Raw genomic sequence first — 113,287 nt, 5'->3', positions numbered from 1 at the left:
GTACTGGCCGGCACGCCGGTGACCCTGCATGTGACGGAAGGCGCGACGGGCGGGCCGTTCACGGCAGTGGCCATCACCACGGCGCCTGCCAGCGGCACGGCGGTCGTCAATGGCATGGACATCGTCTACACGCCGGGCATCAATACCAGCGGCGACGTCAGCATCGGCTACACCTTGTCGAACGTGTTCGGCACCTCGGCGCCGGTGAAATCGACGATCACCGTCAATCCGATGCCGCAAGTGGTCAGCCAGAGCGTCACGGTGGTGGCCGGCCTGACGGTGACGGTCGACCTGACGGCGGGCGCCACGGGCGGCCCGTTCACGGCGGCGAATGTACTGAGCGTGGCGCCGGCGGAGGCGGGCAAGGTGGTGGTGCGCGACGCGGGCACGGCCGGCAAGCCGTCGTACCAGCTGAGCTTTGCGGCGTCGGGCAAGTTCTCCGGTGCGGCCGTCGTCAGCTACACCCTGAGCAATGCCTTTGCCACTTCGAAACCGGGCGTGGTCAACGTCACCGTGACGGCGCGCCGCGACCCGTCGGTCGATCCGGAAGTGATCGGCCTGCAGGCGGCGCAAGCCGATGCGGCGCGGCGCTTTGCCAGCGCGCAGCTGTCGAACTTCACGCAGCGCCTGGAAAGTCTGCATGGCGATGGCTGGGGACGCTCGAACTTTGGCCTGAGCCTGACGCCGCCGAACGACAGCGGCAATCCGACGGCGGCGCTGGCGCGCTGGCAGGAGCAGGAAGCGGACCGCGTGTTCGGCACGGCGGTGAAACCGTTCATGCGCAAGGCGGCCTTGCGCCAGCCTGACGCCGGTTTCAGCAGCGAGCGGCAGCCTGTGGATGTGAGCCAGGCCACCAGCGGCTTGCCGGACATGCCGCAGAAGCCGGACACGCAGAAGCAGGCGCTGGCGCTGTGGCTCGGCGGCGCGGTCGACTTCGGCCAGCACTATGTGAATGGCCGCGACACGGGCTTCCGCTTCCGCACCAATGGCGTCAGCGTGGGGGGCGATTACCGCCTCAGCGACCTGGCGACCCTGGGCGTGGGCGCCGGTTTCAGCCATGACCGCAGCGACGTGGGCCAGAACGGCAGCCGCAGCACGGCCGACAGCGCCGTGGCCGCCGTGTATGGCAGCTTGCGTCCGAGCAAGGGCGTCTTCCTCGACGGCGTGCTCGGCTACGGCACCTTGCAGTACGACGCTTCGCGCTACCTGTCCGATGGCAGCGGTTTCGCCACGGGCGAACGCGACGGCAAACAGGTGTTCGGCGCGCTGGTGGGCGGTATCGAGATGCGCCATGACACCTGGATGTGGTCGCCATATGGCCGCGTGGAACTGATGGCGGCCAAGCTCGACCCGTACACGGAGAAGGCGGCGGGCATCAATGCCTTGAGCTACTTCAAGCAGACCGTGCGTTCGCGCATCGGCGCGCTGGGCGTGCGGGCCGAGGGCATCTATGTCGGCGGCCTGGGCACGTGGTTCCCGCGTGCGCGGCTCGAGTACCGCCACCAGTTCCAGGGCGCCGATGATGCGCGCCTGGCATATGCCGATCTGGTGGCCGACGGCCCCGTGTACGTGATCCGCACCGTGCCGCAGCAGACGGGCAACTGGGCGGCGGGGCTGGGCGTCAAATTGCTGCTGTCGAACGGCATGACCATCACCCTGGACTACAACAGCAATCTGAATATCGATAGCGGTCGTACCCAGTCGGTGATATTCGGGATCGCCATGCCGCTCAAGTAATCAGTCACGCAGTCAGGCTAACCCTGATCGCCGGCCCGGGAGACACTTCCGGTCCGGCGATTTTTTTTGCCCGTGCGCCGTCACAGCGCCCACGGATGTTCTTCCGCGCCGGCGACGATGCCGCCCAGCACGGCCTGGTCGCGTTCGGCATGGCTCTGGCGCAGGAACACGGGCAGGTCGGCCGCCAGGCGCGCGAAGTGGGCGTCGCGGCACAGGGGGCCGGCCCCCAGCGCGCGCGTGGCCAGGTGCAGCACCAGCGTGGCCGCGTCTTCCGTTGCCAGGCGCAGGCGCAGCGCCAGGGCCATCGCATCGCTATGCGGGCACCGGTCGATCTCGGCGGCACCTTCGCGCAGCAGGGCGGCCACGGCGCGCAGCGCGCAGTCGATCTGCCCCAGTTGCGCCAGGCGGACTGCATCGGGGGCGGCGTGCTGCGCGCGCGCATGCAGGTGGCCGGCGATGGCGCAGGCGGCGCCATACCAGGCGGCCGCGATCCCGGCGGCGCCATGCCAGAAGCCGGGGCGGGCCGGATAGGCACCCGGCGCGCCCACGGGAAAGGCGCGCGCGGCGGAAAAGGTCACGTCGACGCTGGCGCAGGCGGCCATGCCGACGGCTCGCCAGCCTTCGTCCGTGACGTGTACGCCCGGCTGCGACAGGGCGACGGAGGCGAGGCAGGCTTGGCGATCGTCGTTCCAGCAGCTGATCAAGGCATGGCTGAGTCCCTTCGCCCCGGAACACCAGGCCTTGCGCCCGTCGAGCACATGGCGGCCATCGGCCATCTGCCGCAACCGCACGCGCGCCCCCGGCAGGTCCGCGCTCCAGACGCCCCACAGGCTGCCGGCCGGCACGCCGGGAGCGCCGATTTCCGCCAGGATGGCGAGCGCGTCCGTATGGCCTTCATATAGCTTGAGCAGGGACAGGTCGATGGCGGCGACGGCGGCCAGCATTTGCCAGCGCAACAGGGTGGCGCCGTGGCCGGGCGGGGGCAACTGGTCCAGCCCCGCGTCGCGCAGGCGCCGCAAGCCTTCGATGGGGAGAAAAGCGCTGTCCTGCGGCTGCAGCAGGGTGGCCAGCGCAGCGCTGGACGGCAGGGAGAAAGCGTCGATCGACATGGCAAGCTCCTTTTTCAGCAGGATAGCTTTTTGCTTTTGCAATGTCTGTCCGATTCTACACCTCCCCCGCCGACGGACCCGGGGCCATGAAGCCGCAGGGCCATGGGTCCCGCGGCAAGTCGCGCGCTTACTTTTTTACATACAGCATGTCGGGCACATAGCTGGTGCCGTTATGCGAGAAGGTGTAGAGGTTGTTGTCGCGCAAGAAGATGCCGCCCTTGATGGTTTGCGCCGGGCGCATGCCTTCATCGAGCAGGCAGGTGGAGCCGCCTTCATAATCGATGCACCATTGCTGCTTGCCATCTTTTTTCACGTATTGCACGCCAGGTCCCGCGACGCTGAAGCTATAGGCGGGGATGAACAGGTTCAGCTTGTCGATGCGCACGTTGCTCGCGGTACCGTTTTCCGTCAGCTTGGTGAGAACGTCAGCCACGCCATCGGGTGTCGCCGTGATTTTCGCGCTCATGGTTTCCGTGCCCAGCAAGGTGCCGCTGCAGCCCGTCTTGAGATAGGTTTCGGTGGTGGAGGTCAGTTCCATCGCGCCGCTGCCATCGGCCTTGGCCGCGATGACCACGGTCTCGCGTTCATGCTCGTCGCATGGCGCTTGCCAGGTGCCGACGTAGGAGGCCAGTGTCGAGCCGGCATTGATATTGCCTGCATCACTGCTGCCGCCGCCACCGCCGCAGCCAGCCAGCAGTGCGGTGCTTGATGTCAAGAAGACTGCCACGATTTTTTTCATGCCCCATCCTTTTATTTCGGCAAGCATGCGTGCCGTAGGCGCGGCAACAGTATAAAAGGATGGATAAGGGGCAATTCTCACCGAATGTATTGGCGACTTGATTTGGATCAACATCAGCGCGCAGGCCGGCGCCACGCTCCGGCACCGGCTATCGCCCGGGATGGCAGGCTTAAAACTCTTCCCAGTCGTCCCCGGCTGGCGCCTTGGCCTGCGTTCTTTCTGCTGGCGCCGGTTTGGCCGCAGCGAGGCGCTTGCCTGGCGCCGGCGCCTTGACGACGGGTGGCGTGCGCGGCGCGACTGCCGCCACTGGCGCCGCTGTCACTTGTTGCTGCGTTTGCGCGCCCAGCTTAAACACGCTGACCACCTCGGCCAGGTGGCTGGCCTGGTCTTGCAGGCTTTCGGCGGCGGCAGCCGCTTCCTCGACGAGGGCCGCGTTCTGCTGCGTCACGCCGTCCATCTGCGCCAGCGCCTGGTTGACCTGGGCGATGCCGTCGCTTTGCTCGCTGGTGGCGACGCTGATGTCGGCCATGATGGCGGTCACCTTGCGCACGCTGTCGACCACCTGTTCCATGGTGGAACCCGCTTCATCGACGAGCTTGCTGCCAGCCGCCACCTTGCCCACGGAATCGTCGATCAGCAGCTTGATTTCCTTGGCCGCCGCCGCCGAGCGCTGCGCCAGGTTGCGCACTTCCGTCGCCACCACGGCGAAGCCGCGGCCCTGTTCGCCCGCGCGCGCCGCTTCCACGGCCGCATTCAGGGCCAGGATATTCGTCTGGAAGGCGATGCCGTCGATCACGCTGATGATGTCGACGATCTTGTTCGACGAGTCGTTGATCGACGTCATCGTTTCGATGACCTTGCCGACCACTTCGCCGCTCTTTTGCGCCACGCTCGATGCGGAAGCGGCCAGCTGATTCGCCTGGCGCGCATGGTCGGCGTTTTCCTTGACGGTGCCCGTCAATTCTTCCACCGAAGCGGCCGTTTCTTCCAGCGAACTGGCTTGCTGCTCCGTGCGGGCCGACAGGTCGTTATTGCCTTGCGCAATTTCCGCGCTGGCACGGGCCACGTTGTCGGCGCTGGCCTGCACTTGCAGCAGCACGGCGTGGATCTTTTCCACGAAAGCGTTGAAGCCCTTGCCGATCACGGCCAGCTCGTCGGTGCCCTTGACTTCGAGCTTGACGCGCAGGTCGGCGTCGCCGCTGGACAGGTCCGTCATGGTGCGGCCCAGGGTGCGCAGGGGGCGCGTCAGCTGGTTGACGACGAGGATCAGGATGCCGGCCGTGGCCGCCGCGCACAGCAGGGCGACGATCAGCGTGTAGATCATCAGGTCGCGCGCCGAGGCGATGGCGACGCTTTTCGGGAAGTTCAGTTCCACGCTCCACGGTGCGATATCGGGGTGGATCTGCAGCGGCTGCAGCAAATGGATGTAGCCCTGGCCGTCTTCATATTCGTACGGCTGGCCCTGGCGCACCTTTTCCAGGCCGGCGGCCGGCACGTCGTCGGCCTTCTTGCCCAGCCGCTCAGGCACGGGATGGCTGGCGTACAGGCCGCCGTTCGAGATCAGGGCCAGCTTGCCGCCCTCGATCACCTTCAGGCCGGCCAGGATTGTCGCCAGGCGCGTGAGCATGAAGTCGGCGCTGGCCGTGCCCTTGAAGCCGCCGTCGATCATGATGGGCGCCACCAGCGAGGCCATCAGCACATTCTTGCCGTCGACGGGGTAGATGTACGGTTCCGTAAAGTAGGTCTTGCCCGTGCGCTTGGGCACGTCATACCAGTCGTTGGCGCCCGGTTTCGGGTCGAAGACGATGGGTTCCACTTGCAGCTTGCCGCCGGCGCCCCGCGTCCAGTAGGGCATGAAGCGGCCGCTGGCGTCGTAATTCGGCTTCTGGTTGGCGAAATCCGCATCCTTGCCGTCGAGCGCGTTCGGCTCCCAGGTCACGGCCGCGCCCAGCAAGTCTTCCGAGCTGGTCAGGGTGGCTTTGGTCAGTTCGTTGATCTGCTCGCGCTGCAGGGGCAGGCTGGCGCTCCTGGTGCCGCGCATGGCGCCGGCCAGGCTGGAAACGCTGGACAGGTTGCTGGCGATGCGCGCCTGCAGCGCGCCGGCCACTTCGCGCGCCGACGTGCGCGCCAGGTCCAGCGCGGCCGCCTCGGCGCTGGCGCTGCTCTTGTAGCCGATCACGGCCGCCGTGACGCCCAGGCTGAGGACGGCGAGCGCGGTGGCGGCGACGCAGATTTTACTGTTCAGTGAGAGTTGCATGATGCTGTTCCTTGATGGGGAGGGGTATCGGTGTCGTGGGCGTCGCGGGTGGCGCGCCTAGAACGTCTTGCTGATGGCCACGACCAGCGTGGCCGCGGCGGGATTCGAGGTGTCGAACTGGCCGGCCGCATTCGGAACGCCCAAGGTGTAATGGTCGTAGGCATCGGTGGCGCCCCAGGCGCGCGTCACGGCGCCGCTCAGGCTCCAGCCGCCGTCGAAGGCGCGGGTGACACCGACCTTGGCGTCACGCCAGTTCCAGATGGCATTGCCCGTGCCCGCCACGCGGCCATTGCCGGCGTGCAGGTTCAAGGTCCAGGCATTGCCCAGGTCGACATTCGCGCCCACGTCCAGGTAGCCCGTGCCGCGCGCATGCGTGATGCCGAAGAAGTCGCGCGTGACGGTATGGTTGTACTTGGCGTACAGCATCTTGTAGCTGAGGCCCAGCGACAGTTCGCCATAGTCGTACTTGACGCCTGTGGCGCGGTAGACGGCGCCCGGATACTTGTAGTAATACGCGAGCACGCTGTAGCCCAACTCGCCCACCGTGCCGCCGTAGCCGCCGTACAGGTCCCATTCGATGCTCGCATCCTGGATATAGCGGTCGCTGACGGTGGAAGCCCAGGTGCCGAGCGACCAGCCGCTCGGGTGCGCGTAGTCGGCCCCCGCCTGCAGCGCGGGCTTGCCCCAGGTCTGGCGAAAGCCGCGCGAAATGTATTGCGAGGCGAGGCTGGCATTGGCGGTGAGGCTGGCGGCAGGGCTGTCCGCAGTCTGCGCCTGCACGGGCAGGGCGGCCAGCAGGAAGAGGCAGCCCAGCAAGGATATTCCAGGAAAATGGTGGTGCGATGGCATGGCAGTCAGCTCCGTATTTGCTGGCAGCGGCCGTCCAGGCGCGTTGCCCTGATGGTTGCAATAAAAATGCGGAATGGACTTTTGCAGAGGCGAGGCGGCCTGTCCGCATGCTCGCAGGAGCAGTCAGACATTCTCACCAAACGTAACTGAAAGGATAGGGGCTGGGACTAGTGGAAGTCAATAAAGTTGCGCTGCGGAAAGCGTAAGTTGTTGTTTCCTGGCACTTTTTCATGCGCCTGTCACATGCGCTTGTTACATTCCCGGTCCGCCACGGCTGGCTGCCTCTTGCAGGCTGGCCAGCAAGCCGGGCAGGGCCGCATGCAAGGCCGGCAGGTCGCTCGCCGCCAGTTCGGCCTGCGTTTCCACCCGGCCCGATGGCTGGCCCCAGACGACCTGTGCGCTGAGCCTGGCGATGGCGTCGAGTCCCGTGACGCTGACCAGCAGGGCGACTTCTTCCGGGGCATCGTCTGGCACGTCTTCGAGCAGGCAGGAAATGCCGAAATGATAATCGTGGAAGGCGCTGGCCGTGCCGTTGGAAAAGGCGAACACGGAGGCGAGCGCCCGTGGCGCGGCGGCCGCGAGTGCGGGCAGGGCGGCGCGGAACAGGGGCAGCAAGTCGTTTTCCAGCTGGAGCACCAGCGGATGGGTGTGGGCGAGGACGGTCATGGCAGGACGGATCAGTTGGCGGCGCGCGATGTTAGCAGCTTTCGCCGCCGCTGTGCGCATGCACTGGTCCTACCAGTGGCCTCAATCGTCATCGCCGGTGACGCGCGTGCGCACGAAATCGATGTGGCTTTGCATGGCCGTGCGCGCTTCCTCGGGCTGGCTGGCGCAGATGGCGACGCACAGGGTGCGGTGCTGCGACAGCAGCTGCAGCGAGGTGGCGTCGTCCTGCTGGCGCAAGCCCGTGCCGTTGATGGTGATGTGTTCGCGCAGCATGCCGATGATGCTGGTGTGCAAGTGCAGAAACATGGTGTTGTGCGAGGCCTGCGCGATGACTTCATGCAGCCGCGCGTCGGCCTGCGCCTCGCCGTGCTTGTCGTCGCTGGCGCGCGCCTGTTCCAGTTCGGCCAGCAGCGCCATGATCTGTGCGCGCTCGTCGCCGCTGGCCCGCTGCGCCGCAAAGTAGGCCGTCGCCCCTTCCAGTACGCGGCGAAATTCCAGGATGTCGTCGCGCAGGGCGGGGTGGTCGGCCACCAGCTGGCTCCACGGCGACGCCATGCCGGTGCGCAATTGATCCGTCACGAACACGCCGGCGCCGCGCCGGCTGCGCACCAGGCCGCGCGCCGCCAGCCGCTGCACCGCTTCGCGCACGGTGTTGCGCGAGACCCCATATTGCTGCGCCAGCAGGCGCTCGGCCGGCAATTGCGCGCCCGCCGGCAAGCTGCCGTCCAGCAGGGCCGTCTCCAGCCTGCGCATCGTCATCTCGACCCTGCCCCGCGTCTGCATGCCTGTCGCCATCACTGTCTTCCGGTGTTGTTTTAAAGTGGTCCGAGCAATTTGAAGTGGCTTGCGGAAGCTGGAATTATGCGTGAACCGGTCATTCTTAACAACACACAGCGGCGCCGCAGCAACACACAGAGCGCCGGGGGAGGCACACTCATGCAGCCAGACCCGCGCCAGCCGCGTCACTATCCGCCATCACCACACGAGGTGTACCTGTTCGCCACCTGCCTGGTCGACCTGTTCGTGCCGCAGGCGGGGCTCGACGCGGTGCGCCTGCTGGAGCGGGAAGGCTTGCTGGTGCATTACCCGCGCGGCCAGAGCTGCTGCGGCCAGCCCGCCTACAGCAGCGGCAACCCGGAACAGGCGCGCGCCGTGGCCCGCGCCCAGCTGGACCTGTTTGCGCAGCCCTGGCCCGTGATCGTGCCGTCCGGCTCCTGCGCCGGCATGATGCGCCACCACTGGCCGCAGCTGTTCCACGACGATCCCGTGGCCGGCCCCAAGGCGGTCGAACTGGCCGGACGCGTGTATGAACTGAGCGAATTTCTCGTCTGCGTGCTGCAGCTCGACCTGGCCGGCCTGGCTGCGGTCGGGCAGGCCGATGAAAACGTGGTGCTGCACACCTCGTGCGGGGCGCGCCGCGAAATGGGCACGCGCACCCACGGCGTGGCGCTGCTCGACGCCTTGCCCGGCGTGACGCGTATCGAACACCAGCGCGAATCGGAATGCTGCGGCTTCGGCGGCACGTTTTCACTAAAACATCCGGACATTTCCGGCGCCATGGTCAGCGACAAGATCGCCTCGGCCTGCGCCACGGGCTGCGACCGGCTCGTTTCGGCCGATTGCGGCTGCCTGCTCAATATCGGCCACGCCGCCCAGCACCAGGGCGCGCCGCTGCCCGTCGAGCACTTGGCCAGCTTTCTGTGGCGCCGCACGGGAGGCGCGCCATGAGTACGGCATTGACCGCCCGCGAACGCATGCTGGGACGCCTGCGCGCCGCCGCGCCCTCGGCGCCCGAAGTGGTGGGTGCCATCGATACGGCCATCGACAATCACTACCAGGCGCGCCGCGCCGCAGCGCCCTTGTCGCCGCGTCACAGGATAGCCGCCATGCAGGCAGCCTTGCGCGCCGCGCATGCGCAGGTCGACTGCGTGCGTGGCGATGCCTGGCCGGCCCTGCTGGCGCAGCGCCTCGGTGAACACGGCGTGCGCCGTTTGCTGTTCGATACCGGCAGCGCCGAAGGGCGGGCCTTGCGCGCCGCCTTGCCGCAGGGCGTGGAAGCGCTGTCCTTTGACCGTCCGCTGGCGCAGTGGAAGCGCGAACTGTTCGACACCGTCGATGCTGGGTTGACCGTCGCCCGTTCCGGCATCGCCGCCACCGGTACCCTGGTCATCGCGCCCGACGCGGCGACGCCGCGCACGGTGTCCTTGGCGCCTCCGCTGCACGTCTGCCTCGTGTATGCGAGCAGCCTGCACGTGGACTTGCACGCGGCGGCGCGCGCCGAGCGCTGGATGGACGGCATGCCGTCGAACCTGGTGCTGGTGTCGGGCCCCTCGAAAACGTCGGATATCCAGCAAACCCTCGCGTATGGCGCGCACGGCCCGCGCTGGCTGTGGGTGCTGATCGTCGATGACTTGCCAGCCCATGAAGGAGGCCAGCCATGAACGCCAAGCCCTTGCAATTCGTCAAACCGGCCGATTTCCATGCGCGCGCCCGCGCCGCGCTGGACGACCCGAAACTGCGCCAGAGCTTTCGCGGCGCCATGGATTTTTTACAGGACAAGCGCACGGCGCAATTCCCCGATGGCGACGAGCTGGAACGCCTGCGCGACATCGGCGAGGCCGTGCGCCGGCACGCGCTGGCGCGCCTGCCCGATTTGCTGGTGCAGCTGGAAGACAGACTGACGGCGGCCGGGGTGCAGGTGCACTGGGCCGAGGACGGCGAACAGGCCAACGCCATCATCCACGCCATCGCGCAAAAGGCCCGGGCGACGCGCTTCATCAAGGGCAAGTCGATGGCCAGCGAGGAAATCGAGCTCAATCACTACCTGGAAGCGCGCGGCATGCGCTGCCTGGAATCGGACATGGGCGAATACATCGTCCAACTGGCAGGCGAAAAGCCGTCGCACATCGTCATGCCGGCCATCCACAAGACCAAGGCGGACATCGCCGGCCTGTTCTCCGAGCACATTCCCGACGCGCCCTACACGGAAGACGTCGACAGCCTGATCCAGACGGGGCGGCGCGCCCTGCGCCAGGCCTTCGTCGAGGCCGACATCGGCCTGTCGGGCGTGAACTTCGCGGCGGCTGACACGGGCACCCTGTGGCTGGTGGAAAACGAGGGCAATGGCCGGCTGACGACGTCCGTGCCGGAGGTGCACATCGCCATCATGGGCATGGAAAAAGTGGTCGCCAAGCTCGAACATATCGTGCCATTGGCCAGTCTCCTGACGCGTTCGGCGACGGGGCAGGCCATCACCACGTATTTCAACCTGATTTCCGGCCCGCGCCGCGCCGGCGAACAGGATGGGCCGCGCGAAGTGCACCTGGTCTTGCTCGATAACGGCCGCAGCCAGGCTTACGCCGACGAGCAGCTGCGCGCCACCCTGCAATGCATCCGCTGCGGCGCCTGCATGAACCACTGCCCCGTCTACACGCGCATCGGCGGCCACGCGTACGGCACCACGTATCCGGGGCCGATCGGCAAGATCATTTCGCCCCACTTGCTGGGGCTGGACGCGACGGCGGACCTGGCCACCGCGTCGAGCCTGTGCGGTGCCTGCGGCGAGGTGTGCCCCGTGCGCATCCCGATTCCGCAGCTGCTGGTGCGCCTGCGCACGGAGGCCAACCGCAATCCGCATGAGGCGGTGGCGCATCCGCTGCGCGGGCAGGGGGCCAAGTTCAGCCGCGGCGAAAGCCTGATCTGGCGCTTCTGGAGCGGCGCCTTCGCGCGCCCCGCCAGCTACCGTTTGTTCCGCTGGGCCGCCACGCGCTTGCGGATGCTGACGCCGCGCGCGCAACTGGGCTGGACCCAGCACCGCAAGCCTTTAAAACCGGCGCCGCGCAGCCTGGCCGACCTGCTCAATGCACGGGGGCAGGAAGAATAGCGACGCCCCGCCACACCGCGAAAAACACGCTGCACACAATTACATCAAAAGCCGTTTTTTCATTCAACCCGCATCCACCGGAGGAGACCCGACATGCAAACCTGGACCCAACTTTATACACCGCTCGGCAGCCTGTGGCTGTCGTCGCTGGCGGCAGCCGTGCCCATCATTTTCTTCTTCATCGCCCTGGCGGCGCTGCGCATCAAGGGCCACGTGGCGGCCGCCGTCACCCTGGCGCTGGCGCTGGCCGTGGCGATTTTCGCCTACGGCATGCCCGTGCCGCAGGCGCTCGCGGCGGCCGGTTACGGCTTCGCGTATGGCCTGTGGCCCATCGCCTGGATCATCGTCACGGCCGTCTTCCTGTATAAAATCGTCGTGAAAACGGAGCAGATCGAGATCATCCGCGCCTCCGTGCTGTCGGTGACGGACGACCAGCGCCTGCAGGTGCTGCTGATCGGCTTTGCCTTCGGCGCCTTCCTGGAAGGGGCCGCCGGTTTCGGCGCGCCCGTGGCCATCACGTCGGCGCTGCTGGTGGGCCTGGGCTTCAACCCGCTGTATGCGGCGGGCCTGTGCCTGATCGCCAATACGGCGCCCGTGGCCTTCGGCACCATGGGCATTCCCATCATCGTGGCGGGCCAGGTGACGGGCATCGACCCATTCCTGATCGGCGCCATGGCGGGCCGCCAGCTGCCGCTGCTGTCGCTGCTGGTGCCGTTCTGGCTGGTGTTCATGATGGATGGCTTGCGCGGCGTGCGCGAAGTGTGGCCGGCCGCCCTGGTGACGGGTTTCAGTTTTGCCGTGACCCAGTACTTCACGTCGAACCATATCGGCCCTGAACTGCCGGACATCACCTCGGCCCTCGTCAGCCTGGTGTCGCTGACCCTGTTCCTGAAAGTGTGGCAGCCGAAGAATGCAAAAGTGGCGCATGCCGTCGGCGGCGGTACGGCCGCGCTGTCCGGTTTTGGCGGGGCGGGCGGTGCCTCGGACCTGCGCGGCGGCGGCAACCGCGCCGCTTCGCCCTACACGACGGCGCAGACCATGCGTGCCTGGGCACCGTTCGGCCTGTTGACGGCCATCGTCACCGTGTGGAGCCTGCCCGGCTTCAAGGCCCTGTTTGCCGCCGGCGGCGCGCTGTCTGGCCTGGTCGTCAAGATCCATGTGCCCTACCTCGATAAACTGGTGATGAAGACGATGCCCATCGTGGCGGAGCCGAAGGCGTATGACGCCGTGTTCAAGCTCGATCTGCTGTCGGCCGTGGGTACGGCGATTTTACTGACGGCCGTATTGTCGATGTTGATGCTGCGCATGAAGCCGCGCAATGGCTGGAAGGCGTTCGTGGAAACCGTGGTGGAATTGCGCCGTCCCGTGCTGTCGATCGGCCTGGTGCTGGCGTTTGCCTTCGTTGCCAATTACTCGGGCATGTCATCCACGCTGGCCCTGCTGCTGGCCGGCAGCGGCGCCGCCTTCCCGTTCTTTTCGCCCTTCCTGGGCTGGCTGGGGGTCTTCCTGACGGGGTCCGACACGTCGTCGAACGCCCTGTTCTGCTCCCTGCAAAACACCACGGCGCACCAGATCGGCGTGTCCGACACCTTGCTGGTGGCGGCCAATACGACGGGCGGCGTGACGGCGAAGATGATCTCGCCCCAGTCGATCGCCGTCGCCTGCGCGGCAACGGGCCTGGTGGGCAAGGAATCGGACCTGTTCCGCTTCACCTTGAAGCACAGCCTGTTGTTTGCCGTGATCATCGGCATCATCACCATGCTGCAAGCCTACGTGTTCACCGGCATGATCCCGCATTGAGCGATCCGTAGAAGTACGTAGTAAAACTAGATGAATTGATAGTAAAACGTGCAGACGGTCATGAAAATGACCTGATGCACTGCAGCATATCGAGCAGGGCCCGGCGCAATGCCGGGTCCGCGGCGATGCCGTCCGCATCGAGTCCCGACCCCAGCAGGGGCAGGCTGATGCAGGCCTCCTCGATCAGGCGCGCCGACATGGTGCGCACTGTTTCGCGCAGGGCCGCCTGCGCGTGCGTGGCGCGCGGCGAGGCGTTCAGCAGCACCAGCGGCTTGTCGATGAACGATTCATTTCCCACCATCCAGTCCAGCGCATTTTTCATCGGGCCGCTTACGCCGTGCGCGTACTCGGGGCTGGCCAGCAGCAGCACGTCGGCCGCCAGGATGGCGTCGCGCAGGTCCGTCACGGGCGGCAGGCTGTCGGCGTCGAGGTCGGGATTGAACAGGGGCAGTTCACCGAGTCCCGGATAGATGCGGATGTCGAATGACGGCGGGGCAAGCCGGGCGATGGCGCGCAGCAGGGCGGTGTTCAGCGAGGCGGCGCGCAGGCTGCCGGCGATGGCGAGGATGGTAATGGGCGTTTGCATCCCGCCTGTATAGCCCATCCTGTGCTCAAGCGCAAGGCGAGCAGGATGGCGCTATCGATGTTGCAACAGCCAATAATGGGCTGCGATGAGTGGCCGGGTATGGCGGCACTCTTAACGGCTCAGACCGCTCATCCAGCTTGGCTGCGGGTTGGCACGGGCCAGTTCGCGCATGCGGTATTCCAGATCGTAACGGTCGGTCGATTCGGCCAGATAGGCTTCTTCGTAAGCGCGCTCGCGGCGGTCGCTGCTTTGGTTCAGCCAGGCGCCAACGCGTTTTGCGGCGTGAACCAGGGTGGCGACGATATTGCTGTTTTGCGTGGTGTGGTAGGTAAATGCGGTAGACATGGCAGACTCCTTATGTGGCGTGCCGCGTTGTGCTGCACTGCAATATAAGTATAGCGATTCCAAGTTATAAGGCTACTTTTGATTTCAAATGTCAGCTATTCAATTTTGAAATAACAGGCGGGAAAGCTGCGCAATACGGGGCTTTAAGGCATAATGCGGGTGCTGTATCGTAGTTTTACTACAAGACTGTTTTGCCCCGAATGTTGTTTTCAGACGCAGCCCGCAGGCGTGCCGCGCCCACAAGACATCATTCTGACGAGAAACGGTCGGCCGTGCGCCTGCCGCGTGCAAGAGTCGCCATGCCTGCCCCATTTCGTTGATGGCAGTCATGGCCCACGCTGATATCTGCGTGGCGCTTGCGCGTCCTGGTGCTGCCCGGGTGGAAACGCTTCCATGCCTGGCAAGATCAACTTGGAATTGAAAAATGGAGAAGGTATGGAATACGTAAAGCAAGGCCAGGGCATCCAGTCCGCACAGGCTGGCACGCAAAACAATACAGGCGCCCTGATCATTGTCACGGTACTGTTTTTCATGTGGGGACTGCTGACCTCGCTCAATGATGTGCTGATTCCCCATCTGCGCTCGATCTACACCTTGACCTATGTCCAGGCGATGCTGGTGCAGTTCTGCTTCTTCGGCGCCTACGCCATCGTCTCGCTGCCCGCCGGCATGCTGATCAAGAAAATCGGCTACCAGCGCGGCGTCGTCGCCGGCCTGCTGATCGCCGCCGCCGGCTGCGCCATGTTCTACCCGGCGTCCACCGGCAGCTATGCGCTGTTCCTGCTGTCCTTCTTCATCCTGGCGGCCGGCATCACCGTGCTGCAGGTGGCGGCCAACCCGTACGTGACGGAACTGGGCGACCCGCAGACGGCGTCGAGCCGTTTGACCCTGACGCAGGCGTTCAATGCGCTGGGCACCACCGTGGCGCCGGCACTGGGCGGCATGCTGATTTTGTCGGGCACCGTGCTGACGGTGCAGCAGTTCGACCTGCTACCGGCGGCCGAGCAACTGGCCTACCGCGCCAAGGAAGCCGCTTCCGTGCAAGGCCCGTACCTGGTGCTGGCCGCCACCCTGGTGATCCTGGCCGTGCTGTTTGCGCTGGCCAAACTGCCGAAGATTTCGCATGCGGACGATGCGGCTGCCCTGGTGCAGGACGGCCACAAGGTCTCGATCTGGTCGCACCGCCACCTGGTGCTGGGCGCGCTGGCCATCTTCCTGTACGTGGGCGGTGAAGTGAGCATCGGCAGCTTCCTGATCAACTTCCTGGGCGAAAGCCATATCGCGGGCCTCAGCCACGCCGACGCCGCCTATTTCGTCAGCTATTACTGGGGTGGCGCCATGCTGGGCCGCTTCGTCGGCTTTGCCGTGATGCGCTATGTCAGCCCGGGCAAGACCCTGGCCTTCAACGCCGCCGTCGTCATCGCGCTGATCCTTGTCGCCGTCTTTTCCAGCGGTCACACGGCCATGTGGGCATTGATCGCCGTCGGCCTGTTCAATTCCATCATGTTCCCGACCATCTTCAGTATGGCCCTGAACAAGCTGGGTGCGCAAACGGGGCAAGGTTCGGGCATCCTGTGCATGGCCATCGTCGGCGGCGCCATCGTGCCGTTCATCCAGGGCTTCCTGGCCGACCACATCAACTTGCAGCTGTCCTTCCTCGTGCCGGCCCTGTGCTACACCTTCATTCTGTACTTCGGCTGGAAATACGCCAGCATGTACAACGACGACGCCGCCAAATAAGCCGCGCTGTCGCGAGCAAGCAAAAGGGTGGCCTCGGCCACCCTTTTTTTTGTGTCAGTGCGTGCGTCAGTGCGCGAATTGCGTGCCCAGCACGTCCTGGCACACCTCGAGCCAGGCGCGCGCCGCGTGCGACAGATAGCGCCCGCTCCAGACGTGCGCCACCTGCCACGCCACCTCCGGCTCGACGATGCGCACCGCCTCCAGCGGTTCGCCGGCCAGGCGGTGGATGAACGGCTCGGGCAGCAGGGCCACGCCCAGGCCGGCCGACGCCATCGCCACCAGCCAGTCCCACTGGCCGCTCTGCGCCGCGATCGTCGGCGTGAAGCCCGCTTGCGCGAAATGCTGGCGCAGGCTGCGCGTCAGGGCGAAATCATCTTTCAATAACACCAGCGGCAAGTCTGCCAGCGCCCTGAAGGGCAGCGTCGTGCGGTTTTTCTGGAACGTGCCCGGTTCGGCCAGGGCCCAGATCGGGTAGCTGGCCACTTCCACGGCCACGAGATCGAGCTCCGGGTCGGCCGGCAGCACCGTCATGCCGATTTCCAGCTCGCCGGCCGCCACCTTGCGCTCGATCTGCTGGCCCGTGTCTTCTTGCAGGGTCAGGCTGATGTTGGGATGGCGCGCGCGGAAGGCTTTCAAGACTGGCGTAAACAGCACATTGATCATGGGCGGGATGCCCACCGTCAGGCTGCCGCGCTGCAAGGCCTGGGTATCGCGCACTTCCAGGGTCAGCTGGCGCATGTTCGCCAGCATTTCCTGGCCGTGCTGGTAGACGATGCGGCCAGTGTCCGTCAGGGTCAGCTTGCGTCCGTCGCGCACCAGCAGCTGCGCGCCCACCTCGTCTTCCAGCTGGCGCACCATCTTGCTGATGGTCGACTGGGTCAGGTGCAGCGATTCGGCCGCCTGCGTAAAGCTCGACAGGCGCACGGTTTCCACGAAATAGCGCAGGGAACGGATATCCAAGAGGGTGCTCGGCAGTGGTAAGACATGAAAATATCGACTGGATGTGGCGAAATTAATTCATGCCATGCATGTAAGCGGGATTTTATACTGAAACCACTTATGGGGCTGGTGTATGACAGCCATCCAGTTTGAGAATATTAAGAATATCAGGAGCATCACGATGTACGAGGACCGTATCCGCCACCCAGGCTTGCTCAGCAAAATCATGAGCGCCGATGAGGCAGCCAAATTGTTCCACAGCGGCATGCGTGTCGGCATGAGCGGCTTTACCCGTGCCGGCGACGCCAAGGCCCTGCCGCGCGCACTGGCCGAGCGCGCCCTGCAAGATCCATTGAGCCTGACCTTGATCACGGGCGCTTCGCTGGGCAATGGCAGCGACGGCCTGATGGCCGAGGCGGGCGTGCTGGCGCGCCGCATGCCGTTCCAAGTCGACCCTGTGCTGCGCGGCAAGATCAACAAGGGCGAAGTCATGTTCATCGACCAGCATCTGTCGGAAACGGCCGAGCAGCTGCGCTCGGGCAACCTGGCCGCCGTCGATATCGCCGTCATCGAAGCGACGGCCATCACGGCGGCCGGCGCCATCATCCCGACCATGTCGGTCGGCAACTCCGCCGCCTTCGCCCAGCAGGCAACGCAGGTGATCATCGAAATCAACCTGTCCACGCCGCTGGCGCTGGAAGGCTTGCACGACATTTATATTCCGCACACCTTGCCGGGCCGCGATCCGATTCCCCTCACGCGCGTGGACCAGCGCCTGGGCAGCACGGCCATCGCCATCGACCCGGCCCGCATCGCCGCCATCGTCATCACGGACAGCCCCGACAGCCCGTCGAACGCCTTGCCGCCCGACGCGGAAACGCAGGCGATCGCCGGCCATGTGATCGCCTTCCTCGAAGGCGAAGTGGCGGCCGGACGCATGGGGCCGGAATTGCTGCCCCTGCAGGCGGGCATCGGCACCATCGCCAACGCCGTGCTGCACGGCCTGATCGGTTCGCCCTTCCAGAACATGACGATGTATTCGGAAGTGCTGCAGGACAGCGCCATTGAACTGCTCGATTCGGGCCAGCTGGCGTTCGCCTCGGCTTCGTCGATCACCCTGTCGGCCGCCGTGCACCAGAAGCTGATGGACAATATCGACCATTACCGCTCGAAAATCGTGCTGCGCCCGCAAGAGATCAGCAACCATCCGGAAATCGTGCGCCGCCTGGGCATCATCGCCCTGAATACGGCGCTCGAGTTCGATATCTATGGCAACGTCAATTCCACGCACGTGTGCGGCACGCACATGATGAACGGCATCGGCGGCTCGGGCGACTTCGCACGCAACGGGCAAGTGTCGATGTTCGTGTCGAAATCGGCGGCCAAGGGCGGGCGCATTTCCAGCGTCGTGCCGATGGTCTCGCATGTGGACCATACGGAACACGACGTCGACGTGCTGGTGACGGAGTGGGGCTATGCGGACTTGCGCGGCCTGGCGCCGCGCGAACGGGCGCCGCTGATCATCGAGCGCTGCACCCATCCCGCTTACCGGGACCAATTGCGCGCGTATTACGACGCGGCATGCCAGCGCGGCGGCCACACGCCGCACATCCTGGAACAGGCGCTGTCGTGGCATACGCGCTACCAGGAAACGCAGAGCATGCTGGCAGCGCAGTAAGTTTGCGTCAGCGCAAACACAGGGCAGGGCGGTACGGCACCGCGCCTGCCTTTTTCACTATTCAATACATATGCAGCGCCTTGGCGCCCAGGCCCAGCAGGGCAAACGTGGTGGTGGCCTGGATGCCCATGAACCACAGGAAGTGGGTATGCATGTGCTTGCGGATGTCGCCCAGTTCCGTGCGCAAGGCATGGCAGTCGCCGCGCAGGTCGCCGCGAAATTGCGTCAGGTCGGCGCGCAGCAACTGCGACTCGTCGCGCAACTCCGTGCGCACCTTGTCGAGGCCCTCGCCAAGACGCTGTTCCAGGGTCTTGAACCATTGCCGGTCATGTTCCCGGTCCGTTTCCAGTTTTGTCAGGCGCGCTTCCATGCGTACAGCATTGTTCGCGCTTTGCTGTTTGTCAAGCCGGTCCGTGGCATAGGCATCGTTCATCTCGCACCCCTTCGCGCGGGCCGCGCTGCACCAGCGCAGGCGGCGTCACCCCACTGTCCGCCTTTTTGAGCGGCCCGGTTTGCGCTGGATCAAACGTCAGGAAGCTGGTGCGAAGCGCAGGCGGATGCCTGCCGTGACGACGGCCAGCAAGTCGTCGATATGTGCGTTCATTTCCGGGTGCGGCGTCCATGGGTCGCCCGCATCCATGACGATGCGCAGCGACACGAGGCCATGCAGCGATTGCCAGAAGATTTGCGTCATCGTGTGCAGCGCCGGCTCGTCCTGGCGTACCTGGCCCGCCTGCGCCAGTTCGCCGAACAGGTGCAGCGCGTAGGCATACGGGTCTTGCTCGATATTGCCGTGTTCCACTTCGACGGCGTCGACTTCCGCGTGCGGACGCAGCTCCATGAAGATCAGCGAATACTCGTCGGGATGCTGGAAGCCGTACTCGATGTAGGCGCGGCCGACCAGGCTGATGCGTTCCCATGGGTCCATGCTGGTGTCGCAGGCGGTACGCATGGCGCGCACCAGTTCCAGCAAGTCCTTGTCCATGGCCTGGGCGATCAGGGTGGCCTTGTCGCGGAACAGGGCGTACACGACGGTGGTGGAAAAGCCGGCCGCCTCGGCCACCTTGCGGATGGAGACGGCGCGCGCGCCGCCCTTCTTGATGAGGTCTTTGACGACGTCGATGATGTGCTCGCGCCGCGCCTGCGCTTCGCGTAACTTTCTTTCCTGAATATTGGTCAGCTTCTTGTCCACGACTCTTTCCTGGCGACTCTATGAAAGCTGGAATTATAGGGGGGCGATGGGCTGCCAATGTGTCTGGCATTGTTACAATTCAGTTTTTTGTCCGGCGGATGCGACAGTGGACCGATTTTTCGCGCTTTTGCCCGGCACTTTTCCATCGATGCCCCGGATTGGTGCATAAATCGCCGGGGCAGGCTTTGCGAATGGGGCCAAAGGGCGGAAAATAGCGGGATAGCTTACACTGCGTTTTTTAGCGCGACGGCGGTGGCCCACGAGGCAGCGCCGGAACACTTACATTTGGACGGGATCATTGATGACCATTAAAATCAGCCAGAACTTCGACTCGGGCGCCATCGACGTGGTGAGTGCCACCAGCGCCAGCGCCATCGACCTGAACTTGCGCAAGGATAGCCACGCCGACATCCACCAGTGGTTCCACTTCCGCCTGCAGGGCGCGCGCGGCCAGGCATGCACGATGCGTTTCCTGAACGCGGGCCAGGCCACGTATCCGGCCGGCTATGAAGACTACCAGGCCGTGGCCAGCTACGACAGCGAAAACTGGTTCCGCGTGCCGACGGCGTTCGACGGCCAGGTCATGACGATCTCGCACACGCCGGAACTCGACAGCGTGTACTACGCCTATTTCGAGCCGTACTCGTGGGAACGCCATCTGCGTCTGCTGGGCGAAGTGGCCGAGCATCCGCTGGCGCGCGTCTCCGACCTGGGCAGCACGGTCGACGGCCGCGACATGAACATGGTCACCATTGGCAATCCGCAGGCGGAAAAGAAAATCTGGGTCATCGCGCGCCAGCATCCGGGCGAATCGATGGCCGAATGGTTCGTCGAAGGCTTGATCGACTCGCTGCTGGACGATGCCAACCCGATCGCGCGCAAGCTCTTGCAGCGCGCCGTGTTCCACATCGTGCCGAACATGAACCCGGACGGCTCCATCCGCGGCAACCTGCGCACGAATGCGGCCGGCGCCAACCTGAACCGTGAATGGATGACGCCATCGCTGGCGTCCAGCCCGGAAGTGCTGTGCGTGAAAAACAAGATCCACGAAACGGGCGTCGATATGTTCTTCGATATCCACGGTGATGAAGCGCTGCCGTACAACTTTGTGGCCGGCAACGAAATGCTGGAAAACTTCACGCCGGCGCAAGCGGCGCACCAGAAAGCCTTCATCGAGCGCTACAAGCAGGCCAGCCCCGACTTCCAGGACAAGTTCGGCTATGCGGCCAGCAAGTACAAGTCGGACATGCTGACCCTGGCGTCGAAATACATCGGCCACCACTTCGGCTGCCTGGCCTTGACGCTGGAAATGCCGTTCAAGGAAAACGCCGACTTGCCCGATCCGGCCGTGGGCTGGAATGGCGCGCGCAGCGCGGCCCTGGGCGCGGCCATGCTGCAGCCTATCCTGCTGTCGCTGGATTGAACGGCGTTGATCATGGGCGTCGAGATCGAGCGTAAATTCCTGCTGCAAGGCGATGCCTGGCGCGGCCTGGGCCAGGCGGTGCTGCTGCGCCAGGGCTATTTGTCGTCCGCGCGCGAGCGCGTGGTGCGCGTGCGCATCGAAGGCGAGCAGGCGATGCTGACCATCAAGGGGGCCAACGTGGGCGCGACGCGCGGCGAGTGGGAGTATCCGATTCCGCTGGCCGACGCCGTCGAGCTGCTCGACGGCCTGTGCGAACAGCCGCTGATCGAAAAATACCGCCACCGCATCGAGCACGCGGGCATGGTGTGGGAAGTCGACGAATTTCTCGGCGCCAATGCGGGCTTGCTCGTGGCCGAGATCGAGCTGGCGTCGGAAGACCAGCCCTTCGAGAAGCCGGAATGGATAGGCGCGGAAGTGTCGGGCGATGCGCGTTATTACAACGCGAATCTGATCCGCCACCCGTTCTCGCAGTGGTGATAGTGTTTTAAATGACGTTGAAATGAAAAAGGCGGAACCGAAGTTCCGCCTTTTTTATGCGCCAACGCTGTTGTCGGATTACGCCGTTCCGGCTAATCCGACCTACGGCCTGCCTTTCAACCATTGCATCGACACCTATTGCATCGACACCTCTTCAAACCGTAGCGAGCAAGCCCGATATCGGGTTGAGTAACGCAGCTGTACTAAAGGTACAGCGAGTAACGCCGACCCGAGAGCGGGCTGCGCAGTAGGTTTGAAGAGTGTGTCATCAGATCAATGGAAATGCTCGGTACCCTGCGGCGTATCTTCCGGCATTTCCGCATGCGCCAGTTCGCCGACCGGGTCGGCAAACAGGGGCGCGCCGCAGTCGTCGCAGTACTCTCCGACGAAGCGTTCCGCGTGGCGCTTGATCTGCGTCACGCCGGCGGCGTTCAGGTGCTCGATAATTTCATCGACGGGCGTCTTTTGCTTGTCCAGCGCGGCGATGCCCACCTGGATCAGGCCTTCGATCGGCGTGCCATCCTCGTCTTCCTGGCCGTACAGGGGCCAGACGATGCCGTAGATGACGTCCGGCGCCTGGCGCAGGGTGAAGGCGATGCGGTACTCGTCCACCTGGCCGTCGGCCGCTTCCTCGCCGAAGCCGGCGATGACGGCGCGCAGTTCCGACGGCTCGATGGCCAGCGTATGCGTCAGGTAGTGCACGGCCGCGCGCACGGAGACGGGGCGTATCAGCTTGTCCGCTTCGCGGCACGCCACATAATATGCTTCCGGCAGCAGCAGTTCCAGGCCGCAGCCGGGCAGCAGGCGGGCGATGGTCGGCGTCGCCTGCGTGCGCCATTGTTCCAGGGCGGCGCTGCGCTCGGCGATGAAGTCGAGCTGGCTCGAAGGCGTCTGCCAGCGGAACAGCGGCGCGCCGGCAGGCGCCACCACGGCCACCAGCAGGTAGCGCGTGTCGGCCAGGAAAGGCGCCGTTTCCGCCTCTTTGCTGGACGGCTTGACGGCCGTGCCCTTCAGGGCGGCCAGGGCCAGCTTCTGCGTCTTGGCATAGGTTTCGACGTGGCTGCGCGGCAACTGGTCGATCGAGTACAGGGTGGGCGCCATGGCCATCTTCGTGCCGTCGGCCAGCAGGTGGGCGGCGAAATGCGCCGACAGCACGCCGTGCGCATCGCCGGCCATGGGGCCGGAGGCGATGGAAAAGCGCGTCCACGCGAGGATGGGCACGGCCACCAGCAGGGCGTCGTAGCGCACGTCTTCATGCGTGACGACGGTCGATTCGCTGACGGCTTCAACGCAGTCCATCAGCACGTCGTAGGCGTTCAAGTCTTCCTTGAACAGGCTGCCCAGGGTGTTGTCGATGGTGTCCTGGTGGCCGGTTTTGAGTAATTTCTGGAGCTGCGTATCCAGGCTGTGTTCCCAGGACCGCTCTTCGAGACGGCTGGCTGCCTGTACGATCGCCTGGGCAAAGGTGACCAGGCGCTGGCTGTCGGCAGTCAGTTTATGGGATGAATCTTTGGAAGGACGACGCATAGCGGGATAAGAGTCTCGGAAAGTGAAAAAAATGGATCAGTCAAACAATGATAAACCCTTATAACCGTATTGTAGAGGATTCAGCCGCACGCAATACGTAAGCTGTCCTCAGATCATGCCAATAGTCGAAATTTCAAGGAAAAACGGGCGCTGCGGACGAAAAAAAAGCGCCGGTCGGAACCGGCGCTTTTATCTTACCTCACGGCTGGGCTGATTACTCGGCCAGCAGTTGACGCAGCACGAATGGCAGGATACCGCCGTGCTTGTAGTAATCGACTTCGATCGGCGTATCGATGCGCAGCAGGACCTTGACTTCCTGGCTGCTGCCGTCGGCGCGGTGGATCACCAGGGTGGCCAGTTGTTGTGGCTTGATTTCGCCTTCGAGGCCTTTCAGGTCGAAGGTTTCATTGCCGGTGATGCCCAGCGTCTGCACGCTGTCGTCGCCGATGAATTGCAGCGGCAGCACGCCCATGCCCACCAGGTTCGAACGGTGGATGCGCTCGAACGAACGGGTGATCACGGCTTTCACGCCCAGCAGTTGGGTGCCCTTGGCTGCCCAGTCGCGCGACGAGCCCGTGCCGTACTCTTCGCCGCCGAAGACCATGGTTGGCGTGCCTTCAGCAACATATTTCATCGCTGCGTCGTAGATCGACATCTGTTCGCCGGAAGGCTGGTGGATCGTGATGCCGCCTTCGACCGCCGAACCGTCTGCCTTGGCAGGGATCATGCGGTTCTTGATGCGCACGTTGGCGAACGTGCCGCGCATCATGATTTCATGGTTGCCGCGGCGCGAGCCGTAGGAGTTGAAGTCCGCTTTCAGGACGCCGTTTTCCTTCAGCCACTTGCCTGCAGGACCGTTTTCCTGGATCGAGCCGGCTGGCGAGATGTGGTCGGTGGTGATGGAATCGCCGAACACGCCCAGTGCGCGCGCGCCTTCGATGCCGGTGGCCACTGCCGCTGGCGTCATCGAGAAGTTGTCGAAGAACGGTGGTTCCGCGATGTAGGTCGATTTCGGCCAGTTGTAGACTTGACCGGACACGGTGGTGACTTTTTCCCACAGCTTGCCTGGCGCGCCCTTGACGTCCGCGTAGTTGTCCTTGAACACCTTGGCGTTCATGGCGAACTTCATCATGGCCGAGACTTCAGCCGAGGTCGGCCAGATGTCGCCCAGGTAGACGTCCTTGCCGCCCTTGCCCTTGCCGACAGGTTCCGTCATCAGGTCGCGCGTCATGTTGCCGGCGATGGCGTAGGCGACGACCAGCGGTGGCGAAGCGAGGAAGTTCGAGCGGATGTTCGGGTGAATGCGCGCTTCGAAGTTGCGGTTGCCCGACAGCACGGCCGACGCGACGATGTCGTGCGTGGCAATCGCTGCGTTCAGCTCGGGCGTCAGGTCGCCCGCATTGCCGATACAGGTGGTGCAGCCGTAGGCGGTCACGCCGAAGCCCAGTTTTTCCAGGTATGGCAGCAGGCCGGCGGCAGTCAGGTATTCGGTGACGACGCGCGAGCCGGGAGCCAGCGAGGTCTTGATGTGCGGCGCGACCTTCAGGCCCGCTTCCACGGCTTTCTTGGCCAGCAGGCCGGCAGCCAGCATCACGCTCGGGTTCGAGGTGTTGGTGCACGAGGTGATCGCGGCGATCAGCACGTCGCCGTTCGACACTTTCACGCCGTTCGTCGTTTCGTACACGGCAGCCAGGTCGGCCGGGTTTTTGTTGAAGCCGTTTTCGGTCGTTGGCTTGGCGAACAGCTCGGCGAAGTTGGCCTTGACGTTGCCGATTTCGATACGGTCTTGCGGGCGTTTCGGGCCGGCCAGCGATGGCGCAACCGATGCCAGGTCCAGTTCCACCACGCGGGTGTAGTCGATGTCGCCGGCTTTCGGCACGCCGAACAGGTTCTGCGCCTTGAAGTAGCCTTCGAACGCGGCGATTTCAGCCTTGCTGCGGCCGGTGCCCTTGAAGTAGTCGATGGTCGCTTCGTCGACCGGGAAGAAGCCCATGGTCGCGCCGTATTCCGGTGCCATGTTGGCGATCGTCGCGCGGTCCGTCAGGGTCAGCGATTCGGTGCCTTCGCCGAAGAATTCGACGAACTTGCCGACGACTTTTTCTTTGCGCAGCAATTCGGTGATGGTCAGGACGAGGTCGGTGGCGGTGCAGCCTTCGCGCAGCGCGCCGGACAGGTTCACGCCGATGACGTCCGGCGTCAGGAAGTAGACCGGCTGGCCCAGCATGCCGGCTTCCGCCTCGATGCCGCCCACGCCCCAGCCGACCACGCCGATGCCGTTGATCATGGTGGTGTGCGAGTCGGTGCCGACCAGGGTGTCAGGGTAGTACACGTCGCCGGCTTTCTTGCCTGCGTGGTGCACGCCGCGTGCCAGGTATTCCAGGTTGACCTGGTGGACGATGCCGAAGCCTGGCGGCACGACGCCGAAGGTGTCGAATGCCTGCATGCCCCATTTCATGAACTGGTAACGCTCGTTGTTGCGCGAGAATTCCAGTTTCATGTTCAGGTCCAGCGCCTTCTTTTCGCGGTAGTGGTCGATGGTGACCGAGTGGTCGACCACCAGGTCGACCGGCACCAGCGGTTCGATCTTCTTGGCGTTGATGCCCATCTTGGCGGCCACGTTGCGCATGGCGGCCAGGTCGGCCAGCAATGGTACGCCGGTGAAGTCTTGCAGCACGACGCGCGCCACTACGAACGGGATCTCGTCGGTGCGCTCGGCGGTCGGGCCCCAGCTCGCCAATTGCTTGACGTGTTCTTCGGTGACTTTTTTGCCGTCGCAGTTGCGCAGTACCGATTCGAGCACGATACGAATCGACACCGGCAGGCGGGAGACATTGATGCCCAGGCTTTTTTCCAGCGCAGGCAGGGAGTACAGCTTGCCCTTCTTGCTATCCGAAATATTAAAGTCCTTGAGCGTGTTCAGAGTGTTGCGGGACATGACCTCTCCTTGTTGGGTATCGTCTTATTGATTATTCAAATTACAAAACATGACTGAGCCCCCGAAGAGGCCCTTGCTACGCACATCAGCCGCCGGTCGCCGGCAGCACGCCCAGCGATGGCGCGGCTTCCACCACGGCCGCCGGCTTGGCTTGCTCCGCATCCTTGCATTCATTGGCCAGCTGGCGGCCCTGCTTGGAATCGAGCAGCATGCCCTTGGCCGGGATGCCGATCCAGACGAGACCATACAAGCGGTTCTCGAAGCGGTTGGCGCCGGTGGTGGTGCCAACGCGGCTCAGGCGGTGCAGGCGCTTCTTCCAGCGCAGGGCGATGTGTTTGTCGTCAGTAGCATTGGTGTAGATGGTAATTTTATTACCAAGTTCACAATTGAAATCGGTGGAGGCCGAGCCGGCGGTGTCCGGCTCATCGGACTCTTCCTTGTCGGCGACCGACATGGCCAGTGGATGTGCTTCCTTGGCGGCGGGTTTGGCCTTGCTGGTCTTGGCCTTGGCCTTTGGCTTGGCCTTGACTGCCTTGGGATTTGCCTCTGCCGTGGCAGCGAAGCTGGCTGGCGCCAGCGTGAGGGTCATGGCGCCCAGCGCGACGCTGCAGGCAATGGCTAATTTGGAGAGGGACATCGTGTAATTCCTGTCAGTTTTCAGTGGTGCTGGAAGAGGGGGCGTTAAGCAATGCAGCGGCAGCCTCGGGCAGGCCGAGGCCTGCCAGTTTGGCGCGTTGCAAAACGGTCCAATAATATCGGTAGCTGGCGCGGTCGTGCAAGCGGCCATTTTGCGCAATCGGTCCCCAGTTGGCGCGCAGCGCTTCATTCAGGATGTTGCTGGCCTCGTTGACTTCGGACAGGCGCGGCGTGAAGGCCTTGATGATGGGCTTGATCTGGTCCGGGTGGATGCTCCACATGCGCGTGTAGCCGAACTCGGCCGTAGCGCGCTGGGCGTCGTTCGCCACCACGGCTGAATCGCGCACATCGGTCGTCACGTTATGCGACGGCACCTTGCCGTGCGCATGGCAGGCGGCCGCCACTTCGAGCTTGGCGCGCACCACCAGCGGGTGCGTGAACTGGCCCGGCGTGCGCATGGCGGCGGCGGGAATGGCGCCGTAGTGGGCCGAGACGAAATCCATGATGCCGAAGGACAGGCATTCGACCTGGGGCAGGGCGGCGATCGCATAGGCGTCGCGCAGCGCGCCGTGCGTCTCGATCAGGATGTGCACGGGCAGGTTGTCGCGGCCGGCGCGGCGCGCGTGCAGGTTGATCAGGTCGATCGCCAGCATGGCATCCTGCACGCCGGCCACCTTGGGCACGGCGATGTAGGCCAGGCGCGATGCGGCCGTGCAGATGATTTCCACGTCGCGCGCGAAAAACGGGCTGTCGACGTCGTGCACGCGCACGCCGATGCGGTTGAACTGGTTCTCGTCGCTGGCCAGCAGGCCGGCGATCATCAGGGCGTGGGATTCTTCATTGCCGGCGCTGGCGCCGTCTTCGCAGTCGAACGTGATGTCGAACAGGGGGCCAAGCTCTTGTTGCAAAGCAATCGATTTACGCATCAGCTTTTCGGAGCCGGCGTAGTGGTCGCAAGCGGCGAGCAACAGCGGCTGGCGTTTGCCTTGGAATAAAACCTCGGAAGGGTGCATGCTTAAGGCATTTCTGCAGGTAAAAACTACTTGAGAAAACAGCCGCGCCGCGAATCTCGCGGAGCGGCCTTCTTTGGCGGGCGGCGCATTGCCGCGCCGCCAAAACTGGACTTAGGCCAGCAGGTGTTTCACGCCTTCGCGCTCTTCGGTCAGTTCCTTCAGGGTCAGGTTGATGCGCTCTTGCGAGAATGCATCGATTTCCAGACCTTGAACGATGGTGTACTCGCCGTTGTCGGTGGTGACCGGGAAGCCGAACACGGTGCCTTCAGGAATGCCGTACGAACCATCGGAAGGCACGCCCATGGTGGTCCACTTGCCGTTCGTGCCCAGCATCCAGTCATGGATGTGGTCGATGGCGGCGTTCGCTGCCGACGCTGCCGACGACAGGCCGCGCGCTTCGATGATGGCCGCGCCGCGCTTGCCGACGGTCGGCAGGAACACGTTGGCGTTCCATTCCTGGTCGTTGATCAGGTCTTTCACAGCCTTGCCGTTCACGGTGGCGAAGCGGTAGTCGGCGTACATGGTTGGCGAGTGGTTGCCCCAGACGGTCAGCTTCTCGATATCCTTGACGGCGGTGCCGGTCTTGGCAGCGACTTGCGACAGCGCGCGGTTGTGGTCCAGGCGCAGCATGGCGGTGAAGTTTTTCGCCGGCAGCGATGGCGCCGATTTCATGGCGATGTAGGCGTTGGTGTTGGCAGGGTTGCCGACCACCAGCACTTTGACGTTGCGCGAAGCGACGGCGTCGAGCGCCTTGCCTTGCACCGTGAAGATCTGGGCGTTCGCTTCCAGCAGGTCCTTGCGTTCCATGCCTGGGCCGCGTGGACGCGCGCCAACCAGGACGGCCACGTCGACATCCTTGAATGCGGTCAGCGGGTCGGAGTGGGCGGTCATTTCCGTCAGCAGCGGGAAGGCGCAGTCGTCGATTTCCATCATCACGCCCTTGAGCGCCTTCTGGGCTTTTTCGTCCGGGATTTCAAGCAGTTGCAAGATGACAGGCTGGTCTTTGCCGAGCATGTCGCCATTGGCGATGCGGAACAACAGGGCGTAGCCGATCTGGCCGGCGGCGCCGGTCACTGCAACACGCATTGGGGTTTTAGCCATGATGAATCTCCAAAAATGGGAAAGAAAACGGGCTTGAAGCTGGGCTTACGCTTATCCGGAAAAACTATAATGATACCAAAACCGGCCCGCGCCACCGAATTGCTGGTGTACGCCGCCGTCACGCTTGTGTTGCACGAGGCCAGAGTGGCTGGCCGACAACATAAAACGCTGGCTCACAAGTTTTATCGAAGGCAGTGTAGGCCTCCGATCCCTATCTGTCAATCATATCTTATGTCTTATATAAGACAGATAACTGCGTGTGTTTTACTGGACGCGGGCGGTGATTTGTGTTGAAATGTCGGACTATGAATTCCGCCTCGTCCAATCTGACCAACAATGCCACTGCTGCAAGCGGGGCGGTCAGTCCGACCGCGGGCACCCCGGCCACGCCCGTTGCCGCCGCGGTCAGCACCGCCGCCCCCGTCGCCAGCGTGAATACCACTGCCGCGCCTGCCGCGAATGCTTCGCCCACCTTCAGTCCCCTGTATCAGCAGATCAAGGCGCTCATCACGCAAAGCCTGCAATCGGGCGAATGGAAGCCGGGCGAGCTGATTCCCAGCGAAGTCGAGCTGGCGGGGCGCTTCAAGGTCAGCCAGGGCACGGTGCGCAAGGCCATCGATGAGCTGGCTGCCGAGAACCTCGTCATGCGCCGCCAGGGCAAGGGCACCTTCGTGTCCACCCATCATGAGGCGCGCGCGCATTTCCGCTTCCTGCGCCTGGTGCCGGACGAAGGCGTGCCGCATTACCCCGAAAGCAAATTCATCGAAGTCAAGCGCGTGCGCGCGCCGGCCGACGTGGCGCGCCTGATGGATCTGAAGTCCGGCGACGCCGTCATCTTCATCAAGCGCGTGCAGTATTTCGACGGCGTGCCGACCATCGTCGAGGAGCTGTGGCTGCCCGGCCTGATCTTCAAGGGCCTGACGGCCGAGCGCCTGGTGGAATACAAGGGCCCCATGTACGGCCTGTTCGAGACGGAGTTCGGCACGCGCATGATACGCGCGTCCGAGCAGATCCGCGCCGTGTGCGCCGACGCGGGCGCCGCGCAACTGTTGAATATCGACCTCGGCACGCCCTTGCTCAGTTCCGAGCGCGTGTCGTTTACCTACGGCGACAAGCCCGTCGAACTGCGCCGGGGCTTATACCTGACCAGTCGCCATCATTATCAGAATGAACTCAGCTGAAGCGGCGGGGTGCCCGTGGGTGCCCGGACAAGCGGCAAGGCTGAAGTGCATCGCTTGCAAGATGCCTGCCGCAAGGCGGGCAACGGAGACAACGGAAAGCGCAGCGACAGCATGGCCCGCCCCGGCGGGCCGTGTTTTGCCGGCGATTCTGTAATTAAATTACGTGAACTACGGAAAGTAGCGCGGTATTTTGTAGTAAAAAACCATTTTGGTTATATGTGACAATAGATATTGGTATGGGTTGCGAAAATCGGCGAAAATCGCGGCTTCAATATTTAGTTGAAATTCAAAGGGGAGGTTTTTGTTATGTCTGAAGCCGTAAGAGAAGTACCAAAAAAAGAACGGCCGCAATTCCGTAACATTCATGTTACCGAGTTGTCGAACTACCGCATGGCTGTCGGCGCCATCGTCTCGATCCTGCATCGTATCAGCGGTTTCATCATTTTCGCCTTGCTGCCATGCATCTTGTACATGCTGGAACTGAGCCTGCGTTCCGAAATGTCCTACGCCTACTTCCAGGGCATCGCCTCGCACTGGTTCGTCAAGCTGATCACCCTGGGTCTGGTCTGGGCCTTCCTGCACCACTTCTGCGCCGGTATCCGCCACCTGTTCATGGATGTGCACGTTGCCATCGAAAAAGATTCGGCACGCAAGACCGCGTCGTCCGTGCTGGTCGTGAGCCTGGTGTTGACGGCCTTGGTCGCTTTGAAACTGTTTGGAGTATTTTAAACATGGCAGACAATAATATCGGACCGAAACGCCTCGTCGTCGGTGCCCATTACGGCTTGCGCGACTGGCTGGCGCAACGCGTCACCGCCATCGTCATGGTGGCTTATGTGGCCATCCTGCTTATTTCTTTCCTGACCGGCAGCAACTTCAGCTATGAAGGCTGGGCCGGTCTGTTCGCACAGCAGTGGTTTAAATTGTTCAGCCTGGTGACCTTCGTCGCCCTGTTCTACCACGCATGGGTCGGCGTACGCGACATCTGGATGGACTACGTGAAAAGCGCTGGCCTCCGTCTGACCCTGCAAATTGCCACCATGCTGTGGTTGATCGCTTGTGCCGGCTGGACGGTACAGATACTCTGGAGTGTGTAATCGTGGCAGCATATAAATCTGCAATCCCTACCCGCCGCTTTGACGCGGTCATCGTTGGCGCCGGCGGTTCCGGCATGCGCGCGTCGTTGCAGCTGGCTGAAGCCGGCCTGAACGTCGCAGTTCTGTCGAAAGTCTTCCCGACCCGCTCGCACACCGTGGCAGCGCAGGGCGGTATCGGCGCGTCGCTCGGCAACATGGCCGAAGACAACTGGTTCTGGCACATGTTCGACACCGTCAAGGGCGGCGACTATCTGGGCGACCAGGATGCCATCGAATTCATGTGCCGCGAAGCACCGAAAGTCGTGTACGAGCTGGAACACTTCGGCATGCCGTTCGACCGCAACCCTGACGGCACCATCTATCAGCGTCCGTTCGGCGGCCACACGGCCCACTTCGGCGAAAAGCCGGTGCAGCGCGCCTGCGCGGCAGCCGACCGTACCGGTCACGCCCTGTTGCACACCCTGTACCAGCGCAACGTGCGTGCGCGTACGCACTTCTTCGTCGAATGGATGGCACTCGACCTGATCCGTGACGCCGAAGGCGACGTGATCGGTGTCGTTGCGCTGGAAATGGAAACCGGCGAATGCATGATCCTGGAAGCAAAGACGACGGTCATGGCAACGGGCGGCGCAGGCCGCATCTTCGCCGCGTCGACCAACGCCTTCATCAACACGGGCGACGGCATGGGCATGGCGGCACGCGCCGGCCTGCCGCTGCAGGACATGGAATTCTGGCAGTTCCACCCGACCGGCGTGGCCGGCGCGGGCGTATTGATCACCGAAGGCGTGCGCGGCGAAGGCGGCATCCTGATCAATAGCGAAGGCGAACGCTTCATGGAGCGCTATGCGCCGACCCTGAAGGATCTGGCGCCGCGCGACTTCGTCTCGCGTTCGATGGACCAGGAAATCAAGGAAGGCCGCGGCTGCGGTCCGAACAAGGACCACGTGATGCTGGACCTGCGCCATATCGGCGCCGACACCATCGCCAAGCGCCTGCCGTCGATCCTGGAAATCGGCCACAAGTTCGCCAACGTCGACGCCACCAAGGAGCCGATTCCTGTCGTGCCGACGATTCACTACCAGATGGGCGGCATCCCGACGAACATCCACGGCCAGGTCGTCACCCCGACCGGTCCGGACAATTCGGCCAAGGTCGTCAACGGCCTGTACGCGATCGGCGAATGCGCCTGCGTTTCCGTGCACGGCGCCAACCGCCTGGGCACGAACTCGCTGCTCGACCTGGTGGTCTTCGGCCGCGCGGCCGGCAACCACATCGTCAACAGCGGCCTGAAAGCCAAGGAAAACAAGCCTTTGCCAGCCGATGCTGCCGATTTCGCCATGGGCCGTCTGCAGCGCCTGGAAAACTCGACCGGCACGGAAACCGTGCAGGGCGTGGCGAACGACATCCGCGCAACGATGCAGAAGTACTGCGGCGTGTTCCGTACCGACGAGATGCTGAGCAAGGGCGTCGAAGAAATCATGAAGCTCGACGAGCGCCGCAAGCACGTCTCCTTCAAGGATAAATCGATGGTCTTCAACACGGCCCGCGTGGAAGCGCTGGAGCTGGACAACCTGATCGAGACGGCGAAAGCGACCATCGTTTCGGCAGCGGCCCGCAAGGAATCGCGCGGCGCGCACGCCCAGGACGACCACCCGCAACGCGACGACGAGAACTGGATGAAGCACACTCTGTGGTATTCGGAAGGCAACCGACTGGAATACAAGCCGGTCGTGACCAAGCCGCTGACGGTTGATACCTTCAAACCGAAACCACGTACTTTCTAAGGCTATACCATGGCACGCACTCTCAAATTCAAAATCTACCGCTACGATCCTGACCAGGATGCCAAGCCGTACATGCAAGACCTGACGGTCGAACTGAAAGACACCGACAAGATGCTGCTCGACGCACTGCAGCGCATCAAGGCGGACGTCGATGATTCGCTGGCCCTGCGCCGCTCGTGCCGCGAAGGCGTGTGCGGTTCGGACGCGATGAACATCAACGGCAAGAACGGCCTGGCATGCACCACCAACCTGAACGAACTGTCGGAGCCTATCGTGCTGCGTCCGTTGCCAGGCTTGCCGGTGATCCGCGACCTGATCGTCGACATGACGCAATTCTTCAAGCAATACGATTCGATCAAGCCGTTCCTGATCAACGATTCGATCCCGCCTGAAAAAGAGCGCCTGCAGTCGCCGGAACAGCGCGAAGAACTCGATGGCCTGTACGAGTGCATCCTGTGTGCATGCTGCTCCACGTCGTGCCCGTCGTTCTGGTGGAATCCGGACAAGTTCGTCGGCCCGGCCGGCCTGCTGCAAGCCTACCGCTTCATCGCCGATTCGCGCGACGAAGCCACCGGTGCGCGTCTGGACAACCTGGAAGACCCGTACCGCCTGTTCCGCTGCCATTCGATCATGAACTGCGTCGACGTCTGCCCGAAAGGCTTGAACCCGAACAAGGCGATCGGCAAGATCAAGGAATTGATGGTCCGCCGCGCGATCTGATCCTCCTGATCGCGTCCGCCGGGCGCCGTTTGCCGGAAGAGGGTATCCTCTCTTGCCTGCAGGCGGCGCCTGCAAAGCAGCACCGTGCCGCAAGGCACACGTAAAGTGGTAAACCAAATGACAGAATCAATTTTGTCCTCGCATCAGGCCGACCCGGCCAACCGCGCCCGCCTGCGCTGGCGTTCACGCCGTGGCCTGCTGGAAAACGACATTATCCTGACCCGTTTTCTCGATGCGTATGAAACCGAATTGACCGATGAAGAAGTTGACGCGCTGACGCGTTTGCTGGATTTGTCGGACAATGCGTTAATGGATCTGGTACTGGCCCGTAAAGAGCCGGAAGGCGAAGTCGATCTGCCGCACGTGCGCGCACTGCTGCAACGACTGCGCATTGCCTAGACGCCTGGGCGATATATTGCAAACGGTGCGAGTGGCGCGCTGTAGCACTGCCGAATGCGGTGCGAATTGCAGCCAGAATTTTTGATTTTAATTTCGACTCACTCCCGAGAAGGAAGAGCCCATGAATATCTCTGACACAAAAGCTACCCTGTCGTTCTCCGATGGCAGCCCATCGCTTGAATTTCCAATCTACAAAGGCACGGTTGGCCCGGACGTCATCGACATCCGCAAACTGTACGCTGGTAGCGGCAAGTTCACCTACGACCCAGGCTTTATGTCGACGGCCGCCTGCAACTCGTCGATCACCTACATCGACGGCGACAAGGGCGAACTGCTGTACCGTGGTTACCCGATCGAACAGTTGGCCGTCAACGCCGACTTCATGGAATCGTGCTACCTGCTGCTGAACGGCGAATTGCCGAACGCGGCGCAGAAAGCCAAGTTCGTCGACACCGTCACCAAGCACACGATGGTGCACGAACAGATGCAATTCTTCTTCCGTGGCTTCCGCCGCGACGCGCATCCGATGTCGGTCCTGGTGGGCACCGTCGGCGCGCTGGCATCGTTCTACCATGACTCGCTGGACATCAACGACCCGCGTCACCGCGAAGTGTCGGCCATCCGCCTGATCGCCAAGATGCCGACCCTGGTCGCCATGACCTACAAGTACTCGGTCGGCCAACCGTTCGTGTACCCACGCAACGACCTGTCGTACAGCGCCAACTTCATGCACATGATGTTCGCCAACCCGTGCGAAGAGTACAAGGTCAACGACGTGCTGGTGCGCGCCCTGGACCGCATCCTGATCCTGCACGCGGACCACGAGCAAAACGCATCGACGTCGACCGTCCGTCTGGCCGGTTCGTCGGGCGCCAACCCGTTCGCCTGTATCGCTGCCGGTATCGCCTGCCTGTGGGGCCCTGCCCACGGCGGCGCCAACGAAGCGGCACTGAACATGCTGAAAGAAATCGGCACCGTCGAGAACATCCCTGCCTTCATCGCGCAAGTCAAGGACAAGAACTCGGGCGTCAAGCTGATGGGCTTTGGCCACCGCGTGTACAAGAACTTCGATCCACGCGCCAAGCTGATGCGTGAAACCTGCTACGAAGTGCTGCAAGAACTGGGTCTGCAAGACGATCCGCTGTTCAAGCTGGCGATGGAGCTGGAAAAGATTGCACTGAACGACGAATACTTCGTGTCGCGCAAACTGTACCCGAACGTCGACTTCTACTCGGGCATCGTGCAATCGGCGCTGGGCATTCCTGTGTCGCTGTTCACCGGTATCTTCGCTATGGCCCGTACGATCGGCTGGATCGCCCAGTGGAACGAAATGATCGCCGACCCAGAGCAAAAGATCGGCCGTCCGCGCCAGCTGTTCGTCGGTTCGACCACGCGTGAAGTGCTGCCACTGGACAAGCGTTAATCCAGAGCGGTATCGAGCAAACAAAAAAACGGGCTTCGGCCCGTTTTTTTATGCGCGCGGAAGAGGCATGACTCAGTCGAGCGCCGCCAGCAGCGACCGAAGGCAAACGCTGCCGCCTTCGAGTTGCAGGCTGGCGCCTTCGTGAATGTGCGGCATGACGATGCAGCGCGGCGCATTGTGCTTGAGGATGCCGCCCCAGTGGGCGACCCTGGCGCCGGCCTGGCGGCGGATCGCCTCGACCGTCGCGCCGCTGGCCAGGATGAGGGCCTGCGGAAAGGCTTGCCGCAGCACGCCCAGGCCGAAGTACGCTTGCGGTTCGGCCGCGCTGACATAGATGGTGGTCAGGCGCTTGCCGCTGGCGGCGATGGTGTGCGCTAACTGCGCCGCATCGTCGCGCAGGAACTGGGCATTGACGAGGATGGCGTCGGCCACGCCGCTCAGCAGCAGCGAAGTGGACGGCGCGCGGCCCAGCACATCCAGCTGGAAGGTTTCCAGCGTGCGTGCGGGGCGGGCGGCGCGTGCAAACATATTATTCTTTCTGCATTAGATGCTCATGTCGCATATTATCCTTTCGACCAGGCGCGACAAATAGGGTAGATTGCAATACTTAGTTGCATGGATCGGATGAATCAAGGGAGTACGCATGGACCGCATCACCGCCGCACAAGTATTCGTCGCCATCGCCGAGCGTGGCAGCATGGTGGCCGCCAGCGAGGCGCTCGACATGTCGCGCGCCATGGTGACGCGCTACCTGGCCGAAATGGAGCAGTGGGCGGGGGCGCGCCTGCTGCATCGCACCACGCGCCGCCTGAGCCTGACGGATGCGGGCGAGGCCACCCTGGCGCGCTGCCGGCAGATGCTGGACGTGGCCGGCGCCATGGCCGTCGCTTCGCCCGAGGGCATCGACACGCCGCATGGCTTGCTGCGCATCACCTGTTCGCAATCCTTGGCGCAGACGGCGCTCGCTGGCGCAGTGACCGCTTACCTGCGGCGCTACCCGCGCGCCGCCGTCGACCTGCAGATGGAGAACCGCGCCGTCAACCTGGTGGAGCAGCGCATCGACCTGGCGATCCGCATCACGAACGCGCTCGAACCGAACCTGATCGCGCGCCAGCTGGCCAGCTGCGCCTCGGTGGTGTGCGCCGCACCATCGTACCTGGCGGCGCACGGCACGCCGCGCCGGGCGCAAGACCTGGCCCTGCACAACTGCCTGACCTATACGTATTTCGGCAAGAGCCTGTGGCAGTTTACGCACGACGGGGAAGCGCTCACTGTCCCCGTCAGCGGCCGCCTGTCGGCGAATGAGTCGCTGGTCCTGCTGGTGGCCACGGTGGCGGGGGCGGGCATCGCCATGCAGCCGCGCTATTCGGCCGCGCCGCTGATCGCCAGCGGGCAACTGGTGGAGCTGCTGCCCGCCTACCAGCCGCAGGACATGGGCATCTACGGCGTGTATACCTCGCGCCAGCACATGTCGCCCCTGCTGCGCACCATGCTCGACTTCCTGGTGGAGTGGTTTGCCGGCGATGCCGATTGGCTGGCCGCCATCGCGGCAGCGCCGGTGCCGGGCAGACCAGTCGGGCGCAGGCGGCACGCCGGCCGGGACAGGGAAGTACCGTAAGCGCAACAGTAAAAGGCCGGCAAGCCCGGGAAAACCAACAACACAGCTTACATTTGCTTGCCAAATAAAATCAACATGCAGTTGTTGCGTTACAATACCGCGTGCTATTCTAAATGACGGTATGCAGAATGCTGGTGCAATGAAAAAGCCCTTCCCCACAACTTGATGTGCAATCCGCTAACCGGTCAGGCCGTGTCGCGGAAGGTTAGATTAACCCGCTAATTCCTCGCGAAGCGCGAAGAAAGGTGAGCAATATATGCAGCAATTAACGACCAACTCCTACCTGTTCGGTGGGAATGCTCCGTACGTGGAAGACCTGTACGAGGCGTATCTGAACAATCCAGGCTCGGTCCCCGATAACTGGCGTTCCTACTTCGACGCCATGCAGCACGTGCCTGCCGTCGACGGCACCAACAAGCCTGACGTGGCGCATGCCTCCGTCGTCGCCTCGTTCGCCGAGCGCGCAAAAGCAGGTCCGATCCGCACGGTGACTGCTTCCTTCGATGCTGAAATGGGCCGCAAGCGCGTCGCCGCCACGCAGCTGATCGCCGCTTACCGCTACCTCGGTTCGCACTGGGCCAACCTGGATCCGCTGCAACGCCAGGAACGTCCGATGATCCCGGAACTGGAGCCGAGCTTCTACGGTTTCACCGACGCGGACATGGACACCGTGTTCAACATCAGCAATACCTATTTTGGCCCCGAGACCGCCACCCTGCGCGATCTGCTGAACTATCTGCGCGATACCTACACGCGTTCGATCGGCGCCGAATTCATGTACATCTCCGATCCGGCCGAAAAGCGCTGGCTGCAAGAGAAACTGGAATCGATCCGCTCCACCCCGAATTTCACCCCAGAGAAAAAAATCCACATCCTCGACCGCCTGACCGCGGCGGAAGGCCTGGAACGCTATCTGCACACCCGCTACGTGGGCCAGAAGCGCTTCTCCCTGGAAGGCGGCGAAACCTTCATCGCCTCGATGGATGAAACCATCCAGCGCGCCGGCGAAAAAGGCGTGCAGGAAATCGTCATCGGCATGGCTCACCGCGGCCGCCTGAACGTGCTGGTGAACACCCTGGGCAAGGCGCCGCAGGAGCTGTTCGAAGAATTCGAAGGCAAGCATGGCGACGACCTGCCTGCCGGCGACGTGAAATACCATCAAGGCTTCTCGTCGGACATCTCCACCGCAGGCGGCCCGGTCCACCTGTCGCTGGCGTTCAACCCGTCGCACCTGGAAATCGTCAACCCTGTGGTTGAAGGTTCCGTCAAGGCCCGCATGGATCGCCGCGGCGACGTGCACGGCGCGCAAGTGCTGCCTATCCTGGTGCACGGCGATGCCGCTTTCGCCGGCCAGGGCGTGGTCATGGAAACGCTGAATCTGGCGCAGACCCGCGGCTACGGCACGGGCGGCACGGTGCATATCGTGATCAACAACCAGATCGGTTTCACCACCTCGGATCCGCGCGACTCGCGCTCGACCCTGTACTGCTCGGACGTCGTCAAGATGATCGAAGCACCGGTCCTGCACATCAACGCCGATGATCCGGAAGCCGTGGTCCTGGCGACGCAGATCGCGCTCGACTACCGCATGGAATTCAAGAAGGACATCGTCCTCGACATCATCTGCTACCGCAAGCTGGGCCACAACGAGCAGGATACGCCGGCACTGACGCAGCCGCTGATGTACAAGCGCATCGGCCAGCACCCAGGCACCCGCAAGCTGTACGCGGACAAGCTGGTGGCGCAAGGCGTGATCCCTGCCGATGGCGGCGACAAGATGGTGGCCGCGTTCCGCGACGCCATGGACGCCGGCAAGCACACCGTCGATCCGGTCATCTCGAACTTCAAGAACAAGTACGCCGTCGACTGGCTGCCGTTCCTGAACAAGAAATGGACCGATTCGGCCGACACGGCCGTGCCGATGACGGAACTGAAGCGCCTGGCCGCGCGCATCACCACCGTGCCGGAACAGTTCAAGGTCCACTCGCTGGTGGAAAAAGTACTGGGCGACCGTGGCACCATGGGCCGCGGCGAAATGAACCTGGACTGGGGCATGGGCGAACATCTGGCCTACGCTTCGCTGGTATCGTCCGGCTACGCCATCCGCCTGACGGGCCAGGATGCCGGCCGCGGCACCTTCGTGCACCGCCACGCCGTGCTGCATGACCAGAACCGCGAGCGCTGGGATGCGGGCACCTACATTCCGCTGCAAAACGTGTCGGACAACCAGGCGCCGTTCACCGTCATCGACTCGGTGCTGTCCGAAGAAGCCGTACTGGCCTTCGAATACGGCTACTCGACCGCTGAACCGAACACCCTGACGATCTGGGAAGCCCAGTTCGGCGACTTCGCCAACGGCGCGCAAGTGGTGATCGACCAATTCATCAGCTCCGGCGAAGTGAAGTGGGGCCGCGCTTCGGGCCTGGTGATGATGCTGCCGCACGGTTACGAAGGCCAGGGTCCTGAGCACTCGTCCGCGCGTCCAGAGCGTTTCCTGCAGCTGTGCGCAGACAACAACATGCAAGTGGTGCAGCCGACGACGGCTTCGCAGATCTTCCATTTGCTGCGCCGCCAGATGGTGCGCCAGTTCCGCAAGCCGCTGGTCATCCTGACGCCGAAGTCGCTGTTGCGTAACAAGGATGCCGGTTCGCCGCTGACCGATCTGGCCAAGGGCGGTTTCCAGACCGTCATCGGCGAAGTCGACGACAAAATCGACGCCAAGAAAGTCAAGCGCGTGGTCGCCTGCTCGGGCAAGGTCTACTACGACCTGGTCAACGCACGCAAGACCCGCGGCCAGACCGACACGGCTATCGTGCGCCTGGAACAGCTGTATCCGTTCCCGCACAAGTCGTTCGCTGCCGAACTGAAGAAGTTCCCGAACCTGGTCGAAGTCGTTTGGGCGCAGGACGAGCCGCAAAACCAGGGCGCCTGGTTCCAGATCCAGCACAACATCTTCGAAGGCCTGGAATCGGGTCAGCGTCTGGCCTACGCCGGCCGCCCTGCCTCGGCGTCGCCTGCTGTCGGTTACTATGACAAGCACTACGCCCAGCAAAAAGATCTGCTGGAAACGGCATTCTCGAAGCTGAAAGGTTTTATCCTGACCAAGTAAGTGGCAGGATAGCGGGTGCCATGCGTATGCATGGCACCTGTTCGCATACATCGTGACGGAGCGCCGCCCTTGCTACGCAGGGGCGGCGCCGCAATAACAAAATAAACGGAGTTTTACATGGCACAAATCGAAGTCAAAGTTCCCCAGTTGTCGGAATCGGTTGCGGAAGCGACCCTGCTGGCATGGCACAAGAAAGTCGGCGAAGCAGTCGCGCGCGACGAAAACATGATCGACATCGAAACCGATAAAGTAGTGCTGGAACTGCCGGCGCCGGCCGCCGGCGTGATCGTGCAGATCATCAAGGATAACGGCGCCACCGTGGTTGCCGGCGAAGTCATCGCCATCATCGATACCGACGGTTCGGCCAAGGTCAGCCCGATGGAAGTCTCCGCCGTGCCTGCGCCAGCCCTGGCTGCCGCCGCGCAAGACACCGCCAGCGCTTCGGCGCCAGCTGCTGCGACCAAGGGCGATGTCGCCATGCCTGCCGCCGCCAAGATCCTGTCCGAAAAAGGCCTGTCCGCCGGCGACGTCGCCGGTTCGGGCAAAGACGGCCGCGTGACCAAGGGCGACGCCCTGGCCGCTTCCGCCAAGCCAGCTGTCGCGCCGCTGGCGCCAGCCGCTGCCAAGCCAGCGCTGCAGCAAGTTGCCACGCCGTCGGCCGCCAGCCTGGGCGACCGCCCGGAAGAGCGCGTACCGATGAGCCGCCTGCGCGCGCGTATCGCCGAGCGCCTGCTGCAATCGCAATCGACGAACGCCATCCTGACCACGTTCAATGAAGTGAACATGCAGCCGGTCATCGACCTGCGCAACAAGTACAAGGACAAGTTCGAGAAAGAGCACGGCGTCAAGCTGGGCTTCATGTCCTTCTTCGTCAAGGCTGCCGTCGCCGCCCTGAAAAAGTACCCGATCATCAATGCCTCCGTTGACGGCAACGACATCGTCTACCACGGCTACTTCGACATCGGCATCGCCGTCGGTTCGCCGCGCGGCCTGGTCGTGCCTATCATCCGCAACGCGGACCAGCTGTCGATCGCCGACATCGAGAAAAAAATCGGTGAATTCGGCGCGAAAGCCAAGGAAGGCAAGCTGACCCTGGACGACCTGACGGGCGGCACGTTCTCGATCTCGAACGGCGGCACCTTCGGCTCCATGCTGTCGACCCCGATCATCAACCCGCCGCAATCGGCCATCCTGGGCGTGCATGCGACCAAGGACCGCGCCGTTGTCGAAAACGGCCAGATCGTGGTGCGTCCGATGAACTACCTGGCCATGTCCTACGACCACCGCATCATCGACGGCCGCGAAGCCGTCCTGGGCCTGGTGGCGATGAAAGAAGCGCTGGAAGATCCTGCACGCCTGCTGCTGGACCTGTAAGCACCGTAGTCCCCCGGCGTAGCCGCCGGGGCAATGTAGCTGATACCCCTTGCCAGAAGACGCAGCTGGCTGATCTCAATGAAAGAGGATTCCCATGAACGTCTCTGAAGAAATCAAGCGTCTGCACGAGTTGCACCTGGCGGGCGCCCTGAGCGACGCGGAATTCGCGCAAGCGAAAGCCAAGCTCCTGAGCAATATCAACCTGGACAAGCCGGACGGCACGTCCGGCGCCGCTGCCGGCTCCGGCCCGTCGAACGACCTGGTGCAGGAATTCAACCGCCTGCGCCGTTCGCGCAACGACCGCTGGCTGGGCGGCGTCTGCGGCGGCCTGGGCCGCGCTTCCGGCATGGAAGCGTGGATCTGGCGCCTCGTCTTCGTCCTGTTTACATTGACCTTCGGCTTCGGCGTGGTGATTTACCTTCTATTGTGGATTTTCGTACCAGACGAAGAGATTGGAATAACAAAACATGAGTACTAAACAATTTGACGTAGTTGTCATCGGCGCGGGCCCTGGCGGCTACATCGCCGCCATCCGCGCAGCGCAGCTGGGCTTTTCCGTCGCTTGCGTCGACGAGTGGTCGAACGCCAAGGGCGGCGCCGCGCCTGGCGGTACCTGCACCAACGTCGGCTGCATCCCGTCGAAAGCGCTGCTGCAATCGTCCGAGCATTTCGAACACGCGGGCCACAGCTTCGCCGAGCACGGCATCGACGTCGCCGGCCTGAAGCTGAACCTGGGCCAGATGCTCAAGCGCAAGGACACCGTCGTCAAGCAAAACAACGACGGCATCCTGTATCTGTTCAAGAAGAACAAGATCGCCTTCTTCCACGGCCGCGCCGCTTTCGCTGCCGCCGCCGCTGGCACGTACGAGATCAGCGTGACGGGCGAAGCCAACGAAACCCTGAGCGCCAAGCACGTGGTCATCGCCACGGGTTCGAACGCACGCGAACTGCCGGGCGCACCATTCGACGAGAAACTGATCCTGTCGAACACGGGCGCACTGGCCATTGACGCCGTACCCGCCAAGCTGGGCGTCATCGGTGCCGGCGTGATCGGCCTGGAAATGGGCAGCGTCTGGCGCCGCCTGGGTTCCGACGTCACCGTGCTGGAAGGCCTGCCGGTCTTCCTGGGCGCCGTCGACGAGCAGATCGCCAAGGAAGCGTCCAAGCTGTTCACCAAGCAAGGCTTGAAGATCAACCTCGGCTGCAAGATCGGTGCGATCACGCCAGGCAAGAAAGACGTCACCGTGGAATTCGTGGACGCCAAGGGCGAAGCGCAAAAAGCCGTGTTCGACAAGCTGATCATCTCGATCGGCCGCACGCCGAACACGAACGGCCTGGGTGCCGACAAGGTCGGCCTGCAGCTGGACGAGCGCGGCTTCATCGCCGTCGACGGCGACTGCAAGACCAACCTGCCGAACGTGTGGGCGGTGGGCGACGTCGTGCGCGGCCCGATGCTGGCGCACAAGGCCGAAGAAGAAGGCGTTGCCGTGGCCGAGCGTATCGCCGGCCAGCATGGCCACACCAACTTCAACACGATTCCTTGGGTGATCTACACCTCGCCGGAAATCGCGTGGGTCGGCAAGACCGAGCAAACCCTGAAAGCCGAAGGCATCGCCTACAAGGCCGGCACCTTCCCGTTCATGGCCAACGGCCGTGCGCGCGCGCTGGGCGACACCTCGGGCATGGTGAAATTCCTGGCCGATGCGACCACCGATGAAATCCTCGGCGTGCACATCGTCGGCCCGATGGCGTCCGAACTGATTTCCGAAGCCGTCGTGGCGATGGAATTCAAGGCCTCGGCCGAAGACATCGCGCGCATCTGCCATGCGCACCCATCGCTGTCCGAAGCGACCAAGGAAGCGGCACTGGCGGTTGACAAGCGTACCTTGAACTTTTAATTGTAGTTAGTCCAGCAGGGGCGCTCGCGGATTTTTTCCGCCGGCGCCCCTGTGCGTTAAAGCGAATCCCATGAACGTAGAAGAGTTTTACCAGCACGCGTTGCAGAAGCGTGATTTCAAGGCCGATGCCGCCCAGCGGCGCGCGGTCGACCGCCTGCAGCTGTGCTATGACGAGTGGGTGGCCTACAAGGGCCAGCGCTCGAGTACCTTCAAGCGCCTGCTGAACCGTCCCGCCGTGCCGAAAGGCGTGTACATGTGGGGTGGGGTGGGGCGCGGCAAATCGTTCCTGATGGATAGTTTTTACTCGGTCGTGCCCCTGGTGCGCAAGACGCGATTGCACTTCCACGAATTCATGCGCGGCGTGCACCAGCAGCTCGATGAATTGAAAGGCGTGGCCGACCCGCTCGACGAAGTGGCCAAGCGCATCTCCAAGAAATACCGCCTCATCTGTTTCGATGAATTCCACGTCTCGGACATCGCCGACGCGATGATCCTGTACAACCTGCTGTCGGCCCTGTTCGCCAATGGCGTGTCCTTCATCATGACCTCGAATTACGACCCCGACCTGCTGTATCCGGACGGCCTGCACCGCGACCGCATGCTGCCGACCATCGCGCTGCTGAAGGACAAGCTCGACGTGATGAACGTCGACGCGGGCGTCGATTACCGCGGCCGCGCGCTGGAACAGGTGGAAAGCTACTATACCCCGCTGGGCGCGGACACGGACCGGGCCCTGCGCGACGCCTACACGCGCATCGCCGAGACGGCCGACGAAGACGCGCGCATCCGCATCGAGAGCCGCGAAATCCACTGCCTGCGCCGAGCCGGCGGCATCATCTGGTTCGATTTCGCCACCCTGTGCGGCGGCCCCCGCTCGCAAAATGATTACCTGGAAATCGCCAGCCGCTTCCATACGGTGATATTGTCCGGCATACCGGCCATGTCGGCGGCGCAGTCGTCCGAGGCGCGCCGCTTTACGTGGCTGATCGACGTGTTTTACGACCAGAAGGTCAAGCTGATCATGTCGGCCGAAGTGGCGCCGGACCAGCTGTACACGAACGGCATGCTGGCCAACGAGTTTCACCGTACCGTTTCGCGTATCATCGAGATGCAATCGCGCGAATACATGGAAAAAGAACAGCGCGGCGCGGCCGACGCGATCGTTTGAGGCAGGGATAAGGAACATGATGGCAAATACACTATACAAGCTGGGTGCGGCGCTGGGCCTGGTCCTGGCGTTGTCCGCCTGCGCGCACCAGGGGGCCGCGGCGTTGGATGAGGTCGGCGCACCGCAGGTGCCCGCCACCTTGTCCGTGGAAGAGGCGGACGCCAAGCTGAAGCAGTCGGCCAGCGAGCGCGAAGCGGCGGAAAACGAGTTTGCCGCGCGCGAAGTCGAGTGCTACAACAAGTTTTTCGTGAATAATTGCCTCGACAAGGCCAAGGAAAAGCGCCGCCTGATCCTCGTGCGCCTGCGCGCCATCGACGCGGAAGCGAATTATTTCAAGCGCGCCGAGTCCGTGCGCCTGCGCGATATCGACCTGGCCAGGACGCAGGAAAGCGCGCGCCTCGACGCCGAGCAGCGGGCCGCGGCCGTGCCCAAGCCCGTGAAAGTGGTCACGCCCGATCCTGCTCCGCCCAAGCCGCAAGGCAAGAGCGTTGCCGAGCGCGAGGCTGAGCAAGCGGCGAAGGTGGCGAAACAAGCCGCCGACGATGCGGCCGAGGCGCCGCGCCGCGCGGCCCGCGAAGCAGCCTATGCGAAAAAACAGGCTGACGCAGTGGCGCGCCAGAAACGCGTGGCGCAACGCCTGGCCGAGCGCCAGGCCGAAGCGCAGGCCAAGGCCGCCAAGGCGGCCGCCGCTGCCGGCACGCCGGCTGCTGCCGTGCCGGTGCCGCCGGTCAAATAAGCCCGCCGCGTTAGGGCATGCCGGAAATGGCGTGCCCTAACGCGCGCGGCAGGTTAAACTATGCACTATGGCTGCCTGCGTACGCTGCGCGCGCCGGTTTAGCAACATTGTTACCAACACTGCCTGGAACGCAACACATGAGCGATGCACAGCAAATAGAGCGGCGCCTGATTGAACTCAACGTGGAACACCGTGACCTCGATGCCGTCATCGAGTTGCTGATACTCGATGGCCACCATGACGAGCTGCAGCTGCGCCGCCTGAAAAAGCGCAAATTGCAATTGAAGGATCACATCACCTTGCTGAAAATGCAGTTGGTGCCCGACGTTCCCGCCTGAGGGGCGCCAGTAGCGTCCAGTCCAGCCTTCACCTAAGTATATTTTGACCGATCACAATTTATTGCCAGTTAACCCGGATGGGCAGCCTGCCGATCCGCAAGCCAGTCTGCCAGCCGAACCGCAGGCGGCGCCTGGCAAGCACGATGCCGACATCGAGCGCCTGTTTGGCGCCGGCGGCCCGCTCGGTCCGGCCGTGGGCAGCTACAAGCCGCGCCGTTCGCAAACGGACATGGCCAAGGCCATCGCCAGCGCCATCGACAGCCAGACGACCCTGATCGCCGAGGCGGGCACGGGCACCGGCAAGACCTTCGCCTACCTGGTGCCGGCCCTGATGTGGGGCGGCAAGACCATCGTGTCCACCGGCACGAAGAACTTGCAGGATCAATTGTTCCTGCGCGATATCCCCACCGTGCGTGCCGCGCTGCAGGCGCCCGTCTCCGTCGCCCTGCTGAAGGGCCGCTCGAACTACGTCTGCCATTACCACCTGGAACGCACGCTGCAGAACGGGCGCATGACGTCGCGCGACGACGTGGGCCATCTGCGCGAAATCTCGCGTTTCATCAAGATGACCAGCTCCGGCGACAAGGCGGAACTGACCAAGGTGCCGGAAAACGCCATGATCTGGAACCTGGTGACGTCCACGCGCGACACCTGCATGGGCGCCGAATGCCAGTATTACCAGGATTGCTTCGTCATGAAGGCGCGCAAGGAAGCGCAGCAGGCCGACGTGGTGGTGGTCAACCACCATTTGTTCTTTGCCGACGTGGCCCTGAAGGACACGGGCGTGGCGGAATTGCTGCCTTCGGCCAATACCATCATCTTCGACGAGGCGCACCAGCTGCCCGACACGGCGACCTTATTCTTCGGTAACACGGTGTCGACCTCGCAAATCCTGGAACTGTGCCGCGACGTGCTGGCCGAGGGCCTCGCGCATGCGCGCGGCATCGACTGGGCGAAGACCGTCACGGTGGTGGAAAAGGCGGCGCGCGACCTGCGGTTGACGTTCCCGCAGGATATCGTGCGCCTGTCCTTGCCGCAGATCGCCCCGTCCAGCGATTTCTTTCCTGCGCTCGACACCCTCAAGGATGAGCTTGACGGCATGGTGGCCGTGCTGGAAACCCAGGCGGAACGGGCGGAGACGCTGGAGCAGTGCAGGGTGCGCGGCGTCGAGCTGGCGCAGCAGCTGAGCGGCTGGAAGTTCGACCCGAAGGCGAAAGTGGCGGCCGGCGAAGAAGCCGTGTTCTGGGTGGAAGCGTTTTCCAGCTCTTTGCAGTTACATAAAACACCATTGTCGATCGCGCCGATCTTCAACAACCAGCGCGAAGGCACGCCGCGCAGCTGGATATTCACGTCGGCCACCCTGGCCGTGAAGAACGATTTCAAGCATTTTTCCGAACAGATGGGCTTGACGGGCGAACCGTCGCATACGTGGCCGAGCCCGTTCAACTATGGCCAGCAGGGCTTGCTGTTCGTGCCGCAAAACCTGCCGCAGCCGAACGCGCTGGGCTACACGGACGCCGTCATCGACTGCGCCCTGCCCATCATCGAGGCGGCGGGCGGGCGCACCTTCTTCCTGTGCACCACCTTGCGCGCCGTCAAACGCGCGGCCGAGCGCCTGGCCGACGAATTCAGGCAGCGCGGCCTGAACTTCCCCCTGTTTGTGCAGGGAGAAAAGGGCCGCACGGAATTGCTCGACCAGTTCCGCGCCGCCGGTAATGGCGTGCTGATCGGCAGCCAGAGCTTTTGGGAAGGCGTCGACGTGCGCGGCGATGCGCTGTCCCTGGTCATCATCGACAAGCTGCCGTTCGCGCCGCCGGACGACCCCGTGCTGGCCGCGCGCATCGAAGTGATGGAAAAGCAGGGCAAGAACGGTTTCATGCACCACTCGCTGCCGGAAGCCATCATCAACCTGAAGCAGGGTGCGGGACGGCTGATCCGCGACGAGGGCGACCGGGGCGTGCTGATGATCTGCGATCCGCGCCTCATTTCCAAGCCATACGGCAAGCGCATCTGGCAAAGCCTGCCGCCGTTCAAGCGCACGCGCGATACCGCCGAAGTGGTGGAGTTCTTCCGCAACCTGCCCGCCAAGGACGCTTAAGTCTTGCTCGCCGGCGCCAGTTGCGTGCCGGCATATTTCCCTTTGTTATCAGGCTCATGGCATTTTCTACGCGCCGCGGGCCTGCGCGCCGGGCATGCCGGAAAGCGGCGCGATCATGCCAGTTTCTGGTTTTTTTTCCCATGTCCAGGACGCCAGACACATCTTTGCGCCAGCGCAAACAGGGCTGTTGCCTGGCGGTCTACAGTGAACTCATGCCTTGCAGGATGAAGGCGCGGCGATGGCAGGGCCGCACGGGGAACAGGGGGATGCCATGGAGATCCGCTACGGCTGTTTCTTGAGCTACGCGCACGGCCAATATGCGTTCATGAACAAGTTCAAGAATGACCTCATCGAGGCGCTGGCGTGCTATCTGGAGCCGCACCTGGACCGCGAGGAAGTGCTGTTCATCGACAGCGAGCAACTGGGCGGCGGCGACGATATCGACCTGCGCGTGGCGCGCGCCATGTGCCAGAGCGTCTGCATGATCGTGCTGTACACGCCCAAATATGAAGCGCACGGCTATACGCGGCGCGAATTTGCCGCCATGCAGCTGATCGAGCAGGAGCGGCGCGTCTGGTATGAACTGCCCAGCCACCTGATCATCCCCATCATCATGACGCGCCATCCGGACGGCTTGCCGCCGCAAATCACGGAGTCGGGGCTGTACGTCGATTTTTCCGGCTACACGCTGGCCAGCGGCGACCTGAAGTCGAATCCGCAATACCTGCCCGACATCGAACGCATCGTGCAGCGCATCGCCACGCATTACCACTTGCTCAAGCGGTCAACACCGGCCGGTCACGATTGCAGCCGTTTCGTGTTGCCCGATATTCCACCGGAATGGCGCGCCATTCCGCCTCCCCACTTTCCACGTTAATCACGTAAAAGGTCCCGTCATGGAATGCCAACGCCTCTCCCTGCCACCTTTGAGCGCCCCTGGCGAAGTCGTCACCTTCTATTCCTACAAGGGCGGTACCGGCCGCACCATGGCCTTGTCGAACATCGCCGTACTGCTGGCGCGCCGTGAAAACGCCAGCGTGCCCGTGCTGATGCTGGACTGGGACATGGAGGCGCCGGGCCTGCATCATTATTTCGAACAGCACGAGGAGCGGCCCGGCGTGCTCGAATTCTTCGAGGCCTGCCGCCAGCAGATCGAACGCATCAGCCTGGAAATGGCGGGCGCGCGCGCCAGCGGGCAGGGCGCCGGCCGCGAGGATGCGGCGCTGGCCCAGCGCGTGCTCGACGCCATCGACTGGCAGCAGTACGTGGTGCGCGTCGACCAGGGCAGTCCGCTGTACCTGATGCGCGCGGGGCGCTTCGACGCCAGCTACAGCGAGCGCCTGGCGCAGATGCGCTGGGATCAGCTGTTCGACAGCTGCCCGGCCCTGTTCCGCTGCTTCGCCGATACCCTGGCCCAGCATTTCCGCTACGTGCTGGTCGATTCGCGCACGGGGCGCACGGACAGCGCCGGCATCTGCACCACCTTGCTGCCGAAAAAGCTGGTGGTGGTCTTCACGCCGAACCGGCAAAGCCTGGAAGGCGTCGACGCGCTCGTCACGCGGGCCATCGAATACCGCCGCAGCCATGAAGACGAACAGCGCCCGCTGCTCGTGTATCCCTTGCCTTCGCGCATAGAAATGGGCGACGGGGCGCAGCGCGCCGAGTGGCGCCGCGGCGACGCGCACAAGGGCATCGCCGGCTTCCAGCCCATGTTCGAGCGCCTGCTGCGCACGTCCTACGGCTTGCCGCAGATCGCCCTCGACAGCTATTTCGACGAAGTCCAGCTGCAGCAGACGAAAACCTTTGCCTATGGCGAGCAGCTGGCCGTGCGCATCGACCAGGGCGGCGACCGCTTTTCCCTCACGCGCACCTTCGAAGCCTTTTTGCACTGGTTGACGGGCGGCTACTTTCCCTGGCAGTCGAGCCGTGAAATCGCCTTGCTGGGCGCCATCAGCGAAGCGCGCCAGGCCTTGCAGCTGGAACCTGGCCGTGCCGTGGCCCTGCCGCTGGCGCGCGACCTGGCCCGCCTGGGCGAGCTGTACCGCAAGGATGGGCGCAGCGCGCAGGCGCTCGACGCCTTCCGCCAGAGCGTCGAGATCCGCGTGCGTCTGCTGGGCGAGGAGCATCCGGACAGCCTGGCGTGCAAGAGCGGCATGGCGCGCCTGCTGCGCCAGCTGGGCAAGCTCGATGAAGCCCGCTTCCTGGAAGAAGACGTGCTCGACGTGCGCGAGCGCGTGCTGGGCAGCGAGCATCCCGACACCCTGTCCGCCCGGGCCTGCCTGGCGAAAACCCTGTTGCTGCAGGGCGAGCTGGCGGCGGCGCTGCTGCTGCAGGATACGGTGCTGGCAAGCTACGCGCGCCAGCTGGGCGGCGAGCATCCGCTGACCCTGGAAGCGATGGATGGCCGTGCCGCCACCTTGCTGCGCATGGGCAGGCTGGCGCAGGCGCGGCAATTGCTGGGCACGGTGGTGGCGGCGCGCGAGCGCCTGTTTGGCGCCGAGCATGGCGATACCTTGCGCAGCAAGCTGGCCCTGGCACAGGCGCTGGGCCGCGAAGGCGACCTGGAGGGTGCGCGGCGCCTGCTTTCCGCCGTGCTGCAGGTGCAGGAGCGGCGCCTGGGCGTCGACCATGCGGCCACCCTGTCCACGCGCGATTTGCTGGCCGACATCGTGGCCGGGCAGGGCGACTGGGCCGGCGCGCGCCAGCTGCATGAAGACCAGGTGGCGGCGCGCGAGCGCACGCAGGGGCTCGACCATCCGGAAACCCTGATGAGCCAGCGCAAGCTGGCCGAGGCGCTGCTGCGGCGCGGCGAGCTCGATGCGGCGCGCAGCGTGCAGGAGCAGGTGCTGGAAGTGCATGCGCGCCTGCTGGGCGAAGACCACCTCGATACCTTGCACAGCAAGAAGCAACTGGCCGGCACCCTGCAGCAGCAGGGCGACAGCGAGGCGGCGCGCCTGCTGGAAGATGCCGTGCTCAGCGGCAGCGACCGGCTGTTGAATTCGCCCGTCACGGGGCATGCGGACAGCGTGCTCGACGGCGCGCGGCATTTGCAGGAAACCATCCTGGCCGGCCGCGCCAACGAACAGGATGCGGCCGAGCCGGACATCCTGGCCAGCATGATCTCTATGCTGCAAGGCATGATCGAGCGGGAACAGTATCCGCAGGCGGGCGAACTGGCCGAACATCTGAAGTCTTGCCTGCTGCGCCCGGGCGTGCCGGGCAAGCTGCGCAGGCGCGGCATGGCGCAGCTGAAAAGAATGTACAAGTTGCAAGGCGACCTGAATGCCTTGCTGGCCCTGCAGGAGGATGAAGTGCAGGCGCTGGAAGGGGCGTTGTCGGAAGCGCGCATCGAGCAGCGCTGAGCTTGCGTGCCATGTCAGCGCGGCGGCACAAAAAATGCTGCCTGTCGGCGTGCGGCACGCGCAGTGTTGGCAATGCTTCAGGTAAAATCTCGTTATGAGAATCCTTATCAGTAACGACGACGGTTACCTGGCGCCTGGCCTGGCGGCCCTGGCCGACGCGCTCGCGCCCATTGCCGACATCGTGGTGGTGGCGCCCGACAGCAACCGTTCGGGCGCGTCCAATTCGCTGTCGCTGGACCGGCCCTTGTCCGTGCACAAGGCCGCCAACGGCTTTTATTTTGTCAACGGCACGCCCACCGACTGCGTGCACGTGGCGCTGACAGGCATGCTCATCGAGCGCCCCGACCTGGTGGTCTCCGGCATCAACAACGGTCCCAACATGGGTGACGACACCCTGTATTCGGGCACCGTGGCCGCCGCCACGGAAGGCTATCTGTTCGGCATTCCCGCCATCGCCTTTTCCCAGTCGCAGTTCGGCTGGGCCAACCTGGACGCGGCCGCCCGCGTGGCGCGGGAAATCGTCGAGCGCCAGTTCGACGCCCTGCAGAAACCGTATCTGCTGAACGTGAATATCCCCGCCATTCCTTATGAACAATTGCAAGGCATGGCGGCCACGCGCCTGGGCAAGCGCCATTCGGCCGAGCCCGTGATCCGCGCGCTCGACCCGCGTGGCCGCGAAATCTTCTGGATCGGCCCGGCCGGCGCCGCCAAGGAAGGCGGCCCGGGCACGGATTTCCATGCCGTTGAACATGGACAAGTATCGATCACGCCGTTGCAGATCGACCTGACCCATACCACTCAACTCGATGCACTGGCAAAAGGCCTGGCATGACCGCTCACTATGACTGACAAGCCGCGTACCTTCCCCCTTACCCTCGATTCGCTGGCCGGCAAGCCCGCCAGGCAGGGCGGGGGGCAGTCGCTGGCCCAGTCCCGGATCGCCACGCCGCAGACGGCCACGCAGAATGCTGCGCAAAACGCGGCGCGCGGCGTGGCGCAGCCCTATGGCGCGCACGCGGCCATCGCGCCGTCGCGCGCCCAGGCCATCGCCAATGAGCGGGCGCAGCCGGCCGTGGTGTCGCCGCCGCGGCAAAACCCGCTCGTCTCGGAAGCCGTGCGCCGGGCCATGGTGGCGCGCGTGGCGAAACAGGGCGTCAAGGACCAGGTGGTGCTCGACGCCATGCAAGCCGTGCCGCGCCACATGTTCATGGACGAGGCGCTGGCGTCGCAGGCCTACATCGATGCCTCCTTGCCGATCGGCCACCACCAGACCATCTCGCAGCCGTATATCGTCGCGCGCATGATCGAAGTGATGCGCCAGGGCGGCAGCTTGCAGCGCGTGCTGGAAATCGGCACGGGTTGCGGCTACCAGGCGGCGGTGCTGGCGCTGGTGGCGAAGGAAGTGTATTCGATCGAGCGCATCCGGCCCCTGCACGAGCTGGCGAAGGCCAATCTGCGTCCGCTGCGCGTGTCGAATCTGCGCTTGCAGTACGGAGATGGTATGCTTGGCCTGCCGCAGGCGGCGCCCTTCGACGGGATCATCCTTGCCGCAGCCGGCCTGGAAGTCCCGCAAGCCTTGCTGGAACAGCTGGCGCCCGGCGGGCGTCTGGTTGCGCCGGTGGGGGCTAAATTGCAACACTTGCAACTCATTACCCGGGTAGGAAAGATGGAATGGACCAGCCAGACCCTGGAAGATTGCCATTTCGTGCCTTTGCGCCCGGGCACCATATGATCCCCGGATCAGCTAGCAGGCAGGACCTGAATATACATGCGAATGATGAAGAAAACGAATGATTAAGAAAAACAATGTACTCCTCTGCAGCCTTGCGCTGGCCGCCCTGTTGAGCGGTTGCGGCACCACGGGCGTCCAGGCGCCCGTCGTCGAGCGCCATCCATCGAGCAGCAGCGCCGCCGCCAGCGATCCGCGCGACCGCGATCCGGCCTATTACACGGTCAAGCGCGGCGACACCCTGTTGCGCATCGCCCTGGAACACGGCCAGAATTACCGCGACCTGGTGGCCTGGAACGACTTGAGCAACCCGAACGACATCAAGGTCGACCAGGTATTGCGCGTGCTGCCGCCGACTGGCGACGCGGGCGGCGCGCAGACGTCGGCCATCGTCATGCCGCCGGTGACGGAAGTTAAGCCGGCCGCGCCTGTCGTGCCGAAGAAAACGGGCCCGCGCGGCGAGAAGCGCGCGTATTCCGACGCCACCCTGGCCGAGCTGCGCGCCGATGGCGGCAGCAGCGACGCGAAACCCGCGCCAGCGCCGGCAGCGGCCGTCGCCGCCGCACCGGCCGCCGCGGCGGCATCCCCTGCGGCATCGGCGCCTGGCGACGACAAGATCAGCTGGATGTGGCCTTCCGAAGGCAAGGTCATCGGCACTTTCGACGAAGGCAAGAATAAGGGCGTCGATATCGCCGGCAAGGCGGGCCAGCAAGTGGTGGCCGCCGGCGCGGGAAAAGTCATGTATGCCGGGAGCGGAATCCGTGGTTATGGTAATCTTGTCATCGTGAAGCACAGTAATAGTTTATTGTCGGCATATGCGCATAACCGCAGCATCCTGGTGAAGGAAGGGCAGAACGTCAACAAAGGCCAGGCCATCGCCGAAATGGGCGATTCCGATGCCGACCGCGTGAAGCTGCACTTTGAAATCCGCCAGCAGGGCAAGCCTGTCGACCCTTCGAAATTCCTGCCTAACCGTTAGGTAAAGCAATGACACACGCGCCGCACGACCAGCTGGACGATGACCCGGAACTGCCGGAAGATGGGGCAGACGAAGTCGTGACGGACGATGCCGGCGAACTCGACGGCATTGACGCCGTCGAGGCGGGCGAGGGCGGCGAGGTGGCCAGCGTCAGCGTGCTGGTCGAAAGTGTCGATGAATTGAAGAAAGTGCTGGCGGCCGAACTGTCGACCGATACTACGCAGCACTATCTGAACCAGATCGGCACGCGGCCATTGCTGACGGCCGCGCAAGAGGTGCATTACGCCACCCTGGCCAAGCAGGGCAATTTCGAAGCCCGGCAAACCATGATCGAGCACAACCTGCGCCTGGTCGTGTCGATCGCCAAGCATTACATCAACCGCGGCGTGGTCCTGCTCGACATGATCGAAGAGGGCAACATCGGCCTGATGCGGGCCATCGACAAGTTCGAGCCCGAGCGCGGTTTCCGTTTCTCTACCTATGCGACCTGGTGGATACGCCAGAGCATCGAGCGCGCCATCATGAACCAGGCGCGCACGGTGCGCCTGCCCGTGCACATGGTGCGCGAACTGAACCAGATCCTGCGCGGAAAATACCACCTGGAAGCCCAGCACCACGACGGCAAGGATGCCACCGCGGAAGACATCGCCCACCTGGTGGGCCGCCCCGTGGAAGAGGTGCAGGATATCCTGGCCCTGTCCGAGCATGCCACCTCGCTCGACGCGCCGCTCGACAACGATCCGCAGTCGTCGCTGATGGACATGCTGCCCGGCGCCAGCGAAGACAGCCCCGACGCGCGCGCGGAACACCATGAAATGACGGTGCTGGTGCGCGACTGGCTGACCAAGCTGCCCGACAAGCAGCGTGTCGTCATCATGCGCCGTTTCGGCCTCGACAACGACGATCCGGCCACCCTGGAAACCCTGGCCGAGGAAATGGGCGTGACGCGCGAGCGCGTGCGCCAGATCCAGCAGGAAGCCTTGATTAAACTGAAGCGCGCCATGGCCGCGCGCGGCGTCGTGCGCGACTCTCTGCTGTAGCGTGCCCGATAAAACGCATCGGCGGCGTTGCAATGCCTCGCCGTACTGGCGTACTGTCTTCGGCAATGCGCCTTGCCCTGTACATTTTCTCAGCCACGCTAAATCGGTGCAACCGTGCTGCGGACTTAAGCTAGTCGGCATCTGCTATCATACGCCCCGCTCGCGGCGCCTGACTTTCCCCCATTCTTTCAAGTTCCAGCGCGGCCCTGCGTCCTGGCCCACTCTTACCTATTGATCGCTATGCAAGAAAATATCATCGAAATCAAATCGCTCGACATGGATGCCCGTGGCGTTGGCCATATCGAGAACGAAGACGGCTCGCCGGGCAAGGTCGTGTTTGTCGAAGGCGCGTTGCCGGGCGAGCGCGTCAGCTTCGTGACGTTCAAGAAAAAGAAGAACTGGGAAATGGCCCGCATGACGTCGCTGCACCGCGAATCGGCCATGCGCGTGACGCCCAAATGCAAGCATTTCGACAACTGCGGCGGCTGCTCGATGCAGCATCTGGAGCCGTCGGCGCAGGTGGCGATCAAGCAGCGCGTGCTGGAAGACAATCTGTGGCATATCGGCAAGGTGCGTCCGCAAAGCATCATGCGCCCCATGTATGGCCCGACGTGGGGCTACCGCTACCGCGCGCGCCTGTCCGTGCGCCACGTCAAGAAGAAGGATGCCGTGCTGGTAGGCTTCCATGAAAAGAAATCGGCGTTTGTCGCCGACATGGATAGCTGTGAAATCCTGCCGCCGCATATCTCCGCCATGCTGCTGCCGCTGCGCGCGCTGATCGCATCGCTGTCCATCTTCGACCAGATGCCGCAGATCGAGCTGGCCGTGGGCGAAGACGTCACGGCCATGGTCTTGCGCATCATGGCGCCGTTGACGGCGGACGATGAAACGAAATTGAAGGCCTTTGCCGACGAATACGGCGTGCAATGGTGGCTGCAGGTGAAAGGCCCGGAAACGGCCGTGCCGTTCTATCCGCTGGACAAGCAACTGCACTACCTGCTGCCGGAATTCGGCGTCAAGATGCCGTTCAAGCCCGTCGATTTTACGCAGGTGAACCATCACATCAACCGCGTGCTGGTGTCGAAAGCCCTGCGCCTGCTGGAAGTGCAGCCGACGGACCGCGTGGCCGACCTGTTCTGCGGCCTGGGCAATTTCACCTTGCCGCTGGCCACGCAAGGCAGCGCAGTGGTGGGTATCGAAGGCAGCACCACCCTGACGGAGCGGGCGCTGGAAAACGCGCTGGCCAATGGCCTGGCGGAAAAAACCTCGTTCTCGACGCGCAACCTGTTCGAAGTAACGACGGACGATCTGATCGCCTTGGGCCGTTTTGATCGCATCCTCGTCGACCCGCCGCGCGATGGCGCCATGGCCCTGTGCCAGGCGCTGGTCGGCCTGTCGCAAGTGCGTCCGGACCTGCTGCCCAAGCGCATCGTGTACGTGTCGTGCAGCCCGTCCACGCTGGCGCGCGACGCCGGCATCCTGGCGCTGGAGGCGGGCTATGTGCTGAGCAAGGCGGGCGTGGTGAACATGTTCCCGCATACTTCGCACGTGGAATCCATGGCAGTGTTTGATTTGCTCTGAGGGCACACCTGAGAAAACGTCCATAGCTGCGTTGCCTTGCCTAGCCGTACTATTCGTACTGTCTTCGGCAAGGCGCCTTGCTCTGAACGTTTTTCAGGCGCGCTGAAGCTCCCCCATGCGCTGGCCTTGATTCCGCGCTAATACCACTTACAGCGTATTAAAAAACTGGTCTGTCTTTTCCCGATCCGGCGTCTTTTTTCCTCCTTCCTCTGCCGTTTTTTTGATTGTCCAGTAGGACAACACGCCGTCTGTCTCTGTCATGACGTTTTCTGCGCGAAGTGGTATTGCCCACTTTGAGGCCACTTCAAAACCACTTGACCGCCTATTTTTTCAGCAGCATGCTGTTCTTGCAACTGCAAAAAAACAAAATCACAGGGTAGTTATTTACGAAGCAGAGTGGTATTTACGTAAACCTGAACAGGAGACAACGTGGAAAATTTAATACTCAAAAAAACAATCAGGAACATGATGGTATGTCTGGCCAGCGGCGGCGTGCTGGCGGCATGCGGCGGTGGCGGCGACGCCAGCGCACCCGGCGGCTCGCAATTGCTGGCGGCCAGCACGGTGGTCGCCTGCGTGCCATGGCAGGAGGGCGGCACGTACAACGCCGGCACGGTGGTCACCTACCTGGGCGCCAACTACACGGCCCTGGTGACGCAGACCGACCACGTGGGCTCGGGCTGGAACCCTGTTTCCACGCCTAGCCTGTGGAGCGCGGGCGGCACTTGCGACGGCGGCACCACGCCGACGCCGACTCCCACACCCACCCCGACGCCGACGCCGACGCCGAATCCAACCCCGACACCCACCCCGACGCCGACGCCGACGCCAACCGGCGGCACCTGCGCATTGGCATGGGTGGCCGGCACGGCTTACAGTGCGGGCGCCACCGTCAGCTACGCGGGCACGAATTACCGCGCCAACTACTGGACGCAAGGCGACAACCCGTCGACCAGCAGCGGCGCGGCCGGCACGGGCAAGCCATGGACCAGCCTGGAGATCTGCAGCACCACGCCGACGCCGACTCCAACCCCGACGCCGACGCCGACGCCAACGCCAACGCCAACGCCAACGCCAACGCCGACACCTACCCCGACGCCGACGCCGACGCCGACGCCGACACCTACCCCGACGCCAACGCCAACGCCAACGCCAACGGGCCGCGAAGTCGGTTCCTATTTCGCGCAGTGGGGCGTGTATGGCCGCGACTATGAAGTGGCGAACGTGCATACGAGCGGCGTGGCCGACAAGCTGACCTTCATCAACTACGCTTTCGGCAATATCTATCCGAAAAACGGCGGCTATGAATGCGCCATGATCACCAAGACGGAGCCGGGCGCGACGAATCCGAATTCGCCGGATGCGGGCACGGGCGGCGATGCCGAGGCCGACTACATCCGCACGCCGAAGCGCACCGTCGATGGTCAGGCCATTCCGTGGGACGCTCCCCTGTCGGGCAACTTCCTGCAGCTGAGAAAGCTGAAGGCGGCGCACCCGAACCTCAAGTTGTTCATCTCGCTGGGCGGCTGGAGCTGGTCGAAGAACTTCTCCGTCGGTTCGGCCACCGATGCGCTGCGCAAGCAGATGGTGCGCTCGTGTATCGACATCTACATCAAGGGCAACCTGCCGGTGCAGGGTGGGCGCGGCGGCGCGGGTGCGGCGGCCAACATCTTTGACGGCATCGATATCGACTGGGAATATCCGGTCGGCGGCGGCCAGCCGTACAACACGGTCAGTCCCAACGACAAGCGCAACTTCACCTTGCTGATGGCGGAATTCCGCAGCCAGCTCGATGCGCTCGGCGCCGCGAACGGCAAGCGCTACCTGCTGACGGCCGCCGTCGGAGCCGGCAAGGACAAGATCGACAACACGGAACCGGCCCTGTACTCGCAGTACATGGACTGGATCAACCTGATGACGTACGACTTCCACGGCGGCTGGGAAAACAGCACCAACTTCAATGCCCAGCTGTATGCCGACCCTGCCGATCCGTCGACAGGCATGGCGCGCGAATACGTGGGCGACAAGGCGGTGCAGTACATGATTGCCGCCGGCGTGCCGCGCGACAAGCTGCTGCTGGGCATACCGTTCTATGGCCGCGGCTGGACGGGCGTGGCGCCGGGGCCGAACGGCGATGGCCTGTACCAGGCTGCCACGGGCACGGCGCCGGGCACCTACGAGTCGGGCATCGAGGACTATAAAATCCTCGTCGCCAAGGCCGGCACGCGCTACTACCATCCCGTGACCAAGCAGTTGTACCTGTACACGGGCGCGGGCGGCCAGTGGTGGAGCTATGACGACCCGACCGTCATCGGCACCAAGGTGAAATACGTCAAGGACCAGGGCTTGCGCGGCGCGTTCTCGTGGGAACTCGATGGCGACGCGAATGGCGTGCTGGCGACCGAGGTGTGGAAGGTACGCTAACCGTGTGCTAGCGTAGGAGGATGCGGCCGGGCGGCATTGCTGCCCGGCCGCTTGTTCACATAAAAAAGAGGAGACGGGCGATGGCGGCGGTATCGGCATTCGGAGTCAAGCAGCAGGAGCAGGAACAGGAGCTGAGCCGCGAGTGGCGCAGCTGGATCGCGGAAAATCTCATGCTGGGCAGCCATCCGTCGGCGCTGATGCCGGTGCTGCAGCAGGCCGGCATCGCGGAGCCGCTGGCGCGCCGCGAAGTGGAGCTGGCGTTGCAGAGTCCCTACCTGGCCGGCGCCGTGCGCCTGTCGAACCGCCTGGCCAAGCGCGACTGGGTGATCGACATCCAGCGCAAGCTGAACCAACTGCGTCCCCCCGAGATTCCCCGCCGCGACAAGCTGTCCGCGCAGGAATTCCTCGACGAATTTTATTCCACCAACCAGCCCGTCATCATCACGGGCATGATGGACGGCTGGCCCGCCATGGCCAAGTGGAGCCCGGCCTATTTCCGCGAACATTTCGGCCAGCGCGAAGTGGAAGTGCAGTTCGGCCGCGAAGCGGATGCCCAGTACGAAATGAACAGCGTGGCGCACAAGCGCAAGATGGCCTTCGGCGAGTACGCGAGCCTGGTCGAGGGCAGCGGCGCGACCAACGATTTCTATATGACGGCGAATAACGATTCGCAGAACCGCCAAGCCTTGCGCGAGCTGTGGGACGATATCGGCCAGCTGCCCGAGTACCTGGAGCAGAGCGGCGGCCCCACGGGCTTCCTGTGGTTCGGCCCGGCCGGCACGGTGACGCCGTTCCACCACGACCTGACGAACAATTTCATGGCGCAAGTCAAAGGGCGCAAGCGCCTGCGCATCATGGCCGCCTGCGAAGTGGCGCGCGTGTACAACCAGCGCCACTGTTTTACGCCCGTCGACGGGCGCGACATCGACGTGCGGCGCTACCCGCTGATGGCCGACGTGCAGGTGCGCGAATGCGTGCTGGCGCCCGGCGAAATCCTGTTCCTGCCCGTCGGCTGCTGGCATTTCGTCGAAGCGCTCGACGTGTCGATGACGGTGGCCTTCACCAATTTCAAATGGGATAACGATTTTTACAGCAAGTATCCGCCGAATCACGACTTTTGATCGTGGCGTGCATGGCGCGAACTTACCTCGAACAGCCGCAGAACAGGCGGCTTTTTTCATGCTACGGTGCGCTTCTTGTATAAGATATTTCCATAAAATAATTTATTGAAATCATTTTGAAGCAATTATTTTGATATGAATAGCCATGATGTTTCATTATCCAGATGGTCATGGCGGGCGGATAATTTGATGGCTGGCGCGGCGCCGGGCCTCTGAGCGGGCTTGCCGGTGCGCGCCGGCACCGACAACCATCTGGAGGCGGCAGGGCATGAACACGCAGCAAATGACACAGTTACAGCAAGCACCGGCAGGTAGTAATGAACTTCAGCTCGACACGCGCCTCACCCGCGAAGCGGCCGAATTGCTGGCCAGGGCCGACATCCACCTGAATGGCCGCGCCGCCTGGGACATGCAGCTGCGCAAACCGGGCGTGCCCGAGCGGGCTTTCGCCAGCGGCAACCTGGGCCTAGGTGAAGCCTACATGGATGGCGACTGGGATGCGCAGCGGCTCGATGAATTCTTTTGCCATCTGCTGCGCGCCAGGGTGGCCGACGACGTGCGTCCCATGCGCCTGGCCTTCCACGCCCTGTACGCGCGCCTGTTCAACCTGCAGACGGAGCGCCGCGCGTGGATGGTGGGCAAGGAGCACTACGATTTGGGCAACGCCTTCTATGCGGCCATGCTCGACCCGCGCATGACCTATACGTGCGGTTACTGGAAGGACGCCGGCAACCTGGCCGAGGCGCAGGACGCCAAGCTCGATCTGATCTGCCGCAAGCTGCGCCTGGAGCCGGGCATGCGCGTGCTCGACATCGGCTGCGGCTGGGGCAGTTTCATGCGCTATGCGGCGGAAAAATACGGGGTGCAGTGCGTGGGCGTGACGATTTCGCAAGAGCAGGTCGCGTATGCGCGCGGCATGCCGGGCGGCGAAAGCCTGGACTTCCGCCTGCAGGATTACCGCGACACGGATGAAAAATTCGACCGCATCGTCAGCATCGGCATGTTCGAGCACGTGGGACACAAGAATCACCGCACCTTCATGCAAGTGGCGCACCGCTGCCTGGAAGACGACGGCCTGTTCCTGCTGCACACGATCGGCAAGAACAAGCGCGATTCCGCGTGCGATCCGTGGATCGACAAATACATCTTCCCGAATGGCGACTTGCCATCCATCGGCCAGATCGGCGACGCCATCGACGATCTGTTTGTCGCCGAGGACTTGCACAACTTCGGCGCCGACTACGACAAGACTCTGATGGCCTGGCATGAAAACTTTGAGCAGGCGTGGCCGCAGTTTTCGGCCCAGCTGGGCGAGCGCTTCCACCGCATGTGGTCGTATTACCTGCTGTCGTGCGCGGGCGCCTTTCGCGCGCGCGACTTGCAGCTGTGGCAATGGGTGTTGTCGAAGCAGGGCGTGCTCGGTGGCTATGATCGCGTCAGCTGATATCATGGCTTGATGGATATCAATCAAGCGCGTACCTTCCTCGAAGTGGCGTCCTGCGGCAGCTTCATCATGGCGGCCGAGCGCATGCACGTGACGCAGACGGCCGTCAGCGCCCGCATCCGCACCCTGGAGCAGCAGCTGGGGCGTCAGCTATTCGTGCGCAACAAGGCGGGCGCGCGCCTGACGCCGGCCGGCGAACGCTTCATGCGCCATGCGGCCACCATGGTGCAGGTGTGGGAGCGGGCGCGCCACCAGGTGGCCTTGCCGCCGGGGCGCGATGACGCCGTCAGCATCGGCTGCGAACTGAGTTTGTGGCAGCCGCTGCTCGGGGACTGGCTGATACGCATGAGCCGCGACTGCCCCGAGATCGCCTTGCGCGCGGAAGTCGACAGCCCCGCGCGCCTGCTCGACGCCGTGCACGACGGCTCGCTCGACCTGGCCGTGCTGTATAACCCGCCACAGCGACCGGGCCTCGTCAGCGAACTGCTGGCCGAGGAAAAGCTGGTGATGGTGACCACGCGCGCGGACGGGCAGATGCTCGCCGACGCGTATGTCTACGTGGACTGGGGTCCCAGCTTCGCGGCGAACCACCAGGCGGCGTATCCGGAGCTGAGCAGTCCGCCCGTGTCGATTTCGCTGGGCCCGCTGGCCCTCGTCTACCTGCTGGAAGTGGGCGGCGCCAGCTACTTTCGCATCGGCAGCGCGCAACCTTATCTGGACGGGGGCTTGCTGTACCGCGTGCGCGACGCGCCCGAATTCTCGCATTCCGCCTACGCCGTGTATGCGGCCCAGCGCGACAACCCGACCCTGGACCGCGCCCGCGCCTGCCTGCTCGAGGTGGCGGAGAAGATCACGTAATTTAAACAGACGTAAAAAAGCCGACCCGCGGGTCGGCTTTTTGCTGTTTCAATCGCAGCGCTTAGTCGCGGCTGCCGCCGGCGAAACCTAAAAGTGACAACAGGCTGGTGAAGATGTTGTACACGTCCAGGTAGATGCGCAGGGTGGCCGAGATGTAGTTGGTCTCGCCGCCGTTGATGATTTGCTGCACGTCATACAGGATGTAAGCCGAGAAGATGGCGATGGCGACCATGGAGATCACGATCGACAGTGCCGACAGGCCCAGGAAGATGTTCGCCACCGATGCCAGGATCAGCACGATCACGCCGGCGAACAGCCATTTGCCCATGGCCGAGAAGTCGCGCTTCGACACCGTGGCGATCGTTGCCATCACGGCCAGGATGGTGGCCGTGCCGCCGAATGCCGTCATGATCAGCATGCCGCCGTTCGAGTAGCCGAGCGTGCGCGTCAGGATAGGCGTGAGCATCAGGCCCATGAAGAAGGTAAAGCCCAGCAGGACGGCGACGCCCAGGCCCGAGTTCTTGGTTTTCTCGATCGCGTACATGAAGCCGAATGCGACGGCCATGAAGATGATGAAGCCCATGCCGCCGGTCAGCATCGGCAGGTGCATCTGCACGCCGATGAAGGCGCCCAGCACGGTCGGTATCATGGACAGTGCCAGCAGCCAGTAAGTGTTGCGCAAGACCTGGTGGCGGACTTGCTGCATGCCCCCCGACAGGTCAAAGGTGCGTTGCATGTTCTGATTCATAGTGCCTCCGTGTTGTCAATTCAAATTACTGCTTTACCCAAGGATAGCATGAGGGCCGGAATTTGCCAAAAAAGCAGCTTAAGATTTCATTAAACTCTAGCGGCAGGGAAGGATGCCCCCTGCCTGTCTGGGTGATATGGGGTGGAGTATGGTAAAATCAAAGGTTGATTGAGTTATCAATTTACCGTTTTAAACCTTTCTTTTTATTGGAGTTTTCACACATGGCAATCGAACGCACCCTGTCGATCATCAAACCAGACGCAGTTGCAAAAAACGTAATCGGTCAAATCTACACCCGTTTTGAAAACGCTGGCCTGAAAATCGTTGCAGCACGCATGACCCAACTGTCGCGCGAACAAGCTGAAGGTTTCTACGCAGCGCACAAAGAGCGCGGCTTCTTCAAGGATCTGGTCGACTTCATGGTTTCCGGTCCAGTCATGATCCAAGCCCTGGAAGGCGAAAACGCCGTTCTGGCCCATCGTGACCTGATGGGCGCGACCGATCCGAAGAAAGCAGAAAAAGGCACGATCCGCGCCGATTTCGCCGATTCGATCGATGCCAACGCCGTACACGGTTCCGACGCTGTCGAAGCTGCTAAAGTGGAAATCGCTTACTTCTTCCCAGAACTGAAGGCTTAATTGCCTTAGATAACGTTATTTCCTGGCGTTATCTGTGAAATAACTTATCACCCCCTGTTCCCGCTGCGCTGTGGAGTTTTCGCTCCGGATGCGCGCGGGGACGGATTTTTAGAATAGACATGATCATGAATACGACGACCCTCACCAACTTGCTGGACCTCGATCCCGCGCAACTCATCGCCTACTGCGCCGAGTTGGGAGAGAAACCGTTTCGTGCGAAACAATTGCAACGTTGGATACATCAGTTCGGCGCTTCCGATTTCGACGCCATGACGGACCTGGCCAAGTCGCTGCGCGACAAGCTGGCCACGCGCGCCGAGGTGCGCGCCCCGGCCATCATCAGCGACCATACGTCGACGGACGGCACGCGCAAATGGCTGGTTGACGTCGGCAATGGCAATGCCGTGGAAACCGTGTTCATCCCGGAAGAAAACCGCGGCACCCTGTGCATCTCGACCCAGGCCGGCTGCGCCGTGAACTGCCGTTTCTGCTCGACGGGCAAGCAAGGCTTCAATCGCAACCTGAGCGTGGGCGAAATCATCGGCCAGCTGTGGATGGCGGAATTCGAATTGCGCCGCACCAAGGGCATCGAACCGGGCCCGAAAGGCGAGCGCCAGATCACCAACGTGGTGATGATGGGCATGGGCGAGCCCCTGCTGAACTTTGAACCGACCGTCACGGCCCTGAAATTGATGCTTGACGACAACGCCTACGGCCTGTCGCGCCGTCGCGTGACCCTGTCGACCTCGGGCGTCGTGCCGATGATGGATAAGCTGTCGCAGGAAGTGCCGGTGGCCCTGGCCGTCTCGCTGCACGCCTCGAACGACGCCTTGCGCGACGGTTTGATTCCACTGAACAAGAAATACCCGCTGAAGGAATTGATGGCGGCCTGCAAGCGCTACCTGGAATTCGCCCCGCGCGATTTCATCACCTTCGAATACTGCATGCTCGACGGCGTCAACGACAGCGACGAGCACGCGCGCGAACTGCTGGCGCTGGTGCAAGACCGCGAGTTCGGCGTGAACTGCAAGTTCAACCTGATCCCGTTCAACCCGTTTCCCGAGTCGGGCCTGTTCCGCTCGAAAAACCCGCGCATCAAGGCCTTTGCCCAGGTGCTCATGGATGGCGGCATCATCACCACCGTGCGCAAGACGCGCGGCGACGATATCGATGCGGCCTGCGGTCAGCTGGCCGGCGAGGTCAAGGACCGCACGCGGGTGCAGGAACGCATGGAAAAGATGACTGAATATCAGCAGAAATTTGGCGCCAATTTCGGCAAGATCGTGGAGATCCGCTCCTGATGAGGGAAGGCATGGCTTACCAACGCTCGCTTGCTGTGGCCGCTGTTTGCCTGGCCGTGCTGCTGGTCGGCTGTGCCTCTTCCGTGCCGGACCCTGTCGCCAGGGACGTCCAGGCGGGTGTGCCGGAGCGTGCCGCGTTGCGCCTGCAGCTGGCCAGCGCGTACTATGCGCAAGGCCAGCTCGACGTGGCCCTGGCGGAAGCGCAGCAAGCCGTGCAGCTGGCGCCGGACGATGCGCAAGCCTATGGCGTGCGCGCCCTGATCCTGGCGGCCCAGCGGCAATCTGCGTCTGCCGAGAAAGATTTCCTTTACGCTTTGCGCCTTGCGCCCCACAATCCTGAGTTGAGCAATAATTACGGCCTGTTTTTGTGCCAGACGGGACGCGCCGCGCAATCGCTGGCGTATTTCGATGCGGCATTGGCAGACTCCGCGTATGTGTCGCCGGAAAAAGCGCTCAACAATGGGGGCGCTTGCAGCCTGGCCCTGAACGATTACCCGCGTGCGGGCGCGTATTTGCTGCGCGCCGCACGCATCGCACCGGACGTGGCAGCGACGAACGCCGGCCTGGTGCGCGTGTATTACCAACAGCAAGACTACCGGCAGGCGGCATATTATTTGCAGCGGCTCGGTAAGATAGCAACAATGGAGAGCCAGACGGCCGATGTGCTGTGGCTCGGGATCAAGGTGCAGCATAAGCTCGGGGATGCGGGTGCGGAAGCTGGCCTGGGGGCGCATTTGCGCAACCACCATTCCGGCTCCCCCGAATATGCTGCTTATCAAAATGGGGCGTTTGATGAGTGAGACAGGGATACCAATGAATTCAGAGTGGGCAGAAACGCCTCAGCAGCAGCCCCAGGGCAATCTTGCGTTGGCAGGCGCACAGTTGAAGGCGCAGCGCGAAGCGCTGGGCTGGCCCGTGGAACAGGTGGCCGACCAGCTCAAGCTGGCGCCGCGCCAGGTGATCGCGCTGGAAGAGGGCGACATGGCGGCCTTGCCGAACGTGGCCGTGGTGCGCGGTTTCGTGCGCGCCTACGCCAAGGTGGTGCGTCTCGACGCGGCGCCGCTGGTGGCCATGATCGAAGTCCACCCGGCGCCGGCGCAAGATCCGGCCGCGCCCGTGCGGCGCGAGATTTCCGCCACGTTCTCGGAATCGCGCTTCCCGTCGATGACGCAGCGTTCGTCGAACCAGACGCCAATCTGGATCGCCGGCGCCGTGGCCGTCGTCGTGGCGGCCGCCTTTGGCGCCTATAAACTCGGCTATGTGCCGGCCAGCCTGCTGTCCTCGCAGGCCGGGAAGGAAACCGCGCATGCGGAAGTGGGCCCTGTGGAAACGACCCTGATCAAGCCGGGCCAGGATTTGACGCCCGTGCAGTCGCCGTCCGTCCCCCTGATTTCCGTGCCGCCGCCGCCGGGCAACGATACGCAGACGGGCGCGCCTGCCTCCGCCGTCGCTTCGGCGCCGGCCGCCGCCGTGCCGCCAGCCGCCGTGCCTGCCCCGGCGACAGCAACGGCCGCCGTCGCGCCGCCCGCTGCCGCCCCTGCCGTGGGCGCGAACGCGCTGGTGCTGAAGGTGGAGCAGGATTCCTGGGTCGAGATCCGACGTCCCGGCGCTTCGCCGCTGATTTCGCGCATGGTCAAGGCGGGCAGCACGGAAACGTTCGATATCACGGGTCCGGCCACCCTGGTGGTGGGCAAGCCGGGTGTTGTGCAGGCAACCTTGCGCGGCGCCAAGCTGGAGCTGCCGACCGTTGCCGGTGGCACGATTTCCCGTGTCAGCATCAAATAATTGCAGTAATCGTTCAAGCAAACTCAGAAGATAATATTTATGGCTACCTCGAAAACAGCGATCGGCTCCGGCCCTTCCGGCCGCCGCGACAGCCGCAAGGTGCTGATCGCGCACGGCCAGCGCCAGATCTGGGTGGGCGGCGACGCCCCCGTGGTGGTGCAGTCGATGACGAACACGGACACGGCCGACGCCATCGGCACGGCGATCCAGATCAAGGAACTGGCGCGTGCCGGGTCGGAGCTGGTGCGCCTGACGGTGGACCGTCCGGAAGCGGCCGCGGCCGTGCCCTATATCCGCGAGCAGCTCGACAAGATGGACATCGACGTGCCGCTGGTGGGCGATTTTCACTATAACGGCCATACCTTGCTCAACGATTACCCCGATTGCGCGCGCGCGCTGTCGAAGTACCGCATCAATCCGGGCAACGTGGGCAAGGGCGCCAAGCGCGACACGCAATTCGCGCAGATGATCGAGGCGGCGTGCAAGTACGACAAGCCGGTGCGCATCGGCGTGAACTGGGGCAGCCTGGACCAGGCTTTGCTGGCGCGCATCATGGATGAAAACGCGGGCCGCGCCGAGCCATGGCCGGCGCAAGCCGTCATGTACGAGGCGCTGGTGACGTCGGCGATTGAAAACGCCGTGCGCGCCGAAGAGCTGGGCCTGGGCCGCGACAAGATCATCCTGTCCTGTAAAGTCTCTGGCGTGCAGGACCTGATCGCCGTGTACCGCGAGCTGGCGCAGCGCTGCGACTATCCGCTGCACCTGGGCCTGACGGAAGCGGGCATGGGCAGCAAGGGCATCGTCGCCTCGACGGCGGCGCTGGCCGTGCTGCTGCAGGAAGGCATCGGCGACACCATCCGCATCTCGCTCACGCCGGAACCGGGCGGCGACCGTACGCGCGAAGTCATCGTCGGCCAGGAAATCCTGCAAACCATGGGCTTGCGCAAGTTCGCGCCCATGGTGATCGCCTGTCCCGGCTGCGGCCGCACGACGTCGACCACCTTCCAGGAGCTGGCCGACAACATCCAGACGTATCTGCGCGAGCAGATGCCGGAGTGGAAGAAATCGTATCCGGGCGTGGAAGCGATGAACGTGGCCGTCATGGGCTGCATCGTCAACGGTCCCGGTGAATCGAAGCATGCGAACATCGGCATCAGCCTGCCCGGCACGGGCGAGTCGCCAGCCGCCCCCGTGTTTGTCGACGGCGAAAAAGTCGTCACCCTGCGCGGCGAACGCATCGTCGAGGAATTCCAGGACATCGTCCTCAATTATGTTAAAAGCCATTACGGCGCAGCAGCGTAGGTCGGATTAGCGCTACGCGCGTAATCCGACAATCAAGTTAAAGCAAAGAAGAACACTATGTCCGAAAATAAAAAACTCGATAAGATCACCGCCGTCAAAGGCATGAACGATATCCTGCCCACCGACGCCCCGTTGTGGGAATTGTTTGAAAATACGGCCCAATCCGTGCTGCAAAGCTACGGCTTCCAGCAGATCCGCACGCCGATCGTGGAAGAGACGAAACTGTTCGCGCGCGCCATCGGCGCCGTGACCGATATCGTGGAAAAGGAAATGTATTCGTTCACCGATTCGATGAACGGCGACAACCTGACCCTGCGCCCTGAAGGCACGGCCGGCGTGGTGCGCGCCGTCGTCGAGCACAACCTCGTCTACGAAGGCCCGAAACGCCTGTGGTACAAGGGCCAGATGTTCCGCCATGAGCGCCCGCAGAAGGGCCGCTACCGCCAGTTCCACCAGTTCGGCGTGGAAGCCATCGGTTTCACGGGCCCGGATATCGACGCCGAGATCATCATGCTGTCGCGCCGCCTGTGGGACGACCTGGGCCTGGAAGGCATCCGCCTGGAACTGAACTCGATCGGCGATGCGGCCGAGCGCCTGCGCCACCGCGCCGACCTGATCGCCTACCTGGAAAGCCACAGCGAGCTGCTCGACGAAGAAGCCAAGCGCCGCCTGCACAGCAATCCGCTGCGCATCCTCGATACCAAGAACCCTGCCATGCAGGACCTGGTCAATGGTGCGCCGAAGCTGCTGGACTACCTGGGCGAAGAATCGCTGGCCCACTTCCACGGCGTGCAGAAGATCTTGAATCACAACAATATTCCGTTCACCATCAACCCACGCCTGGTGCGCGGTCTCGATTACTACAACCGCACGGTGTTCGAGTGGGTCAGCGACAAGCTGGGCGCGCAAGGCACGGTCTGCGCCGGCGGCCGCTATGACGGCATGGTGGAAATGTTCGGCGGCAAATCGACGCCCGCCGTCGGTTTCGGCATGGGCGTCGAACGCCTGGTGCTGCTGATGAAGGATGCGGCTGAACCGGAAGCGCCGGCCCAGTGCGACGTCTACCTGGTGCACCAGGGCGAGCAGGCAGGCTTGCAAGCCTTCGTGCTGGCCGAGCGGATTCGCGATGCGGGCCTGGACGTTGTGCTACATTGCGCAGCGAGCAACGGCGGCGGCAGCTTCAAGACGCAGATGAAAAAGGCCGATGCCAGCGGCGCGGCGTTTGCCGTGATCCTGGGCGACGATGAAATCGCCAATAACGTTGCTACGGTGAAAGCCATGCGCGAAGCCGATGCGGGCGCGCAGCAGAGCACGGTGCCGTTCGACGATGTCGTCGATTACGTGGTGGACCAGATCATCTGCGACCACGATTGCGGCCACGACCACGGTCCTGGCGGCCACGTGCATCACCACCATTAATTTGCAGCAAGACCGTACTACCCTCGATCAACTACTCATTCAAACTGACGACCCATGGCATACGATCACGAAGAACAAGAACAACTGGCAACCCTCAAGGCCTGGTGGCAGCGCAATGGCAATCTGACCTCCTGGGTCCTGATCGTGGCGCTGGCCGGTTACAGCGGCTGGGCCGGCTGGCAGTACTATCAGCGCACGCAGGCCGCGCAAGCGGGCCAGCTGTACGACGAACTGCAGAACGCCATCGCCGCCAAGGACACGGCCAAGGTGATGCGCGCGGCCGGCGACATGCAGTCGCGTTTCAGCGGCACGGCATATGCACAGATGAGCGCCCTGGCCGCGGCCAAGGTGGCGTTCGACGCGAACGACCTGAAAACGGCGAAGACCCAGCTGCAATGGGTGGCCGAGCATGGCACGGAAGAGTACAAGGCCATCGCCAAGCTGCGCCTGGCCGGCGTCCTGCTGGACGAAAAAGCCTACGATGAAGCGTTGAAGGTGCTGGCGACGGCCACCGTGACGCAATTTGCCGGCGCCGTGGCCGACCGCAAGGGCGATATCCTGGTGGCGCAAAACAAGCTGGCCGATGCCCGCACGGCCTACCTGGCCGCGATAGCCGCGACGGACAAGAACAATCCAGGCCGTCAATTGATCCAGGTCAAGCTGGAAGCGATCGGCGGGACGGTGCCGGAAGACAAGGCCAAGGCCGACAAGGCCGCCGCCTGACAGGAACACTGATGGCGCGGCCGCGCGGCGTTGTGCGCCGCCTGCCTTGCCCTTACAAGTACAAGAAAAAGGTTGGATAACACTTATGCGTGTCACTGAAAAGCTGGTAGCTGCAAGTCTGTTGGCCCTGATGGCCGGTTGCTCGTCGTGGAACCCGTTCGCCTCGAAAGATCCGAAAGTCGAACCGGCCAAGCTGGTCGAGTTAAAATCGAGCATTGCCGTGCGCGACGCCTGGAAGTATTCGATCGGCAAGGCCGGCGTGTACGCGTTGACGCCTGCGCTGGCTGGCAGCAGCCTGTACGTGGTCAGCGCCGATGGCGCGCTGGCGCGCCTGGATGCGGCCAGCGGCCGTGAAACGTGGCGCGTCAAGGCCGGCAGCGACATCACCTCCGGCGCCGGCAGCGATGGCGCGGTCGTGGCCGTGGGCGCCGCCAAGGGCGCCGTGCTGGCGTTTGACGCCGATGGCAAGCAGCTGTGGAAGGCGCAGGCGTCCAGCGAAGTATTGACGGCGCCCGTCGTGGGGCAGGGCGTGGTCGTGGTGCGCAGCGTGGACAACCGCATCGTCGGCTTCGACGCCAGGACGGGCGAACGCAAGTGGACGGTGCAGCGCGCCACGCCGGCATTGACCTTGCGCAATGCGCCGGGCATGGTGCTGGGCGGCGCGAATATCTACGTGGCCCAGCCGGGCGGCAAGCTGCTGGCACTGACGGCGGCGACCGGTGTGGTACGCTGGGAGATCGTCGTCAGCGAACCGCGCGGCGCCACCGAACTGGAGCGCGTCTCCGACATCGCCGGCACGCCGGTGGTGTTCGAAGGCGAAGTGTGCGCCGTCACCTACCAGGGCAAGGCGGGCTGCTTCGATGCCGTCACGGGCGTGCCGCGCTGGACCAAGCCGATCTCGTCCGATGTGGGCGTGGCCGTCGACCAGCGTTTCGTGTTTGTTGCCGATGACCAGGGCGCCGTGGTGGCGTTCAGCCGCGAAGGCGGCCAGAGCGCCTGGAAGAATGAGGCGCTGGCGCGCCGCCGTCTGTCGACGCCGGCCTCCTACGGCCGCAGCGTCGCCGTCGGCGACTATCAAGGTTATATCCACTTCCTGTCACGGGAAGATGGCGCATTAATAGGTCGTGTCAGCACCGACGGTAGCCCGATTGTTTCGGCTCCCGTTGTTGCCGGTTCGAATTTGATTTTTCAAACCCAATCAGGGACAGTGACCGCTCTCGCGGTCGAGTAATACAATGAAGCCGGTAATTGCACTAGTAGGTCGACCCAATGTTGGGAAATCGACTTTATTCAATCGTCTGACCCGCTCGCGCGATGCGCTGGTGGCGGATTTGCCTGGGTTGACGCGCGATCGTCACTATGGCGAAGGCCGTGTCGGCGAACGTCCCTTCCTGGTCATCGATACGGGTGGTTTCGAACCCGTCGCCAAGGAAGGCATCATGCACCAGATGGCACTGCAGACCAAGCAGGCCGTGGCCGAGGCCGACGTGGTGGTGTTCATCGTGGACGGCCGTCAGGGCCTGACCCCGCATGACAAGACCATCGTCGACTTCCTGCGCAAGAGCGGCCGCCCGGTCTTGCTGGTGGTCAATAAAAGCGAAGGCATGCGCTACACGGCCGTCGTGTCCGAATTCTATGAATTGGGCATGGGCGATCCGTATGCGATTTCGTCGGCGCATGGCGACGGCGTCAACGACCTCGTCGAAGTGATGCTGGACCTGGCGTTCGCGCAGCGTCCGGATGAGCCTGAAGAGCTGGAAAAGACCGACCGCGGCATCAAGATCGCCCTCGTCGGCCGTCCGAACGTGGGCAAGTCGACCTTGATCAACACCCTGCTGGGCGAAGAGCGCGTGATCGCCTTCGACATGCCGGGCACGACGCGCGACTCGATCGAGATCCCGTTCGAGCGCGATGGCCAGCAATACACCCTGATCGACACGGCCGGTATCCGCCGCCGCGGCAAGGTGTTTGAGGCGATCGAGAAATTCTCGGTGGTAAAAACCCTGCAGTCGATTTCCGAAGCCAACGTGGTCGTGCTGATGCTCGACGCGCAGCAGGACATTTCCGAGCAGGACGCGCATATCGCCGGCTTTATCCTGGAATCGGGCCGCGCGCTGGTCGTGGCCGTGAATAAATGGGATGGCTTGCAATCGCACCAGCGTGACGAGATCAAGATCGATATCGACCGCAAGCTCGATTTCCTGTCGTTCGCGCAGATGCATTTCATTTCGGCGCTGAAGGGTACCAACATCGGTCCATTGATGAAGTCGCTCAACGCCGCGTATGCGGCCGCCATGTGCGACCTGTCGACGCCGAAGCTGACGCGCGCCCTGATCGAGGCCGTGGAGAAGCAGGAGCCGCGCCGCAAGGGCTCGATCCGTCCGAAGCTGCGCTATGCCCACCAGGGCGGCATGAACCCGCCTGTGATCGTTATTCACGGCAATGCGCTCGACGCCGTTGGCGATCCGTACAAGCGTTATCTGGAAAAACATTTCCGCGATACGTTTGCCCTGGTCGGCACGCCGCTGCGCATTGAATTGCGCACGGGTAAAAATCCGTTCGCACGTACGCCAAGCAAGTAAAATTAAGTGCATATTAAGGCGCCGCGGAGATAATGCGGCGCCGATAGCCAATTCAATGGCTTTTGCGCGGAAATAATAAAGTGTTAATGCGCCATGCGCGACAGCGATCGCGAAAACAGGTTACAGTAGCTATGACGCATCTTTCTTTCTTTGAAAGGTGTGAGAGCACTTGAAATCAAGCGAGTCGCCTCCAATTCTTACACAACAACATAAACAACGGAGCTGTTATGAGCAACAAAGGGCAACTGTTACAAGACCCATTCCTCAATGCATTACGCAAAGAGCATGTTCCTGTCTCGATCTACCTGGTCAATGGCATTAAATTGCAGGGCCATATCGAATCGTTCGATCAATATGTCGTATTGCTGCGCAATACGGTCACGCAGATGGTGTACAAGCATGCCATCTCGACAGTGGTGCCGGCCCGTGCCGTCAATCTCAATATTGAATCTGAAGCGGAGTAAAGCGTTGAGCTTGACGGCCCAGCGCCTTTCACCCTCCATCGCCCCCGTCCGCGCCAGCGGCGCTGATGCGTTTGCATCGGCGTCGGCGTCCGCCGCAACTCATCTGATGCCATCATGCGCGCGGCACTAGTCGGGGTTGACTTCGGTCACAGCGACTTCGCCGCCAGCATGGAGGAACTCATGCTGTTGTCGCGTTCGGCTGGCGCGGACCCGATTTCCACCATCACGGCCAAGCGTTCCAGTCCCGATTCCGCGTATTTCGTCGGCAGCGGCAAGGCCGATGAAATTGGCGACGCCGTCGTCAACGATGGCCTGGAAATCGTCATCTTCAATCACGCCCTGTCACCTGCCCAGCAGCGCAATCTGGAAAAGCGCCTGAATGTGCGCGTGCTCGACCGTACCAGCCTGATCCTCGATATCTTCGCGCAGCGCGCCAAGAGCCACGAGGGCAAGCTGCAAGTCGAACTGGCCCAGCTGCAACATCTGGCCACGCGCCTGATCCGCGGCTGGACCCACCTGGAACGGCAAAAGGGCGGTATCGGCTTGCGCGGTCCCGGCGAGACGCAGCTCGAGACCGACCGCCGGCTGATCGGCGAGCGCGTCAAGTCCTTGCGCGCGCGCCTGGAAAAGCTGCACAAGCAGCGCGAAACGCAGCGCCGCGCGCGCGGCCGCAATCACACATTCTCCGTGTCCCTCGTCGGCTATACCAATGCCGGCAAGTCGACCCTGTTCAATGCCGTGACCAAGGCCGGCGTGTACGTCGCCGACCAGCTGTTCGCCACCCTCGACACCACCTCGCGCCGGGTTTACCTGGGTCAGGAAGTGGGCAACGTGGTGATCTCCGACACGGTCGGCTTCGTGCGCGAATTGCCGCACCAGCTGGTGGCCGCTTTCCGCGCCACGCTCGAAGAAACCATCCATGCCGATCTGCTGCTGCACGTCGTCGACGCCGCGTCGCCGGTGCGCATGGAGCAGATCGAGCAGGTCAACCTGGTCTTGAAAGAGATCGGCGCCGATCATATTCCGCAAATCCTCGTGTGGAACAAGATCGATGCGGCCGGGCTGGAGCCTTCGGTGGAGCGCGACGAATATGCTACGATCAGTCGCGTGTTCGTCAGTGCGCAGAAGGGCAGCGGGCTCGACCTGCTGCGCGATGCGATCGTCGAGATGGCCAGGAAGGCGCCCCGTTCGGCCCACCTGTACCAGAACGATGAAGCACAGGAAGATCAGTTTGACGGTCAGTACGACCAGCACGATGGCGCCGCCCCGGACCAGGACGAAGAGCCTGGCGAGGACGATAGGATTTCCACCCACTCCCAAGTCGGAACACGATAGTTATGCTTGTCTCCCTACTCAAAAAAACAGGCTTGAAGTTGTCCCTGAACGATCCCCGCTGGGGCAATCGCAAGGACGACGGCAAGAAAGCCCAAGAAGGCAAAAAGCCCGGCGAAGGTCCGCCGGACCTCGATCAGCTGTGGCGCGATTTCAATCAGCGCCTGAACGCCTTTTTCGGACAGAAGAACCGTCCCGACAACGGCGGCAATAACAACGGTGGCGGCGGTGGCCCGCGCCCCGACATGAAGGGCGCCGGCATCACCGCCGGCGTCGTTGGCGTGATCGCCGTCTTCATCTGGCTCGCCAGCGGCGCCTTCATCGTGCAGGAGGGTCAGAGCGGCGTCGTGCTGACGTTCGGCAAGTTCACGCGCACCGCGCCGGCCGGTTTCAACTGGCGCTGGCCGTACCCGTTCCAGACCGACGAAACCGTCAACGTCTCGCAGGTGCGCACCGTGGAAGTGGGTTACCGCACTTCATTGCGCAACAAGCAGGCCAGCGAGTCGCTGATGCTGACGGACGATGAAAACATCATCGACATCCAGTTCGCGGTGCAGTACACCTTGAAAGACCCGGGCGAGTGGCTGTTCAACGTGCGCGACCAGGAAGATACCCTGCGCCAGGTCGCCGAGACGGCGATCCGCGAAGTGGTCGGCCGCAGCAAGATGGATTTCGTGCTGTACGAAGGACGCGAGAAGGTCGCCTTTGAAACGCAGCAGCTGATGCAGCAGATTCTCGACCGCTACAAGGTCGGCGTCTTCATCAACAACGTGACGATGCAGGCCGTGCAGCCGCCGGAGCAGGTGCAAGCCGCCTTCGACGATGCCGTCAAGGCCGGCCAGGACCGCGAGCGCCAGAAGAATGAAGGCCAGGCTTATGCCAATGACGTCATTCCTAAGGCCCGTGGTGCCGCATTCCGCCTGATCCAGGAAGCCGAGGCTTATCGTTCCATGGTGACCGAGAATGCCGAAGGTAATGCGTCGCGCTTCAAGCAGGTGCTGGTCGAGTACCAGAAGGCACCGGCCGTCACGCGCGACCGCATGTATCTGGAAACGATGCAGCAGGTGTTCAGCAGTGCCAGCAAGGTCATGGTCGACGCCAAGACGGGCAGCAATCTGCTGTATCTGCCGCTCGACAAGTTGATCGCCCAGCAGGCGGCGTCGGACGCTTCGGCCGCGGCAGCGCGCGCTGCGGCGGCCGCACCCGCAGCCAACACCGTAATGCCACAGGAAGCCATGCAGACAGTAGAAGTCAATTCGCGTCGCGACAGCCGCTCTTCGCGTGAACGGGAGAGCCGCTAATGAACCGTATCGTAGCCGCCCTGATCGCGGGCTTTATCGCGATCATGCTCTTGTCCTCGACCGTGTTCGTCGTCGATCAGCGTAAATACGCCATCGTCTTCGCCCTTGGTGAAGTCAAGGACGTCATCAGCGAACCTGGCTTGTACTTCAAGCTGCCGCCGCCGTTCCAGAACGTGATGTACCTGGACAAGCGTGTGCTGACCATCGACACGCCGGAACCGGAGCGCTTCATCACGGCCGAGAAGAAGAACATCCTCGTCGACGCTTTCGTCAAATGGCGCATCTCCGATCCGAAACTGTATTTCCGCAGTTTCGGCGGCGATGAAAGCCGTGCCCGCAACCGCATGTCGCAAATCGTCAAGGCGGCGCTGAACGATGAAATCACCAAGCGCACCGTGCGCGAAGTGATCTCGGGCCAGCGCGGCAAGGTGATGGAAGCGATCCTGGCGAAGGTCTCGGCCGAAGCCAAGTCCATCGGCGTGGGCATCGTCGACGTGCGGCTGAAACGCGTCGACTACGTCGAGCAGATCAACAACTCCGTGTACGACCGCATGAAATCCGAGCGCGTGCGCGTGGCCAACGAGCTGCGTTCGACCGGATCGGCCGATTCCGAGAAGATCCGCGCCGACGCCGACAAGCAGCGCACGGTGATCCTGGCCGAAGCGTACCGCGAAGCCGAGAAGATCCGCGGCGAGGGTGATGCCAAGGCGTCGCAGGTGTATGCCGAAGCGTTTGGCAAGAATCCGGAGTTCTACAAGTTCTACCGCAGCCTGGAAGCCTACCGCGCCACCTTCAAAGACAAGGGCGACGTGATGGTGGTCGATCCGAGCTCGGAATTCTTCAAGTACTTCAAGGGTAACGGCACGGCCGCTCCGTCCAAGAAGTAAGACAGCATCGACACTGCGCCCGGCCGCAAGGACGGGTGGCAGCAGCAGCGGGGCCGGCATCGATGCCGGCCCCGTTTTTTTGTGCCCGCCACGCTGTTGCGGGAAGGCGTAAAATGCGGTGTTTTTAGGGCTGTGCGGCAGCGATTCGGAGAACTTATCCCTAAAGGCCCGTGTTTTCGCGTAAAATATCAGGTTCGGCCTCTTGCCTGGCGCGCCCGCCGCTGCCTCGCATGATGCATTTTTTCAACTTTCTTCCGTATCTCGCTCCCTCATGCCGAATTGGCTTTTGCCCGAAAATATTGCCGATGTTCTGCCGTCGGAAGCGCGCAAGATCGAAGAGCTGCGCCGCCTCATGCTGGATAATTTCCGTCTGTACGGATATGAACTGGTGATGCCGCCGCTGCTCGAGTATCTGGAATCGCTGATGACCGGCGCTGGCAAGGATACCGACCTGCGCACGTTCAAACTGGTCGACCAGCTGTCGGGCCGCATGCTCGGCCTGCGCGCCGACATGACGACGCAAGTGGCGCGCATCGACGCCCACCTGCTCAACCGTGCCACCGTCACCCGCCTGTGCTACGCCGGCAGCGTGCTGCATACCCGTCCGTCGGGCCTGCACGCCACCCGCGAACCGCTGCAGATCGGCGCCGAAATCTATGGCCATGCTGGCCTGGAAGCGGATGCCGAGATCCAGGAACTGGCGCTCGCCTCGCTGGCACTGGCCGGGTTCGACGCGGTCCGCCTGGATTTGTCGCACGTGGGCCTGTTGCGCGCTATCATTGCGCAAGACGCCGCCGCCGGGCGCGATGAAGCTGCGCTGTACACCTTGCTGCGCGCGAAAGATGCACCGGGCCTGCGCGCCCTGACCGCATCCTACGATGCCGTGACGCGCGACGCGCTGCTGGCCTTGCCGAACCTGTACGGCGACATCGACGTGCTGGCGCGTGCGCGCGAAGTGCTGCCGCCGCTGCCGGGCGTGCTCAAGGCGCTGGCCGAACTGGCCGCGCTGGCCGCGACTGTGGAAACTAAGGCCCTGGGCCGCGCCGAAGTGGCGATCGACCTGGCCGACCTGCGCGGCTACCAATATGAAAGCGGCGCGATGTTTGCGCTGTATGTACCAGGCTTGCCGAACGCGGTTGCGCGCGGCGGCCGTTATGACCACGTCGGCGAAGCGTTCGGCCGGGCACGTCCCGCGACCGGCTTCTCGCTCGATTTGCGCGAACTGGCGCGCCTGTTGCCGACCGCGGAACGGAAGCATTCGATCCGCGCGCCGTGGGGCAGCGCGCCAGAATTGAAGGAAAAAATCGCCGAGTTGCGCAAGGCGGGCGAGGTCGTGATCCAGAGTATGCCGGGTCACAGTAATGAACAAGACGAGTTCGAGTGCGATCGCGTGCTGGTACTTGCCGATAATGGTAGTAGCTGGATTCTTAAAAACTTAGGTTGAGTGATGTCAAAGAAAATTATGGCAAAGAACGTTGTTGTCATCGGCACCCAATGGGGCGATGAAGGTAAAGGCAAGATCGTCGATTGGTTGACCGATCACGCCCAAGGCGTGGTGCGCTTCCAGGGCGGCCACAATGCAGGCCACACGCTGGTCATCGGCGGCGTCAAAACCGCACTGCAGCTGATCCCGTCGGGCATTATGCGTCCAGGCGTCGCCTGCTACATCGGTAACGGCGTAGTCGTTTCCGTGCCGGACGTGCTGCGCGAAATCGACAAGCTCGAAGCCGTCGGCGTCGAAGTCGCCTCGCGCCTGAAAGTATCGGACGCTGCGCCCGTGATCCTGCCTTACCACACCGCGATCGACCTGGCCCGCGAAGCCAAGCGTGGCGATGCGAAGATCGGCACCACCGGCAAGGGCATCGGCCCGGCCTACGAAGACAAGGTGGCGCGCCGCGCGATCCGTATCGCCGACCTGCTCAACGAGAAGCGCTTTGCCGAAAAGCTGGCCGAAAACCTCGATTACCACAACTTCGTGCTGGAAAACTACCTGAAGGCGCCGAAAGTCGACTATCAGAAGACCCTCGACGACGCGCTGGCCTATGTGCCGCGTCTGCGTCCGATGGTCACCGACGTGTCGAGCGCGCTGTACAAGGCGCACAAGGCCGGCGCCAACCTGCTGTTCGAAGGCGCGCAGGGTTCCTTGCTCGACGTCGACCACGGCACCTATCCGTTCGTCACCTCGTCGAACTGCGTGGCCGGCAATGCCGCCGCCGGTTCCGGCGTGGGCCCAGGCATGCTGCACTACATCATGGGCATCACCAAGGCCTACACGACGCGCGTCGGTTCCGGCCCGTTCCCTTCGGAACTGCCAACGGATGCGGGCGTCGGCCACCACCTGGCGCAAGTCGGCCATGAATTCGGCACCGTGACGGGCCGTGCCCGCCGCTGCGGCTGGTTTGACGCCGCCTTGCTGCGCCGCTCCGTGCAGATCAACGGCGTGACGGGCATGTGCCTGACCAAGCTGGACGTGCTCGACGGTATCGAAACGCTGAAACTGTGCACCGGCTACACCATCGACGGCGTGGCCACGGACATCTTCCCATCGGGCGCTGAAGAAGCCGCCCGTTGCGTGCCCGTGTACGAAGAGATGCCGGGCTGGACGGAAAGCACGGTCGGCGCGAAATCGCTGGCGGCCCTGCCTGCCACGGCGCGCGCCTACATCAAGCGCATCGAAGAACTGGTCGGCGTACCGGTGGACATGGTTTCGACCGGTCCGGATCGTGAAGAAACGATCGTGCTGCGCCACCCATTCGAGTAAGCTGCTGGACACAATCCGCCGCAAGGCGGATTTTTTTAATCACGCTAATAATAAGATTCCACTATCATGACTACCCCACAATCGAACGATCAACATCTCTGGGTCAACTGGGAAGAGTACCACCGCCTGATCGAGCGCCTGGCGCTCAAGGTCTACGAATCGGGCTGGAAATTCGACCAGGTATTGTGCCTGGCGCGCGGCGGCGTGCGTCCTGGCGACGTGTTCTCGCGCATTTTTGATTTGCCGCTGGCCATCCTGTCGACCAGCTCCTACCGCGAAGACGCGGGCACGGTGCGCGGCGACCTCGATATCGCCAAGTACATGACCATGACCAAGGGCCCGCTGGCCGGCCGCATCCTGCTGGTCGACGACCTGGCCGATTCCGGCGTCACGCTGGACAAGGTCACGCGTCACCTGAAGGAAAACTTCCCAGACGTGACCGAAGTCAAATCGGCCGTGATCTGGCTGAAGGGCTGCTCCGTCGTGCGTCCCGACTACTTCCTCGACGAACTGCCGCACAATCCGTGGATCCATCAGCCGTTCGAAGACTACGACGGCCTGCGTCCGCACCAGCTGGCGGCGTGGATCAAGAAGGGCGAAGCAGGCAAGTAATTGCGTGCGCGCTTGCAAAAAAAAGACGATCGTGTATCGTCTTTTTTTTCGTCCAAGGAAATGCGATGACCATACTGACGACGGCGCGCCTGCGCCTGGAACCGATCAACGAGAGCCACTACGAGCGCATGCGCACGCTCAACACCGATCCCGAGGTGATGACCTACCTGAACGCGGGCCAGCCCGAGACGGAAGAAAATACACGCGCGGCTGTCAAGCGCATCACGGGCCGCTGGATCGAATGGGGCTATTCGTGGTGGGCGCTGATCCGCCTCGATGACGGCGAGATGGTGGGCATGGCCTGCCTGCAGCACCTTGATGGCGACAAAGACAAGCCGCATGAAATCGGCTGGCGGTTGGCGCGCACGGGCTGGGGCCAGGGCTATGCCAGCGAAGCGGCGGCCGCCATCGTCGCGCATGCGTTCAACGTCGTCGGCGCGCCCGAAGTGGCGGCCGTGGCCCATCCCGACAACGCGGCCTCGATCAAGGTCATGACCCGCATGGGCATGCGGTACGTCGGCATCGAACGCCATTACGATATCGACAGCGTGGTGTACCGCCTGGCGCGCCCATGACGGCAACGCGCAAGCCCCTGAAGCTGGGCTGCAGCTACGCCGTGCGGTTTTCGCCCGATGGCACGCGTCTGGCGGTGCTGGGGCGCGACCTGGTCCTGTGGGACGTGGCGGCACGCCAGAAACTGTGGCGTGGCAAATTCATCGCGCACATGTCGGGCATGGCCTTCTCGCCCGACGGCGGCCGCCTGGCCATCAAGAGCACGACGGGCCAGCTGGCCGTGGTGGAGGCGGCATCGGGGCAACTGCTGCTGAACTTCCAGAACAGGAAGGATGGCGAAGGCTGCGATCCCGCGTGGTCGCCGTGCGGCCGGTATCTTGCCGACGGCGGCTGGGATGGCCGCCTGCGGATGCGCGACGCACAGACGGGCGATGTGCTCTTCACCCAGGAGTACCCTGGCGAGATGCTGCGGGGGCTCTGCGCCATCGATGGCGGGCGGCGTTTGCTGCTCCAGCACGGGGTCAAATCGGTGGACGAGGGGCAGGTGCAGCCGCCCGACTACTGCAGCGTGTGGGACTGGCCCCTGCGGGCGGGCGGCGGGCGCGTGACGCTGTCGCTGCCAGGACTGAAGTCGTGCGCGCCGTCGCCGGACGGGGCGTCCCTGGCCGTGCTGCATCACGCGGGCGGCGAGGAGTTCCTGTCGGTATATGCGCTGGCCGATGGCCGCCTGCTGGCCTCGGTGCCGGTGGAGGCGGGCGGCGGCACGGGCGACGCCTTGCGCTGGCTGCCCGACGGCAGCGCGCTGGGACGCATCGGCAAGGGCAAGTTGCTGTTGTATGGCTGGCCGGGCCTCGGCGTGCTGACACAACACGCTTTTACGTATCCCTGCGCGCTGGATTTTCTACCTGACTCGCCACTGGCCGCCATCGGCTCCTGGGAATCCGGCATGCTGATGGAGTTGAACGTTCACAAGGAAACCGCATGATCACCTGTTATTTGCGCTACATCATCGACCCGTATAAATTGCGGGAATTCGAAGCCTACGGCAAGCTGTGGATACCGCTGGTCGAGCGCTTCGGCGGCCAGCATCACGGCTACTTCTTGCCGTCGGAAGGGGCCAGCAACGTGGCCCTGGCCATGTTCTCGTTCCCCAGCCTGGCCTTGTACGAGCAGTACCGCAGCGATTCGATGCAGGATGCCGAATGCCAGGCCGCCTTCCGCTACGCCGAGGAGACGCGTTGCATCGTCAGCTATGAGCGCAGTTTTTTCCGGCCCGTGTTTGACTGAAAAGATGCCGTCGCGCTGCGGCGTGCGCTGGGGGGAAGAAGTGGTCCCCGGCGGCATGACGTTCTCTTACAGGCGATGAGCACCTTTTGCCGGATCTCCTGCGCAAGGTTGGCAACACGCGCGTGCAGCAACGCTAGTGCCATGGCCGGATCGATGCAAGCGGTACGGGCCGTTCCCGCTTGCATCTGAGGCTCGCCCGCCTAGCCGAGGCTCGCCAGGTAGCGCAATCCCGTGATGCTGGGGAAGAAGCAATACACGCCGCCCCGCGTGATGACGCTGCGCGAGAAATGCTGCAGTTTGGTATTGCCGCTGCCCTTGGGGCCTACCCCGGGCAAGGTAAAGGAACTGACGGCAGGGTCGTTGATGCCCAGGAACACGTCCTGGCCGCTGATGTTGAGCGTGGCATTGCCCGCCTCGGGACCGGCCGGACCGACTGCCGATTTGACGAAGGTATCGTCATCGTTCCATTGCTTCATCAGGAATTCGAACTGATTGCGCAGGCTGGCATTGATGAAATAGCCGACCAGGCCGCGCTGCTGCGCGATGGGTGCGGCCGGATCATATTCGCTACCGTAGGGCATGGCGCGCCGCACGATGCGGTGGTGACGGGCGGAGGCGCCCACGACGGCTTCGTCGCGCGGATTGTTGCGCCGGATATGCGCGCCGATCGGGCATTTCAGGCCCAGCGTGTCGTCCAGTTCCGGCTGTTCATCGACATAGTGAAAGCGGTTCAGGCTGGCGTCCGGCAGCACGGGGCCCGCCTCGTCCGGTCTGAGCACGAGCGGATTGCCGTTGCGCCAGCGCCCGCACATCTTGGCGGCCACCATTTCGGTGCTGAGCCCGGAACTGGCCGCGCCCTGGCTCAGGATGCTGTCGAACAGAGCCACGTCCTGCTCCAGGATGCGGAAGGCGGCATAGCTGCCGTTGGTGGACAGCTGCGGCGGCTGCACCTGGTAGGTGCCGCCATTTTCATTCTGATAGCCGAGCAGGAACTCCCCCGTCTTGACGTTGTTGAGCGGGTCGGGGTCATGTTCGCGCTTGCGCTGCGGGGCGCCATCGACGTCGGGCTGGGCGATGCTGTCGCGGTAGCCGAAATGCACGCGGTTGTCTAGCAGGGCCATGCCGTCGTGCGCATACAGTTCACGCCAGCCGGCGGCAAAGGCGCGGCGTAGTGTGGCCGAGGTCGCCTGCAGCACTTCCGTCGATTCGCTGACCCATAGGCTCAGCAGCGCATGCACCTGGCCAGCCTCGGTGGCCGGTCCCAGGTTGCCGAGCCAGTGTTCGGGGGCGCTGGCGCCCACGTCGCCCACGGCAGTGACGCTGGCCGGATCGGCCGCGCCCCGCTGGAATGCCTGGTCAAAGGTGGCCAGGTCGGTCGCAGCGACTCCCAGCGCAGACAGGCCGGGAGCGGTAAAGCTGAGGTTCAGGAAGCAGGGCGGCTTGGGATGGATATGGCGCGCTGTGGTTATCGACGGCAGTCCGTCGCTGCCGTCGAGCAGGGCCGCGATGGTGCGCCGCGCCTGCGCCGCATCCGTGATGCTGAGGATGAAATGGCGCGCCAGGTTGACGCGGTAGCCGCGCAGGATCGTGCCTTGCACGTCGTCGTAATCGATGGTGGGATCGGCCATGCTGTCTCTCCGGGGGCTGGGGTCGTGACTGGCAGGGTGGCGGGGCCGCTTGCGCAGCCCCGGCGTGGTGTTCGGTTCAGACCGAGGCGAGGATTTTCTGGACGGTCTGCGGATAGGCGCTGTACAGGCCTTTATTGGGCACGTGCTGCGCGGCGTCGTTGGCGGTGATGAAGGCTTCAAATGCGGCCACATGGTTGGCAACGGGCATCAGCGCCTTGCCGCCCACGACAAACTGCAGCAATGCGTCGAATACCTCGCCCAGCCGGGCCACGAAATCTTCGATGTAGTCATTGAAGCTGCCGTCATACTCGGTGATCACGCCGATGATCAGGCTATTGGATGTGCCCGCCGAGCTAATGTTGGGCAGCAGATTGGGCTGGGAGCGGTCCAGCAGGGTGAAGCGGGCAAAGTGCACGGTGCCGATCTCGGTGAGGGCGGCATTGATCTTCGCCTGGAATTCCACCAATGTTGCGGCGATGGCGGTCGGATTGGTGCCGGGTAGTACCGGCATCATTAAGCACAGTGGATTTGCCATGAGAAGCTCCTCATTACGTGGTTGTCGGGAGGGCCGACACTACGCCGCGGCGCGCACTGCGTCAAAAACTATATTTTCGGATTTGTTGTTAAATCCACACTATTGCAACATGATAGTCGATATGAAATCCGGTCTCATGTGGATAGTCGCCGGGGCTGGCCGGCACCGGCGCACGCTCTGCCGCCAGGCTGTTCCTGCCTGTTGCGGGAAGCGCAAGCGGCGCCGCTGGCAGCGCCGGGTTCTGGAGGGTTTATTTCTGCAGGACGGGACTGCGCCTCAATCCTCGGCCTGGAATTCGCTGGCCGAGACGAACAGGTCCCACGAGGCGATGAACAGGGCCGCCACCACGGGGCCGATGACAAAGCCGTTCAGGCCAAACAGGGCCATGCCGCCCACGGTCGACAGCAGCACCACGTAGTCGGGCATCTTGGTGTCCTTGCCCACTAAAATGGGACGCAGCACGTTGTCGACCAGGCCGATGACGAAGACGCCGAAGGCGGCCAGGCCTGCGCCCTGCCAGATGGCGCCCGTGGCCAGGAAGTAGACGGCCACGGGTGCCCAGACGAGGGCGGCGCCGACGGCCGGCAGCAGCGACAGGAAGGCCATCAGCACTGCCCACAGCAGGGGGGCGGGAACGTCCAGGAACCAGAACGCCAGGCCGCCGAGGGCGCCCTGGGCGATCGCCACGAGGATGTTGCCCTTCACCGTGGCGCGGATCACCGTGGTGAAATTGGTGAACAGGCGCTGCTTGTACTTGCGGCTCAGCGGCACGGCGGCCTTGATGCGGACCGACAGGGCCGAGCCATCGCGCATGAGGAAAAACAGCAGGTACAGCATGATGCACAGGCTGGTAAGGAATTCGAAGGTGTACAGGCCCACATTGATGGCTTTGACGGCCACCACCTGGCTTACCTGCGTGGCGCCCTCGGCCAGCTTGTCCTGCAGGCTGGCCAGGCTGGTCAGGTTGAAACGGTCGAGCAAATTGATCAGCCATTGCGGCAGCACCGCCATGATTTTATTGAAGAACATGGCGACCGTGATTTCGCCCGAACGCACCATTTCCACGACGCTGGCCGCCTGGTTTACGAGCGATACGGAAATGAGCGACAGCGGCAGGATCACGATGACGATGATCAGCAGCAAGGTCAGCAGCGACGCCAGGCCGGCGCGGCCACGGGTTTTGACCAGCAGCCAGCGGTACACGGGCGCGAACAGGATCGCCAGGATGACGCCCCAGAAGATGGCGCCCGCATACGGCGCCAGTATCCAGCCGAAGCCGATGGTGACGATGCTCAAGAGGAGCAGGAACACTTTCTGGTGCAGCGTGAGGGTAGGCATGGGCGGTAACGGAATGATAAGGGTTGAGTTGGCCCATCATAAGCGAGGCGTGGTGCAGCGCGCCATACAATTGTCGCGCTGCGTGCGCGAGCGCACCTGGCGCGCCGGCGGGCTGGCAACGCGGCGGCGGCAATTCCAGTAAGCTGTCGTTCCCGGTGCCCGATTCCCGGCGCCCCTCACTTCAGGAATCCGCATGGCCGATCCCATCCATTTTTATGAGCCTGCGCAGGGCCATGGCCTGCCGCACGATCCCTTTAATGCCATCGTGGGGCCGCGTCCGATCGGCTGGATCGCCACGCGCGGCAGCGCGGGCGTGCTGAACCTGGCGCCGTACAGCTTTTTCAACGCCTTCAATTACACGCCGCCGCTGATCGGTTTTTCCAGCATCGGCCGCAAGGATACCTTGCGCAATATCGAACAGACGGGCGAATTCGTCTGGAACCTGGCCACGCGTCCGCTGGCCGGGGCCATGAACGCCAGCTGCGCGCCGGCGCCGCCCGAGGTCGATGAATTTGCGCTGGCCGGCCTGACGCCGGCCGCCTCGCGCATCGTGGATGTGCCGCGCGTGGCCGAAAGCCCCGTCTCCTTCGAATGCCGGCGCACGCAGATCATCGAACTGCAAGGACTCAATGGGGATGGCGTCGGCAGCTGGCTGGTGCTGGGGGAAGTGGTGGGCGTGCACATCGCGCGCCATCTGTTGACCGATGGCGTGTACGACACGGCGGCCGCCGCGCCGATATTGCGCGGCGGCGGTCCGGCCGATTACTTTGAAATCACTCCAGACAGCCTGTTCCGCATGCGCCGGCCCAGCTATCCCTGAAGCAGACCTTATTTCTGCATGATGGGATCGCGCCCCAGCGTGCGCGCCAGCGCGCCGCCGTCGCCGCGCCAGAATTCGCGGTCGGCCAGGCGCACGCGCTCGGCCGCGTGCTGCATGTGCTCCATGGCCGCCTGGCGCGCCCGCTGCGGGTCGCCGTCGGCGATCGCCTGCACGATCTTTTCATGTTCGCGCCGCACTTCGATGGAAAAGTCCGTGCGCCGCGCTTCATTCGCGCGCGTGACCTTCACGGCCGAGCGGATCGGGTCGGCGAACATGGCGACGAATTTCGGCCAATAGGGGTTGCCCGTCGCTTCGGCGATGCTCAGGTGCAGGCGCACGTCTTCTTCCACGCCATCGACGCCGGCCGCCACGGCTTCCTCGATGCGGCGCAGCGCGTGCTCGATGTCGGCCAGCTGGCCCGGCGTGCGCCGCACGGCCGCCAGCGCGGCGATTTCCGCTTCCAGTCCCTGGCGCACCTCGATCAGGTTCAGCAGCGATTGCACGGACTGCTCCGTCAGCTCGTCGCCCCGTTCGCCCGTCTTCGCGCCGTCCTGCGCGCACACGAACGTGCCGCTGCCCTTGCGCGTGGCGACGATGCCGTCGGCCTGCAGCAGGGCGATGGCTTCGCGCAGCACCGTGCGGCTGACGCCGAAGTGGCTGGCCATGGCTTGTTCTGACGGCAAACGCGTGCCGCCGGCCAGGCCATCGTGGTGAATCTGCTGGCGCAGCCGTGCCGCCACCCGCGCACCCAGGGTGCCGGTGGTGAAACTGCCCGCGGCGGGCTCCGGCGGGGGAAGGGTAAAGCTGAACGTGCGGTCCATCGGGGACATCCTTGTGCTAGCGGTTTTTTATGCGGGCTTGCCTGCTTGCCATTATATGGAATATACAGCTTGACACACATAAAACACACACATAATATACATCCATACAAATTTTAGACAAGTTGCCAGCCACCTCCGGTGGACCATAAAAACCCGGCACGGTCGATCCCCCAGCGATCAGGAGACAAGCATGGACGTAACACAAGCATTGCCCGGGCAGCCGGCCGGCGCCGCCGCAGGCCAGAAAACCATCGACGACGCCGTCTACCGCAAGGTGACCTGGCGCATCATCCCTTTCCTCATGCTGTGCTACATCGTCGCTTACCTCGACCGTGTGAACGTGGGCTTCGCCAAGCTGCAAATGCTGGCCGACCTGCAGTTTTCCGAAACCGTGTACGGCCTGGGCGCGGGCGTGTTCTTCCTCGGCTACTTCCTGTTCGAAGTGCCCAGCAACGTGATGCTGCACAAGATCGGCGCGCGCGTGTGGATCGCCCGCATCATGATCACCTGGGCCATCATCTCGGGCGCCTTCATGTTCGTCACCACGCCGACCCAGTTCTACGTCATGCGCTTCCTGCTCGGCATCGCCGAGGCGGGCTTCTTCCCCGGCATCATTCTCTATTTGACCTACTGGTACCCGTCCGAGCGCCGCGCGCGCATGGTGTGCACCTTCATGGCCGCCATTCCCGTGGCGGGCCTGATCGGCGGCCCCCTGTCGGGCTGGATCATGGAAACCTTCGCCGGCTGGCACGGCTATGCGGGCTGGCAGTGGATGTTCGTGCTCGAAGCGATTCCCGCAGCGCTGATGGGCGTGGCCGTGCTGCTGTACCTGGACAACAGCATCCGCGCCGCGAAGTGGCTGACGGAAGACGAAAAAGTCATCCTCGAGCAGCGTATCGCCACGGAAGCCCAGGGCAAGGTATCGCACCCGTCGATCCGCGCCATGTTCGCCGACCCGCGCATCTGGGTCATGGCCCTGATTTATTTCTGCTGCGTGATGGGCCAGTATTCGCTGACCTTCTGGCTGCCCAGCCTGATCAAGGCGGCCGGCGTGACGGGCGTGCTCAATATCGGCCTGTTCACGGCGATTCCGTACTCGGTGGCCGTGGCGTCGATGATCCTGCTGGGCCGCAGCTCGGACAAATACCGCGAACGCCGCTGGCACATGGCCATCCCGCTGGTGGTCGGCGCCGCCGCCATCGTCTGCAGCGCGCTGGCCGGCGCTCACAACACGGGCTGGGCCATCTTCTTCCTGACGATCGCCGCCGGCGGCATCCTGGCCGCTTCGCCCATGTTCTGGAGCCTGCCGACGGCTTTCCTCGGCGGCGTCTCGGCCGCCGCGGGCATCGCCGCCATCAATTCGGTGGGCAACCTGGCCGGCTTCGCGGCGCCGTACATGATCGGTTCGATCAAGGACCTGACGCAATCGACCGACATCGCCATCTACCTGCTGGCCGGCATCCTGGTGATCGGCGCGCTCATCATCATGCGGGTGCCGGCCAAGCTGGTGAACAAATAAGACTGGAGTAGCAGATGAACGTGGAAATGAAAAAAGTGGGCGTGATCGGCCTGGGCGCCATGGGCATGGGCATCGCGCAATCGTTGCTGCGCGCGGGCTTTGAAGTACATGCCTGCGACGTGCGCCCGGAAACCGTGCAAACGCTGGTCGACAAGGGCGCCCATGCGGCGCAATCGCCGGCCGCGCTGGCGGCGCAGGTGCAGGCCTTGCTGATCGTCGTCGTCAATGCGCAGCAGACGGAAGCCGTGCTGTTTGGCGAGCATGGCGCGGCCAGCGCCCTGGCGCCGGGCAGCGTCATCATCGCCTGCGCCACCGTGGCGCCCGAGTTTGCCGAAGCGCTCGGTGCGCGCCTGGCGGCCATGGGACTGCGCTTCATCGACGCGCCCATTTCCGGCGGCGCGGCCAAGGCGCAAGCCGGCGAGATGTCCGTGATGGCGGCCGGTGCGCCCGAGGCGTTCGACGCCTGCGCCGGCATTTTCGACGCCATCAGTGCAAAGCTGTACCGCCTGGGCGAACAGCCGGGGCAGGGCTCGAAAGTCAAGATGATCAACCAGCTGCTGGCCGGCGTGCACATCGCCGCCGCCGCCGAAGCGATGGCGCTGGGCTTGCGCGCCGGCTGCGACGCCGATGCCTTGTACGAAGTCATTTCAAACAGCGCCGGCAGTTCCTGGATGTTCCAGAACCGGGTGCCGCACATTTTGAAGGGCGACTACACGCCGTTATCAAGCGTGAACATTTTCGTCAAAGACCTCGGCATCGTGCTCGATTATGCGAAAAAGAGCGTCTTTCCACTGCCCCTGTCGGCCACGGCGCACCAGATGTTCATGCAGGCGTCGGCCGCTGGCTTTGGCGGCGAGGACGATGCTGCCGTGATTAAAACTTTCCCCGGTATCGATCTGCCGGCGCAAGCGTAACTGAATCAAAAAGGAACCATGATGACCGTATTACTGGGATGTATCGCCGACGATTTCACGGGCGGCACCGACCTGGCCGGCATGCTGGTCAAGGCGGGCATGCGCACGGTGCAGCTGATCGGCGTGCCGCAAGGTCCGCCGCCGGCCGATGTCGATGCCGTCGTCATCGCGCTCAAGTCGCGCACGAATGCGCCGGAAGAGGCGGTGGCCGAATCGCTGGCCGCGCTGGCCTGGCTGCAGCAAGCCGGATGCCGCCAGTTCTACTTCAAGTACTGCTCCACGTTCGACTCCACGCCGCGCGGCAATATCGGCCCCGTGGCCGAAGCGCTGATGCGGGCGCTGGACACGGACTTCACGATCGCCTGCCCGGCGTTTCCCGCGAATGGCCGCACCATCTACAAGGGCAACCTCTTCGTCGGCGACGTGCCGCTGGCCGAGTCGGGCATGCGCGACCATCCCCTGACGCCGATGACGGATTCGAATCTGGTGCGCGTGCTGCAGCAGCAGGTGCAGGCCAAGGTGGGCCTGGCCGATTACAGTGTGGTGGAGAAGGGCGCGGCCGCCATCGCCCAGCGCTTCACGGACTTGCGCGGCCAGGGCTGCCATTTCGCCGTCGTCGATGCCGTCTCGAACCGCGACCTGGAAGCCATTGGCGCCGCTTGCGCGGACTTGAAACTGATCACGGGCGGTTCCGGCATCGCGCTGGGCCTGCCGCAGAACTTCCGCCAGCGGGGCCAGTTGTCGCCATCGCATGCCGGACAGGCGGGGCGCTTGCCGCCGGCGTCCGGATTGCGCGCCGTGATTTCGGGCAGCTGCTCCGTGGCCACGCAGCAGCAGGTGGCGCACCTGCGCGAGCGCGCACCGTCATTCCACGTCGACCCTTTGCAACTGGCCGCGGGCGGCGAGGTGGTCGATGCCGTCGTGGCGCAGGCGCTGGCCTGGGCGAATCAGCACCTGGCGCAAGGCCCCATTTTGATCTATGCCACGGCCACGCCGGACGCCGTGCGCGCCGTGCAGGCGCAGCTGGGCGTGGAGCGTGCCGGCGCCCTCGTCGAGGAAACCCTGGCCGCCATCGCGCAGGGCCTGGTGCGCCTCGGCGTGGGCCAGCTGATCGTCGCCGGCGGCGAAACCTCGGGCGCCGTGGTGAAAGCGCTGGGCGTGGCGGGCTTGCGCATCGGCCCCGAAATCGACCCCGGCGTGCCGTGGACGCAAGCCTTGGCCGCGCCGGGTGACGAAGGCAGGGCGCCTTTGGCGCTGGCGCTCAAGTCCGGCAATTTCGGCACCGTGGATTTCTTCAGCAAGGCCTGGCAGGTGCTGGCATGAGCGCCACCGAATCGCGCCAGCGCGAGCTGATCGTCGACTTCGGCAAGTCGCTGTTCGAACGGGGCTTGACGGCCGGCAGCAGCGGCAACCTGAGCGTGCGCCTGTCCGACGGCTGGCTGCTGACGCCGACGAACGCCAGCCTGGGCCGGCTCGATCCCGCGCAGCTGTCCAAGCTCGATTGGAACGGCAAGCTGATCAGCGGGGCGCCGCCGTCCAAGGAGGCGTTCCTGCACCGCGCCATGTACGCAGAGCGGAGCAGCGCGGGCGCCATCGTGCATCTGCATTCGACCCATTCGGCCGCCGTGTCATGCATGTGCGGCTTGAACCATGACGACTGCATCCCGCCGCTGACACCATACTTTGTGATGAAGGTGGGGCGCTTGCCCCTGGTGCCGTATCACCGTCCGGGCGACCCGGCGCTGGCCGGCGCGATCGGCGCCATGGCGCGCAAGCACTCGGCCGTGCTGCTGGCCAATCACGGTCCCGTCGTGTCGGGTTCCAGCCTGGAAGCGGCCGTGTATGCGGCCGAGGAACTGGAAGAGACGGCAAAGCTGTTCCTGCTGCTGCGCGACGTGCCCACGCGCCCGCTCGATGCGGCGCAGATCGCGGACCTGAAGCAGACATTCAAACTCGAACTATAGAATTCAAGGAGACACGCATGCCCCGTTTTGCCGCCAACCTGACCATGATGTTCAATGAAGTGCCTTTCCCGCAGCGCTTTGCCGCCGCCGCGCAAGCGGGTTTCCAGGGCGTCGAATTTCTGTTCCCCTACGATTACGCGCTGCAGGAAGTGGCCGGCTGGCTGCGCGAAAACAAGCTGCGGAACGTGCTGTTCAACCTGCCGCCGGGCGACTGGGCGGCCGGTGAGCGGGGCCTCGCCTCGCTGCCGGGCCGCGAAGCGGAATTCCGTGCCGGCGTGGCGCGCGCCATCGAGTATGCGCTGGCGCTGGGCACCCCGCGCGTGCACATGATGGCGGGGCTGCTGCCCGTGGGTGCAGACGTCAATCTGCACCGCGCCACCTACCTGGCCAACCTGCGGTACGCGGCGAAAGCCGTGGGCGAGCATGGCATCGAGCTCCTGATCGAACCGATCAACGGGCGCGACATGCCCGGCTACTTCCTCGTCACGCAGGCGCAGGGCCATGCGCTGCGCCTGGAGTCGGGCGCGCCCAACGTCAAGGTGCAGATGGATTTTTATCACACGCAGATCGTCGAGGGCGATATCGCCATGACGTTCAAGAATAACTTCGACGGCATCGGCCACGTGCAGATCGCCAGCGTCCCCGCCCGCAACGAACCGGACGATGGCGAAGTCAATTATCCGTATTTATTCAGACTGCTCGATGACCTGGGCTACGAGGGCTGGATCGGCTGTGAATACCGTCCGCGCGGGCGCACCGAGGATGGCCTGGGCTGGCTCGCCGCACACAACAACACACAAGGAGCATGAAGATGAAAGTACTGATTACCGGCGGCGCCGGTTTCCTGGGACAGCGCCTGGCGCGCCAGTTGCTGGCGCAAGGCCGGCTGACGGACAGCCACGGCCAGTTGCAGACGATCAGCGAGCTGGTATTGGTCGACGTGGTGGCTGCGCATGACTTCAACGATGCGCGCGTCAAGGTCATCACGGGCGACATTGCCGATGGTGCCTTGATGCGCGCCACCATCGATGCGCGGACCGCGTCGATCTTCCACCTGGCCGCCATCGTCAGCGGCCAGGCGGAAGCCGATTTCGAACTGGGCATGCGCATCAATCTCGATGCCTCGCGTTTGCTGCTCGATATCTGCCGCGAACTGGGGCACAAGCCGAAGGTCGTGTTTACCAGCTCCGTGGCCGTCTACGGCGGCAAGCTGCCGGACGTGGTGCAGGATACGACGGCCCTGAATCCCCAGTCTTCGTACGGCGCGCAAAAGGCCATCGGCGAATTGCTGCTCAATGACTACAGCCGCCGCGGTTTTGTCGATGGCCGCGTGCTGCGCCTGCCCACCATCAGCGTGCGTCCCGGTAAGCCGAACAAGGCGGCGTCGTCCTTCGCCAGCGGCATCATCCGCGAACCGTTGAATGGCGAGGCGGCCGTCTGCCCCGTGGCCACCGATTTGCGATTGTGGCTGCTGTCGCCGCGCGGCGCCATCGCCTCGCTGATCGCCGGCCACGAACTGGCGGGCGAGATGTTTGGCGCCAGCCGCACGGTGAACTTGCCGGGCTTGAGCGTGAGCGTGGGCGAGATGATCGCCGCGCTGGAAGCAGTGGCCGGCGCGGACGTCGTTGCCCGCATCGGCTATGCGCCCGATCCGGCCGTCGAGCGCATCGTCAAGAGCTGGCCCGGCGCCTGGGATACGGCACGGGCCGAAGCGCTGGGCTTGACGGCCGATGCCGATTTCGCCAGCATCATCCGCGCCTACATGGACGACGCGAAGGCGGCCGCTTAGGCGGGCATGGGCAGCTGCGAGCGGCGATAGTCGAGCGGCGTGCTGCCCACCAGTTCCGTAAAACTGCGGCTGAAATGGGCCTGGTCGAAGAAGCCCAGTTCCTGCGCCAGGCTGGCCAGGTCGGGCGCATCGGGCTGCGCCAGGCGCCAGATCGCTTCCTGCAGGCGGTAGCGCTGGATCACCCATTTCGGCGGCACGCCCACGTAATCGCTGAACAGGCGCTGCAGCCGGCGTTCGCCGATGGCCATTTTTTCGCACAGCTGCGCCACGTTCGCCGGGCCGTGGTGGGCCGCCACGGCGGCAGTCAGTCTGGCGGCCAGCAGGGCGGTCTCATCGATCTGCGGCAGCCTGGCCAGCAGCAGTGCCTGCGCCTGCGCCACCATGGCAGCATCGCCGGTTTGCGCCAGCACCAGCGCCTCGGCTTGCGCGGCCGGCATGCCCAGCAGTCCATCGGCGGCGATGGTCGTGCCGGTGAAGGTGGACAGGGGCTGGGTGATGAACGGGCGCAGGCCGCCCGGCGCGAAACGCACGCCCAATACCTTGCCGGCGCCAAGCAAAGGCCGGTCGAAGGCGCCGCGCACCACGCCATGGATGGCGCTGCGGCCAAGGTCGAACACCAGGTGGGCATTCGGATACGGCAGCACCCGCTGCGTCTCCGGCGCGCAGCCCCGCCTGTCCCATTCCACCACCCAGAAATACTCGACGAACGGCGCCAGCGCGGCCGCCGGCGGGTAGGTCGCCAGGCGTATGCGGCGCGCCGCCGCCTGCGGGTCGACGATGCCTTTCGGCGCCTGCCCAGGTACCTTGAGCAGATTGACCTTGCTGTCGGCTTTATCCAATATTTGTCTCCTGCGCGGCCTTAAGCTGGTACTCTCGCATCGATGGAAAGGGCGTCATGAAATCACGCAGTCTGGCGGGCCTGGTGCTGGCCGCATGTTGTCTATCGGTGGCGCCAGCCGGCGCCGCTTCGTCTACAGAGGGGGATCATCGCATGCATGTGCACGCTACGGGAAGTTTTAGCATCACCATGACGCCGTCCGCGGCAGCGCAGCGCGCGGGGCGCACGATCTTGGGCAAGGTACTGCTCGACAAAGTCTATGCCGGCGATCTGGTCGCCACGGCCAAGGGCGAGATGCTCAGCGCCGTCACCGACACCAAGGGCGCGGCCGGCTATGTCGCCATGGAAGCCATCACGGGCGTGCTGCAGGGAAAAGAGGGCAGTTTCGTCGCGCAGCATGCGGGCACCATGGCCGATGGCCAGCAGCAGCTGTCCATCGTGATCGTGCCGCATTCCGGCACGGGACAGCTGACGGGCATCAGCGGCACCTTGGCCATCCGCATTGAGAATGGCCAGCATTTCTACGACATCGATTATTCGCTGCCGGCGCCGTAGGCGGGCCAAGGCCTGGCCCGGGTCCGGCCAGCCGTTTATTTGCCCAGGATCGACGCCACGTTGTCGGTGCCGGGCGCGCCGAACAGCTGCTGCTTGAGGATGTGCAGCTGGTCGCGCACCTGCGCCGCCTTTTCGAACTCCAGGTTCTTGGCGTGGTCGACCATCAGTTTTTCCAGGCGCTTGATTTCCTTGCTGACCTGCTTCTCGCTCATCGCTTCGAACTTCGCCGCTTCCTGCGCCACCTGCAGGGTTTCGCGCGCTTCCTGCGGGCTGTAGACGCCGTCGATCATTTCGCGGATCGATTTTTTTACGCCGATCGGGATGATGTTGTTGGCCGTATTGAAGGCGATTTGCTTGGCGCGGCGGCGTTCCGTCTCGTCGATGGCGCGGCGCATGGAGTCCGTGATGCGGTCGCCGTACAGGATCGCCGTGCCGTTCAGGTTACGCGCGGCGCGGCCGATGGTCTGGATCAGGCTGCGCTCGGAGCGCAAGAAGCCTTCCTTGTCCGCGTCGAGGATGGCGACCAGCGACACTTCCGGCAAGTCCAGGCCCTCACGCAGCAGGTTGATCCCCACCAGCACGTCGAAGGTGCCCAGGCGCAGGTCGCGCAGGATTTCCACGCGCTCCACCGTTTCGATATCGCTGTGCAGGTAGCGCACCTTGATGCCATGGTCGCCCAGGTATTCCGTCAATTGCTCGGACATGCGCTTGGTGAGCGTGGTCACCAGCACGCGCTCGTCCTTCTTGATGCGCTCGACGATTTCCGACATCAGGTCGTCCACCTGGCTGCTGGCGGGGCGCACGATGATCTGCGGGTCGACCAGGCCGGTCGGGCGCACGACCTGTTCGACCACCTGGTCCGAATGGGTCTTTTCGTATTCGGCCGGGGTGGCCGAGACGAACACGGTCTGGCGCATCTTTTGTTCGAATTCCTCGAATTTCAAGGGCCGGTTGTCGAGCGCCGACGGCAGGCGGAAGCCGTAGTCGACCAAATTCGTCTTGCGCGAGCGGTCGCCGTTGTACATGGCGCTCAGCTGGCCCGTCAGCACGTGCGACTCGTCGAGGAACATCAATGCGTCGGGCGGCAGATAATCGACCAGGGTCGGCGGCGGTTCGCCCGGCAGCGCGCCGCTCAGATGGCGCGAGTAGTTCTCGATGCCCTTGGTGAAACCGATTTCCGCCATCATTTCCAGGTCGAAGCGCGTGCGCTGTTCCAGCCGCTGCTCTTCGATCAGCTTATTCTCCTTGCGGAAGAACTCGAGGCGCTCGCGCAGCTCGTCCTTGATGGTCTCGACGGCGCGCAGCACGGTGGAGCGGGGCGTGACGTAGTGCGAGCCCGGGTACACGGTGAAGCGGGGGATCTTTTGCCGCACGCGGCCCGTCAGCGGGTCGAACAGCTGGATCGATTCGATCTCGTCGTCGAACATTTCCAGGCGCACGGCCAGCTCCGCATGCTCGGCGGGGAAGATGTCGATGGTGTCGCCGCGCACGCGGAAGGTGCCGCGGCCGAAATCGACCTCGTTGCGCGTGTACTGCATCTGGATCAGGCGCGCGATGACGTCGCGCTGGGCGACCCTGTCCTTCACGCGCAGGGTCAATATCATCTGGTGGTATTCGTTCGGATTACCGATACCGTAGATGGCCGAGACGGTGGCGACGATGATGACGTCGCGCCGCTCCATCAGCGACTTGGTGCACGACAAACGCATCTGCTCGATATGTTCGTTGATCGACGAATCCTTTTCGATGAACAGGTCGCGCTGCGGCACGTAGGCTTCGGGCTGGTAGTAATCGTAGTAGCTGACGAAGTATTCGACGGCGTTCTGCGGGAAGAAGTCGCGGAACTCGCTGTACAGCTGCGCCGCCAAGGTCTTGTTGGGCGCGAAGACGATGGCGGGCCGGCCCATGCGCGCGATGACGTTGGCCATGGTGTAGGTCTTGCCCGAACCGGTCACGCCCAGCAGGGTCTGGAAGGCCAGGCCGTCGGCAATCCCCTCGGACAGCTGGGCGATTGCCGTGGGCTGATCGCCGGCCGGAGGGAAGGGCTGGTGCAGCTTGAAGGGGGAGTCCGGGAAAGAGATAATTGCGCTTTCCGCCTCGCTGGCGGTAGATAATTCGGGCATGTGAATCAGACCTTTGTTAGAATAGTGCTCTGCTGGCGGCCCTGGCGTTGTATTTTGGGGCGCTGTCTACAACTCCGCTGTGAACCTGCTTCCAATCGAATCCAATCTTATCATGACGAACCCAACTGTTTCTGCCAGTCTGTTTAGCGCCATCGAGATGGCCCCACGCGACCCGATCCTGGGCATCACCGAAGCATTTAACGCGGACCAGAATCCCGCCAAAATCAATCTGGGCGTTGGCGTCTATTATGACGACAACGGCAAGGTGCCTCTGTTAGCTTGCGTACGCAAGGCGGAAGCCATCCTGATCGAACAGGCCGCCCCACGCACCTATCTGCCGATCGAAGGCCTGGCTGCCTACGACAAGGCGGTGCAAGAACTCGTATTTGGCGCCGACAGCGCCGTAATTCAAGAGCGCCGCGCCGTCACCGTGCAAGCCATCGGCGGCACGGGCGCACTGAAGATCGGTGCCGACTTCCTGCAGCGCTTCGCGCCGGGTGCCCAGGTCTACATCAGCGACCCAAGCTGGGAAAACCACCGCGCGCTGTTCGAGAACGCCGGTTTCGTCGTGAATAACTACACCTACTACGATGCCGCCACCCATGGCGTGAACTTCGACGGCATGCTGGCTAGCCTGAACGCCATGCCAGCCGGCTCCATCGTCGTGCTGCACGCCTGCTGCCACAACCCGACCGGCGCCGACCTGAGCGTGGCCCAGTGGGACCAGATCATTGCCGTCGTCACGTCGCGCGGCCTGGTACCGTTCCTGGACATGGCCTATCAAGGTTTCGCCAACGGCATCGCCGAAGACGGCGCCGTGGTGCGCCGCTTTGCCGACGCGGGCGGCCCGCTGCTGGTGTCGAACTCGTTCTCGAAATCGTTCTCGCTGTACGGCGAGCGCGTGGGCGCGCTGAGCGTCGTCGCCTCGAGCGCCGATGAAGCGGCACGCCTGCTGTCGCAGCTGAAGCGCGTCGTGCGCACCAACTACTCGAACCCGCCTACGCATGGCGGCAAGGTGGTTGCCACCGTCCTGGCCACGCCGGAACTGCGCCAGCTGTGGGAAGAGGAACTGGCCGGCATGCGCGTGCGCATCCGCGAAATGCGCAATGCCTTCGTGGAAAAGCTGAAAGCCAAGGCGCCGGGCCACGACTTCGAATTCGTGCGCCAGCAAATCGGCATGTTCTCGTACTCCGGTCTCACCAAGGAGCAGGTGGCATCGCTGCGCGAGCAATCGATCTACGCCGTCGACACGGGCCGTATCTGCGTGGCAGCATTGAACTCGCGCAACATCGACATCGTTATTGACGCGATCGCCAAAGTGCTTTAATATCTTGCTTCTTCGGCGCTGCATGCAAGTGCGGCGCTGATGGCAGTAGAAGGTCGGCGATGGCCGTGTTTGCCAGGATGCAGTATCAGTCTTGCAAATATGGAACAAGCGACATATAATATTGCCTCTTTTCCCTGATAGCTCAGTTGGTAGAGCGACGGACTGTTAATCCGCAGGTCCCTGGTTCGAGTCCAGGTCGGGGAGCCAGAATTCGGAAGGCCACGTTGAAAAATGTGGCCTTTTTTGTTTTTGCGCCGCCGGCGCAGGCGTCATGGCCGGCATAAGAATTTCCCATGGGAATCTGGACATGTGCTTGCTTGCCCTATATAATACGGCCTCTTTTCCCTGATAGCTCAGTTGGTAGAGCGACGGACTGTTAATCCGCAGGTCCCTGGTTCGAGTCCAGGTCGGGGAGCCAGAACATCAGCAGTATCGAAAAGCCCAGCCATTACGGTTGGGCTTTTTGCGTTTCAGGGCCTGCATGAGGCATCCGTGTCATCACTCTTGATCCAGCGCATAGGCCGCCCGGAGCCCGGCGCTATGCTGGAGGCGACAAGGCGCCGGCAGGCCTGTCATCGCCTTCAACTTCCTGGAGGGGCTGAAATGGATGAGGTCACAAGTGTTGGGTCGGCAACGATCGTGCTCGTGCATGGCGGTTTTGTCGATGGGGCGGGTTGGGAAGGCGTTTACCGGGCGCTGCGTGACGAGGGTTGCCACGTTGCTATTGTGCAAAACCCAACACTATCGCTGGCGGACGATGTGGCCGCGACCGTGCGGGTCATCGCCGCGTCGCCGGGGGCCGTGGTCCTTGTCGGTCATTCGTATGGCGGCGCCGTGGTCACGCAAGCGGGGAACGATCCCAAGGTCAAGGCATTGGTCTACATCGCGGCGTTTGTGCCGGATCAAGGCGAGTCTGTCGATTCCTTGCTGAAGAATGCCCCGCCTGGCGCGCCGGTGCCGCCGATCTTGCCCTCGCACGATGGCTTCCTGTTGCTCGACCAGAAAAAGTTTGCGACCGCCTTCGCTGCCGATGTGCCCAGGGATAAGGCCCGCTTCATGGCGGCATCGCAAGTGCCCTGGGGAGTGGCCGCGCTGACCGGCGTGGTCAGCGCGCCAGCGTGGAGGAGCAAGCCCAGCTGGTACCTGGTCGCGACCGAGGACAAGATGATTGCGCCGGCGATGCAACGCGAGATGTCCGAACGCGCGGGCTCGAAGGCGGTCGAAGTCGCCGGCAGCCATGCCATTTACATTTCGCAAGCCCATGCGGTGGCGACGCTGATCCGCAAAGCCGCCGCCAGCATTGCCGGCGGTCAGGCCAGCCTGTCCGCTTCCGGGATTGGCGTCCCGTGACGGGGCGTCGTATCAGGACTTCGGCGCCGCATCCAATGTCTTGATGATGGCTTCCTGAAATTGCACCGGTTCATCCTGGTGAATTTGATGCCCGGAATGGTCAAAGAAAAACAGCCCCTTCTTTGGCGCCTTCAATGTCTCAAAATACGCTTGCGTGATCCTGGTCGAGGTCTGGATATCGTTTTTGCCGACGAAGAAATACACGGGGCAGTCAACGCTCTTCAAGGTCCTGGGCAGATCGATGTTCATGACCTCGTTCCAGACGGGCGACCAGGTTTTCGACCATTGAAGAAACCCCGTCTTGAAGCCTTCGCTCGTGGCAAATTCCTTGCCATCCTTGTAAAAAAGCCATTTCCTTAAATAAAACATGCTTTCGTCACTTGCAAACGGGAAACTGACGCTGTCCAGTTCCTGGCTGGCGACGGCATTGTCCTTGAAATGGACTTTCAAGGTTTTCAGCAATTCTTTCTCGCTTTCCAGCTGGCTCACGACAGGATTGGACGCGAAATAGGCATGCAGCAGTTCCGGATGATGCTTGACGATATAAAAGCCCAGGACGTTGCCCCAGGAACTGCCCAGCAAGTATATTTTTTTCTGCTTGAGCTCTTTTTGTAGAAACGTGATGACCTGGTACGTGTCCTGCTCCATCTGCGCGACAGAAGGCTGGCTTGGCGATGGATTCAGTTTCAGGGTTTTTCCCGCATCGCGCTGGTCCCATTGCACAAGCGTAAATCTCTTTTTCAGGATGGCGGTAAACGCATCCGCATTCTTCATCATCGAACTTCCCGGCCCGCCCGATAAAAAGAGAAGAGCAGGCTTGTTGGAGTCATCTGTTTTGATTTCCACAAACTGCTTTATCCCGCCAATGTCGGGAGTCAGCAGCGCGTCGATGGCAAGCGGAACGGGTTGTGCTTTACATGCATAAAATGGAATCAAGGCGATGAATAACGCGGCCAGTATGCTGTTTTTTGTCATGGGCTGGTATGGATGGTTGCTTGCAGGTATCGAGTGTCCATGTAGGATATTATCCGAATAACATGTTGCAAATGAAAAATATCTGCAGCGCGTCCGCAGTGGCGCCATGGCGGGCCGCGGCCTGTGTCTTTTCCCGTTTTGCGCTATCCTGAATGCAACCACATAGGAGAGTTGCCACCATGACCTGTTCCATTCCCCTGCGCCATATCGTCCTGTGTGATTTTCTTGAGGACATCACACCGGCCAAGCATGCCGAGCTGGTCTATGAATTTTCCCAGCTTAAGAACCGCATTCCCGGCGTGCTGCAATTCGAATGGGGGCCGAACGTCAGCCCGGAGGGCCTCGATGACGGCTTTACCGATTGCTTCAGCTTGAGTTTTGCCGATACGGGCGCGCGCGATGCGTATCTGACCCATGCCGCGCACCAGGCTTTTGTCGAGCTGCTTAAGCCATGGCTGGGCCGCGTACTCGTGTTCGACTATCATCCGCAGGAAAATCCGGGCTGAGAGGCGCCGCGCATAAATTTTTTCGCGTAAATCTGGACAACTGAAAATTTGCGCTATAGAATGCGGCCTCTTTTCCCTGATAGCTCAGTTGGTAGAGCGACGGACTGTTAATCCGCAGGTCCCTGGTTCGAGTCCAGGTCGGGGAGCCAGAACATCAGCAGTATCGAAAAGCCCAGCCATTGCGGTTGGGCTTTTTGCGTTTCAGGGTCTGCTCGGTTGTGCATGGCACATCATTTTGTGGTCATCCTCATCAGTTTCAATTTCCTGCTCGCCAGATCCCCGATGAGAGGGCAGCCTGATCTTGGCTAATTATTTGTTATTAACTTAAGAATATTATTGATTTTTTAATTTTTAGGTCTTAAGCTGATGTCTTCGAGAAAAATAAATTTCTTGAATAAAATAAAAGGGATATTGGATTATGCGTAAGTTGACTGCATTGGCCGGTGTGGCTGCACTGATTCTGGTTGCGCCTATGGCGCACGCTAACTTGTTGAGCAATGGCGGCTTCGAATCGAGCACGTTTAGCGGCCCCTTCACTCAGATAAACAGCGGTGCGCGTCTGGGCGCCTGGAACGTGGACAGTGGCAGCGTCGATATCGTCAATCAATACTGGAAGCATGCGGAGGGAAACTACAGCCTGGATTTGAATGGCAGTTCTGGCGGACGTATTTCCCAGTCCTTCGGCACCGTGGTCGGGCAGCAGTACAACGTCAGTTTCAGCCTTGCCGGCAATGCCGAAGGTGGCGGCAGTCTCAAGCTGGTGGATGTGGGCGTCACCGGCGTGCACAGCTTCACGTTTGACAGTACAGGGCGGTCGCCTGCGAACATGGGATGGGTTACCGAAGGCTTCAGCTTTATTGCTACTGCTGCCAACAGCACCCTGTATTTCCAAGGCAATAACAAAAACAGTGTGTGGGGTGCGGCACTCGATAACGTATCGGTCACGGCCGTGCCGGAACCATCGACCTATGCCATGCTGGCTGCCGGCCTGGGGCTGATGGGTTTGATGGCACGCCGCCGGCGCACGCAACGCGGTTAAGGAGTTTTTCTAGGCTGAGCCACTGCCGCTCAGTGCTGCGCAACAGCCGCCACACAAAAAGCCCGGTCTTTCCGCCGGGCTTTTTTGTTTTTCACGGCGCGCGCTGATGGCACGCTGGTATAGCTTCAATTTCCTGTGCGCAGCGCTTCCAGCGCCTGATAGCCGGTTTGTATCTGCTCCGCCATGCCAGACAGGCTGCTTGCCGCATGCGGCGGTGCGTCACCCTGGAATACCGTGCCATATTTCGCATGCACGCCGCCGCGTTCGCGCATCGCTTGCAGCTGTCCTGCGGTGGTGGCGATGCGGAAGCGGGGGAGTAGCTCGTCCAATACGATGCCAGGCAATTGACTGTAGTTAATGAGCTGCAGTTGGCCCGCGGCGGCGTACGGCAGCGCGGCATCGAACAGGCTGGCCAGCACCAGGCCCGCATAGCCATCGAGATCGCCCGGCGCCAGCTGGTGCGCGGGCAGCGGCAGCTGGGCCGGGTGCAGCATGCCGGGCACCATTTGCGGGCCGCGCTGGCGCTGGTGCGAGGACAGCACGGCCAGCGGTTCGCGGTAGACGAACAGGCAGGGCGTGCCGGGAAACGCCTGCCGCAGCAGGTCCAGGCTGTGGATGTGCCAGCAATCGAACTTGATGAAGAAATGCGTCTCGTCGCCGGAGCGGCGCTGGCCCAGGGCCAGGATGGCCTGGCGCAGCATGGCAAGGCTGGCGGCCGGGTCCGCACCGTCGTGATACAGGCGCAGCAGCGAGTCGACGACGGGCGGCTCGGACATGACTATGCATTGCGGCAAGCACGCCAGCAGCTGGCTCAGCAAGGTTGAGCCGCAGCGCGAGACGTGGAAGATGAAGGCATCGGGCGCCAGGCCATCGCGAAGCGCCGCCAGCGCCGCCAGCGGCGTGCGGCAGACGCGGCGCTCCTCAGGCGGCTGGCGCGCCAGCGTATTGACAAAAAAAGCGTCGCTGAAGACCGTTTCCCCCAGGTCGCGCCAGCATATGGCGGCATCCGCCGGCGCATCGCCGCGTTCCACGTACAGCGGATACCAGCCGCGCAAGTCCATGCCCTCGTGCCATGCCACCGCCTCGCCCCTGGCCAGCAGGCGTTCCTGCTGGGCCAGGCCCGCCACAGCGTTCACGGTGCGCTCCCGTCGGCCAGCGCGGCCAATTCCCTGGCCAGCGCCAGGCTGGCAGGCGAGGGCGACAATCGCAGCTGGGCGATGATGGCCCGCACATTGCCGTCGTGGATGCCGGGGTCGCCATATTTATGGATCGCCTTCGGCACGAAGCCGGCGGCGGCAAACAGCGCTTCCAGCCAGGCATTGGTGACGCAGTCGAGCACGAGGTGGATGCGCGGCGCGCTTCCCTGGTTGTGCACGGCGTGCAGGCAGCTGGCATCCATGTACCAGGCGTGTCCGGCAGTAAAATGCACGGTCTCGCCATCGATGGTGAACAGCACTTGCGGTGAGGTGTGGATGGGGATGTGGATGCGGATCAAGCCATCGGCCAGCGACGTGCCGGCGTCGCGGTGCGCGCGGATGAGGGCGCCCGGCGCCAGCGCCAGCAGGCGCGCGGAGTTGATCTCGCAGGCAAAGCTGGCGAGCACCTCGCGCAGGCCGGGGCAGCGCGCCAGTTGCGGCGTGCCGGCATAGGCGGCACCATCGACGGGCATGATGTGGTCCGTTGCCCCGCCGGGCGAGCGCAGCGGCACGCAGCTCCAGCCGGTGTCGTAGGCGCCCGTATTGAAATGGCTGATCCACTCGCAGGCGGCGAACTGGTCGCTGTCGCGCCGCAGGCGCGCCACGTCGAAGTGCAGCGGCAGCCGCAGCCAGGTGCTGGGCGGCGTCGGCGCCGGCGCTATGGCGCGCTCCATTCCAGTTGTTCCTGGACGTCGTTTTCCCCCCGCAGGAGAAAGCCCAGCCGCTGGTACAGCGCGCGCGCAGCGGTATTGCTCTTGTTGACGGCAAGGTGGATCCGGCAGTGCTCCGCGCCCGCTTGCGCCTGCAGGCCGCGCAGCACGGCGCTGCCGGCGCCCTGGCCTTGCGCGGCGGGCAGGATGGCGATGTCGACCAGGTGCAGCACGTCGCCCTGGCGGTCCAGGATCAGGCGGCCGATGGGGGTGTCGCCGTGCTGCAGCACCAGATACGCTGCGCGCGGATACGCCTGGAGATAGCCGTGGCTTTGCATGCGCTGCTGCATGGCGATCAGCTGTTCGATGACGGCGGGCTCGGCCGGCATACGGCGCAAGTCGTCGCGCGTGGAACTGTACAGGGCGGCGGCAAAGCCATCGTCGTCGTCGCGCTGGACGCGCAACTGGTAGGGCGGGGAAAGCGGCAAGGCGTGCATCGGTGCTCCGGTAGATCGTTGCGGATGGCGGAAAATGCGCAGGCGTGTATTTGTTTGCTATGCTGCCAATTTTTCCCCGTACTTGCAATCATTTCAAGGAAGCCGCCATGCATTTTGTCCGTCTCCTGCCTTGCCCGTGGCGTCGCGCGTGAATCCGGCGCGCGCGGAACTGGCCGCCATCGCGGCCGCCCTGTGCGATCCGCGGCGTTCCCTGGCCAGCCTGGTCGGCGACACGGTGCGGCTGCGCCAGCTGGTGGAACGCCACTCGCGCCTGTCCATGGACGGGCCGGACGGCTTGCGCGATGGCGAAAGTTTCCTGCCCAGCGGCTGGGCCATCTCGCCCGTGCAGGCGGGGCTGTGCGCGCGCGAGCCGTACCGCAGCGCCGCCTTCATCCAGGGCCTGGCGCTGGCCGTGCGCGAGCGCCTGGACGCGAGCGGCGGACGGCCCGTGCGCGTGCTGTATGCGGGCTGCGGCCCGTTTGCCTTGCTGGCCCTGCCCGTGATGGCCGTGCTGGATGCGGACTTGGTGCGGTTTGCCATCCTCGACGTGCATGCCGAGACTCTGGCGTATGCGCGCGAGCTGATTGCGGCCCTGGGTCTGGACGGCCATGTGACGGACTACCTTTGCGCCGACGCGGCCGCCTGGCGCATTCCTGCCGGCGCAATGCCGGACGTGATCGTCAGCGAAACCATGAATACGGCGCTGGGCAAGGAGCCGCAGGTGGCCATTCTGCGCAATCTGCACGCGCAGGCGCCCGCGGCGGCGCTGCTGCCGGCAGCCGTCACCGTGCACCTGGGCCTGGACCGGTGCGCGCCGGATGCGCCGTGCACGGACTGGGGCCGCATATTTGCCCTCGATGGTGACGCTTTGCGCGCCTGGCAGGGGGAACTGGGCGACAGCTTGCCGGCCGCCAGCATCCGCTTGCCCGAGGTGCTGGAGCAGGCACCGCGCTTGCTGACGCGCATCCGCGTGCATGGCGACATCGTCCTGGGCGACCATGATTGCAGCCTGAACCTCCCGCTGCCTTTGCCGGGCAAGCCGGCCCTGGCCGGCGGCAGCGTGCTCGATTTCCATTACCGTCTGGGGAGCCAGCCGGGACTGGCATTTTGCCTGCGCGAAACGCCAGCATTGCACAAGGAAAATCCTCAGTAGTAATACTACATTGGCAGACAATTTACTTCTGTAGGATAATATGGAACCGGTTCCATATGCGCAAATGCAATGTAACGCAATCATCGAAGTCAACAAAACAACAAGTCTTGCGGGAGTCTCATGAACTATCCAGGCAGCGAACCATCTGCAACATCCGTTTCATCCCTTCCCCGCATCAGCCGCCGCCACGCTCTGATCGGCCTGGCCGCCTTGCTGGCGCAGGCCGGTTTCTGGAGCAATCCCCTGTCGGCCGCCATGCAGGCGCCGGCCAGCGCTGCGGCGACCGGCCTGGCGCCCGCCACCATGCTGTTCTACAGCTTGTCGCAAACCATCACGGGTCACCGCGACCTGTCCGCCGCGACGGCGGCGCGCATCGAGCAAGCCATGCGCACGAATGTGCCCGGATTCGCCGAGCGCTTGCCGCAACTGGGCGCGCTGCTCGTCACAGGCCAGGAAGCCAAGGCGCTGCTGGCGGCCGCCAGCGCCGCCGATGCGGCTTTGCGCGAGCTGGCGCTGGCCATCGTCGCCGCCTGGTACACGGGCACCGTCGCCGGCCATGCTGAGCAGGGCACGAAGTCCATCGTCGTCGCGTATGCGGAAGCCTTGATGTACCGCACGGTGGCCGATGGCCAGGTCGTGCCGACCTATTGCAATTACGGCCCCTTGTGGTGGCTGAAGGCGCCGCCGGCCGTGCGCGTCTCCGCGCCCGTGGCGCCCAAACCCGTACCGGCCCCGGCCACCACCGGCACTCCCGAACCGAAAGGCAAGCAAGCAAAATGAAATCCCCCCAATTCAAGAGTAATGGCGACGTCGTCGCCGATGTCGTCATCGTCGGCACGGGTGTCGTCGGTGCCATGATGGCCGACCAGCTGGCCGCGCAAGGCCATTCCGTGATCATGCTGGAAGCGGGCCTGCGCATCGAGCGGGGGCAAGCCGTGGAAAACTGGCGCAACATGCCGTTCGAGAACCGCGTCGGCTCCGACTTCCAGGGCCTGTATCCGCAGGCGGACAATGCGCCCGCGCCCCTGTATTTCCCGAAGAATAACTATGTGGAATTGTCCGGCCCCAGCGGCAGCAGTTTCCAGCAGGGTTATCTGCGCACGGTGGGCGGCACGACCTGGCACTGGGCTGCGTCGTGCTGGCGCCATTTGCCGTCCGACATGCGCATGAAAAGCGATTACGGCGTCGGGCGCGACTGGGCCATTTCCTATGATGAGCTGGAACCCTACTATTGCCGCGCCGAGCAGGAAATGGGCGTGGCCGGTCCCAACGATCCCGCCTTGCAGTCGCCCAGTGAGCGCAGCGCGCCGTACCCGATGGACATGGTGCCCTGGGGCTATGGCGACAAGCGCTTCGCCGAAGTGGTTAACCCGCACGGCTACCGCTCCGTGCCGATCCCGCAAGGGCGCTCGACGCGCCCGTGGCAGGGCCGTCCCACCTGCTGCGGCAACAATAATTGCCAGCCGATCTGCCCCATTGGCGCCATGTACAACGGCATCCACCACGTGGAGCGGGCCGAGCTGAAAGGCGCGGGCGTACTGGCCGAGGCCGTCGTCTACCGCATCGACACGGACCAGAACAACCGCGTCACCGCCGTGCACTGGTATGACGCCAAGAAACAGTCGCACATGGCGACGGGCAAGGCCTTCGTCATCGCCTGCAACGGCATCGAAACGCCCCGCTTGCTGCTCCTGGCGGCCAACCGGAACAACCCGAACGGCATCGCCAACAGTTCGGATCAAGTCGGCCGCAACATGATGGACCACTCCGGCTTCCACTGTACCTTCCTGGCCAATGAGCCGATCTGGACGGGCCGTGGCCCCGCGCAAAGCAGCTGCCTGGTGGGCCCGCGCGACGGCGCCTTCCGCGCGCAGTATTCGGCCAATAAGATGATCTTGAACAATATCACCCGGGTCGGACCTGCTACGCAGCAATCGCTGAAGCTGGGCCTGGTGGGCAAGGACCTCGACGACGAAATCCGCCGCCGCGCCGCGTTCGGCGTGGACCTGTCGATCAGCCTGGAACCCTTGCCCGAAGCGCACAACCGCTTGACCTTGAGCAAGACGCGCAAGGACCCGCTGGGCCTGGCCTGTCCCGACATCTACTATGACGTGGGCGATTACGTGCGCGATGGCGCGAAGGCAGCGCATGCGCAGCTCGAACACATCGGCAAGCTGTTCGGCGCCGTGGAATTCCATATCACCGAGAGTCTGAACGCGAACAATCACATCATGGGCGGCGTCATCATGGGCAGTAACCGTCTTGACTCCGTGGTCGACGGCAATTGCCGCGCGCACGACCACGCCAATTTGTGGCTGCCGGGCGGCGGCGCCATGCCGTCGGCCAGTGTCGTCAACACCACCCTCAGCATGGCAGCGCTCGGCTTGCGCGCGGCCGACGACATCGCCCGCACCCTGGCAAGGGAGGCGGCATGATGCGCCGTTTCTTGCTGGGCCTGACCCTGGCGGCCGGCTTGCCGCTGGCCGCGCGTGCTTTACCACCTGTGCCGCCGGCGCCGCCCGTCACCCTGACGCCGGACCGTCCGGCCGCGCCGGCCGCAAGCACAGCCGCCAAGCCCGATGCCCGCCTGGAGCGGGGCCGCTACCTGGCCATCGCGGCCGATTGCATGGCCTGCCATACGGCAGCGGGCGGCAAGCCGTATGCGGGCGGCTACGCCATCGATTCGCCCCTGGGCACGATTTATGCGACGAATATCACGCCATCGAAAAAGGGCGGCATCGGCCATTACACGGAGGCCGACTTTGCCCGCGCCCTGCGCGAAGGCGTGCGCGCCGACGGCAGCCATCTGTACCCGGCCATGCCCTATACCAGCTATGCGCAGCTGACGGACGCGGACGTGGGCGACCTGTATTACTACTTCATGCAGGCCGTCCAGCCCGTCGATGAAGCGGCGCGCCAGACGGCCCTGCCATTCCCGTTCAATGTGCGCCTGTCCATGCTGGGCTGGAACACCTTGTTCCTCGACAATAAACGCTTCGTGCCCGATCCGGCCAAGAGCGCGCAGATTAATCGCGGCGCCTACCTGGCCGAAGGCCTGGCGCACTGCAGCGCTTGCCATACGCCGCGCAACGCGCTGATGGCGGAAATCGGCAGCCAGACCCTGGCGGGCGCCGCGCTCGGCTCCTGGCATGCGCCCAACATCACGTCCGACAAGGTCAGCGGCATCGGCGCGTGGACGGATGCGGAGCTCACGGCTTACCTGAAGACGGGCCACGTGGAAGGCAAGGGGCAGGCGGCGGGCGGCATGGCCGAAGCCATCCAGAACAGCCTGCAATTCTTGCGCGACGACGACGTGGCCGCCATCGTGGCCTGGCTGCGCACGGTGCCGCCCGTGCGCGCGCCGGGGCAGGCCAAGGCTGCCTTCAGCCACGGCAGCGCCGCCAGCGAGGAAGCGGCATTGCGCGGCATGGCCGCTGCCACCGAGCGCCATTCCTTGAATAGCGGCGCCGTGCTGTTTTCCGGCTATTGCGCCAGCTGCCATTCGGCCAGCGGCGCCGGCAGCACGGGGCAAAGCTACCCGGCCCTGTTCAACAACACGGCGACGGGCGGCAACACGCCGGCCAACCTGGTCTCGGCCATCCTGTTTGGCGTCGAGCGCAAGATCGAAGGGGAAGAGCACGAAGCGTTCATGCCCCGTTTCGACCAGCGCTCCTACGTGCAGCCGTTGACGGACGAGCAGATCGCCTCGATCGCCAATTACGTGCTGAAACAGTATGGCAACCCGGACGTGTCGGTGACGCCCGCGTATGTGGCGCAGGCGCGCAGCGGCGGCGAAAAACCGCTGCTGGCGCGCGTGCAGCCGTTCATGCTGCCGGGCGGCATCGTGGGTATATTGCTGCTGATCGCGCTGTTTGTATGGCTGCGCCGGCGCCGTCAAGGCAAGGAATAAGTGTCGAAACGGCGGCGAATATGAACGTTGGGCGCAACTTGCAGTAAAATGCAGGCTGAAAAATGGTTACGAGCAATCGTAGCCATTTTTTATTCTGGCCCGATCCTGGCGATTGTTTTCGCTTCATTTGAAAATTGACAATGTCCCATTCCCTGCATCACCAATTCTTGCGTTTCGCCGCCGTCGGCGCTTCCGGCACGGCCGTGCAATACAGCGTGCTGTGGGGCGGCGTGGAATGGGCCGGCATCAGCGCCGCCGCCGCGTCCGGCATCGGCTACATCCTCGGTTCCGTCGTCAACTACCTCCTCAATTACTTTTTCACGTTTAAGAGCGACAAGGGGCACGGCGAGGCGGCCAGCAAGTATTTCACCCTGCTGGGCATCGGCTGGTGCATCAATACGGGGCTGATGTGGCTGCTGGTGCACCAGCTGGGCTGGTATTACTGGCTGGCGCAGGTGCTGGCGACGGGCATCGGGCTGGTCTGGAATTTCGCGGGCAGCCGCTGGTGGGCCTTCAAGCCGACCGGTGCAGCGACCAAATAAATAGTTGCAAGAAAAGAGATGCGCATAGTCCAAGACCAGGCGCGCGGTTTTACCAAAACAAGGGATTAATCATGCAGTTCCTGGAACGCTATTTCAAACTGAAGGACAACGGGACCAATGTGCGCACGGAGCTGCTGGCCGGCCTGACCACGTTCCTGACGATGGCCTACATCATCTTCGTCAACCCGTCCATCCTTGGCGACGCGGGCATGCCGAAAGACTCCGTGTTTGTCGCCACCTGCCTGGCGGCCGCCATCGGCACCCTGATCATGGGCCTGTACGCGAACTACCCGATCGCGCTGGCGCCGGGCATGGGCCTGAATGCGTACTTCTCGTACACGGTGGTCAAGGGCATGGGCATGAGCTGGGAAGTGGCGCTGGGCGCCGTCTTCATTTCCGGCTGCCTGTTCATTCTGGTCAGCCTGTTCAAGGTGCGCGAAATGATCATCAACAGCATCCCGCCCGCGCTGCGCACGGCGATCACGGTGGGTATCGGCCTGTTCCTGGCCATCATTTCCCTGAAAAGCGCCGGCGTGGTGGTGTCGAACCCCGCCACCATCATCGCGCTGGGGGACTTGCACCAGGCGGCGCCCATTTTGGCCATCCTCGGTTTCTTCATCATCGTCGCGCTGGACCGCCTGAAAGTGCCGGGCGCCATCCTGATCGGCATCCTCACCATCACCGTCGCCAGCTTCTTCTTCGGCGGCAACCAGTTCAACGGCATCGTCTCGGCGCCGCCCGCCATCGAGCCGACCCTGTTCAAGCTCGACATCATGGGCGCGCTGTCGATCGGCATCGTCAACGTGGTGCTGGTATTTTTCCTGGTGGAATTGTTCGATGCGACGGGCACCCTGATGGGCGTGGCCAACCGTGCCGGCTTGTTGAAAGACGGCAAGATGGAGCGCATGAACAAGGCCTTGCTGGCCGACAGTACGGCGATCGCCGCCGGCGCCTGCCTGGGCACGTCCAGCACCACGGCCTTCGTGGAAAGCGCGGCCGGCGTGCAAGCGGGCGGTCGCACGGGCTTGACGGCCGTGGCCGTCGCGCTGCTGTTCCTGGGCAGCCTGTTCTTCGCCCCGCTGGCGCACACGGTGCCGCCGTACGCGACGGCGCCCGCGCTGCTGTACGTGGCCTGCCTGATGCTGCGCGAACTGACCTTCATCGACTGGGATGACAGCACGGAAAGCATCCCGGCCGCCATCACGGCGCTGATGATGCCGTTTACGTATTCGGTGGCCAGCGGCGTGGCCTTCGGTTTCATCACCTATGCGGTATTGAAACTGTTGACGGGCAAGGGCAAGCAGGTCTCGGTGGTGGCCTACATCATCGCCGCCATCTTCCTCTTCAAGTTCATCTACCTGGGCGAATAGCGGGTTTGCCGGCAAGCAGTTGCCGTTGCAAAGACAAGGCCGCCCGCGCACCAGCAGGGCGGCCTTGTCTTTGGGCGCTGCCGTCGAAGCGCACGCCGCTGCCATCTGCCCGGCAATGCCCCACGAGCTGACGCCGCTGCCGGGCTGGTCCGCCGGGGATGCGCTTGATCCTGTCATGCCGGGCGAGCGCAGCCAGCCAGGGGCAAGGCGAGTCTTGCAAGCGCATGTCCGCGCGGCGGCGCGGCCGTTGCCCCCTACGCTTGCTGGCGTAAGGGCCTGTTTTGGCCGGTCATGCAGCAACAACTGGACATGGGAAATTTTGACGTATATAATGCGGCCTCCTTTCCCTGATAGCTCAGTTGGTAGAGCGACGGACTGTTAATCCGCAGGTCCCTGGTTCGAGTCCAGGTCGGGGAGCCAGAACAAGCAGTAGCAAAGGGCCACGTGGCAACACGTGGCCCTTTTGTCATGCGCGCACGGTTTCCCATTCACGCTTTCCTTCCCGTCAGTGCATCAACGGCCTGCGCGATGCCGTCCCGCGGGTGGCGGGGGCAGGCGCGGCGAGCCCCTGATCAGGGATCGACAAACACGTCGAAACGCACCTTGAGCGGGCTGCCCCAGGAGATTTCCACCCAGGCCCGGAAGCCGCCGTTATATGGTGCGATGTTGTACACGGCCATGCGGGCGGCGCCAATGAAACGGTCCTGGGGATTCGCGCTATATTCGCTGATGTTGAGAAATACGCGCGAATTGGCGTGCACATTGGCGTTGACGAAGTTGACCGAAGGATGCACGCCATTGGCCGTCCACGTGTAGTAGGTGGTGAAGGCGGCGGGGCTCAGGTTCAAGTCCTGTGCGGCCGCGCCTTGGGCGCTTTGGCCTTCCTGTTCCATCGGCGCATCGGTTTCATCCAGTGCCAGGTTGCTGCCGGTGCGATGTTCTACTTTCATTTCCATGATGTACTCCTGATCGATAGTTTGGACGCCGCGCCTGTCGTCGTGCGGCAAGACGCCCTATCTGTTGCCGTGACGGCCAGTGTCACGTCCTGGCTGATAAGGTAGCCGCCTGCTCCATGCTGTTGGAGTAAGCCATTCTAGGCATACACGGGGGCGGAAAGTGCGCGGCGCCGGCGGAAAAACGGTGCGAACTTGTGCTGGCGCAAACACCTTGCAGGCAGGGGGCTAGATCTTTTCCGGCAGGCTATTTTTACGGGGGCGCCACGCATGGCGCGCAGGACAATGGCACAATAGGCCCAGCCGACCTGCCGATACGCAACCCCTTGCGAACCTAGCCCATGCCGATACTGAACCTGAGCGCCGAAACCGATATCTATTACGAGCTGATCGACGGCGACCCCGCCAAGCCCTGCCTGGTATTCCTGCACGAGGGGCTCGGTTGCTGTGCGATGTGGAAAGATTTTCCCGCGCAGCTATGCCAGGCGACGGGTTGCCGCGGCTTGCTGTATGACCGCCACGGCTATGGGCTGTCGTCGCCGCTGGCGGCGCGCCGCCAGCTCCATTATTTGCACGATTACGCGCTGTGCGAGCTGCCGCAAGTGCTCGCGGCGCTGCTGCCGGGGCAGGACCATTTTCTCGTCGGCCACTCGGATGGCGGCAGCATCGCCCTGATCTATGCGGCGCAGCAGCCGCCGCGCTTGCGCGGCATCATCACCGAAGCGGCACACGTGTTTGTCGAAGGCATCACGCTCGACGGCATCCGCGTGGCGGACGCGGCGTTTGGCGCGGGCAAGCTGCGCGCGCTGGCGAAATACCATGGCGACAAGACGGCAACCATCTTCAAGGCCTGGTCGGACACCTGGCTCAGCTATGGCTTCCAGTTCTGGAACATCGAGTATCTGCTGCCCTCCGTCGAATGCCCGGCGCTGGTGGTGCAGGGCAGCGAGGACCAGTACGGCAGCGCGGCCCAGGTCGACACGATCGTGGCGCAGGCCCTCAACGCCATGCCCGCCATGGTCGAGCAGTGCGGGCATACGCCGCACCAGGAGCAGCCGCAGGCATTGCTGGCGCTGATGGAAGGTTTCTTGCAAGGCCGCATGGACGCGGCCGCTCACCCGAAGACTATATGATAGACCATCTCGATCACCTGGTATTGACCACCCGCGACAAACCGGCCTGCATCGATTTCTATACGCGCGTGCTG

At 63.4% G+C, this 113,287-nt stretch carries 104 protein-coding genes and 4 tRNA genes (2 of these 108 running past the window's edge); 79 read left to right on the top strand and 29 right to left on the bottom strand.

Going from position 1 to position 113,287, the window contains the following annotated elements; translation table 11 throughout:
* Positions 1-1,737 carry the 3' portion of a putative Ig domain-containing protein gene (locus tag AC0V2Y_RS05710; RefSeq protein ID WP_475415507.1) on the top strand. Its footprint begins 7,101 nt before the window's first position, so 1,737 of the gene's 8,838 nt are visible here — the last part of the coding sequence; its start codon lies off the left edge, out of view; its stop codon occupies positions 1,735-1,737.
* Positions 1,738-1,817: 80 nt separating this feature from the next.
* Here AC0V2Y_RS05710 and AC0V2Y_RS05705 read toward each other — a convergent pair whose 3' ends face one another.
* From AC0V2Y_RS05705 to AC0V2Y_RS05680, 6 genes are all read right to left on the bottom strand, one after another.
* Positions 1,818-2,846: an acyl-CoA dehydrogenase family protein gene (locus AC0V2Y_RS05705; RefSeq protein WP_475415506.1), complete on the bottom strand. Its 1,029-nt coding sequence runs from the start codon at positions 2,844-2,846 to the stop codon at positions 1,818-1,820.
* Positions 2,847-2,973: 127 nt separating this feature from the next.
* Complete coding sequence (locus AC0V2Y_RS05700; protein ID WP_475415505.1) at positions 2,974-3,585, bottom strand: hypothetical protein; 612 nt, start codon at positions 3,583-3,585, stop codon at positions 2,974-2,976.
* A gap of 169 nt (positions 3,586-3,754) precedes the next feature.
* Positions 3,755-5,842, bottom strand: a complete 2,088-nt coding sequence (locus AC0V2Y_RS05695; RefSeq protein WP_475415504.1) for a methyl-accepting chemotaxis protein — start codon at positions 5,840-5,842, stop codon at positions 3,755-3,757.
* Between the two features lie 57 nt (positions 5,843-5,899).
* Positions 5,900-6,658, bottom strand: coding sequence for a TorF family putative porin (locus AC0V2Y_RS05690; RefSeq protein ID WP_475415503.1), 759 nt, complete (start codon positions 6,656-6,658; stop codon positions 5,900-5,902).
* A gap of 285 nt (positions 6,659-6,943) precedes the next feature.
* Positions 6,944-7,417: a hypothetical protein gene (locus tag AC0V2Y_RS05685; protein WP_475415502.1), complete on the bottom strand. Its 474-nt coding sequence runs from the start codon at positions 7,415-7,417 to the stop codon at positions 6,944-6,946.
* A gap of 21 nt (positions 7,418-7,438) precedes the next feature.
* Positions 7,439-8,152 carry a FadR/GntR family transcriptional regulator gene (locus tag AC0V2Y_RS05680; protein ID WP_475415501.1) on the bottom strand — a complete coding sequence of 238 codons (714 nt, stop codon included), beginning with the start codon at positions 8,150-8,152 and terminating at the stop codon, positions 7,439-7,441.
* A 141-nt stretch (positions 8,153-8,293) separates the two neighbouring features.
* Between AC0V2Y_RS05680 and AC0V2Y_RS05675 the strand changes: the two genes are divergently transcribed.
* From AC0V2Y_RS05675 to AC0V2Y_RS05660, 4 genes are all read left to right on the top strand, one after another.
* Entirely contained in the window at positions 8,294-9,085 is a 792-nt protein-coding gene (locus tag AC0V2Y_RS05675) for a (Fe-S)-binding protein (RefSeq protein WP_475415500.1), read from the top strand.
* Positions 9,082-9,798, top strand: a complete 717-nt coding sequence (locus AC0V2Y_RS05670) for a LutC/YkgG family protein (RefSeq protein ID WP_475415499.1) — start codon at positions 9,082-9,084, stop codon at positions 9,796-9,798. The genes AC0V2Y_RS05675 and AC0V2Y_RS05670 overlap by 4 nt, the downstream gene beginning before the upstream one ends.
* On the top strand, positions 9,795-11,240 hold the full coding sequence (locus tag AC0V2Y_RS05665; protein WP_475415498.1) for a LutB/LldF family L-lactate oxidation iron-sulfur protein: 1,446 nt from the start codon (positions 9,795-9,797) through the stop codon (positions 11,238-11,240). Before AC0V2Y_RS05670 ends, AC0V2Y_RS05665 begins: the two co-directional genes overlap by 4 nt.
* A 93-nt stretch (positions 11,241-11,333) precedes the next feature.
* Positions 11,334-13,040 (top strand): lactate permease LctP family transporter, encoded by a 1,707-nt coding sequence (locus AC0V2Y_RS05660; protein WP_475415497.1) that lies wholly within the window; start codon positions 11,334-11,336, stop codon positions 13,038-13,040.
* Positions 13,041-13,098: 58 nt separating this feature from the next.
* On the opposite strand, the gene AC0V2Y_RS05655 is transcribed toward AC0V2Y_RS05660, so the two are convergent.
* Positions 13,099-13,626 (bottom strand): NADPH-dependent FMN reductase, encoded by a 528-nt coding sequence (locus AC0V2Y_RS05655; protein ID WP_475415496.1) that lies wholly within the window; start codon positions 13,624-13,626, stop codon positions 13,099-13,101.
* A 111-nt stretch (positions 13,627-13,737) separates the two neighbouring features.
* Positions 13,738-13,971 (bottom strand): DUF3563 family protein, encoded by a 234-nt coding sequence (locus AC0V2Y_RS05650; RefSeq protein ID WP_080698581.1) that lies wholly within the window; start codon positions 13,969-13,971, stop codon positions 13,738-13,740.
* Positions 13,972-14,406: 435 nt separating this feature from the next.
* Here AC0V2Y_RS05650 and fucP point away from each other — a divergent pair, with 435 nt between their 5' ends.
* Complete coding sequence (gene fucP, locus AC0V2Y_RS05645; protein ID WP_475415495.1) at positions 14,407-15,711, top strand: L-fucose:H+ symporter permease; 1,305 nt, start codon at positions 14,407-14,409, stop codon at positions 15,709-15,711.
* Between the two features lie 66 nt (positions 15,712-15,777).
* Here the strand turns inward: fucP and AC0V2Y_RS05640 are convergent, their stop codons facing one another.
* On the bottom strand, positions 15,778-16,671 hold the full coding sequence (locus AC0V2Y_RS05640; protein ID WP_475415494.1) for a LysR substrate-binding domain-containing protein: 894 nt from the start codon (positions 16,669-16,671) through the stop codon (positions 15,778-15,780).
* Positions 16,672-16,831: 160 nt separating this feature from the next.
* Between AC0V2Y_RS05640 and AC0V2Y_RS05635 the strand changes: the two genes are divergently transcribed.
* Positions 16,832-18,328 (top strand): succinate CoA transferase, encoded by a 1,497-nt coding sequence (locus AC0V2Y_RS05635; protein WP_475415493.1) that lies wholly within the window; start codon positions 16,832-16,834, stop codon positions 18,326-18,328.
* Positions 18,329-18,389: 61 nt separating this feature from the next.
* On the opposite strand, the gene AC0V2Y_RS05630 is transcribed toward AC0V2Y_RS05635, so the two are convergent.
* Together AC0V2Y_RS05630 and AC0V2Y_RS05625 are read right to left on the bottom strand one after the other, a co-directional pair.
* The gene (locus tag AC0V2Y_RS05630) at positions 18,390-18,761 is read right to left on the bottom strand and encodes a hypothetical protein (RefSeq protein ID WP_077407401.1); all 372 of its coding nucleotides are present in this window, start codon (positions 18,759-18,761) and stop codon (positions 18,390-18,392) included.
* Positions 18,762-18,857: 96 nt separating this feature from the next.
* Positions 18,858-19,520 carry a TetR/AcrR family transcriptional regulator gene (locus AC0V2Y_RS05625; RefSeq protein WP_475415492.1) on the bottom strand — a complete coding sequence of 221 codons (663 nt, stop codon included), beginning with the start codon at positions 19,518-19,520 and terminating at the stop codon, positions 18,858-18,860.
* Positions 19,521-19,821: 301 nt separating this feature from the next.
* Between AC0V2Y_RS05625 and AC0V2Y_RS05620 the strand changes: the two genes are divergently transcribed.
* Entirely contained in the window at positions 19,822-20,943 is a 1,122-nt protein-coding gene (locus AC0V2Y_RS05620; RefSeq protein WP_475415491.1) for a M14 family metallopeptidase, read from the top strand.
* A 12-nt stretch (positions 20,944-20,955) separates the two neighbouring features.
* Positions 20,956-21,420, top strand: a complete 465-nt coding sequence (locus AC0V2Y_RS05615; RefSeq protein ID WP_475415490.1) for a CYTH domain-containing protein — start codon at positions 20,956-20,958, stop codon at positions 21,418-21,420.
* A gap of 273 nt (positions 21,421-21,693) precedes the next feature.
* Here AC0V2Y_RS05615 and AC0V2Y_RS05610 read toward each other — a convergent pair whose 3' ends face one another.
* From AC0V2Y_RS05610 to AC0V2Y_RS05590, 5 genes are all read right to left on the bottom strand, one after another.
* Positions 21,694-22,947, bottom strand: a complete 1,254-nt coding sequence (locus AC0V2Y_RS05610) for a DUF2863 family protein (protein ID WP_475415489.1) — start codon at positions 22,945-22,947, stop codon at positions 21,694-21,696.
* Positions 22,948-23,161: 214 nt separating this feature from the next.
* Complete coding sequence (acnA, locus tag AC0V2Y_RS05605; RefSeq protein ID WP_121670133.1) at positions 23,162-25,882, bottom strand: aconitate hydratase AcnA; 2,721 nt, start codon at positions 25,880-25,882, stop codon at positions 23,162-23,164.
* A gap of 85 nt (positions 25,883-25,967) precedes the next feature.
* Positions 25,968-26,519, bottom strand: a complete 552-nt coding sequence (locus tag AC0V2Y_RS05600; protein WP_475415488.1) for a hypothetical protein — start codon at positions 26,517-26,519, stop codon at positions 25,968-25,970.
* A gap of 13 nt (positions 26,520-26,532) precedes the next feature.
* On the bottom strand, positions 26,533-27,531 hold the full coding sequence (locus AC0V2Y_RS05595; protein ID WP_475415487.1) for an HpcH/HpaI aldolase/citrate lyase family protein: 999 nt from the start codon (positions 27,529-27,531) through the stop codon (positions 26,533-26,535).
* Between the two features lie 111 nt (positions 27,532-27,642).
* A complete protein-coding gene (locus AC0V2Y_RS05590) occupies positions 27,643-28,632 on the bottom strand; it encodes a malate dehydrogenase (RefSeq protein WP_070219190.1) in 990 nt (329 codons plus the stop codon).
* 305 nt (positions 28,633-28,937) lie between these two features.
* On the opposite strand from AC0V2Y_RS05590, the gene AC0V2Y_RS05585 reads away from it, so the two are divergent.
* From AC0V2Y_RS05585 to gltA, 7 genes are all read left to right on the top strand, one after another.
* Positions 28,938-29,813, top strand: coding sequence for a GntR family transcriptional regulator (locus tag AC0V2Y_RS05585; protein ID WP_475415486.1), 876 nt, complete (start codon positions 28,938-28,940; stop codon positions 29,811-29,813).
* 306 nt (positions 29,814-30,119) lie between these two features.
* Positions 30,120-30,542, top strand: a complete 423-nt coding sequence (sdhC, locus tag AC0V2Y_RS05580; protein WP_034752080.1) for a succinate dehydrogenase, cytochrome b556 subunit — start codon at positions 30,120-30,122, stop codon at positions 30,540-30,542.
* Positions 30,543-30,544: 2 nt separating this feature from the next.
* Positions 30,545-30,910, top strand: a complete 366-nt coding sequence (sdhD, locus tag AC0V2Y_RS05575; protein ID WP_034752078.1) for a succinate dehydrogenase, hydrophobic membrane anchor protein — start codon at positions 30,545-30,547, stop codon at positions 30,908-30,910.
* Between the two features lie 2 nt (positions 30,911-30,912).
* A complete protein-coding gene (gene sdhA, locus AC0V2Y_RS05570) occupies positions 30,913-32,694 on the top strand; it encodes a succinate dehydrogenase flavoprotein subunit (protein ID WP_086146040.1) in 1,782 nt (593 codons plus the stop codon).
* Between the two features lie 9 nt (positions 32,695-32,703).
* Complete coding sequence (locus AC0V2Y_RS05565; protein WP_034752075.1) at positions 32,704-33,414, top strand: succinate dehydrogenase iron-sulfur subunit; 711 nt, start codon at positions 32,704-32,706, stop codon at positions 33,412-33,414.
* 117 nt (positions 33,415-33,531) lie between these two features.
* Complete coding sequence (locus AC0V2Y_RS05560; protein ID WP_034752073.1) at positions 33,532-33,813, top strand: FAD assembly factor SdhE; 282 nt, start codon at positions 33,532-33,534, stop codon at positions 33,811-33,813.
* Positions 33,814-33,934: 121 nt separating this feature from the next.
* Complete coding sequence (gene gltA / locus AC0V2Y_RS05555) at positions 33,935-35,236, top strand: citrate synthase (RefSeq protein WP_034752071.1); 1,302 nt, start codon at positions 33,935-33,937, stop codon at positions 35,234-35,236.
* A 72-nt stretch (positions 35,237-35,308) separates the two neighbouring features.
* Here gltA and AC0V2Y_RS05550 read toward each other — a convergent pair whose 3' ends face one another.
* Positions 35,309-35,764: an MBL fold metallo-hydrolase gene (locus tag AC0V2Y_RS05550; RefSeq protein ID WP_475415485.1), complete on the bottom strand. Its 456-nt coding sequence runs from the start codon at positions 35,762-35,764 to the stop codon at positions 35,309-35,311.
* 115 nt (positions 35,765-35,879) lie between these two features.
* Between AC0V2Y_RS05550 and AC0V2Y_RS05545 the strand changes: the two genes are divergently transcribed.
* The 20 genes from AC0V2Y_RS05545 (at position 35,880) to AC0V2Y_RS05450 (ending at position 62,113) form a co-directional block, all read left to right on the top strand.
* Positions 35,880-36,854 carry a LysR family transcriptional regulator gene (locus AC0V2Y_RS05545; RefSeq protein ID WP_475415484.1) on the top strand — a complete coding sequence of 325 codons (975 nt, stop codon included), beginning with the start codon at positions 35,880-35,882 and terminating at the stop codon, positions 36,852-36,854.
* 256 nt (positions 36,855-37,110) lie between these two features.
* Positions 37,111-39,963, top strand: coding sequence for a 2-oxoglutarate dehydrogenase E1 component (locus tag AC0V2Y_RS05540; RefSeq protein WP_475415483.1), 2,853 nt, complete (start codon positions 37,111-37,113; stop codon positions 39,961-39,963).
* A 117-nt stretch (positions 39,964-40,080) separates the two neighbouring features.
* A complete protein-coding gene (gene odhB, locus AC0V2Y_RS05535) occupies positions 40,081-41,337 on the top strand; it encodes a 2-oxoglutarate dehydrogenase complex dihydrolipoyllysine-residue succinyltransferase (protein ID WP_070310020.1) in 1,257 nt (418 codons plus the stop codon).
* 94 nt (positions 41,338-41,431) lie between these two features.
* Entirely contained in the window at positions 41,432-41,815 is a 384-nt protein-coding gene (locus AC0V2Y_RS05530) for a PspC domain-containing protein (RefSeq protein ID WP_475415482.1), read from the top strand.
* Complete coding sequence (gene lpdA, locus AC0V2Y_RS05525) at positions 41,805-43,235, top strand: dihydrolipoyl dehydrogenase (protein ID WP_099400301.1); 1,431 nt, start codon at positions 41,805-41,807, stop codon at positions 43,233-43,235. The genes AC0V2Y_RS05530 and lpdA overlap by 11 nt, the downstream gene beginning before the upstream one ends.
* A gap of 70 nt (positions 43,236-43,305) precedes the next feature.
* On the top strand, positions 43,306-44,403 hold the full coding sequence (gene zapE / locus AC0V2Y_RS05520; protein ID WP_475415481.1) for a cell division protein ZapE: 1,098 nt from the start codon (positions 43,306-43,308) through the stop codon (positions 44,401-44,403).
* A 16-nt stretch (positions 44,404-44,419) separates the two neighbouring features.
* Complete coding sequence (locus AC0V2Y_RS05515; RefSeq protein WP_475415480.1) at positions 44,420-45,139, top strand: hypothetical protein; 720 nt, start codon at positions 44,420-44,422, stop codon at positions 45,137-45,139.
* Positions 45,140-45,276: 137 nt separating this feature from the next.
* A complete protein-coding gene (locus tag AC0V2Y_RS05510) occupies positions 45,277-45,477 on the top strand; it encodes a YdcH family protein (protein ID WP_034752051.1) in 201 nt (66 codons plus the stop codon).
* Positions 45,478-45,538: 61 nt separating this feature from the next.
* On the top strand, positions 45,539-47,575 hold the full coding sequence (locus AC0V2Y_RS05505; protein WP_475415479.1) for an ATP-dependent DNA helicase: 2,037 nt from the start codon (positions 45,539-45,541) through the stop codon (positions 47,573-47,575).
* A 271-nt stretch (positions 47,576-47,846) separates the two neighbouring features.
* Positions 47,847-48,452: a toll/interleukin-1 receptor domain-containing protein gene (locus AC0V2Y_RS05500; protein ID WP_475415478.1), complete on the top strand. Its 606-nt coding sequence runs from the start codon at positions 47,847-47,849 to the stop codon at positions 48,450-48,452.
* Between the two features lie 19 nt (positions 48,453-48,471).
* Positions 48,472-50,937 (top strand): tetratricopeptide repeat protein, encoded by a 2,466-nt coding sequence (locus AC0V2Y_RS05495; protein ID WP_475415477.1) that lies wholly within the window; start codon positions 48,472-48,474, stop codon positions 50,935-50,937.
* A 94-nt stretch (positions 50,938-51,031) separates the two neighbouring features.
* The gene (gene surE, locus AC0V2Y_RS05490) at positions 51,032-51,769 is read left to right on the top strand and encodes a 5'/3'-nucleotidase SurE (RefSeq protein ID WP_070290596.1); all 738 of its coding nucleotides are present in this window, start codon (positions 51,032-51,034) and stop codon (positions 51,767-51,769) included.
* A 9-nt stretch (positions 51,770-51,778) separates the two neighbouring features.
* Complete coding sequence (locus AC0V2Y_RS05485) at positions 51,779-52,669, top strand: protein-L-isoaspartate(D-aspartate) O-methyltransferase (protein WP_475415476.1); 891 nt, start codon at positions 51,779-51,781, stop codon at positions 52,667-52,669.
* Between the two features lie 58 nt (positions 52,670-52,727).
* Positions 52,728-53,645 carry a peptidoglycan DD-metalloendopeptidase family protein gene (locus AC0V2Y_RS05480; RefSeq protein WP_475415475.1) on the top strand — a complete coding sequence of 306 codons (918 nt, stop codon included), beginning with the start codon at positions 52,728-52,730 and terminating at the stop codon, positions 53,643-53,645.
* Positions 53,646-53,653: 8 nt separating this feature from the next.
* On the top strand, positions 53,654-54,685 hold the full coding sequence (gene rpoS / locus AC0V2Y_RS05475) for an RNA polymerase sigma factor RpoS (protein WP_475415474.1): 1,032 nt from the start codon (positions 53,654-53,656) through the stop codon (positions 54,683-54,685).
* 240 nt (positions 54,686-54,925) lie between these two features.
* Complete coding sequence (rlmD, locus tag AC0V2Y_RS05470; RefSeq protein WP_475415473.1) at positions 54,926-56,266, top strand: 23S rRNA (uracil(1939)-C(5))-methyltransferase RlmD; 1,341 nt, start codon at positions 54,926-54,928, stop codon at positions 56,264-56,266.
* Positions 56,267-56,731: 465 nt separating this feature from the next.
* Positions 56,732-58,690: a glycosyl hydrolase family 18 protein gene (locus AC0V2Y_RS05465; RefSeq protein WP_475415472.1), complete on the top strand. Its 1,959-nt coding sequence runs from the start codon at positions 56,732-56,734 to the stop codon at positions 58,688-58,690.
* 80 nt (positions 58,691-58,770) lie between these two features.
* Positions 58,771-59,811 (top strand): cupin-like domain-containing protein, encoded by a 1,041-nt coding sequence (locus AC0V2Y_RS05460; RefSeq protein WP_475415471.1) that lies wholly within the window; start codon positions 58,771-58,773, stop codon positions 59,809-59,811.
* 283 nt (positions 59,812-60,094) lie between these two features.
* Positions 60,095-61,255, top strand: coding sequence for a cyclopropane fatty acyl phospholipid synthase (gene cfa, locus AC0V2Y_RS05455; RefSeq protein ID WP_475415632.1), 1,161 nt, complete (start codon positions 60,095-60,097; stop codon positions 61,253-61,255).
* Between the two features lie 12 nt (positions 61,256-61,267).
* Complete coding sequence (locus AC0V2Y_RS05450) at positions 61,268-62,113, top strand: LysR family transcriptional regulator (protein ID WP_475415470.1); 846 nt, start codon at positions 61,268-61,270, stop codon at positions 62,111-62,113.
* A gap of 61 nt (positions 62,114-62,174) precedes the next feature.
* On the opposite strand, the gene AC0V2Y_RS05445 is transcribed toward AC0V2Y_RS05450, so the two are convergent.
* Positions 62,175-62,861 (bottom strand): Bax inhibitor-1/YccA family protein, encoded by a 687-nt coding sequence (locus tag AC0V2Y_RS05445; protein WP_034752039.1) that lies wholly within the window; start codon positions 62,859-62,861, stop codon positions 62,175-62,177.
* A 221-nt stretch (positions 62,862-63,082) separates the two neighbouring features.
* Between AC0V2Y_RS05445 and ndk the strand changes: the two genes are divergently transcribed.
* The 19 genes from ndk to AC0V2Y_RS05350 all read left to right on the top strand — a co-directional run bounded on the left by ndk (position 63,083) and on the right by AC0V2Y_RS05350 (position 81,768).
* Positions 63,083-63,499, top strand: coding sequence for a nucleoside-diphosphate kinase (ndk, locus tag AC0V2Y_RS05440; protein ID WP_070223377.1), 417 nt, complete (start codon positions 63,083-63,085; stop codon positions 63,497-63,499).
* A 125-nt stretch (positions 63,500-63,624) separates the two neighbouring features.
* Positions 63,625-64,800 (top strand): dual-specificity RNA methyltransferase RlmN, encoded by a 1,176-nt coding sequence (gene rlmN / locus AC0V2Y_RS05435; RefSeq protein ID WP_034752035.1) that lies wholly within the window; start codon positions 63,625-63,627, stop codon positions 64,798-64,800.
* 11 nt (positions 64,801-64,811) lie between these two features.
* On the top strand, positions 64,812-65,600 hold the full coding sequence (gene pilW, locus AC0V2Y_RS05430; RefSeq protein WP_475415469.1) for a type IV pilus biogenesis/stability protein PilW: 789 nt from the start codon (positions 64,812-64,814) through the stop codon (positions 65,598-65,600).
* Between the two features lie 67 nt (positions 65,601-65,667).
* Positions 65,668-66,585, top strand: a complete 918-nt coding sequence (locus AC0V2Y_RS05425; protein WP_475415468.1) for a helix-turn-helix domain-containing protein — start codon at positions 65,668-65,670, stop codon at positions 66,583-66,585.
* Between the two features lie 39 nt (positions 66,586-66,624).
* On the top strand, positions 66,625-67,887 hold the full coding sequence (gene ispG, locus AC0V2Y_RS05420) for a flavodoxin-dependent (E)-4-hydroxy-3-methylbut-2-enyl-diphosphate synthase (protein WP_070221911.1): 1,263 nt from the start codon (positions 66,625-66,627) through the stop codon (positions 67,885-67,887).
* Between the two features lie 57 nt (positions 67,888-67,944).
* Positions 67,945-69,306 carry a histidine--tRNA ligase gene (hisS, locus tag AC0V2Y_RS05415; protein WP_475415467.1) on the top strand — a complete coding sequence of 454 codons (1,362 nt, stop codon included), beginning with the start codon at positions 67,945-67,947 and terminating at the stop codon, positions 69,304-69,306.
* A 54-nt stretch (positions 69,307-69,360) separates the two neighbouring features.
* A complete protein-coding gene (locus AC0V2Y_RS05410) occupies positions 69,361-70,029 on the top strand; it encodes a YfgM family protein (RefSeq protein ID WP_475415466.1) in 669 nt (222 codons plus the stop codon).
* 85 nt (positions 70,030-70,114) lie between these two features.
* Positions 70,115-71,260, top strand: coding sequence for an outer membrane protein assembly factor BamB (gene bamB, locus AC0V2Y_RS05405; RefSeq protein WP_475415465.1), 1,146 nt, complete (start codon positions 70,115-70,117; stop codon positions 71,258-71,260).
* A 4-nt stretch (positions 71,261-71,264) separates the two neighbouring features.
* Positions 71,265-72,611, top strand: a complete 1,347-nt coding sequence (gene der, locus AC0V2Y_RS05400) for a ribosome biogenesis GTPase Der (RefSeq protein ID WP_070221915.1) — start codon at positions 71,265-71,267, stop codon at positions 72,609-72,611.
* Positions 72,612-72,838: 227 nt separating this feature from the next.
* Positions 72,839-73,075, top strand: a complete 237-nt coding sequence (hfq, locus tag AC0V2Y_RS05395) for an RNA chaperone Hfq (RefSeq protein ID WP_008450615.1) — start codon at positions 72,839-72,841, stop codon at positions 73,073-73,075.
* A 114-nt stretch (positions 73,076-73,189) separates the two neighbouring features.
* Complete coding sequence (gene hflX, locus AC0V2Y_RS05390; RefSeq protein ID WP_475415464.1) at positions 73,190-74,410, top strand: GTPase HflX; 1,221 nt, start codon at positions 73,190-73,192, stop codon at positions 74,408-74,410.
* 2 nt (positions 74,411-74,412) lie between these two features.
* Positions 74,413-75,708 carry an FtsH protease activity modulator HflK gene (gene hflK, locus AC0V2Y_RS05385; RefSeq protein ID WP_475415463.1) on the top strand — a complete coding sequence of 432 codons (1,296 nt, stop codon included), beginning with the start codon at positions 74,413-74,415 and terminating at the stop codon, positions 75,706-75,708.
* Positions 75,708-76,595, top strand: a complete 888-nt coding sequence (hflC, locus tag AC0V2Y_RS05380; RefSeq protein WP_475415462.1) for a protease modulator HflC — start codon at positions 75,708-75,710, stop codon at positions 76,593-76,595. The genes hflK and hflC overlap by 1 nt, the downstream gene beginning before the upstream one ends.
* 271 nt (positions 76,596-76,866) lie before the next feature.
* Positions 76,867-78,039 (top strand): ATP phosphoribosyltransferase regulatory subunit, encoded by a 1,173-nt coding sequence (locus AC0V2Y_RS05375; protein ID WP_475415461.1) that lies wholly within the window; start codon positions 76,867-76,869, stop codon positions 78,037-78,039.
* Between the two features lie 3 nt (positions 78,040-78,042).
* Complete coding sequence (locus AC0V2Y_RS05370; protein WP_034752021.1) at positions 78,043-79,356, top strand: adenylosuccinate synthase; 1,314 nt, start codon at positions 78,043-78,045, stop codon at positions 79,354-79,356.
* 66 nt (positions 79,357-79,422) lie between these two features.
* Entirely contained in the window at positions 79,423-79,968 is a 546-nt protein-coding gene (locus AC0V2Y_RS05365) for a phosphoribosyltransferase (protein WP_034752020.1), read from the top strand.
* A gap of 65 nt (positions 79,969-80,033) precedes the next feature.
* Positions 80,034-80,543 (top strand): GNAT family N-acetyltransferase, encoded by a 510-nt coding sequence (locus tag AC0V2Y_RS05360; RefSeq protein WP_475415460.1) that lies wholly within the window; start codon positions 80,034-80,036, stop codon positions 80,541-80,543.
* Entirely contained in the window at positions 80,540-81,466 is a 927-nt protein-coding gene (locus tag AC0V2Y_RS05355; protein WP_475415459.1) for a WD40 repeat domain-containing protein, read from the top strand. The genes AC0V2Y_RS05360 and AC0V2Y_RS05355 overlap by 4 nt, the downstream gene beginning before the upstream one ends.
* Positions 81,463-81,768 (top strand): NIPSNAP family protein, encoded by a 306-nt coding sequence (locus tag AC0V2Y_RS05350; RefSeq protein WP_475415458.1) that lies wholly within the window; start codon positions 81,463-81,465, stop codon positions 81,766-81,768. Before AC0V2Y_RS05355 ends, AC0V2Y_RS05350 begins: the two co-directional genes overlap by 4 nt.
* 200 nt (positions 81,769-81,968) lie before the next feature.
* Here the strand turns inward: AC0V2Y_RS05350 and AC0V2Y_RS05345 are convergent, their stop codons facing one another.
* The 3 genes from AC0V2Y_RS05345 to AC0V2Y_RS05335 all read right to left on the bottom strand — a co-directional run bounded on the left by AC0V2Y_RS05345 (position 81,969) and on the right by AC0V2Y_RS05335 (position 85,269).
* Positions 81,969-83,396 carry a Dyp-type peroxidase gene (locus AC0V2Y_RS05345; protein WP_475415457.1) on the bottom strand — a complete coding sequence of 476 codons (1,428 nt, stop codon included), beginning with the start codon at positions 83,394-83,396 and terminating at the stop codon, positions 81,969-81,971.
* 76 nt (positions 83,397-83,472) lie between these two features.
* Positions 83,473-83,931, bottom strand: coding sequence for a hypothetical protein (locus AC0V2Y_RS05340; protein ID WP_475415456.1), 459 nt, complete (start codon positions 83,929-83,931; stop codon positions 83,473-83,475).
* 276 nt (positions 83,932-84,207) lie between these two features.
* Positions 84,208-85,269 carry an AI-2E family transporter gene (locus AC0V2Y_RS05335; RefSeq protein WP_475415455.1) on the bottom strand — a complete coding sequence of 354 codons (1,062 nt, stop codon included), beginning with the start codon at positions 85,267-85,269 and terminating at the stop codon, positions 84,208-84,210.
* 193 nt (positions 85,270-85,462) lie between these two features.
* Here AC0V2Y_RS05335 and AC0V2Y_RS05330 point away from each other — a divergent pair, with 193 nt between their 5' ends.
* Positions 85,463-86,089, top strand: coding sequence for a flavin reductase family protein (locus AC0V2Y_RS05330; RefSeq protein ID WP_475415454.1), 627 nt, complete (start codon positions 85,463-85,465; stop codon positions 86,087-86,089).
* A gap of 8 nt (positions 86,090-86,097) precedes the next feature.
* On the opposite strand, the gene AC0V2Y_RS05325 is transcribed toward AC0V2Y_RS05330, so the two are convergent.
* Positions 86,098-86,910 (bottom strand): FadR/GntR family transcriptional regulator, encoded by an 813-nt coding sequence (locus AC0V2Y_RS05325; RefSeq protein WP_475415453.1) that lies wholly within the window; start codon positions 86,908-86,910, stop codon positions 86,098-86,100.
* A gap of 190 nt (positions 86,911-87,100) precedes the next feature.
* On the opposite strand from AC0V2Y_RS05325, the gene AC0V2Y_RS05320 reads away from it, so the two are divergent.
* From AC0V2Y_RS05320 to denD, 6 genes are read left to right on the top strand one after another with little or no spacing between them, the layout of a single operon-like run.
* Complete coding sequence (locus tag AC0V2Y_RS05320; RefSeq protein WP_475415452.1) at positions 87,101-88,429, top strand: MFS transporter; 1,329 nt, start codon at positions 87,101-87,103, stop codon at positions 88,427-88,429.
* Between the two features lie 14 nt (positions 88,430-88,443).
* Positions 88,444-89,343 carry an L-threonate dehydrogenase gene (gene ltnD / locus AC0V2Y_RS05315; protein WP_475418105.1) on the top strand — a complete coding sequence of 300 codons (900 nt, stop codon included), beginning with the start codon at positions 88,444-88,446 and terminating at the stop codon, positions 89,341-89,343.
* A 21-nt stretch (positions 89,344-89,364) separates the two neighbouring features.
* Positions 89,365-90,666, top strand: coding sequence for a 3-oxo-tetronate kinase (gene otnK, locus AC0V2Y_RS05310; RefSeq protein ID WP_475415630.1), 1,302 nt, complete (start codon positions 89,365-89,367; stop codon positions 90,664-90,666).
* Positions 90,663-91,307, top strand: coding sequence for a 3-oxo-tetronate 4-phosphate decarboxylase (gene otnC, locus AC0V2Y_RS05305; protein WP_475415451.1), 645 nt, complete (start codon positions 90,663-90,665; stop codon positions 91,305-91,307). The genes otnK and otnC overlap by 4 nt, the downstream gene beginning before the upstream one ends.
* A gap of 17 nt (positions 91,308-91,324) precedes the next feature.
* Complete coding sequence (gene otnI / locus AC0V2Y_RS05300) at positions 91,325-92,116, top strand: 2-oxo-tetronate isomerase (protein ID WP_475415450.1); 792 nt, start codon at positions 91,325-91,327, stop codon at positions 92,114-92,116.
* Positions 92,117-92,118: 2 nt separating this feature from the next.
* Positions 92,119-93,096 (top strand): D-erythronate dehydrogenase, encoded by a 978-nt coding sequence (gene denD, locus AC0V2Y_RS05295; protein WP_475415449.1) that lies wholly within the window; start codon positions 92,119-92,121, stop codon positions 93,094-93,096.
* Here the strand turns inward: denD and AC0V2Y_RS05290 are convergent.
* Complete coding sequence (locus AC0V2Y_RS05290) at positions 93,093-93,935, bottom strand: DUF6597 domain-containing transcriptional factor (RefSeq protein WP_475415448.1); 843 nt, start codon at positions 93,933-93,935, stop codon at positions 93,093-93,095. The two genes, denD and AC0V2Y_RS05290, sit on opposite strands and share 4 nt — an antisense overlap.
* 56 nt (positions 93,936-93,991) lie before the next feature.
* Between AC0V2Y_RS05290 and AC0V2Y_RS05285 the strand changes: the two genes are divergently transcribed.
* Positions 93,992-94,489, top strand: coding sequence for a DUF3224 domain-containing protein (locus AC0V2Y_RS05285; protein ID WP_475415447.1), 498 nt, complete (start codon positions 93,992-93,994; stop codon positions 94,487-94,489).
* Positions 94,490-94,524: 35 nt separating this feature from the next.
* On the opposite strand, the gene uvrB is transcribed toward AC0V2Y_RS05285, so the two are convergent.
* Complete coding sequence (gene uvrB / locus AC0V2Y_RS05280; protein WP_099667101.1) at positions 94,525-96,612, bottom strand: excinuclease ABC subunit UvrB; 2,088 nt, start codon at positions 96,610-96,612, stop codon at positions 94,525-94,527.
* A gap of 112 nt (positions 96,613-96,724) precedes the next feature.
* Between uvrB and AC0V2Y_RS05275 the strand changes: the two genes are divergently transcribed.
* The 4 genes from AC0V2Y_RS05275 (at position 96,725) to AC0V2Y_RS05260 (ending at position 99,289) form a co-directional block, all read left to right on the top strand.
* Positions 96,725-97,939, top strand: coding sequence for an amino acid aminotransferase (locus tag AC0V2Y_RS05275; protein WP_172404865.1), 1,215 nt, complete (start codon positions 96,725-96,727; stop codon positions 97,937-97,939).
* 131 nt (positions 97,940-98,070) lie between these two features.
* Positions 98,071-98,146: transfer RNA gene (locus tag AC0V2Y_RS05270), tRNA-Asn, on the top strand.
* A gap of 135 nt (positions 98,147-98,281) precedes the next feature.
* Positions 98,282-98,357 (top strand) — tRNA-Asn (locus tag AC0V2Y_RS05265).
* A 185-nt stretch (positions 98,358-98,542) separates the two neighbouring features.
* Positions 98,543-99,289, top strand: coding sequence for an alpha/beta hydrolase (locus tag AC0V2Y_RS05260; protein ID WP_475415446.1), 747 nt, complete (start codon positions 98,543-98,545; stop codon positions 99,287-99,289).
* Positions 99,290-99,301: 12 nt separating this feature from the next.
* Here AC0V2Y_RS05260 and AC0V2Y_RS05255 read toward each other — a convergent pair whose 3' ends face one another.
* Positions 99,302-100,264, bottom strand: coding sequence for an alpha/beta fold hydrolase (locus tag AC0V2Y_RS05255; protein WP_475415445.1), 963 nt, complete (start codon positions 100,262-100,264; stop codon positions 99,302-99,304).
* A 179-nt stretch (positions 100,265-100,443) separates the two neighbouring features.
* Here AC0V2Y_RS05255 and AC0V2Y_RS05250 point away from each other — a divergent pair, with 179 nt between their 5' ends.
* From AC0V2Y_RS05250 to AC0V2Y_RS05240, 3 genes are all read left to right on the top strand, one after another.
* Positions 100,444-100,770, top strand: coding sequence for a Dabb family protein (locus tag AC0V2Y_RS05250; protein WP_475415444.1), 327 nt, complete (start codon positions 100,444-100,446; stop codon positions 100,768-100,770).
* Between the two features lie 73 nt (positions 100,771-100,843).
* Positions 100,844-100,919, top strand: a tRNA-Asn gene (locus AC0V2Y_RS05245).
* A 269-nt stretch (positions 100,920-101,188) separates the two neighbouring features.
* Positions 101,189-101,809: a choice-of-anchor C family protein gene (locus AC0V2Y_RS05240; RefSeq protein WP_475415443.1), complete on the top strand. Its 621-nt coding sequence runs from the start codon at positions 101,189-101,191 to the stop codon at positions 101,807-101,809.
* Positions 101,810-101,934: 125 nt separating this feature from the next.
* Here AC0V2Y_RS05240 and AC0V2Y_RS05235 read toward each other — a convergent pair whose 3' ends face one another.
* The 3 genes from AC0V2Y_RS05235 to AC0V2Y_RS05225 are packed head-to-tail and all read right to left on the bottom strand — an operon-like array spanning position 101,935 to position 104,152.
* Complete coding sequence (locus tag AC0V2Y_RS05235) at positions 101,935-102,945, bottom strand: sulfotransferase (protein ID WP_475415442.1); 1,011 nt, start codon at positions 102,943-102,945, stop codon at positions 101,935-101,937.
* Positions 102,942-103,679 (bottom strand): aspartyl/asparaginyl beta-hydroxylase domain-containing protein, encoded by a 738-nt coding sequence (locus AC0V2Y_RS05230; protein WP_475415441.1) that lies wholly within the window; start codon positions 103,677-103,679, stop codon positions 102,942-102,944. Before AC0V2Y_RS05230 ends, AC0V2Y_RS05235 begins: the two co-directional genes overlap by 4 nt.
* Positions 103,664-104,152, bottom strand: coding sequence for a GNAT family N-acetyltransferase (locus tag AC0V2Y_RS05225; RefSeq protein ID WP_475415440.1), 489 nt, complete (start codon positions 104,150-104,152; stop codon positions 103,664-103,666). The genes AC0V2Y_RS05230 and AC0V2Y_RS05225 overlap by 16 nt, the downstream gene beginning before the upstream one ends.
* A gap of 148 nt (positions 104,153-104,300) precedes the next feature.
* On the opposite strand from AC0V2Y_RS05225, the gene AC0V2Y_RS05220 reads away from it, so the two are divergent.
* The 7 genes from AC0V2Y_RS05220 (at position 104,301) to AC0V2Y_RS05190 (ending at position 111,547) form a co-directional block, all read left to right on the top strand.
* Positions 104,301-105,305 carry an SAM-dependent methyltransferase gene (locus tag AC0V2Y_RS05220; protein WP_475415439.1) on the top strand — a complete coding sequence of 335 codons (1,005 nt, stop codon included), beginning with the start codon at positions 104,301-104,303 and terminating at the stop codon, positions 105,303-105,305.
* Between the two features lie 120 nt (positions 105,306-105,425).
* On the top strand, positions 105,426-106,085 hold the full coding sequence (locus AC0V2Y_RS05215; protein WP_475415438.1) for a sugar dehydrogenase complex small subunit: 660 nt from the start codon (positions 105,426-105,428) through the stop codon (positions 106,083-106,085).
* The gene (locus AC0V2Y_RS05210) at positions 106,082-107,740 is read left to right on the top strand and encodes a GMC family oxidoreductase (protein WP_475415437.1); all 1,659 of its coding nucleotides are present in this window, start codon (positions 106,082-106,084) and stop codon (positions 107,738-107,740) included. Before AC0V2Y_RS05215 ends, AC0V2Y_RS05210 begins: the two co-directional genes overlap by 4 nt.
* The gene (locus AC0V2Y_RS05205; protein WP_475415436.1) at positions 107,737-109,215 is read left to right on the top strand and encodes a c-type cytochrome; all 1,479 of its coding nucleotides are present in this window, start codon (positions 107,737-107,739) and stop codon (positions 109,213-109,215) included. The genes AC0V2Y_RS05210 and AC0V2Y_RS05205 overlap by 4 nt, the downstream gene beginning before the upstream one ends.
* Positions 109,216-109,355: 140 nt before the next feature.
* Entirely contained in the window at positions 109,356-109,757 is a 402-nt protein-coding gene (locus AC0V2Y_RS05200; protein WP_475415435.1) for a GtrA family protein, read from the top strand.
* A 71-nt stretch (positions 109,758-109,828) separates the two neighbouring features.
* Positions 109,829-111,127, top strand: a complete 1,299-nt coding sequence (locus AC0V2Y_RS05195; protein WP_070282116.1) for an NCS2 family permease — start codon at positions 109,829-109,831, stop codon at positions 111,125-111,127.
* A 344-nt stretch (positions 111,128-111,471) separates the two neighbouring features.
* A tRNA-Asn gene (locus AC0V2Y_RS05190) sits at positions 111,472-111,547 on the top strand.
* Positions 111,548-111,699: 152 nt separating this feature from the next.
* Here the strand turns inward: AC0V2Y_RS05190 and AC0V2Y_RS05185 are convergent.
* Positions 111,700-112,083 (bottom strand): hypothetical protein, encoded by a 384-nt coding sequence (locus AC0V2Y_RS05185; RefSeq protein WP_475415434.1) that lies wholly within the window; start codon positions 112,081-112,083, stop codon positions 111,700-111,702.
* Positions 112,084-112,421: 338 nt separating this feature from the next.
* On the opposite strand from AC0V2Y_RS05185, the gene AC0V2Y_RS05180 reads away from it, so the two are divergent.
* Both AC0V2Y_RS05180 and AC0V2Y_RS05175 read left to right on the top strand, forming a co-directional pair.
* Positions 112,422-113,213: an alpha/beta fold hydrolase gene (locus AC0V2Y_RS05180; protein WP_475415433.1), complete on the top strand. Its 792-nt coding sequence runs from the start codon at positions 112,422-112,424 to the stop codon at positions 113,211-113,213.
* Positions 113,210-113,287: the start of a VOC family protein gene (locus AC0V2Y_RS05175; RefSeq protein ID WP_099411623.1), read on the top strand. The gene runs 300 nt beyond the window's last position; the window shows 78 of its 378 coding nt (coding positions 1-78); its start codon is at positions 113,210-113,212; its stop codon lies off the right edge, out of view. The genes AC0V2Y_RS05180 and AC0V2Y_RS05175 overlap by 4 nt, the downstream gene beginning before the upstream one ends.

The sequence above is a fragment of the Janthinobacterium sp. BHSEK genome (genome assembly GCF_056174685.1).
The sequence above is the reverse complement of the archived record's forward strand: the minus strand, read 5'-3'. Positions and strand labels throughout refer to the sequence as shown.

Excerpts from the sequence above, each read along its gene's own strand:
- AC0V2Y_RS05705 (WP_475415506.1), bottom strand. The coding sequence starts at position 2,846 with ATGTCGATCGACGCTTTCTCCCTGCCGTCCAGCGCTGCGCTGGCCACC.
- AC0V2Y_RS05700 (WP_475415505.1), bottom strand. The coding sequence starts at position 3,585 with ATGAAAAAAATCGTGGCAGTCTTCTTGACATCAAGCACCGCACTGCTG.
- AC0V2Y_RS05695 (WP_475415504.1), bottom strand. The coding sequence starts at position 5,842 with ATGCAACTCTCACTGAACAGTAAAATCTGCGTCGCCGCCACCGCGCTC.
- AC0V2Y_RS05685 (WP_475415502.1), bottom strand. The coding sequence starts at position 7,417 with ATGCGCACAGCGGCGGCGAAAGCTGCTAACATCGCGCGCCGCCAACTG.
- AC0V2Y_RS05680 (WP_475415501.1), bottom strand. The coding sequence starts at position 8,152 with ATGGCGACAGGCATGCAGACGCGGGGCAGGGTCGAGATGACGATGCGC.
- AC0V2Y_RS05675 (WP_475415500.1), top strand. The coding sequence starts at position 8,294 with ATGCAGCCAGACCCGCGCCAGCCGCGTCACTATCCGCCATCACCACAC.
- AC0V2Y_RS05670 (WP_475415499.1), top strand. The coding sequence starts at position 9,082 with ATGAGTACGGCATTGACCGCCCGCGAACGCATGCTGGGACGCCTGCGC.
- AC0V2Y_RS05665 (WP_475415498.1), top strand. The coding sequence starts at position 9,795 with ATGAACGCCAAGCCCTTGCAATTCGTCAAACCGGCCGATTTCCATGCG.
- AC0V2Y_RS05660 (WP_475415497.1), top strand. The coding sequence starts at position 11,334 with ATGCAAACCTGGACCCAACTTTATACACCGCTCGGCAGCCTGTGGCTG.
- AC0V2Y_RS05655 (WP_475415496.1), bottom strand. The coding sequence starts at position 13,626 with ATGCAAACGCCCATTACCATCCTCGCCATCGCCGGCAGCCTGCGCGCC.
- AC0V2Y_RS05650 (WP_080698581.1), bottom strand. The coding sequence starts at position 13,971 with ATGTCTACCGCATTTACCTACCACACCACGCAAAACAGCAATATCGTC.
- fucP (WP_475415495.1), top strand. The coding sequence starts at position 14,407 with ATGGAATACGTAAAGCAAGGCCAGGGCATCCAGTCCGCACAGGCTGGC.
- AC0V2Y_RS05635 (WP_475415493.1), top strand. The coding sequence starts at position 16,832 with ATGTACGAGGACCGTATCCGCCACCCAGGCTTGCTCAGCAAAATCATG.
- AC0V2Y_RS05630 (WP_077407401.1), bottom strand. The coding sequence starts at position 18,761 with ATGAACGATGCCTATGCCACGGACCGGCTTGACAAACAGCAAAGCGCG.
- AC0V2Y_RS05620 (WP_475415491.1), top strand. The coding sequence starts at position 19,822 with ATGACCATTAAAATCAGCCAGAACTTCGACTCGGGCGCCATCGACGTG.
- AC0V2Y_RS05615 (WP_475415490.1), top strand. The coding sequence starts at position 20,956 with ATGGGCGTCGAGATCGAGCGTAAATTCCTGCTGCAAGGCGATGCCTGG.
- AC0V2Y_RS05610 (WP_475415489.1), bottom strand. The coding sequence starts at position 22,947 with ATGCGTCGTCCTTCCAAAGATTCATCCCATAAACTGACTGCCGACAGC.
- acnA (WP_121670133.1), bottom strand. The coding sequence starts at position 25,882 with ATGTCCCGCAACACTCTGAACACGCTCAAGGACTTTAATATTTCGGAT.
- AC0V2Y_RS05600 (WP_475415488.1), bottom strand. The coding sequence starts at position 26,519 with ATGTCCCTCTCCAAATTAGCCATTGCCTGCAGCGTCGCGCTGGGCGCC.
- AC0V2Y_RS05595 (WP_475415487.1), bottom strand. The coding sequence starts at position 27,531 with ATGCACCCTTCCGAGGTTTTATTCCAAGGCAAACGCCAGCCGCTGTTG.
- AC0V2Y_RS05590 (WP_070219190.1), bottom strand. The coding sequence starts at position 28,632 with ATGGCTAAAACCCCAATGCGTGTTGCAGTGACCGGCGCCGCCGGCCAG.
- AC0V2Y_RS05585 (WP_475415486.1), top strand. The coding sequence starts at position 28,938 with ATGAATTCCGCCTCGTCCAATCTGACCAACAATGCCACTGCTGCAAGC.
- sdhC (WP_034752080.1), top strand. The coding sequence starts at position 30,120 with ATGTCTGAAGCCGTAAGAGAAGTACCAAAAAAAGAACGGCCGCAATTC.
- sdhD (WP_034752078.1), top strand. The coding sequence starts at position 30,545 with ATGGCAGACAATAATATCGGACCGAAACGCCTCGTCGTCGGTGCCCAT.
- AC0V2Y_RS05565 (WP_034752075.1), top strand. The coding sequence starts at position 32,704 with ATGGCACGCACTCTCAAATTCAAAATCTACCGCTACGATCCTGACCAG.
- AC0V2Y_RS05560 (WP_034752073.1), top strand. The coding sequence starts at position 33,532 with ATGACAGAATCAATTTTGTCCTCGCATCAGGCCGACCCGGCCAACCGC.
- gltA (WP_034752071.1), top strand. The coding sequence starts at position 33,935 with ATGAATATCTCTGACACAAAAGCTACCCTGTCGTTCTCCGATGGCAGC.
- AC0V2Y_RS05550 (WP_475415485.1), bottom strand. The coding sequence starts at position 35,764 with ATGTTTGCACGCGCCGCCCGCCCCGCACGCACGCTGGAAACCTTCCAG.
- AC0V2Y_RS05545 (WP_475415484.1), top strand. The coding sequence starts at position 35,880 with ATGGACCGCATCACCGCCGCACAAGTATTCGTCGCCATCGCCGAGCGT.
- AC0V2Y_RS05540 (WP_475415483.1), top strand. The coding sequence starts at position 37,111 with ATGCAGCAATTAACGACCAACTCCTACCTGTTCGGTGGGAATGCTCCG.
- odhB (WP_070310020.1), top strand. The coding sequence starts at position 40,081 with ATGGCACAAATCGAAGTCAAAGTTCCCCAGTTGTCGGAATCGGTTGCG.
- AC0V2Y_RS05530 (WP_475415482.1), top strand. The coding sequence starts at position 41,432 with ATGAACGTCTCTGAAGAAATCAAGCGTCTGCACGAGTTGCACCTGGCG.
- lpdA (WP_099400301.1), top strand. The coding sequence starts at position 41,805 with ATGAGTACTAAACAATTTGACGTAGTTGTCATCGGCGCGGGCCCTGGC.
- zapE (WP_475415481.1), top strand. The coding sequence starts at position 43,306 with ATGAACGTAGAAGAGTTTTACCAGCACGCGTTGCAGAAGCGTGATTTC.
- AC0V2Y_RS05515 (WP_475415480.1), top strand. The coding sequence starts at position 44,420 with ATGATGGCAAATACACTATACAAGCTGGGTGCGGCGCTGGGCCTGGTC.
- AC0V2Y_RS05510 (WP_034752051.1), top strand. The coding sequence starts at position 45,277 with ATGAGCGATGCACAGCAAATAGAGCGGCGCCTGATTGAACTCAACGTG.
- AC0V2Y_RS05500 (WP_475415478.1), top strand. The coding sequence starts at position 47,847 with ATGGAGATCCGCTACGGCTGTTTCTTGAGCTACGCGCACGGCCAATAT.
- AC0V2Y_RS05495 (WP_475415477.1), top strand. The coding sequence starts at position 48,472 with ATGGAATGCCAACGCCTCTCCCTGCCACCTTTGAGCGCCCCTGGCGAA.
- surE (WP_070290596.1), top strand. The coding sequence starts at position 51,032 with ATGAGAATCCTTATCAGTAACGACGACGGTTACCTGGCGCCTGGCCTG.
- AC0V2Y_RS05485 (WP_475415476.1), top strand. The coding sequence starts at position 51,779 with ATGACTGACAAGCCGCGTACCTTCCCCCTTACCCTCGATTCGCTGGCC.
- AC0V2Y_RS05480 (WP_475415475.1), top strand. The coding sequence starts at position 52,728 with ATGATTAAGAAAAACAATGTACTCCTCTGCAGCCTTGCGCTGGCCGCC.
- rpoS (WP_475415474.1), top strand. The coding sequence starts at position 53,654 with ATGACACACGCGCCGCACGACCAGCTGGACGATGACCCGGAACTGCCG.
- rlmD (WP_475415473.1), top strand. The coding sequence starts at position 54,926 with ATGCAAGAAAATATCATCGAAATCAAATCGCTCGACATGGATGCCCGT.
- AC0V2Y_RS05465 (WP_475415472.1), top strand. The coding sequence starts at position 56,732 with ATGATGGTATGTCTGGCCAGCGGCGGCGTGCTGGCGGCATGCGGCGGT.
- AC0V2Y_RS05460 (WP_475415471.1), top strand. The coding sequence starts at position 58,771 with ATGGCGGCGGTATCGGCATTCGGAGTCAAGCAGCAGGAGCAGGAACAG.
- cfa (WP_475415632.1), top strand. The coding sequence starts at position 60,095 with ATGACACAGTTACAGCAAGCACCGGCAGGTAGTAATGAACTTCAGCTC.
- AC0V2Y_RS05450 (WP_475415470.1), top strand. The coding sequence starts at position 61,268 with ATGGATATCAATCAAGCGCGTACCTTCCTCGAAGTGGCGTCCTGCGGC.
- AC0V2Y_RS05445 (WP_034752039.1), bottom strand. The coding sequence starts at position 62,861 with ATGAATCAGAACATGCAACGCACCTTTGACCTGTCGGGGGGCATGCAG.
- ndk (WP_070223377.1), top strand. The coding sequence starts at position 63,083 with ATGGCAATCGAACGCACCCTGTCGATCATCAAACCAGACGCAGTTGCA.
- rlmN (WP_034752035.1), top strand. The coding sequence starts at position 63,625 with ATGAATACGACGACCCTCACCAACTTGCTGGACCTCGATCCCGCGCAA.
- pilW (WP_475415469.1), top strand. The coding sequence starts at position 64,812 with ATGGCTTACCAACGCTCGCTTGCTGTGGCCGCTGTTTGCCTGGCCGTG.
- ispG (WP_070221911.1), top strand. The coding sequence starts at position 66,625 with ATGGCTACCTCGAAAACAGCGATCGGCTCCGGCCCTTCCGGCCGCCGC.
- hisS (WP_475415467.1), top strand. The coding sequence starts at position 67,945 with ATGTCCGAAAATAAAAAACTCGATAAGATCACCGCCGTCAAAGGCATG.
- AC0V2Y_RS05410 (WP_475415466.1), top strand. The coding sequence starts at position 69,361 with ATGGCATACGATCACGAAGAACAAGAACAACTGGCAACCCTCAAGGCC.
- bamB (WP_475415465.1), top strand. The coding sequence starts at position 70,115 with ATGCGTGTCACTGAAAAGCTGGTAGCTGCAAGTCTGTTGGCCCTGATG.
- der (WP_070221915.1), top strand. The coding sequence starts at position 71,265 with ATGAAGCCGGTAATTGCACTAGTAGGTCGACCCAATGTTGGGAAATCG.
- hfq (WP_008450615.1), top strand. The coding sequence starts at position 72,839 with ATGAGCAACAAAGGGCAACTGTTACAAGACCCATTCCTCAATGCATTA.
- hflX (WP_475415464.1), top strand. The coding sequence starts at position 73,190 with ATGCGCGCGGCACTAGTCGGGGTTGACTTCGGTCACAGCGACTTCGCC.
- hflK (WP_475415463.1), top strand. The coding sequence starts at position 74,413 with ATGCTTGTCTCCCTACTCAAAAAAACAGGCTTGAAGTTGTCCCTGAAC.
- hflC (WP_475415462.1), top strand. The coding sequence starts at position 75,708 with ATGAACCGTATCGTAGCCGCCCTGATCGCGGGCTTTATCGCGATCATG.
- AC0V2Y_RS05375 (WP_475415461.1), top strand. The coding sequence starts at position 76,867 with ATGCCGAATTGGCTTTTGCCCGAAAATATTGCCGATGTTCTGCCGTCG.
- AC0V2Y_RS05370 (WP_034752021.1), top strand. The coding sequence starts at position 78,043 with ATGTCAAAGAAAATTATGGCAAAGAACGTTGTTGTCATCGGCACCCAA.
- AC0V2Y_RS05365 (WP_034752020.1), top strand. The coding sequence starts at position 79,423 with ATGACTACCCCACAATCGAACGATCAACATCTCTGGGTCAACTGGGAA.
- AC0V2Y_RS05360 (WP_475415460.1), top strand. The coding sequence starts at position 80,034 with ATGACCATACTGACGACGGCGCGCCTGCGCCTGGAACCGATCAACGAG.
- AC0V2Y_RS05355 (WP_475415459.1), top strand. The coding sequence starts at position 80,540 with ATGACGGCAACGCGCAAGCCCCTGAAGCTGGGCTGCAGCTACGCCGTG.
- AC0V2Y_RS05350 (WP_475415458.1), top strand. The coding sequence starts at position 81,463 with ATGATCACCTGTTATTTGCGCTACATCATCGACCCGTATAAATTGCGG.
- AC0V2Y_RS05345 (WP_475415457.1), bottom strand. The coding sequence starts at position 83,396 with ATGGCCGATCCCACCATCGATTACGACGACGTGCAAGGCACGATCCTG.
- AC0V2Y_RS05340 (WP_475415456.1), bottom strand. The coding sequence starts at position 83,931 with ATGGCAAATCCACTGTGCTTAATGATGCCGGTACTACCCGGCACCAAT.
- AC0V2Y_RS05335 (WP_475415455.1), bottom strand. The coding sequence starts at position 85,269 with ATGCCTACCCTCACGCTGCACCAGAAAGTGTTCCTGCTCCTCTTGAGC.
- AC0V2Y_RS05330 (WP_475415454.1), top strand. The coding sequence starts at position 85,463 with ATGGCCGATCCCATCCATTTTTATGAGCCTGCGCAGGGCCATGGCCTG.
- AC0V2Y_RS05325 (WP_475415453.1), bottom strand. The coding sequence starts at position 86,910 with ATGGACCGCACGTTCAGCTTTACCCTTCCCCCGCCGGAGCCCGCCGCG.
- AC0V2Y_RS05320 (WP_475415452.1), top strand. The coding sequence starts at position 87,101 with ATGGACGTAACACAAGCATTGCCCGGGCAGCCGGCCGGCGCCGCCGCA.
- ltnD (WP_475418105.1), top strand. The coding sequence starts at position 88,444 with ATGAACGTGGAAATGAAAAAAGTGGGCGTGATCGGCCTGGGCGCCATG.
- otnK (WP_475415630.1), top strand. The coding sequence starts at position 89,365 with ATGACCGTATTACTGGGATGTATCGCCGACGATTTCACGGGCGGCACC.
- otnC (WP_475415451.1), top strand. The coding sequence starts at position 90,663 with ATGAGCGCCACCGAATCGCGCCAGCGCGAGCTGATCGTCGACTTCGGC.
- otnI (WP_475415450.1), top strand. The coding sequence starts at position 91,325 with ATGCCCCGTTTTGCCGCCAACCTGACCATGATGTTCAATGAAGTGCCT.
- denD (WP_475415449.1), top strand. The coding sequence starts at position 92,119 with ATGAAAGTACTGATTACCGGCGGCGCCGGTTTCCTGGGACAGCGCCTG.
- AC0V2Y_RS05285 (WP_475415447.1), top strand. The coding sequence starts at position 93,992 with ATGAAATCACGCAGTCTGGCGGGCCTGGTGCTGGCCGCATGTTGTCTA.
- uvrB (WP_099667101.1), bottom strand. The coding sequence starts at position 96,612 with ATGCCCGAATTATCTACCGCCAGCGAGGCGGAAAGCGCAATTATCTCT.
- AC0V2Y_RS05275 (WP_172404865.1), top strand. The coding sequence starts at position 96,725 with ATGACGAACCCAACTGTTTCTGCCAGTCTGTTTAGCGCCATCGAGATG.
- AC0V2Y_RS05260 (WP_475415446.1), top strand. The coding sequence starts at position 98,543 with ATGGATGAGGTCACAAGTGTTGGGTCGGCAACGATCGTGCTCGTGCAT.
- AC0V2Y_RS05255 (WP_475415445.1), bottom strand. The coding sequence starts at position 100,264 with ATGACAAAAAACAGCATACTGGCCGCGTTATTCATCGCCTTGATTCCA.
- AC0V2Y_RS05250 (WP_475415444.1), top strand. The coding sequence starts at position 100,444 with ATGACCTGTTCCATTCCCCTGCGCCATATCGTCCTGTGTGATTTTCTT.
- AC0V2Y_RS05240 (WP_475415443.1), top strand. The coding sequence starts at position 101,189 with ATGCGTAAGTTGACTGCATTGGCCGGTGTGGCTGCACTGATTCTGGTT.
- AC0V2Y_RS05230 (WP_475415441.1), bottom strand. The coding sequence starts at position 103,679 with ATGGAGCGCGCCATAGCGCCGGCGCCGACGCCGCCCAGCACCTGGCTG.
- AC0V2Y_RS05225 (WP_475415440.1), bottom strand. The coding sequence starts at position 104,152 with ATGCACGCCTTGCCGCTTTCCCCGCCCTACCAGTTGCGCGTCCAGCGC.
- AC0V2Y_RS05215 (WP_475415438.1), top strand. The coding sequence starts at position 105,426 with ATGAACTATCCAGGCAGCGAACCATCTGCAACATCCGTTTCATCCCTT.
- AC0V2Y_RS05210 (WP_475415437.1), top strand. The coding sequence starts at position 106,082 with ATGAAATCCCCCCAATTCAAGAGTAATGGCGACGTCGTCGCCGATGTC.
- AC0V2Y_RS05205 (WP_475415436.1), top strand. The coding sequence starts at position 107,737 with ATGATGCGCCGTTTCTTGCTGGGCCTGACCCTGGCGGCCGGCTTGCCG.
- AC0V2Y_RS05200 (WP_475415435.1), top strand. The coding sequence starts at position 109,356 with ATGTCCCATTCCCTGCATCACCAATTCTTGCGTTTCGCCGCCGTCGGC.
- AC0V2Y_RS05195 (WP_070282116.1), top strand. The coding sequence starts at position 109,829 with ATGCAGTTCCTGGAACGCTATTTCAAACTGAAGGACAACGGGACCAAT.
- AC0V2Y_RS05185 (WP_475415434.1), bottom strand. The coding sequence starts at position 112,083 with ATGGAAATGAAAGTAGAACATCGCACCGGCAGCAACCTGGCACTGGAT.
- AC0V2Y_RS05180 (WP_475415433.1), top strand. The coding sequence starts at position 112,422 with ATGCCGATACTGAACCTGAGCGCCGAAACCGATATCTATTACGAGCTG.